Source organism: Massilia sp. CCM 8734 (assembly GCF_011682155.1).
Lineage (GTDB): Bacteria > Pseudomonadota > Gammaproteobacteria > Burkholderiales > Burkholderiaceae_D > Telluria_A > Telluria_A rubra.
Map to the genome: position 1 here is coordinate 56963 of NZ_WHJI01000012.1, position 114917 is coordinate 171879.

Here is a 114917-nt window from a genome sequence, read left to right on the forward strand (position 1 = left end):
GTCGAAGTCCAGCCGCAACTGGTGCTGCTGCAAAAGACCTTGCTCAATATCGAAGGCCTGGGGCGCCAGCTCGATCCCGACCTCGACCTGTGGAAGACCGCCAAGCCCTACCTGGAACGCTGGATGGGCGAGCAGGTCGGCGTGCGCGGCATGGTCGAGCGCCTGAAAGCCGAGGCGCCGCGCTACACCCATATCCTGCCGCAATTGCCGCGCCTGGTGCATCGCGCCTTGCAGCAAGCCGCCGAGCCGTCCACCGTCAACCAGGACTTGCTCAAACTGCTGGTGATCGAACAGCAGCGCACCAACCGCCTGCTCTCGCTGGCGCTGGGCGGGGCCGCGCTGATCGTCGCCGGCGCGACGGTGGCGCTGGTGTACGGGCGCTGGGCCCATCTGTTCTGATGGGTCTGCCCGGATGAATGACTTCGCCAGCCGCGATCCGCAAGCCCCCGCCTTCTGGGACGAGCGCTTCACGCGCGGCGTCACGCCCTGGGACCGGGGCGCGGCGCCGGCCGCGCTGCGCGCCTTTGTCGAGCGCTCCGCGCGCCCGCTGCGCACCCTGATTCCCGGCTGCGGCGCCGCATACGAACTGGCCTGTCTGTGCGAGGCCGGGTGGGATGCCACCGCCATCGATTTTTCGCCGGTGGCGGTGGCGGCCGCCAAGGCGGCGCTCGGGCCGTGGAGCGCGCGCGTGTGCGAGGCCGATTTTTTTACCCATGCTCCGCCAGACGCGCTGGAATTGATCTACGAGCGGGCGTTCCTGTGCGCCTTGCCGCGTGCCATGTGGCCACGGGTGGCCGCGCGCTGGGCCGGCTTGCTGGCGCCGGGAGCCTTGCTGGCGGGATTTTTCTTTTTTGACGATGCGGCCAAGGGGCCGCCGTTCGGCATCAACCAGGCCGCGCTCGATGCGCTGCTGACGCCGTCATTTCACTGTGTGGAAGATGCTGCCGTGGAGGATTCGATTGCCGTGTTCGCCGGCAAGGAGCGCTGGCAGGTGTGGCAACGCAAGTGAACCGTTCCTCCTGAGAGGGAAGAACCGTTCCCCCTGGGAGGGAACGGCCGTGATGCGCGCGCGGCGCGCATCACGCAGTGCTCGCTTACTTCGATGCGGCCGGGGTTGCCGCTGCCGGCTCCGCAGGGGCCGGGGTTGCCGGTGCCGTCTCCACAGGCGGCGCCGCCGGAGCGTTGCCCGACATGACAGGCGTGGACGAATCAGTCTTGATCTTGATGTCGATCTTGGCGTCCGCCTTGAGCTTGTCCAGGTAGGTTTTCATGTTGGTGCGCTGCTGCTGCTGCTTGATCTGTTCCTTGACCTGCTCAAGCGGCGGCGGTGCGATCGGGCGCGAATCTTCCAGCATGATCACGTGGTAGCCGAACTGCGACTTGACCGGCTCTTCGGTGAACTTGCCTTTTTCCAGCTTGGCCACGGCCGCGCCGAACTCGGGCACCATGCTGGCCGGATTGAACCAGCCCAGGTCGCCGCCGTTGACTTTCGAGCCCGGATCCATCGACTTGTCCTTGGCCAGGCCGGCGAAGGCCTTGGCGTCTTTTTTCAGCTTGGCGATGATGCTTTTCGCGTCAGCTTCTTCCTTGACCAGGATATGGCGCGCCTTGTATTCGGTGCCGCCGGCCGAGGTGACCATCTTGTCGTATTCGGCCTTGACCATCGCGTCGGTCACCGGATTGGCTTTCATCCAGTCCTGGATGAAGGCGTTGGCCGTCATCGACTGTTTGATCAGTTCCAGCTGGCGCGTGACGTCCTCGCTCTTGTCCAAGCCCTTCTTGATGCCTTCGTTGGCCACCAGGGTTTGCATGGTCAGGTTGTCGATGATGGCCTTGCGCAGCTCCGGGGTGTCCGGCTGGCCCTGGGCGGTGCGTTCCTTGACCATCATGTCGACCGTGGCAGTCGAAATCACGGTGCCGTTGACGGTGGCGGCAACGCCGGCAGGCGCGGCGGCCGATGCGGCCGGCGTATTCGCCGCAGGAGCGGGCGTGGCCTTGCTTGCATCTTTTGGGCCGCAGGCGGCCAGAGCCAGCGCCGAGGCAGCGCCGATGAGCAGAACACGAGACTTAATCAACATCGTTCAATTTCCTTTTTCAAGTTAGCCCGGCGCATGCCGCGCAGCAGGCACGCATCTTACCATCCCCGTGGCTGGGCATTTATGCTTGCGATCTTGAAAAAGCTTATAATTCAGGGTTTTGACGATTTTTGCGGAGTATTCAATGCCGATTTACGCCTACCGCTGCGATGAATGCGGTTTTGCCAAGGATGTATTGCAGAAGATCTCCGACCCGGTGTTGACGGTCTGTCTGTCCTGTGGCAAGCCTTCTTTCAAGAAGCAATTAACCGCCGCCGGCTTCCAGCTCAAGGGAACCGGCTGGTATGCCACCGACTTCCGCGGCGGCGCCGCGCCTTCGAAAGGGACCGCCAGCGGTCCGGCCGAGGGCGGCGCAGCCGCGTCGGCTAACGCGGGCGCAACCCCGGCCGCCGCACCCGCCGCCGATTCGTCGGCGCCGGCGGCGCCCGCCAAGCCCGCAGCCACCCCCGGCAGCACGACCTGAGCCAAGGGACGCGGTGCGTCCTGCCAATCACCGAGAGCCGAATGCGTAAATATTTCATTACCGGATTGCTGGTCCTGGTCCCGCTGGCGATCACCCTGTGGGTCCTGAACCTGGTCATCAGCACCATGGACCAGTCGCTGCTGCTGGTGCCGGCCCACTGGCGTCCGGCGGCCCTGTTCGGACGCGACATTCCGGGCCTGGGCACGATCCTGACCATCGCCATCGTGTTCCTCACCGGCTTGCTGGCCAATAACCTGGTCGGCAATTACCTGGTGCGCCTGTGGGAACGCCTGCTGCACCGCATTCCCGTGGTCAGTTCGCTCTACGGCAGCGTCAAGCAAGTCTCGGACACCCTGTTTTCCTCGTCCGGCAACGCCTTTCGCAAGGCCGTGCTGCTGCCGTATCCGCATGCCGACAGCTGGACCATCGGTTTCCTGACCGGGGTGCCGGGCGGCGACGTCAAGAACCACCTGGTGGGCGACTTCGTCAGCGTCTACGTGCCGACCACGCCGAACCCGACCTCGGGCTTTTTCCTGATGCTCGAACGCAGCAAGGTCATCGAACTCGACATGAGTGTCGACGCGGCCCTCAAATACATCGTCTCGATGGGCGTCGTCGCCCCCGAGCATTTGCCAACCAAAGAGAGTGCGGCGCTTGTTTCCGCGCCCGTTGAATAACCAACCTAGACTGAAAACACTATGTCCTCCATGCGTACAAACTACTGCGGCCTTGTCACTGAAGAACTGCTGGGCCAAACCGTCAGCCTGTGCGGCTGGGTACACCGTCGCCGCGACCACGGGCAACTGATTTTCATCGACCTGCGCGACCGCGAAGGCCTGGTGCAGGTCGTCTGCAATCCGGAGCAGGCGGAGATGTTCAAGGTCGCCGAAGCGGTGCGTAACGAATACTGCCTGCGCGTGACCGGTGTGGTCACCGCGCGTATCGGCAACACGGTCAACAGCAACCTCAAGTCGGGCAAGATCGAAATCGTCGCCAGCGCCGTCGAAGTGCTCAACGCCTCGGTGCCGGTGCCGTTCCAGCTGGACGACGACAACCTGTCGGAAACGACCCGCCTGACCCACCGCGTGCTCGACCTGCGCCGTCCGCAGATGCAGAACAACCTGCGCCTGCGCTACAAGGTGACGATGGAAGTGCGCAAGTACCTCGACAACCTCGGCTTCATCGATATCGAAACGCCGATGCTGACCAAGTCGACCCCGGAAGGCGCGCGCGACTACCTGGTGCCGTCGCGCGTGAACGCCGGCAGCTTCTTCGCGCTGCCGCAGTCGCCGCAGCTGTTCAAGCAGTTGCTGATGGTCGCCAACTTCGACCGTTACTACCAGATCACCAAGTGCTTCCGCGACGAAGACTTGCGCGCCGACCGCCAGCCTGAATTTACCCAGATCGACTGCGAAACCTCGTTCCTGACCGAACAGGAAATCCGCGACCTGTTCGAAGACATGATCCGTATCGTCTTCAAGAACACGCTCGACATCGACCTGCCGAACCCGTTCCCGGTGATGGATTTTGCGACCGCGATGGGCCTGTACGGTTCGGACAAGCCGGACATGCGCGTGAAGATGGCATTCACCGACCTGACCGAAGTAATGAAAGACGTCGACTTCAAGGTCTTCTCGGGCGCCGCCAACATGGTTGGCGGGCGCGTGGTCGGCCTGCGCGTGCCGCAGGGCGGCGCGATGCCGCGTTCGGAAATCGACGCCTACACCCAGTTCGTGGCGATTTATGGCGCCAAGGGCCTCGCTTACATCAAGGTCAACGAAAAAGCCAAGGGCGCGGAAGGCTTGCAGTCGCCGATCGTGAAAAACCTGCACGCTGACGCACTGGCCAAGATCATCGAGCAAACCGGCGCCGAAGACGGCGACCTGATTTTCTTCGGCGCCGACAAGGCCAAAGTCGTGAACGACGCCATCGGCGCGCTGCGCGTCAAAATCGGCCATTCCGACTTCGGCAAGAAAGCCGGCCTGTTCGACGACGTGTGGAAGCCGCTGTGGGTGGTGGACTTCCCGATGTTCGACTACGACGAAGAAGCCGACCGCTGGACCGCGACCCACCATCCGTTCACGGCGCCGAAAGACGGCCACGAAGACATGCTTGAAACGAACCCTGGCGCCTGTATCGCCAAGGCTTACGACATGGTCTTGAACGGCTGGGAACTGGGCGGCGGTTCGATCCGTATCCACCGTGAAGAAGTGCAGAGCAAGGTGTTCCGCGCACTGAAGATCGATGCCGAAGAAGCCCAGCTGAAATTTGGCTTCCTGCTCGACGCGCTGCAGTACGGCGCGCCGCCGCACGGTGGCCTGGCCTTCGGCCTGGACCGCATCGTGACGATGATGACCGGCTCGGACTCGATCCGCGACGTGATCGCCTTCCCGAAAACCCAGCGCGCCCAGTGCCTGCTGACCAACGCCCCGTCTGAAGTCGACGAGAAGCAACTGCGCGAACTGCACATCCGCTTGCGCAACGCCGAACCGAAGATCGTTTAAACTGAAAAGCACGGTTCGCCGTGCTTTTTTTTGGTCCCGAGCTTTGCCTTGGTTTTTATCACGATTCATGCCCGCTAAAATTCCGGAATCCGTCCTCGTCGTCATCCACACGCCCGCGCTGGAGGTGCTGCTCATCGAGCGCGCCGACAAGCCGGGATTCTGGCAGTCCGTCACCGGTTCGCTCGATGCGCCCGATGAACCGTTGCCGGACACCGCCGCGCGCGAACTGTTCGAGGAAACCGGCATCGTGGCCGACGGCAGCCGCATCGCGCTGCGCGACTGGCATTTGTCGAATGTGTATGAGATTTACCCGGTCTGGCGGCACCGCTACGCGCCGGGTGTCACGCACAACACCGAACATGTGTTCAGCGTGTGCGTGCCGCGCGAGACGCCCATTGTGTTGAGCGCGCGCGAGCACTTGCAGCATGTCTGGCTGCCTCACGTGGAGGCGGCCGACCGCTGTTTTTCATCGTCCAACGCGGAAGCGATTTTGCAACTGCCGCGTCGGCTGAGCTGAGCTGAGCTGAGCTGAGCGGCAGGGCAGGTTTGCCGATGCCTTAGGCGATTGGCATCGTGTTGCCAATCAGTGCTATATCGACCTCCGCCGACGGCGTCTCCAGCCACGCCGCACTGGCCGGGACCGGCGTGGTATCGGCCAGCAGCTCGGCCTTGATGCGTGCCAGATCCCATGTCACGCCATCGGCAAAGCTGATTTTCTGCAGTGGGTTGTACCAATTCGATGTTTCTTGCCATATGAAGCTGTCCACCCGAATCTGGTCGGTGGTGCCGGCGATCTTGATGAGCAGGGCGTGGCCGGCTGCGCTCAGTTGCAGATCGCTGCCAGCAATGCCGGCCTTGAACTGCAGCGTATCGATCGTGGTGGGGATTGACTCCGCTTTGCTGGCCTTGACCGTGTCCTGGCCGTCGCCCTTGCCGAACACGTAGGTATCGTTGCCTGAGCCGCCCTGAAGCTCATCCATTCCCTTGCCACCATCGAGCGTATCGTTGCCGGCCGCGCCATCCAGGGTGTCATTGCCACCACGACCAGTTATCTTGTTGTCAGCTTTGGTGCCGCCAATCATGTCATCAATTTCTGTTCCATTGAACAACTTGGCCTCAATTGCCGGGAGATCCCAGCTGGTGCCATCGGGGAAGGTAATCCGTTGCAAGGTATTGTGGGGATTGGCTGTCGTTCCGTCTGTCAGAAAGGTGGAAAAATGGATCTGTCCACTTCCGTCGAGGAATCTGACCATCAACGTCGTTGCCCCACTCATCAGTTGAATATTGTCGGGAAGTATGCCCGCTTTGAATTGCAGCGTGTTAAATCCATTTCCTATTGAGCTGCTGACGAAATCGACAGTATCGTGCCCGTCTCCATGGCTGTATACATACGTATCGTCGCCCGCTCCGCCTTGGATCCTGTCTCCTCCGGCGCCACCCTCCAGCGTGTCGTTGCCTTCGGCGCCAAAAAGCGAGTCCGCCCCATCCTGGCCGTAGAGTCGGTCGTTGCCCCCTGTGCCATTGAGCGTGTCGTCACCGCTGGTTCCTGCATACAACTTCGCATTGATGGCCGCCAGGTTCCAGCTACTGCCGTCGGCGAACAGGAACTGCTGCAGCGGATTGGTGTAGGTATTGGCAACCGGCAGGGGCACGTAACCATGTGCCGTCACCTGGTCGGTGCCGCCTTTGATCTTGATGATGAGCGTACTCTCGTTCGCCGTCAATTCAATGTCGCTGGGCAGCACGCCTGCCTTGAACGAGAGCGTGTCGACCGAGCCCGTTTGCTGGTCAAGGTCGGTAACGATGGTGTCCTGGCCGTCGCCTTTGCCGAACACATAGGTGTCGTTGCCGGCCCCACCATACAGACGGTCGTTGCCAGTGCCGCCATCGAGGGTGTCGTTGCCGCCGTCGCCGCCGAGAGAGTCGTTGCCGCTGCCGCCGTCGAGGACATCGTTCCCCGTTTTGCCGCTGAGCGCGTCGTCGCCAGCGCGGCCGCTGATGCGATCGTCCAGGTAGGTGCCGTTGCGCGTGTCGGCCAATTCGGTGCCGGCGTACAGGGCCGTGCTGATGGCCGCCAGGTCCCAGGTTGTCCCGTTCGCAAACGCCATTTGCTGGAGTGGATTGGCGGTGTTGCTCATGCTATTGCCGTACAGGAAACCGTCGATCCGCACCTGATCGGTGCTGCCGATGAGATTGATGAGCAAGGAATTACCGCTCATGTCGAATGCGATATCGGCCGGCAGCACGCCAGTCTTGAAGCGCAGGGTGTTGATCTCGCCGAGTGGGCGCACGCCGGCGTCGAATACGATGTCGCGCCCGTCGCCGCGCCCGAAGAGATAGGTATCGTTGCCGCGGCCGCCATCCATGATGTCGTTGCCGGCACCGCCGTCGAGGGTGTCGTTGCCGGCCAGGCCGTACAGCTTATCGGCGCCGGCCAGGCCGTTAAGGACGTCGTCGGTATCGCCGCCGGTAAGGGTGTCGTTGCCCGCAGTGCCGAGATAGGCGGCGGTGACGGAAAGAAGGGCGTCGTGCGTGTTGGTATGCATGTGATTTTCTGGGTTATTGTTGAGCTTGCCGATATGGCTGTCTACATTGTCAATTTTGAGAGAATTGACTTTAAGATAATATCACTCTGGAAATTAATTCCAAATGAAATCTTAACATTTGAATAATTTAAAGGAATACGATCCGACCGGCATGCCCGGCGCCGGCCGGATCGGCGCTCCCGCGACTGCGCGCAGGATGCTCCAGCGGAAACCGGGCGGCAGGGCGCCGGCCAGTTGCCCGCTTTCTGCCAGGCTTACATCACGAACGGCACGGCGAGGCCGACCAGGCCGATGTCCAGTTCGGGCGCCGCCATGCTGGCGAACGACGCCGATGCCGGGGCCGGCGTGCTGTCGGCCAGCAATTCCGCGTTGATCCTGGCCAGATCCCAGCTGACGCCATCGGCGAACTTGATCTGTTGCAGCGGATTGGCCGGATTCGGCGTGCTCGTTTGCGACAGGAAGTTGTAGACCGTCAGCTGGTCGGTGCCGCCGGCGATCTTGATGATCAAGCTGGTGCCCGACTTGCCCAGTTGCAGTTCGCTACCGACGATGCCAGCGTCGAATTGCAGGGTGTCGATCTCGCCCGCTGCCGTGTTATTGTTCCCTGACAGGATGTCCTGGCCATCGCCCTTGCCGAACAGGTAAGTGTCGTTGCCGCTGCCGCCGATGAGCTGGTCGTCGCCGCCGCCGCCCCGGATCGTGTCGTTGCCAGCCTTGCCGTCGATCGCATCGTTGCCGCCCTGGCCATTGATGACGTCGGCCTTGACGGTGCCTCTGATCTCCTCGGCGCCGCCGGTGCCGGCGTACAGCACGCTTTCCACCTTTGCCAGGTTCCATACGGTGCCGTCGGCGAAGCGAATTTCTTGCAGCGGGTTACCGGCGTTGGCGGTATCGTCCTGGGCCAGGAAACTGCCGACCTGGACCTGATCGCTGCCGCCAGCGATCTTGATGAGCAGCTTGTCGTATGACGTTGCCAGCGTGATGTCCGCTGCTGCAATGCCCGCCTTGAACTGCAGCACGTCGACCTTGCCAAGCGAATAATCGTAGGTGGGCATCAAGGTATCGACGCCATCGCCGCGACCGAACAGATAGGTATCGCTGTCGCCGCCGCCTTTGATCGTGTCGTTACCCAGGCCGCCATCGATGGTATCGTTGCCAGCGTTGCCTTCCAGGAAATCATTCCCGCCCAAACCGAACATGATATTGGCATTCGCGGTGCCAGATACGCGGTCCGCGCCGGCGCTGCCGCCGTACAGCTGCGATTCGATCTTGGCCAGGTTCCAGGCGGTGCCGTCGGCAAAGCGAATCTGCTGCAGTGCATTGATGTCGGTGCTGGTATCGTGATTGGGCATGAATTGCTCGACCGTCACCTGGTCGGCGCTGCCCTTGATCTTGACCACCAGGGCGCTGTAGGGCGACGCTTCGAGCAGCACGTCGCCCGGCAGCACGCCTTGCTTGAACTGCAGCGTGTCGACGCCGCCGCGGTTGTAGACGGTGATGTTGTCCTGGCCATCGCCTTTGCCGAACAGGAAGGTATCGTTGCCGTCACCGCCGTTGAGGGTGTCGTTGCCGCTACCGCCATCGAGGGTGTCGTTGCCGCCGCGCCCTTCGAGCCTGTCGGCGCCACCGAGCCCATTGATCAGGTCGGCGCCGCTGGTGCCGCTGATGGTGTCGTCGGCGTCGCTGGTGGCGTTCAGTTTGGCGAGAATGGCGGCGGCGTCCCAGCTTGTGCCGTCATCGAAACGGATTTGCTGCAGCGGATTGAAGGAATTGCCGATATCGTCGCCATTGAGGAAGAAACTGACCGTGACCTTGTCAGTGCTGCCCTTGATGCTGACGATCAGGTCCGACTGGTAGCGGCTCAGGATAACGTCGCCAGTGGCGATACCAGCCTTCAATTGCAGGGTATTGAGCTTGCCTGGCGCAGCATCGTCCACGGCGCGGATATCGTCCTGGCCATCACCTTTGCCGAACAGATAGGTATCGTTGCCGAGGCCGCCATTGATGACATCATTGCCCGTGCCGCCATCGATGGTGTCGTCGCCGCCTTTGCCGTCGATCCAGTCGTTGCCGCCCTGGCCGCTGATCAACTCACCTTTGACCGTGCCTTCGAGGCGGTCGGCATCCTTGGTTCCCGCATACAAGGCAGCTTGCATGGCAGCCAGGTTCCAGGTCGTGCCGTCCGCAAATTTGACTTCCTGCACTGGATTGTAGGGCAGGGCCGGGTCGTTTTGGCTCAGGAAACCCTCGATCGTCACCTGGTCCGAACTATCCTTGAGCTTGAACACCACGCCGCCATAGCCAACCGGGCCCGGGGTGACGATGACGTCACCCGGCAAGACGCCCTCCTTGAACTGGAGCGTGCCGATGCGGCCAGGTTCAAGGCTCCTGCCTGTCGAGATGGTGTCCTGGCCGTCGCCTTTGCCGAACAGATACACGTCCTTGCCGAAGCCGCCCGTGAGGCTGTCGTTGCCCGCGCCGCCGTCGAGCGTGTCATTGCCATCCACGCCATACAGGTCGTCGTTGCCGCTGTTGCCCAGCAGCAGATCGTTATCGTGCCCGCCTTCCAGGCGATCATTGCCCGCGCCGCCATCGAGCGAGTCGCTTCCCGAGGCGCCATACAGCCGGTCATCGCCGGCGCCGCCGTCGAGCTTATCGTCGCCCTCGTCGCCCGACAGACTGTCGTTGCCGCTTGCGCCGGACAATTCGTCGTTGCCGAGACCGCCGATCAGCGTGTCGTCGTCGGCGCCGCCATCGATGGTGTCCTTGCCAGCTTTGCCGTCGAGCAGGTCATTGCCGCCCAGGCCGGTCATGGCGTCGCCCAGATACGTACCGGCGCGCACGTCGGCACTGGCGGTGCCGGCATACAACTTGGCCTGGATCTCGGGAAGATTCCATGTATTGCCGTCGGAAAAGATAATCTGTTGCAGCGGATTGGCGGTGTTGGTAGTGGAGTTTCCATACAGGAAACCATCGACCCGGAACTGGTCGCTGGTGCCGGCGATGTTGATCAGCAACGAACTGCCGCTCATGTCGAAAGCCAGGTCGGACGGCAGCACGCCGTCTTTCAGGCGCAGGGTATTGACTTCGCTCATGGGACGCACATCGCTCATGTAGACGATGTCGCGGCCGTCGCCACGGCCGAACAGGTAGGCATCGTTGCCCAGGCCGCCATTGAGGAAGTCGTTGCCGGTGCCGCCGTCGAGGATGTCGTTGCCGGCCAGGCCGAACAACTGGTCGTTGCCGGCCAGGCCGATCAGGGTGTCATCGGCTGCGCCGCCGTTGAGCGTGTCATTGCCGGCCGTGCCGTTGAGCGGGGTGGTGATTGCAGCGTTGATCGTGGTCGTAGTCAGGGGCATGAATTTCTTTCTGGCGGTGGAGAGGTCGATTATGTGGGGCGGAATTGCTTGGACAGCATGAGGAAGTCAGCGTGTCGCTTGGCATCTCTTCAACTTGTGTACGTGCAGAAATAATATCATCTGGGCAACGACGTCAAACTTCAAATTTGAGGAAAATAATCAACTGCGACAACACCTGATTTCTTTACAGCAGTGCGAGAAAAACAGATATGCAAGTGCAAAATAATTCGTTCCGTTTCCGGCGCGCCTGAGCTAGGCTCGGCTCATGAAAAACGACCTTCCCGAACCTGCCAGCTGCCGCGCGTCGCATTGGAACCTTGGCCCCGTGATCGAGCAATTGCGCGTCTCGCGCGAGGCCACGCACAACATCCGCCACCACGGGCGGGTGCGCGAGCTGCCCTCGCGCGAGGCCCTCACCGTCATCGTCAATGGCCTGTCGGCGGCGCTGTTCCCGACCCATTACGGACGGCCCAACCTGACCGACGAAAGCATCGACTACTTTGTCGGCGACACCCTTACCACGACCCTGAACCGGCTGGTCGAACAGGTACGCCGCGGTTTGCTGTTTTCGGCCGCGCCGGATCTCGCCGGCGACGAAGAACTGGAGCAGCAGGCAGCGGCCATCACGCGCGACTTCGCCGCCGCCCTGCCGGACATCCGCGCGCTCTTGGTGTCGGACGTGCAGGCCGCGCTGGCGGGCGACCCGGCCGCCACTTCGGTGGCCGAAATCATGCTGTGCTACCCCGGCACCATCGCCATCCTGTACTACCGCTTCGCGCACCGCCTGCACCAGCTGGGCGTGCCGTTCCTGGCGCGCCTGGTGTCGGATATCGGCCACTCGCTGACCGGGATCGACATCCATCCGGGTGCGCGCATCGGCGCCAGCTTCTTTATCGATCACGGTACCGGCGTGGTGATCGGCGAGACGGCCATCATCGGCCAGCGCGTGCGCCTGTACCAGGCCGTGACCCTGGGCGCCAAGCGCTTCCCGGCCGATGAAAACGGGGTCTTGATCAAGGGCGTGGCGCGCCATCCGATCGTCGAGGACGATGTGGTGATTTATGCGGGAGCGACCATTTTGGGACGGATTACCATCGGCGCCGGTTCGACCATCGGCGGCAATGTGTGGCTGACCGACAGCGTGGCGCCGGGCAGCACGGTGTCGCAGGCGCAGATGCGCAGCGATTAGCGCGTTACTCCCGCCATTACTCAGATCATGTGCGCCGCTCAAGGCGGCGCATGCGCGCCAGCGGCGCCGAAAATTCAGCCGCAACCGGGAAGGACCGACAGGGTGGCCAGTTGCAGGATGTCGCGCCGTTTCATGGGGTTCTTGAGGTGGGTCAGGCTGCCGACTGAAGCGGCCGATCGATACGGACCTGGCGGCCGTGGTGGCTGGCGGGCAGGCGCGCGCCCTTGCCGGTCAATTGGTGGCGCAGGGTGGCGCCGACGCTGTCGCCGTCGCTGCGGTAGCGGCCACGCCGCTGCAGCTCCGGTACGACCAGCTCGACGACGTCGCGCATGGTTTCATGGGAGATGGCAAAGGCGAGGTTGAAGCCATCGACGCCGGTTTGCTCCATCCATGTTTCGAGCTGGTCTGCCACTTCGCCCGGCGAGCCCACCAGGATCGGGCCGCGTCCTCCCAGGCCGATGAAGCGGGCCGCTTCGCGCACCGTCCATGTGCGCGACGGGTCGGCCGCGCTGAGCGAGGCCAGGGCGGAGCGACCGGCTTCGGTCTCGATGTAGTCGATGGTGGCGTCGAGCGGGATGCGGCTGAAGTCGACGCCGGTCCAGCCGGACAGCAGGGCCAGGGCGGCATCGATATTCACATGGCGCTGGTAGTCCTCGTATTTGGCGCGCGCTTCGTCGGAGGTGGGCGCGGTGACGACCAGCGCCTGCGCGTAGACCAGCAGGGCGTCGCCATCGCGGCCGGCGGCGCGCACGGCGGCGCGCGTGTCGTCCACGTAGCGCTTGACCACGTTCACACTCGGGCCGCTGACAAAGGTCGCTTCCGCGTGGCGCGCCGCGAACGCCATGCCGCGCGGCGAGGCGCCGGCCTGGTACAAAAAGGGCGTGCGCTGCGGCGATGGTTCGCACAGGTGGATGCCGGGCACCTTGTAGTGGCGGCCTTCATGGTTGATCGGGTGGACTTTGTCCGGATCGGCATACACGCCGCGCGCCTTGTCGCGCACCACGGCGTCGTCCTCCCAGCTTTTCTCCCACAGCTTGTAGACCACGTCGAGATATTCGTCGGCCAGGTCGTAGCGTTCGTCGTGGGCGAGCTGCTTTTGCAGGCCCAGGTTGCGCGCCGCGCTGTCGAGATAACCGGTGACGATGTTCCAGCCGATGCGCCCTTTCGTCAGATGATCGAGCGTCGAGATGCGCCGCGCAAAGGTGTACGGATGTTCGTACGTCAGGGCGGCCGTGACGCCGATTCCCAGGTGACGCGTGGCGCCGGCGATGATCGGCGCCAGTGCCAGCGGATCGTTCAGCGGCGCCTGCACCGCATGGCGCAGCGCCGCGTCGGCGCTGCCCTGGTACACGTCGTACACGCCCAGCACATCGGCCAGGAAAATGGCGTCGAAGCGGCCCGCTTCGAGCAGTTGCGCCAGTTCGATCCAGTAGTCGGCGTCGAGGTAGCGGTGGCTGTCGTCGCGCGGGTGGGTCCACAGCCCGGGCGACTGGTGGCCCACGGTGTTCATCTGGAACGCGTTGAAGCGGATCGGTTTGCCCATGATGCTATTTGGCTGCCGCTTGCAGGGCCAGCTGGTAGTCGGTCTTGGCGTAGCCGGCGAAATGCTTGTTGGTCACCGCCAGGAACTCGGGCGAGCGGTAGGCCGCCGCCAGGTCTTTGGCGAACTGCTTTTGCTTGTCGGCGCTGCGCACCGCCACCAGGTTGATGTAGTTCGGCGAGATTTTTTCCGTGGCCAGGGCTTCGGTCAGCTTCAGGCCCGATGCCAGCGCATAGTTCCCGTTCACAAAAGAGTAGTCCACGTCTTGCAGCGAGCGCGGAAGCTGGGCCGCTTCCAGCGGCACCAGTTTGATCTTCTTCTGGTAGCTGGCGATGTCTTTTTCCGACGCGCGTACCGGGTCGAATTTGTCGCGCAGCTTGATCCAGCCCAGTTGATCGAGCAGTACCAGCGCGCGTGCCTGGTTGGTCGGGTCGTTCGGCAGCGCCACGGTGCTGCCGTCTTTGACTTTGGCCAGCGATTTGTGCTTCTTGCTGTAGATGGCGATCGGCGCGGTCGGAATGGTCACCAGGTCGGTCAGCGCCAGTTTGTGCTCGGTCGCGAATTTGGTCAGGTAGACGATGTGCTGGAACACGTTGGCGTCGAGCGAGCCTTCAGCCAGCGCAAAGTTGGGCTGGATGTAGTCGTTGAACTCGATCAGCTTGATCTTGTAGCCCTGTTTTTCGAGGATCGGTTTGATCCCCAGCTTGATCTGGTCCGCGTACGGGCCGGCGCTGGTGCCGATGACGATTTCTTTCGGGTCCTTGGCGGCGCTGGCGGATGTAGCGATAGCGAGGCCGGCGATGGCGGCAAGAATGGTACGGCGTGCAATGAACATGGTGTCCTCTGTTTAAAGTGAGTGAATTAGCGCTGGTCGATGCGGCGCGCGATGCGGGTGCCGGTGAACTGGATGGTCTGCACCAGCACCACCAGGATGGCGACGGTGATGAGCATGATGTCGGTTTCGAAGCGGTAGTAGCCGTAGCGGATCGCCAGGTCGCCAATGCCGCCGCCGCCCACCACGCCGGCCACCGCCGAATACGATAAAAAGCTGATCGACAGCACGGTTAGCGCCAGCACCAGGCCGGAACGCGCTTCCACCAGCAGCACGCGGGTGACGATCTGGAATTCGGAGGCGCCCATGGCGTGCGCCGCTTCGATTACGCCGCGCGGCACATCGCGCAGGTTCTGTTCCACCAGCCGCGCAAAGTAGGGAATAGCCGCGAAAGAGAGCGGCACGGCGGCCGCCAGCGGACCGATCGAGGTGCCGGCGATGAGGCGCGTGAACGGCACCAGCGCCACCAGCAAAATAATGAAGGGGAAGGAGCGCACGGCGTTGACGATCCAGCCGAGCACCAGCGCGAGCGGGCGGTTTTGCATCGACTGGCCGTCGGCCACCAGAAACAGCACGACGCCGAGCGGGCCGCCCAGCACCACGGCGGCGGTGAGGCCGATCGCCAGCATGGTCATGGTCTGGCCGAGCGCCACCCACAGTTCGGGCAGCAGGGTGGCGATATTATCAAACATGTTCAACTCCTTTCCATGCGCTGGCGGCGAAACCTTCGCTGCCGTAGTAGGCCAGCTCGCGCCCCAGTGCGGTAATGCGCGCGCTGCTTGTATCGGCCAGCGCGAATTGTTCGGCCAGGGCGCCGTCTTCGATCACCGCGACCCGGTTGCAGATGGCGCCCAGCACCGACAGCTCATGGCTGACGATGACGACGGTCACGCCTAGGCGCACATTGATGTCGCGCAGGGTGTCGAGCAGGGAGCGGGTGGTTTCGGCGTCCAGCGCGGATGTCGGCTCGTCGCACAGCAGCACGTCTGGTCGGCTGGCCAGCGCGCGGGCGATAGCGGCGCGCTGTTTCTGGCCGCCGGAGAGCTGGGCCGGATAGTTCTCGGCCTTGTCGGCAAGACCGACCAGCTCCAGGCATTCGAGCACGCGCGCGGCCAGGCGCGGCGCGTTCAGGGTGCCGTGAATGCGCAGCGGGAAGGCGACGTTCTCGTACACGGTGGCGTTTTGCAGCAGGTTGAACTGCTGGAAAATCATGCCGATGTTCTGGCGCGCGTCGCGTAGTTCGCGCTTGCCCAGCGCGGTCAGTTCGCGCCCTGCCACGGTGATGGCGCCGCGGTCGGGACGTTCGAGCAGGTTAATCAGGCGCAGCAAGGTCGACTTGCCGGCGCCGCTTTTGCCGATCAGGCCAAACACGTCGCCCTTGTCGACGGTGAGAGTGACGCTCTTGACGGCGTCGAAAGTGCCGCCGCGCGGCAGGGTGAAGGATTTGCTGGCGCCGTCGATGCGGATCAGCGGTTCGGCGGGAGTGGTATGCGTGCTCATGGTGTCAGGAATAGGCGGTCGGTTCGGGAACGCTGCCATCGAGGACATAGCGTCCGAGGTCGCGCAGCTTATAGTCGATCGGGTCGTGCAGGGTGTGCACGCGCACGTTGCGCCAGAAACGGTCGTAGCCGAATTTGGCCGAGGTGGCGCGCGCGCCGGTCAGCTCGAACATCTGGCTGCTGATTTCGATGCCGGCGCGGTGCGACAGGGCTTTCGCTTCGGCCACGGCCACCGCCACTTCGCCGCGTTCGCGTGCGTTGAGCAAGGCGCCCTTGTTAAAGGCGCGTTCCAGTTCATGGGCCGCGTGGTCGGCCAGCACCTGGGCGGGGCGCAGCAGCAGCCACAGTTGGCCGTAGCGGTGCTGGATGAGCGGGTCGTCGGCAGCGGCCTCCACGCCGGACGCGAACCACGGGCGCGACTGCTCGCGCGTGTACTCGCGGGCGGCGTCAAAAGCGCCGCCGGCGATGCCCAGGTACAGATTGGCCATGATCAGCTGCGCCACCTGCGAGCGCAGGGTCGCTTGCGCGGTGGGGACCTGGCCGGGCGCTTGCAGCACGTACTGCGCCGGCAGGTGAACCTGGTCGAAGTGGACGTTGCCGCTGTCGGTCTGCTTCTGGCCGAAGGCGTCCCAGTCGGCCTGCACGCGCACGCCCGCCTGCGCGGTCGGCACCACGCCGATCAGCGCTTCGCCGGCGGCGGCGTCCCAGGCCGACACGGTCAGCCAGTCGGAACCGACCGAGCCCGATGAAAAGCTTTTGACGCCATCAAGGGTAAAGCCGTCGGCGCCGCGCAGCGCCGTGGTGCGCTGGTCGAGGGGATTCAAGGCATTACCCCAGAACAGGCCCTGTTCGACAGTGCTTGTCAACAGGTGGCGCTGCTGCTGCGCGCTGCCATACAGGCGAATCCCGGCCAGTTGCAGGTGATGGAAGCCGAACACGTGGGCCAGCGCGCTGTCGGCCCGCGCCAAGATGCGGATCGCCTCGTACACGACCGGCCACGGGGCGCCCTGGCCGCCGAATTCGGTGGGGATCGACAGCGTCAGCAAACCCGATGCGCGGATCCATTCGCGTTCTTGGGCCGCGTGGCCGCCGTCGCGGTCACGCTGCACCGCGCTTGCGGCAAGGCGCTCGGCGAGGGCGGTGGCGACCCCCAGCGGATCGCTGGCGGGAACATCGGCGGAGGTATCGGAAGCGGGGCGGAGCAGGGTGGCTGACATGGTGGAACAAGCCTTGATGGACAGTCGAGGGTGCCAGTATTGCACCGGGGGTGGGGCGGCGTGAACGAAGATATCCGCCCTTCCTTATGCGGAAACCGATGGAACGAAAAGCGCATATCGAAGCGCAAAAGCATTCGTTCCGATTTACGCGCGTGCGCCGTAGCCTGTGTCCATTCGTTTGTTTGACCTCACACCGGATCGGAAAAATCATGAGTGTACTTTTGCTGGGCGGGAGCCCGTCGGTATCGTCGAGCGGCGCCAGGCTGCTGCAGCACGTGGGCGACAAGCTCGCCCTGCACGGCCATCGCTGCCACACACTCCAGGTGCGCGATTTGCCGGCGCAGGCGCTGCTGCATGCGAGCTTCGACGATCCGGCCATCGTGCGGGCCACGGCGCTGCTGCAGGGCGCCGACGCCGTCGTCGTCGCCACGCCGGTGTACAAGGCGTCTTACACGGGCATCCTGAAAGCCTTCCTCGACCTGCTGCCGCAAGATGGCCTGGACGGCAAGCTGGTGCTCCCGCTGGCTACCGGCGGCAGCCAGTCGCACATGCTGGTGCTCGATTACGCCTTGCGGCCGGTGCTGGCGTCGCTTTCGGCGCGCTTCATCCTGCCGGGGATTTATGCCACCTCCGACCAGCTGCGCTGGAACGCCGCCACCGGCTTGAGCCTCGATGCGCCGATTGCGGCGCGCGTGGCGCGCGGTGTGGAGCAGCTCTCGTCCGAGCTGTTCGCGCTGCCGCAGCGCCGTCAGCAAGCGCAGCACGCCCGGCATTCCCTGGCTGCCTGACCATTCAAAAGAGAGAGCGCATCATGACTTCGCATCTGGAACAACGCAGCGCGCGCCGCCGCACCCTGGGAATGCTGTTCGCCGCCGCCGTTACAGGGGCCTTGCCCGGCGCCGCCAGTGCGCAAAGCGCGAAGGTGGTGCGCATCGGTTACCAGAAATACGGCACGCTCACGCTGCTCAAAGGGCGCGGTACGCTGGAAAAACGGCTGGCCGCCAAAGGCGTGACGGTCAAGTGGACCGAGTTCCCGGCCGGCCCGGTACTGCTCGAAGGGCTCAATGTCGGCAGTATCGACTTCGGCACGGTGGGCGAAGCGCCGCCGATCTTCGCCCAGGCAGCGGGGGCCAACCTGGTCTACGTGGGCAACGAGCCGCCGTCGCCAGGGTCGGAAGCGATCGTGGTGCCCAAGGGTTCGACGATCCGCACGCTGGCTGATTTGAAGGGCAAGAAAATCGTCCTCAACAAGGGCTCGAACGTGCACTACCTGCTGGTGCGGGCGCTGGAAAAAGCCGGCATCGACTACAAGGATGTGCAGACCGTGTTCCTGCCGCCGGCCGACGCGCGCGCCTCGTTCGAGCGCGGCGCGGTGGACGCGTGGGTAATCTGGGATCCGTTCCTGGCCGCCGCCGAAAAGCAGCTCGGCGCGCGTGTGCTGGCCGATGGCACTGGCCTGGTGTCGAACCACCAGTTCTACCTGGCGGCGCGCCCGTACGCCGAGGCGCAGCCGGAGATTGTCCGCATCGTCATCGAGGAACTGGCCAAGGTCGATGAGTGGGGCAGCAAGAATATCAAGGACGTCACCGCCATCCTGTCTGCGCAGACGGGCCTGGAGAGCAGCATCGTGGAGCTGGCGGCGCAACGCTATTCGTATGGCGTCAAGCCGGTCACCCCGGAAGTCATTCGCGAGCAGCAGAAGATCGCCGATGTCTTCGCCAAGCTCAAACTGATTCCGAAACCGATTGTCGTCAAGGATGCGCAGCTGGCGTTCAAGCTCTAAATTCAGGAGTAATACCATGTCGTTGAATGTGTTCTGGTTTATCCCCACCCATGGCGATAGCCGCTATCTTGGTACCAGCAAGGGTGCGCGCAGTGTCGATGCCGACTATCTGCGCCAGGTCGCCGTTGCAGCCGATACCCTCGGCTACGACGGCGTCCTTCTGCCAACCGGGCGTTCCTGCGAGGACGCCTGGGTGGTGGCCTCGTCGCTGATGGCCGTCACGCAGAAGCTCAAGTTCCTGGTGGCGATCCGTCCCGGCCTGTCGACGCCGGGGCTCGCAGTGCGCATGGCCTCGACCTTCGACCGCCTGTCGAACGGGCGCCTGTTGATCAATGTGGTGACCGGGGGCGACCAGGGCGAACTGGAAGCGGACGGCCTGTTTGCGGACCACAGCAAACGGTACGAAATTTCGGATGAATTTTTCCGCATCTGGCGCGCCACCATGGCGGGCGAGGGCGGCGCGGCCGGTTACGATTTCGAGGGCAAGCATTTGCAGGTCAAGGGCGCAAAAACCCTGTACCCGCCGGTGCAGAAGCCATATCCGCCGCTGTATTTCGGCGGTTCGTCCGAACCGGCGCACGAACTGGCGGCCGAGCAGATGGACGTGTACCTGACTTGGGGCGAGCCGCCGGCGGCCGTGGCCGAGAAGCTGGCCGATATTCGTGCGCGCGCCGCCAAACATGGACGCACCTTGCGCTTCGGGATTCGCCTGCATGTGATCGTGCGCGAAACGAACGAGGCGGCGTGGCGCGCGGCCGACGAATTAATCAGCCATCTCGATGACGACGTCATCGCCAAGGCGCAGGCGGCGTTCGCGAAGATGGATTCGGTCGGCCAGCGCCGCATGACGGCCCTGCACGGCGGCCGGCGCGACAAGCTGGAGGTGTCGCCCAATCTGTGGGCCGGCGTGGGCCTCGTGCGCGGCGGCGCCGGCACCGCGCTGGTGGGCGACGCCGAAACGGTGGCCGCGCGCATGCGCGAATATGCGGACCTGGGGATCGAGACCTTCATCTTGTCCGGCTATCCGCACCTGGAAGAATCGTACCGCTTCGCCGAACTGGTGTTCCCGCTGCTGGGCAAGGGAAAACAAGCGGGCGAACAGTCGATCACGGGGCCGTTCGGCGAGATGATGGCCAGCGATATCTTGCCGAAGAAGGCGGCCTGACCATGGCCGGCGCTGACGCGGCCTTGGCCTTGGCCTCGGCCTTGGCATCGGCCTTGGCCTTGCGCGGCCGGCAGCGGCCATCGGCACTGGCGCCGTGGGCGCTGCCGGTGGCGCTGATCCTGGCCTGGCAGGTGGCGGCGCAGGCCGGCTGGCTGTCGAGCCGCATCCTGCCGGAGCCGTGGGCCGTGGCCAAGGCGTTCTGGACCCTGGCCGTGTCGGGCGAGCTGTGGCAGCACCTGCGTACCAGCCTGTGGCGCGCGGTGAGCGGGTTTGCCATCGGCGCCGGGCTGGGTCTGCTGCTGGGCTTGTTGAACGGCAGCGTCAAGCGGGCTGAGACCTTGCTCGATACCACCCTGCAAATGATCCGCAACATTCCGGCGCTGGCCTTGATTCCGCTGGTCATCCTGTGGTTCGGCATCGACGAGACAGCCAAGCTGTTCCTGCTGGCCATCGGCGTGTTTTTTCCGGTGTATCTGAATACCTTTCACGGCATTCGCTCGGCCGACCAGGGCCTGATCGAGATGGCGCGCAGTTATGGTTTGTCGGGCTGGCCGCTGTACCGCGATGTGATCTTGCCGGCGGCGCTGCCGTCGATCCTGGTGGGTGCGCGCTTTTCGCTGGGGCTGGTGTGGGTGCTGCTGATCGTGGCGGAAACCATTTCGGCCCAAGCCGGTATCGGCTACATGACCATGAATGCGCGCGAATTCCTGCAAACCGACGTCGTGCTGGTTGGCATTTTGCTGTACGCCCTGCTGGGCAAGGCCGCCGATCTGTTGTCGCGCGGCTTGGAAAAGCACTTCTTGCGCTGGAATCCGGCGTACCGCTGATCACCATCGGAATAGGCATCGGGATAGAGCATGCAAATCAATCGGATCGAGGAAAGCACGGTCGGCGCGGCCGCCGCGCTGGGTCAGCATGGCGTGGCTGTGTCGCTGCGCGGTGTGACGAAAAGCTACGCCGGACGTGAAGTGCTGGGCGGAATCGACCTGGATCTGGCGCCCGGCGAGTTCGTCGCCGTGATCGGACGCAGCGGTTGCGGCAAGAGCACCTTGCTGCGCACCATCGCGCAGCTCGAAACCCTGGACGCCGGCCAGATCCGCATCGGCGATGGGCGCCGCGATCCGGACGTGCGCATCATGTTCCAGGAAGCGCGCCTGTTGCCGTGGAAGAGCGTGCTGGAGAACGTGGCGCTGGGTTTGCCGGGTCCGCGCGAACGCGCCGCCGCCGCGCTGGACACGGTCGGACTGGCGGCGCGCTCTGGCGACTGGCCGACGGAATTGTCCGGCGGCCAGCGTCAGCGCGTGGCGCTGGCGCGCGCGCTGGTGCACGAGCCGCAATTGTTGCTGCTCGACGAACCGCTGGGCGCGCTCGACGCCTTGACCCGCATCGAGATGCAACACTTGATCGAATCGCTGTGGCTGGCGCGCGGCTTCACCGCCGTGCTGGTCACGCACGATGTGCAGGAAGCGCTGGCCCTGGCCGACCGCGTGCTGCTGGTCGAGGACGGGCGCATCAGCCTGGACCTGCACGTGGACTTGCCGCGTTCGGGCCGACGTGGCACGGCCGCGTTCGCCGCGCTGGAGCAAAGCGTGCTGGCACGGGTGCTGCGCAAATAGATCGGGTGGCGCTGGCCGCGCTGCCCTTATTCCTTGCCGATACTGCGGCGCTGTTGTCGGGCGTCCGCCTGGCTTACCCGGTCGAGCACTGCATCGAGCGCGACCAGGTCATCGGGGTCCGGCCCCAGATCGCTTGTCTTCACGTTGCGGATGCTGCGCAGTTTCTTTGACTCGATGTAGATTTTGCCACCCCGCATGTGCGCGGGCGACCATGAAATCCGGTCGCCTTCCTGGCTGACAACGACTTCACCACGCCAGTCGGTGAAACTCGGCCCCCATTCCCCAATGCCTTTCTTGAACACCCTGCGTGTGCCGCCGGCCTCGCCCAGGAAAACCTGTTTCACCTCGACGTCCATGCGCTCGCAGCCACCGCCGTTGTTGATGCAAATCCATTGCCTTCCATCCTGCGGCGCGCGCGCGACGCAGGGATCGGGGCATTCCTCCGTACCATAAGCCAGCAAGACCACGCGCTGCGCCTTTCCTGCCAATAGAACGTCTTGCGCCGTTGCTTGCGCGGTAAATGCCAGCAGTACCAGCATGCACGTTTTAAAATGGTTCATCGCTGACTTTCCATGTGAAATATTGCGCGAAGATTAACATCTTAATCAGTGAAAGTTCGATCAAGCCGGTTTGTGATCGATGAAACGCTGGCAGAAGCGCTGCACCGTGGGTCCGCACAGCATCACGATCGTGAACGCAGCCGGCCATGCGGCCAGGAATGCCCGCATCCAGCGCGCTGGATAGTCCGGACCGAACCCGAGATTGAGCCACGTTACCCATCCTGTCATGAGAAACGACATCAGTGCCGACATCACGACGCTGAACAGCAGCCGTGTCTTGAATTGGTTAGACATGTTGTTCGCCTTGAAGTTCCAGAAGCCGATCAGCGTAATCAATTGCGAATAGCTATACTAGGCCGACAACATCAATCTCTAATTCCCAAAAACGACATCATGATGCTCGATGACCTGTCCCTGTTCGTCGCCATCGTCGAGGCCGGCAGCCTGGCGACGGCGGCCGGCAGCATGCAACTGCCAGCCGCTACGGTGACGCGGCGATTGCAGGCGCTGGAGCGCGCGCTCGGCTACAAATTGCTCAACCGCAGTGCACGCCGCATGCAGCTCACGGCCGAAGGTGCGCAATACTACGAACAGTGCCGCCCGCTGATCCATGCGCTGCGCCAGGCCACCCAGCGCCTCGATGCCACCCTGGGCGCCATTTCCGGCAATATTCGCGTGCTGGCTCCCGTGCATCTGGCGCAGGGCTACTTCCGGCAGGCGTGGTCGGGCTTCCTGCGGTCCTATCCCGAGGTGACGCTGGAGGTGGAGATGTCGAACGAGCTCGTCGACGTGGTCGGCAGCGGCGCCGACCTGGCGATCCGCGTGGGCGAGCAGCAAGATTCCAGCCTGAACCAGAAGCTCCTGGCCAGCACCGACCTGATGCTGGTTGCCTCGCCGGCCTACCTGGAAGCGGCCGGCGTGCCGCGCACGCCAGGCGAGCTGGAGGCGCATGCGCGCATCGTCGGCCGTCCGCTCACACGCTGGAAACTGCGCGATCCGGCCGACAGCCAGGAGGTCGTGGTGCAGGGCGCGCCGCGCTTCCAGGCCAACCAGATGGACCTGGCGCTGTCGATGGCGCTCGACGGCTTGGGCATCATGCTGTGCCCCGGCACCATGGGCCGCCAGCACGTGGCCTCCGGCGCGCTGGTGGTGGTCCTGCCCGGCTGCAGCACCGAGCGGCGTCACATTTATGCGGCCTGGTCGCAGCAGCGCTACCTGCCGGCGCGGGTGCGCGCCTTGCTCGATTATCTGAGCCAATTCGCCGCCGTCCATCCGCTGTGAGCGCGCAGCGCGTGCGCACGATAGAGTTTCTTCTGAAAAACATTCACCGAAGGGGTTAGAATGTTCCCATGAAGATTCGTGTCGCTACCTATAATATCCACAAAGGCGTGTCCTCCATCCGGAGCACACCACGCGTGCTGGCCCTGAAAAAGGCCATTGCCCAATTCGATGCGGACGTCGTGTTCCTGCAGGAAGTCCAGGGCAAGCACGACCGCAACTCGGCCAAGTTTGGCGACGAGAGCCGGGGACACCGCCATTGGCCCGAGCGTGCCCAGCACGAATATTTCGCGGGCGACTCGCATCATTCGGCCTACGGCATGAACGCCGTCTACGATCACGGTCACCACGGCAACGCCTTGCTGTCGGCGTATCCCATCGGCGGCACGCATAACCATGACGTGTCGGACCATGCCTATGAACAGCGCGGCATCCTGCACTGCATCCTCGATACGCCCCAATGCCAGGTGCACTGCTACGTCGTCCACCTGGGCCTGTTCGAATCGGGGCGCGGACGGCAGACGCAGGCGCTGATCGATTGCGTGAAGGCATCGGCGCCGAATGGCGAGCCGGTCATCATCGCGGGCGACTTCAACGACTGGCGCAACAACCTCAGCGACAAGCTGCGCAGTGAGCTGGGCGTGGTCGAAGTGTTCGACGAACTGGGTGCGCGTTCCCGCCTTGGCGACCTGGTGCGCAGCTTTTCGGGGCGCGAAAAGCCGGTCACGCCGGCGCGCACCTTTCCCGCCGCGTTGCCGTTTTTCCGCCTCGACCGCATCTATGTGCGCGGCTTCAAGGTGGACGCGGCCGAGGTCTTGCATGGTACCTTATGGGCGAAATTATCCGATCACGCCCCGATCGTGGCCAACCTCAAGCTGGCCTGAGGCTTTGCAACCAACCTGAAGCACTATGCGCTCGGTCCATTACACCGCCCACAACGATATCACCCTGCTTGAAACCGGACTGGAGTTCTTCCCGGCCTTGATTGCGGCAATTGATGCGGCGCAGTACGACATTTACTTCGAAACCTACATCTTCGCCGACGACGCCACCGGCCGTTCGGTGGCCGACGCCCTGTGCCGCGCTGGCGAGCGCGGCGTGAAGGTGCGCGTGGTCACCGACTGGTGGGGCACCGGGCATGCGCAATCGACCCGCCTGGGCATGGCCTTTGCGGCCGCCAACGTGCGTTTTCGCGCCTTTAATGCCTGGTTCAAGCGCGGCGTGACCCGCACCCACCGCAAGATTGTCGTGGTCGACCGCGCGGTGGCCTTTGTCGGCGGCATTAACGTCAACGACGACTGGTACTGCGATTACGATCCGGGCAAGCGCCTGCCGGCGCCGCGCTGGGACTTTGCGGTGCAGGTGCGCGGCTCGCTGGTGGCGGCCATCCACCACGAAATGCAGGCCCAATGGGCGCGCGTGGGCCATCTGGGGTTGATGAAGCGGATCGGCCTGTTCCGCGAAATGCGCAAGGACCAGGCGCAGGAAGGCGACAAGCCGATGCAGGCCGCCTTCGTGGTGCGCGACAGCCTGCGCAACCGCCACACCATCCAGCGCGCTTACCTGCACGCCATCGGCCACGCCAAGAAAAGCGTTCTGCTGGTCAATCCCTACTTCGCCCCCGGACACAAATTTCGCAAGGCCCTGGCCATCGCGGCCGAGCGCGGCGTCGAGGTCAAGCTGCTGATCGGCGTGGGCGAAATCAAGCTGCAGGACATGGTGGCGCGCTCGTTCTATCCGAAGCTGCTCGACAGCGGGGTCGAAGTATACGAATACCGCAAGACCCAGCTGCACGCCAAGGTGGCGGTGGTCGACGACGACTGGTCGACGGTCGGGTCGAGCAATTGCGATGGCTTGTCCCTGTTTTTGAACCAGGAAGCCAATGTGGTGGTCAAAGACCACGCATTCGCGCGGACGATGCGCGAGCACATCCGGCGCGGGATTGCGGAGGGCGTCATGATTTGCCAGGAAGATTTTGAACACGTGGGATGGGTACGGCGCAGCGGCTACGAGGTGGCGTATTTCTTCTATAAAATGGCGATGCGGATTTTCGCTATAGGATATGCCTGATGGACAATGTACGAATAATGGGTACGGCGCAGCGGCTACGAGGTGGCGTATTTCTTCTATAAAATGGCGATGCGGATTTTCGCTATAGGATATGCCTGATGGACAATGTACGAATAGACAAATGGTTATGGGCGGCGCGCTTTTTCAAGACGCGCTCGCTGGCGACGGATGCGGTCGATACGGGCAAGGTGCGCCTCGACGGCGAGCGCATCAAGCCGGCGCGCACGGTCAAGCTGGAGGACAAGCTTTTCATCGACAACGGCGCCGACACGTGGGAAGTGCGGGTGATGGGCATTTCGGACGTGCGGGGTGGGGCGCCGGTGGCGCGCACCTTGTATGAAGAAACCGAGGAAAGCGTGAGCAAGCGCGAGAACGATGCCGAGGCGCGCAAGCTGTACCGCGAGCCGGGGACGACCATCAAGGGCCGGCCGACCAAGCGCGACCGGCGTGCGATCAGCAAGGCGGGGGAGTAGGGCGTTCGGCGTGGTTTTTCGACCTGACGAACGCGGCAGGTCGGCGGCACCATTGCCGTACTGCTAACGCAGCGCCGCCGCTGAACAGCTGCGGCCGCGCTGAACGGCCGCCGCAACCGCCGTGATTGCGCAACCGCCGTCATTCCGCAGCCCCCGTCATCCCCGCAACCTCCCCCGTCATCCCCGCAACCTCCCCCGTCATTCCCGCGCAGGCGGGAATCCAATTTCCCTAAGCCGCCTGTAACTACGGCACGAACTTGGATTCCCGCCTGCGCGGGAACGACGAGCCAGGGCTTGCGGGCATGACGGGGAGACTGCGGCAATGACTTGAGGCAGCGAAAATGACGGTATGCGCCCAACATAAGCGCAGTAGCGGCAATAATCGTTCAAAATCGCATCTATTGCTGCGCCGCAGCAATAGACCCCCACCTCTAAGTTCCCGTTTGACATTTGCTTTGTAGTGGATAATAGTACGAGCGTTCGGATTTATATTCAACGGGTCGCATTTTTAACTACCAACGGGACCATCTATTAACACTTCAGTCAAATTCATGCGCAAGGGCGAACTCACGCGGGCCGCCATTCTGGACGTCGCTCTCGACCTCGCCAGCCGCGATGGTCTCGAAGGGCTGACGATCGGTTTGCTCGCGGACAAAATGAACATGAGCAAGTCTGGCGTGTTCGCGCACTTCGGTTCGCGTGAAGACTTGCAGATGGAAGTGCTCAAGCTCTACCACCACCGTTTCGAGCAGGAAGTGTTTTTTCCGAGCGTCAAGGAGCCGCGCGGCATTTCGCGCCTCAAGGCCATGAATGCCCGCTGGATCAAGCGCGTCAGCGTCGAGATCGCCTCCGGCTGCATCTATATCAGCGGCGCCGTCGAATACGACGACCGTCCCGGCCCGATTCGCGAAGAACTGGTGTCGATGGTGCGTGCGTGGCAGGGAGCACTGCTAAGATGCGTGGAGCAGACCATCGAATGCGGCGACCTCAAGCCCGATACCGACGCCAAGCAGATGGTCTACGAGATGTACGGCCTGATCCTGGCGCTGCACCACGATGCGCGATTCCTGCGTCGTCCGGGCAGCGTCGATCGCGCGCGCAGCGGCTTCGAGCGCCTGATCATGAATTACCAGAATCCGTCCAAGAATCAAGCGCAATAAGCGAATCAAATCGCAGTAATCGAATCAAGTACCGAGTCATCACCTTGCCGGGTCCAGCAGTCGCTGGCCTGGTCATCAACCATACGTTCGTCAGGAGAAAATCATGGGTCAATACGTCGCGCCAATTCGGGATATGCAGTTCGTGCTGCACGAGTTCCTCAATATATCCGACGAATTGAAGCAGTTGCCGAAATTCGAAGATGTCGACGCCGACATCATCAACCAGGTGCTGGAAGAGGGTGCCAAGTTCACGCAGGACGTGCTGTTCCCGCTGAACCACTCGGGCGATCGCGAAGGCTGCCACTATGATGCGGCGACCAAGTCGGTGACCACGCCAAAAGGCTTCAAGGAAGCCTACAAGCAGTACGTCGACGGTGGCTGGGCAGCGCTCGCGTGCGACCCGGAATACGGCGGCCAGGGCCTGCCGGTCGTGCTGAACAACTCGTTCTACGAAATGCTCAACTCCTCCAACCAGGCCTGGTCGATGTACCCTGGCCTGTCGCACGGCGCCTACGAGTGCCTGCTGGAGCACGGCACCGACGAACAGAAAAAAACCTACCTGCCGAAACTGGTCTCGGGCGAATGGACTGGCACCATGTGCCTGACCGAATCGCACTGCGGCACCGACCTGGGCATGCTGCGCTCGAAAGCGCTGCCGCAGGACGACGGTTCGTGGCTGATCACCGGTTCGAAGATTTTCATCTCGGCCGGCGAACATGACGTCGCCGAAAACATCCTGCACCTGGTGCTGGCCCGCGTGCCGGACGCACCGGAAGGCTCGAAAGGCATCTCGCTGTTCCTGGTGCCGAAGTTCCTGCCGAACGCGGACGGCACCCTGGGCGAGCGCAATCCGATTTTCTGCGGCGCGATCGAAGAAAAAATGGGCATCCACGGTAACTCGACCTGCCAGATGAACCTGGACGGTGCCAAAGGCTGGATCATCGGCCAGCCGAACAAGGGCCTCAACGCCATGTTCGTGTTCATGAACGCGGCCCGCCTGGGCGTGGGCATGCAGTCGCTCGGCCTGACCGAAGTGGCGTACCAGAACGCGCTGGTGTATGCCAAAGACCGCATCCAGATGCGCAGCCTGTCGGGCGTCAAGGCACCTGACAAACAAGCCGACCCGATCATCGTGCACGCCGACGTGCGCCGCATGCTGCTCACCGCCAAGGCCTACGCCGAAGGCGCGCGCGCATTCACGTCCTACGCCGCGCTGCAGATCGACCGCGAACTGCATCACCCTGACGAACAAGTGCGCAAGGATGCCGCCGACGAAGTCGCGCTGCTCACGCCAGTCATCAAGGCCTTCATTACCGACAACGGCTGGATCGCCACGTCGGAAGCGATGCAGGTCTACGGCGGCCACGGTTACATTTCCGAGTGGGGCATGGAGCAGTACGTGCGCGACGCGCGCATCAACCTGATTTACGAAGGCACCAACACGATCCAGTCGCTCGACCTGCTGGGCCGCAAAGTCCTGATGGACAACGGCGCCAAGCTGCGCAAGTTCGGCGAGAAGATCAAGAACTTCGTTGAAGAAAACGGCACCGATGAAGCACTGTCGGAGTTCATCACGCCGCTGGGCGACCTGGGCGACAAGGTCACCAAGCTGACCATGGAAATCGGCATGAAGGCATTCCAGAATCCCGATGAAGTGGGCGCGGCGGCGGTTCCTTACCTGCGCGTTGTCGGTCACCTGATCTACAGCTATTTCTTCGCGCAGATGGCGAAGATCGCGCTGGCCAAGGAAGACTCGGGCGACAACTTCTACAAAGCCAAGCTGGCCACGGCGCGCTTCTACTTCGCGCGCCTGCAGCCTGAAACGGCCATGCTGATCCGCCAGGCGCGTTCCGGCTCGGCCAACCTGATGGCGCTCGACGCCGACTTGTTCTAATACGCTCAATGCTCCCTGCGGCCAGCGGTACCCGCACCGTCGTTCCCGCGCAGGCGGGAACCCAAGTTCGCAGCGTATCGACGAACTTGGACCCCCGCCTTCGCGGGGGCGACGGTCAGGTGGCGCGGCGTGACGGGATACGCAATCAGTAATCTGGAAAAACAAAGGAAAGCCATGACCAATTTCATCGTTAAAAAAGTCGCCGTGCTCGGCGCCGGCGTGATGGGTGCGCAAATTGCCGCCCACTGCGTCAACGCCAAAGTACCGGTCGTCCTGTTCGACCTGCCTGCCAAAGACGGCAACAAGAACGGCATCGTCCAGCGCGCCATCGACAACCTGAAAAAACTCAGCCCTGCGCCACTCGGCAACAAGGATGACGCCGCGCTGATCGAAATCGCCAACTACGAAGACAACCTCGAGCTGCTGGCCGGCTGCGACCTGATTATCGAAGCCATCGCCGAGCGCATGGACTGGAAACACGACCTGTATAAAAAGGTCGCTCCGCACATCGCGCCGAACGCGATCTTCGCGTCGAACACCTCGGGCCTGTCGATCACCACCCTGGCCGACGGTTTCGACGCCGAACTCAAAGCGCGCTTCTGCGGCGTTCACTTCTTCAACCCGCCGCGCTACATGCACCTGGTCGAAATCATCCCGACCGAGTCCACCAAGCCCGAAATCGTCGACCAGCTCGAAGGCTTCCTGACCACCACCCTGGGCAAGGGCGTCGTGCGCGCCAAGGACACCCCTAACTTCATCGCCAACCGCGTCGGTATCTTCGGCATGCTGGCGATCATCCACGAAGCCGAAAAATTCGGCCTGACCGTGGACGTGGTCGACGACCTGACCGGCGCCAAGCTCGGTCGCGCCAAGTCGGGCACCTTCCGTACCGCCGACGTGGTCGGGCTGGACACGATGGGCCATGTGATCAAGACCATGCAGGACAACCTGGCCGACGATCCCTTCTTCGCCGTCTACAAAACCCCGGACGTGCTGGCCAAGCTGGTCGCCGCCGGTGCGCTCGGCCAGAAAGCCGGCGCCGGTTTCTACAAAAAGGTCGGCAAGGAGATCCAGCGCCTCGATTTTGCCACCGGTGACTACGTCGCCGGCGGCGGCAAGGCTGCCGACATCGTCGCCCGCATCCTGAAAGAAAAGGATCCGGTCAAGAAGATGAAAGCGCTGCGCGAATCGACCAACCCGCAAGGCCAGTTCCTGTGGGCGATCTTCCGCGACGCCTTCCACTACATCGCCGTCCATCTGGGCTCGATCGCCGACAACGCGCGCGACGTCGACTTCGCGATGCGCTGGGGCTTCGGCTGGAACGTCGGTCCTTTCGAAACCTGGCAGGCATCGGGCTGGACCCAGATCGCCAACTGGGTCAAGGAAGACATCGACGCCGGCAACGCACTGTGCTCGGCGCCGCTGCCGGCATGGGTGTTTGAAGGCCAGGTCGCCGAGAAAGGCGTACACACGCCTGAAGGTTCGTTCTCCGCGTCGAAAAACGCATACGTGCCGCGTTCCACCTTGGCCGTGTACGAGCGCCAGCCGTTCCGCGCACCGGTGCTGGGCGCCGGCGCTGTCGACGGCAAGACCGCCGGCGTGACCTTCCACGAAGACGACTCGGTGCGCATCTGGCACCAGAACGACGACGTGCTGATCATCTCGCTCAAGACCAAGATGCACGTCATCGGCGAAGGCGTGATCAACGGCCTGAAAATGGCGCAAGCCGAAGCTGAGAAAAACTTCAAGGGCCTGGTCATCTGGAATGCCGACGCAGCCGAAGGCGGCGCCTTCTCGGCCGGCGCCGACCTGCAAGCCGCACTGCCGCTGTTCATGCAAGGCGGCGCCAAGGCCATGGAGCCGGGTATCGCGCTGCTGCAAGATACCTTCATGGCGATGAAATATTCGAGCATTCCGGTGGTCGCCGCGGTGGCGGGCCTGGCACTGGGCGGCGGCTGCGAAATGGCGCTGCACGCGTCCAAGCGCGTCGCCTCGATCGAGTCGTACATCGGCCTCGTTGAAGTCGGCGTGGGCCTGATTCCAGCCGGCGGCGGCCTGAAAGAAGCGGCTGCACGCGCTTCCAGCGAAGCCAAGGGTTCGGACGTCCTGCATTTCCTGAAAACCGGCTTCACCAACGCGGCAACGGCCAACGTGTCGAAATCGGCGCTGGAAGCGAAGGCGATGGGCTACCTGAAAGAAGACGACATCATCGTCTTCAATCCATATGAGCTGCTGCACGTGGCCAAGGTGGAAGCGCGCGCCATGTTCGACGCCGGCTACCGTCCTCCGATGAAGAAGACGATCACCGCGACCGGCCGCTATGGCTGGGCGACCATCCGTGCGCAACTGGTCAACATGCGCGACGGCGGTTTCATCTCCGCGCACGACTACAAGCTCGGCGACATGATCGCCGAGATCGTGTCCGGCGGCGATATCGACCAGGGCAGCCAGTTGAGCGAGCAGTGGTTCCTCGACATGGAGCGCAAGGCCTTCCTCGAACTGCTGAACCATCCGAAATCCCAGGAACGGATCATGGGCATGATGCAGACCGGTAAACCGGTACGCAACTGATCGACCCGCAATGTCGATCCTGAGCTTAGCGTTCAAATTTCTACTGCGAGTGAGGCCAAGCATGGTGTATGACCGTATCAAGCAGCAAATGATGGACACGCTGCCGTTTGTGCAGCTGCTGGGAATCCGGATCGACGCGATCGGCAACGGCACCTCCGAGGTGTCGATGCCGGCCGACCCGAAACTGAACAACCACCTCGGCACGCAGCACGCCGGGGCGCTCTTCACGCTGGCCGAAACGGCCTCCGGCGCGGCCATGGCGGGCGCGTTCGCCGACCTGATTCTCGGTCTGCGGCCGGTGGCCAAGGAGTCGCGCATCGAGTACCAGAAAGTGGCCAAGGGCGCGACGCGCGCCAGCGGCCGCGTTCCGGGCGATGTGGCGGCACTCAAGGCCACGCTCAAGGCGGACGGCAAGGTGGCGTTTCCGGTGGAAGTCGATATCTTCGACGAACACGGAACGCTGGCGGCGCAGGTGCAGGTCGACTGGTATTTGTCCGAAAAACGGTAATCAGTGCATCCCCATTTCGAACCACAGAATTTTTGAGAGAACACTATGAGCAAACAACTTCAAGACGCCTACATCGTCTCCGCAACCCGCACCCCGATCGGCAAGGCGCCGCGCGGCATGTTCAAGTCCATGCGCCCGGACGACCTGCTGGTGCGCGCGATCCAGTCCGCGATGGCGCAGGCGCCCGGCCTCGATCCGGCGCTGATCAACGACGCCATCATCGGTTGCTCGTTCCCGGAAGCCGAACAAGGCTTTAACATCGCCCGCATGTCGGTGCTGCTGGCCGGCCTGCCGAAAACCGTCGGCGGCGTGACCGTCAACCGTTACTGCGCATCGGGCATCACCGCCATTGCCATGGCGGCCGACCGCATCCGCGTCGGCGAAGCCGATGTGATGATCGCCGGCGGCGTCGAATCGATGTCGATGGTGCCGATGATGGGCCACCACCCATCGATGAACATGAATATGTTCACCGACGAAAACGTCGGCATGGCCTACGGCATGGGCCTGACCGCGGAAAACGTGGCCAAGCAGTGGAAAGTGACGCGCGAGCAGCAGGACGCGTTCTCGGTCGAGTCGCACCGCCGCGCCATCGCCGCGCAGCAGGCCGGCTTCTTCAAGGACGAGACCACCCCGGTCGAGATCATCACCCGCACGCCGAATCTGGCCACCGGCCAGGTCGACATCACGACCCGCACGGTCGATACCGATGAAGGCGCGCGCGCCGATTCGACCATCGAGTCGCTCGGCAAGCTCAAGCCGGTGTTCGCGGCCAAGGGCACCGTCACCGCCGCCAACAGCTCGCAGATGTCCGATGGCGCCGGTGCGCTCCTGATCGTCAGCGAAAAAATCCTGCGCGAGCATAACCTGACCCCACTGGCCAAGTTCTCCTCGTTCGCGGTGCGCGGCGTGCCGCCTGAAATCATGGGCATCGGCCCGAAGGTGGCCATTCCGGCAGCGCTGGCCGCCGCCGGCATCACCCAGGACCAGCTGGACTGGATCGAACTGAACGAAGCGTTCGCCGCGCAGGCGCTGGCGGTGATCGGCGACCTGGGCCTGGACCCGGCCAAGGTCAACCCGATGGGCGGCGCCATTGCGCTGGGCCACCCGCTGGGCGCGACCGGTGCGATCCGCGCCGCGACCGTGATCCACGCGCTGCGCCGCAATAACCTCAAGTACGGCATGGTCACGATGTGCGTCGGTACCGGCATGGGCGCGGCAGGCATTTTCGAACGCGTATAAGCATCGGTTAAACTGCAGGGGACCCTATAGGGAACCCTATAGTCATCAAGGGCGCTGTGGCTTATCCCCGGCGCCCTTTTCACTTTTTGGAGAGCACATGGATATTTTGACGAGCAAGGCCGACGGCATCCTGACGATCGAATTCAACCGCGTCGAGCGCAAGAACGCGATCACCGGCGTGATGTACCAGGCCATGGCCGACGCGCTGGTCGACGCCGAGGGCGATGACGCGGTGCGCGCGATCCTCATCGTCGGCAAGCCGGAGATTTTCACGGCCGGGAACGACCTGGACGACTTCATGAAAAATTCGGCGCCGGTCGAAGGCGTGCCGGCCGAGATGCGCCCGGTGTTCCAGTTCATGCGCGCGCTCTCGGGCAGCAGCAAGCCGTTGGTGGCGGCGGTGTCGGGTGCGGCGGTGGGCATCGGCACTACCTTGCTGATGCACTGCGACCTGGTCTACGCGGCCGACAACGCCAAGTTTTCGATGCCGTTCTCGCAGCTCGGACTGTGCCCCGAATTCGCATCGAGCCTGCTGCTGCCGCAACTGGCCGGTTTTCCGCGCGCGGCCGAAAAGCTGCTGCTCGGCGAAGCGTTCCTGGCGCAGGAAGCCTACGACATGGGCCTGGTGTCGAAGGTGCTGCCTTTGGCGGAACTGCGTCCGTATGCGGCGCGCCAGGCGGCCAAGCTGGTGGCACTGCCGGCCGCCTCGATCCGCGCAACCAAGTCGCTGATGAAGCGCTCGCGCAATGCGGCCATCACCGAGACCATGGGCGCCGAAAACGCCTTGTTCGGCGCGATGCTGCAAGCGCCCGAAGCGAAGGAAGCATTCACCGCGTTCTTTGAAAAGCGCAAGCCGGATTTTTCGCAGTTTGCGTAATTGAGCAAGATCTGCGACATGTGCGGTGTCGGCTCGCCAGCCGGCGCGCCATGCTGCAGCGGCTGCGGCATGGAGTTCGGTGCTGATGATGCCTGGGACGAGGTGCCCGCGCTGCCCGCCCCAGAGGGCGCCGGCCAGGACGCTTGCCTGCTGGTGAGCTTGCGCGAGTTTCTCGCCGGGGGCAGGTTCGGCGGCGTTCGACTCGGCATGAATAAGGACGAGGTAATGGCGCTGGCCGGTCATCCGGCCATGTTTGGCAGCGGCCCCGGGGCGGAACGGGAGTTCGATCCGCAAGGCGTCTGGATGAACGGAAAAACCACCTTCTGGTTCAATGCAGGGATATTGGAGCGCATTGGCGTGTACTACACGCTTGCGTATCCCGCCAATAAAGCCATTGTTTACGATGCGCCATTTCCCCAAGCTGGTGCCGGCGTGGCCTCGCTTCGCTCCTTCATGCAAGAGCATGGTATCGGTTTCGCCCACCGGCCCGATGTTCCGGGAGCTTCCCGCGATAGTTTATGGACCGCTGGCGGCGTTGAGATCGTCGTCGTTAGCGATGGCGCAATCGGCAGTCTCGTGTATCCGCCCGTGTTGACGGGACGCGCCGGCAAGCGATTCGCTGACGAACTGCCCGCGCAGACCGAAACGCGATCATCCCGACTAGTCCGACACAGGATTTAAACATGAAAAATACACTATTTGTTTTTCTGCTGGCGGTATCGACGGTTTGCCATGCGCATGAGACGGCGCGCCTTCCCAAGGACGTCGTTAAATTCATGGAGCGGCGCGATGCGTGCGATCACTTCAGGGGCGAGGCCACGAATGTGGACGATAGAAAGCGGCTGGAACAAATCATCCGGAAAGCCAACAGCCTCTGTCGCGGCAGCGATAGGCAGTTGGCAAAACTGCGTAGGAAATATGCGGAAAATGAAGCAGTAATCAGCAGGTTGAAGGAGTACGAAGATACCATCAACGCTCCGGCCCAATAACAGTGGGCCTGGCGCTCATACTGCGATGCCGATCGCCCTGACGGGTCTCCCGCACAAGCAACAATATAGTGGTAGCGAGCCGGTTGTGCCGATCCATGGGCGCCGAAAACGCCTTGTTCGGGGCGATGCTGCTGGCGCCCGAAGCGAAGGAAGCGTTTTACCGCCTACTTTGAACAGCGCAAGCCGGATTTTCGAAGTTCGCCTGACCCCGGCTGCTAGCCCGGCTGCTAGCCCGGCTGCGCGTCGAACAGGAATTCTTTGACTTTCGGATTGCCCTGGCGCCACAGGACGTTGTCGATCAGGTAATGATGCACATTGATGAAAATCCATGCGCAGGCAAGCGACAGGGCGACGCCCTGGCCTGGCATTTGCCCGGTGCGCGCATAATCGAGCACCCAAGGCAGTATCCAGAAGCCCAGGCCGCCCAGCACCGCGCCGGTGACCACGAAGCCGGCCAGGCGCGCGCCGCTCCACCGGCGCGCGCGCGCCTGGTTGGACGTGTATTTCGACACGACGGTCAGGTATTGCAGGGAATGGAAAAAGGGAATCACGAGCAGGAAAGCCGGTTCCGTCCAGACCAGTCCCAACCAGACATACAAGGTGATGAAATAAGCGAGCAGTCCGGCGGCAGGCCATTGTTTCCAGGTGAGCTGTTGGGCGCGCCACTGGCCCACGCAGCGGAACACCGCGAGGCCGCACCAGACGGTGGTCAGGCTGGCCACCCCGCAGGCGAGCATCGTCAAGGCGGGCGGCATGGCGTAATTCACGCCGAATACGCCCCAGAGCTGTCGCCCCAGGGTGCCGCCGCTGCCCAGCGTCCATGCGGCGCCCCAGCAGGCATACGCGTTGATCAGCAAGGCTTTGCGGGTTTCGGCGGGCCAGTAGCGCTTCTTGAGCGCACCGTCCATCATGGCCATGCCGAAGCCTTGTTTGACGTAGTGCCAGCCGACCAGCAGGCCCATCGCTGTCAGGCTCAGTGCCAGTACCAGGCTTTGGCCGTTGACCGATAACAGCGCGCCCGTGACCAGGCAGGCGGCCAGCGCGACCGGAGCGATCACGCCGGCGATCATCCAGCGGCGCCGCAAGTCCGGCGGCCAGCGGCCTTCCCTGACGTCGCTCCAGGAGCCATAAAACATTTGATATGAAAAAGCAAAGTGCGGGTGGTTGACGAGGTTCGCCAGCCCCAGCATGATCACGCCCAGCGTGGCCAGGCCTTCCTTTTCCAGGTGCATCATCTGCAGCACGAGCAAGGCGAACAGCGATCCGCCGCCCAGCAACATGACATCGGCCCATGGACTGAACAAACCGCGCGCGGGTTGGGGGGGCTGGCCAGTGGCGGTGATATCCATCGAAAGGGCGGTAAAGGTGGGCAAGGCGGTCAGGTTAGCACTAATATTGCACGCTATCAACGAACAGGGCCGCGTAGGCGTCTGCAAACAACACAGTGTTGTTTTTTATATAATTCGATGCGCGCGCGGCTGGAGTTGGTACATGCGCTGGCGGCGCTGGGCGGCACGACATTCTCTCTCCAGCCAGGCAATTGTCGGCCCGGTCGGCGGTGTCGGGTGCGGCGGTGGGCATCGGCACCACCTTGCTGATGCACTGCGACCTGGTCTGCGCGGCCGACAACGCCAAGTTGTCGATGCCATTCTTGCAGCTCGGACTGTGCCGCGAATTCGCATCGAGCCTGCTGTTGCCGCAGCTGGCCGGTTTTCCGCGCGCGGCCATCACCGAGACCATGGGCGTCGAAAACGCCTTTTCGGCGCGATGCTGCTGCGGGTTTTTCGACGTTCGCCTGAGCGCAACGGAGGCGGCCAGCCGCCTCCTGCCGCGTTATTGAACGGTGCGAACTTCCACGATGACGGTGCCGATATTGTCGCCATGAAAGCAGTCCGCGACCCCGAGCAGCATCCGTGTGGCGCCAGGTGGAATTTTTACCCTGCGCCATTCGCCGTCGGCTATCCGGAAATCCTGTGCGATATCAATCGCCGTGTTGTCATGACACTGGGTCAAGGTAATGTCCGGCATAACTTCCGGCGTGGTGCCGGCATCGGTTCCTGCTATCGGCGACGGTCCGATAAAGCCTAAAGGTCCGTCGAATACCGCCGTGGCGCCGTTAGCGGTCGATGGGTTGCCCCAATAGCCGCTGTACTGCCAGCTCCCGGACGAGCGTACTTCCAGGATGTCGCCATTCTTGTAGTGGTGGCTGGAGAGATCGAAGCGTACCGGAGGTAATGTTTGTGGGAACGAAACGGGTACCCCGACCTCTACAGTCCAGCTGCCCCGTGAATCGACGGCGATACAGTTGGCACTTTGGCTGAGCTCTTCGATAAAGCGGTCCAGGATATTTCTGATGTCTCGGTAAGGCTGATGCCCCTTGAGCATATAGACGTCGATAAAACTGTGGCCGATGCCGTTGTTGACGATGTCGGTGAGCCTGGTGTTACCCGGAGGAGCCCCGGTGCCGGCAAGGCGCGCCGCCGCAACGACCAGGTCAAATTCATTTGTGACCCATAAGCGATCTTTCCCGATTGCGGCGGGCGGGGCGACATGTAGCAGACGTAGACCATTGCTGATATGCAGTTCGGATAACCTTTGCTCGATCGCAGCGCTGATCGAGGTGGCAAAGAGATTGCCTTGCGAATGCGGCAGAAGAAGGATTTTGGCGCCCTCGTTGACGAGGCGCAGCAACTCGGTCTTCATGGCATTGGCCACGCCGGCGGGGTTGGCTGCCGCCCACTTCGCTTGCAGCTGAATCAGAAGCGCACGATACGTGCTCAGTAGATCGTGGGGCGGGTAAGCATAATCGGGGAAGTAACTCACCATGCGCAACGCGAAGAGAAGTTCCCCCTTGGTTTTCCATGTCGGGTCCTGCAGGACGACTTGCCGGATCGCTTCGTACAAATCAGCAATAAATCCGCCTGTGGGATTGGACAGTCGAGGATAGAAAATCGGATGTTCAGCCCCGACTTTGTCTGTATACGATGGCCCGTATTCTTCGACAACCCGCAGAAAGTGATGCGTGTGCGATAGCGGGTCGGTATTGATGCCACTAATCATCCCTATTGCGATCTTGCCGGGCGCGGCGGTGCACATGGTTTGCTGCGCGTCGACCGCCGGGCTGAAGCAGAGTGCCGATGTCAGCGTCATGAAACACAGGAGTTTGCCGATTGTATTCATGGCAGCTCCTCCTGTTGGCAAGCACCGCTCAGCGGTATTGCCGGAAGGCTGACGCCTTCCAGCGCAGTCATATACCGTGTCAATGCTTGCAGACGCAAGTCGGTGTTGAACGTTGCCGCCATCAGTGTGTTGTTGATGCGCGCGTAATCGCGGCTGCGGCTCGCAACGCAGCTGGCGGCACGCTCAAGGGCGATCTGGGTGGTTCGCGCTTGATCCGCAGTGATGGCGGCAACCGCCGCTTTCTGTAGCTGCCTGGCGACCTCGGTGGCAGCGCTACGAATGCCCGGATCGGTAAACAACTCGGTGACCACGCGATCGATATCGTCGCGCACACCATTGCCATCATGGTCGATTCCCGCCATGGAAACGCCGTGGTCTAGTTGGCCCAATGCCCCTACGGGCGCGGCACTGATTGTCCAGTGCAAGGCAGAGGCGTTGAACGGCTTGCTTCGATCATGGGTAATCGTAATGGTATCGTTCAATTCTTGCGTGATGCCTGAAGCGACATTGCCTGCTACAGCGAGCCCATCCTCGATCTTGCTACCCTCGCCAACGCTGGTCAGATGGATCTGCACATCGTTGAGTGCGGAATTGCCATTCTTGATAGTGACCTTGTAGATGTAGCGAAATTCCAGTCGCGATATCCGCTCCTCGCGCAGTTTGCTTAGTGCAGTAAGGCCGGCGCCCGGAGGGGCAATGTCGACGGTTCCGATCCCGGTACCGGTTTCCATGGTCGCCAGCAGTTCACGCGCAGCAGGGTCGGCGGGAGTATTGGTGTCCGGATTGCCACACCCGCTCACACTGCCGACAACGAGTGCCACTGCCAGCGGTTTGCGCCATATGTTCCGCCTTGCCAGGACAAGCGCCAGTCCGGCTATCAGCATCAGCGGCATCGCAGGCTCGGGCACGGATGGTGTGATGTAGCTCGGCGTCAGATCGCCCGAAAATACCGCTCGGTACTGCGCATCGAGGATATCGAATCGGAGGGCGCCGGGCCTGGTCGGCCCAAGATAGTCGACCATGAGCGAGAAGCCATCCTGATGGCCACCACTTGCCACCGCAAAAGTGCGGTTGAGGACGACTGAGTCGAACAAGCCCGGTGCTGGCAGGCCAAGGTCGCGTGATATTGCCAGCGTATCCCATCCGGCCGGCGAGGCGCGTAGCTGGAGGGCGCCAAATTCATTCTCGGGAAAGTAGAGTGAAAAATGTTCGAGCGGCAAGGCGTCGTTGCTATTGATCAGGTTCAGCTCAAGCAACCACAATCGGGAACCGAGCTGGGCGTAGGAACCTTGCATGATAGCTGCCTGCGCAGTACTAATCAAAAATGATAGCCATAGCACAACGGTGTACGGCATCGACGGCATGATTTTGCTCATTTCATCTCTCCAGGTAAGTACGCCAGTCGTGGCGTTGAAATACCATCTTGTCACCGTGTACAGTCCCCAAGAAGGATGCAGATGCATCACAGCGTGTTGGCCTTCTGCCGTCACCGCCGCTGCGCCTGTCCAGCCAGGTTTGCAAGGTGCCGGCATTTGGCTGTCGTTTCCGCTAAGCGCTGTCTTCCGATGCGCATTGTTAAGATGAACCACGGCCATCAGGGCGCCGGCCTGCTTAGTCGTTCGAGTACTTTACAATTTGCGCGTTCACTTCACATTCGATTGAAATGGTCTCGCCTCTGAGGACCGGACCATATCCGGAACCGCAATCGGCATGGGCGCGCACGCTGTAACGGTAGGGGACTTTTACCTTGACCTTGTAGCCATCCCGGCTCTCGACATCAATTTCCTTTTCTGCGACGTCGAATATTTCGCGATACGCCTTCTTGGGCGCCCATCCGCTGATCTTGCTCACAGTGAAATTTTTGAAGAAGCGGTCACCCGTGGCTTCAAACGTTTGCTCTTTTCTTATTTCCGTTCCACTGTCGCTGGTGCACTTTTCTTTGCCGGCATCAACGTTGTACGGACCATATGCCGATACGTTGTCAGCCGCGTACAAATCAAACGACAGTGAAGCCAGTAACATTGCAAGATGGGTTTTCATAGTGCCCTCCATATTTTTCCGGCCCGACAACATGTGCTGATTTCCGCTTTGGCCGAAGTGCGGATGTTGTAGGCCACCATCCTGTCAGCGGAACAGGGTTGCGGAAAGGATGCAAATGCATCACAGTCTTGAACGATCCTCAAGGCACGTCGGAAAAAACGGCAGAGGCATGACCTACTTCGACTATTGACGCTTGTCGCGGTAGGGATCATGGAGTTCAGTCCCCCCTGCGAAAAGCGATGCGATTTTTGTCGCCCGGAGGCGGAGGAGCGGTGGCGTGCATTGCGCCGCAGACGCTGATGTACGTCAAACTTTCACATGTATTTCCACGCGTAATTGGCGACGCGACAGGAGGTCTCTTGGCTGACGCAAACGATGTCCCGACAACATTATTCCTTCACGGAGGCCCCGGCCTGTCGGCCATCGCCGAGCGGACCAGGCTGGTAATGCCGTGCCCGGTCGATTGGTGGGAGCAACCGCGCGCCCACGAGGGACAAACTGCCCCGTACGCTTGCTTGCTGCGGGAAGCCGAACAAAAATTTACATCCATGTGCGCTGCCAGCGCAGCACCGATCCGTTTGCTCGCCAGTTCGTTCGGCTGCATGTTGGCGCGGCACCTGGCCGCGCGTTTTCCTGACGCGATTTCAGTCATCGTCCTGCTGGCGCCTACTTTCGATCCGCAAGCGTCCTACCGTCGTTTTGCGGCGACCTTGTTGGATACGTCGCCATCGCCGGCGCTGCACGCAGCGTATGAAAGTTGCAAGTCGAACTCGGCAACAGCGGCATTCTGGGATCTCGTCGCCGCGATCCTTGCCACGCCAAGGTTTTCCGACTCTTACTGGTCCGTTGGAGCAATGCCAGCTCGGCGTCAATTTGCCGCTTTGATGGCCGATAGCGCGGGATTTGATTTTCCCACCTACCGCCTGGTGCTCGACGATTTTTTAACTACTCCGCCACCATCCGGGCCAAGCCCTTACCGCGGGCCGGTGACTGTGACAGTGGGCGCCAGCGATCCGTATGCGACGCTGGAACGCACTAGGGCGGAAGTGCACCGTTACTTCCCCCAAGCTCAGCTTTCGCTGGTTGACGCCGGTCATTTTCCTCACCTTGAGCTAGCCCCCGAATTCTGGCTACCGCATGATTTCGCGGAACAGTGATGGACCTCAATACCTATTTGCTCGGCCTGTACCGCGCTACTCACGAGCTAGCACCGGATCAATTCGTGAAATTCGCATTCAACCATACTGGCGCCCTGCTCAGCTTCGACTCCGCGCGCTTGATGGCGGTGGAAGTGATCGGTTCCACGGGACAGGTCCACGCGGCGATGACGCACAATGAACCGGACAGTCTTCATCTGGACTGGGAAGCGATCAGTAAGCAGGACACCGTTTTGCGGGCCGTAACGGCGGCGCCAGGAAAGGCATTCAATTTCAATGCCCGCTACCTGTACGCGGAACCCGAACAGCTGGTCGTGCGCGACTATGCCACGCGTTACTCTCACGAAAATGGTCTGGTCATTGCGGCCTTAAATCCGGTAACAGGCTATTGGGATGGCCTGTCGCTGTATCGCGCGCGCAGTGCTGACCAGTTCTCAAAAGACGAACAGACGCTGCTGGAATTGATCGCGCCCCATCTGCGCCAGGCCGTCACCCAAGCCATGCAGCATCATGGCGAGATGGCCGAGCCGTCCGACGCCATTGCCATCATCGGCGCAAATGGCGTATTGAAATATTGTAGCCCGGCCTTTGTCGACCTGGTTCGCGTGGAATTTCCGGACTGGCGCGATCACAGCGTTCCCGCTCCCATCGTTGCGGCGCTGAGCCAAACCGGGGTGCAGTCGTTTTGCGGCGCCAAGGTAAAAGTCAACGTGCAGCGGTATGGAAGCCTGTTGTTCGTGCGGGCCGCCAACAGCTGTCCACTTGCCAGGTTGAGCACCCAGGAACTGAAGGTCGCGCGCATGTTCAGCGCGGGATACTCGTACAAGGAGGTTGCGCAGAAGCTGAACTTGGCGCCCGCTACCGTGCGAAATGTCATCCAGCGCGTCTATGCAAAGCTCGACATTTGCGGGAAGGCCGAACTCGCTACCCTTGTTTCACACGCTACTATATAGGAGCGCTAGCGCGCGATCTGACACCGGATACCACGGTGCCCTCCGCTTTCGTTGGGGAACTTTGTTGATCGTCGACGCTACGGGCGAACTGTGGTGATCACCACAGGCCCGAGAACCGGCCTCAACAAATCCCTGGGCAGCGTCGGAGCAAGCTACGGTGTCATCAAATTCCGTGGGCCGAAACGGGGTGATCGCCGCTGGTCCGATACAGGATTATAGGCATGAAAAATACCATACTTGTTTTTCTGTTTGCCGCATCGACCGCTTGCCATGCGCATGAGGCAGCACGTCTTCCCAAAGACGTCGCTAAATTCATGGAGCGGCGCGATGCCTGCGATTACTTCGAGGGCGAGGTCGCGAATGTGGACGACAAAAAGCGGCTGCAAGACATCATCAGGAAAGCCAACAGCCTTTGTCGCGGAACCGGCAGGCAGTTGGCGAAGCTGCGCAAAAAATACGCGGCAAACGCTGCGGTGATAGGCAGCTTGAAAGATTACGAAGATGCGGTCAACGCTCAGGCCAAATAGCAGTGGGCCTGCCGCGATGACCCGCTTGCTCGCATACGCCTCGGCAGACGCATTGGCGACGCCATCGGACGTCGCCTGTCGTGCCACGGCCGCATTTTATCGGCCTCGCGCCAATTGCATCTCTTTTATGGCCAGGCAATCGTCGGCCCGTTCTGGATCGAGCGCACCAGGATCGGCGCCACGTGCTGGATGTTGTCCCAGTTGAAGTGATAGCGGTCCATGGTCGCCGGCGAGGCGATGTGGCGCTTGACGCTATTGTCGATCAGGTACACCGCGGCGTCTCCCTGCGCCTGGGCCAGCACGGCCCCGTGGCTGAGCGCCACGCCGGTATCGATATTGTTCAGGTGCGGGTCTTGCACGATGCCGTTCCAGCTGCGGAACAGGTTGTTGTACGTGGCCGGATCGGGAATGTGCCGCTTGCGGCCCTGGTCGATGAGGTAGACTTCCGGCGCGCCGGGCAATTGCATCCGCAGACCGTTAAGATCGTTTCTGATAGCCATGATGTTCCCCTGAAGGATTGCGCCGCAAGCGCGTTGCCAGCTCCCCGCTGAAAACCGCGCCGTTGCGGCAAGGCGGCCGGAATCGTTCTGGCGAGGAAGATCCAGGCGCCGCGCTGGCATGATCGGTCTGCCGGCACGCCGCTGGCCGCGACGGGCGCTGCGCCTGTTCGGCCAGCGTACAAGGACAGCGCTGGCCGGCGCTTGTGTCCGCTCAAGCGCGGGCTTGCTCCGGCGCGATCAGGGCGAGCTTTTTCCCGCTGCGGCAAGACGCGGCTCGCTCCGCACAGCGCCCGGCAAAGTTGACGGGTTACAATCTGCCGCTGTGGCATTCTCGCCATCCCATGACGCTGTTCACCCAGAGGAAACCTGCATGCCGACCTTCGTTGCGCGCTGCCTGGCGATTGCCTGCGCTGTTACCGCCTTGCCCGCCGTTGCCGCCTGTCCCGACTACATTACCGCCGCCCATCCGCCGGCGCTGGCCGGACCCGTCAAAAAGCCCTTTGCCAGCGTCGTCAACCATGTCCTGGCCGCCAGGTATCAGCCCTGGCACATGGCGCACGACGCCATCGTCATGGCCGGAACGGCGGCGACCATCCGCGCCAAGTTCGATTACGATCCGGTGCTGCACAAGGACCTGGAAGCCGAGCGCGTTCACGTGTATCTGTATGGAACCGGGATGGCCGGCTGGCGCCACGTGGGCAATTACCTGACCGACAGCGACGGCAAGATCGACGTGCCGCTGGGCACGCAGCCGGTGGGCGAGTATGTCGTGCGCTTCGTGGTGGAAGGGGACTTGAGCAGCACCAGCGGCTACCTGAGCGTGGTCGAGCCCGGGCGCGACACGATCGTTTTCGATATCGACGGCACCCTCACCACCAGCGACTTTGAAGCCTATGCCGATTATGCGGGCGTGAAGACCGCCACGCCGTACCGGTACGCGCCGGAGATGGTCAACGCCTGGCGCGACAAGGGCTACCAGTTGATTTTCCTCAGTGCGCGGCCGTACTGGGTGACCAGGGATGGACGCGCATGGCTCGGCATCCAGGGCATCGCCCCCTGGCATTACCACAGCAATCCTTACAACGGCGGCCCGGTCCCGCCCGATACCCAGAAATTCAAAGGCGATTACGTGCGCCATTTGCGCGATGCGGTCGGCCTCAATATCGTGCGCGTGTACGGCAATGCCCTCACTGATATCGGGGCCTACGCGGACGCCGGGATGGCCAAGGCCGATACCTATATCATCGGGCCGCATGCCGGCGTCGCCGGCACCAGGCCGGTTCACGGCGAGTATGGGGAGCACTACCGCCTCTTGGTCGAACCGGCGCCGCTGGCGCGCTGCCGGGCCGATGCGACCCTTCCCGCGCCATCCTGACCGCCTTGCCGCCTGTTACCTGGCGGCTTTGCGGCGGCGGGCGCACCAGCCCACCATCGCCAGGCCGGCCAGCAGCATGGCGTAGGTTTCCGGCTCAGGCACAGCCGAAATGACCGCTGCTACGTTGTTGGTCTCAAACTCGAGATGGCCATAGCCATCGGTTCTACCTGACTCCAGATATGCGGAAATAGTGTACGTTTTCGTGCCGGTCAAGCGCGCGTAATAGGATTGGTAGAACGTCATTTCTTCACCGGGAGTCTGGCCTTCCTGGTCACCCAGCCTGCCCTTCAGGCTGAAATACGCCCATCCCCGCGAGTCGATGGCCGGATTGGATACGTCGTTGCTGACGGTGCCGAGCGCGGAAATGATCATCCCCGTGTTCGGGCTCAGCCTGAATCTTTCGAGGTGGCTGGTGCTGGCCTGCATGGTGCCCCTGGTCGGCGCCGTGGCGTTGGCTAACGTTGTCGAACCCCAGTTGCTTGCATCTGTACTGGTGCTCGCGGTGCCGCCAGCGTGGCTCGCCGAGGTGTTACCCAGGGTGCCGATGCTCTGGTAAGTGAGTTTCCCGGTTTGCGCGTCGGTGAAGCTGCTGGAGCTGCTATCGTCCCGTTCCGTAAAAAGAATGCTCGGGGAGATGTTGTCGGTCAGGTCCAGGTCGACCAGTTGGTAGGAGAACTGCGAAATGGAGGCGGACGTGCTGATCGATTGCGCATGGGCGGAGCCCGTTGCGATCGCCGCAGCGGCGAGGACGCAATAAGCGAGCTTGGAAGAGGTGTTGGACATGGACGTGCTTTCGCTAGATGGCTGCCGGGTATCGGCTGGCTCGCCTCAGTATAAACCTGTCAATCATGGCATATTATCAATAACATATATGCATAGTGAATTTTGTTGTTTTTTGTTCAATAAGATCGTTGCCGAGCGTTTATTCGGGAACATGTATTACCGGGTGTATGGCGCCGGCGCCGCAACCGGGCGCATCCGTTCACGCGATACAACACTCATCCTTGTTTTTTGAGCATCGCCGGCAAAAAAATGACAATGTCATTTTGGAAATGCTCACGGCAGGGTAATGTTGGCAGGTCACAAACGACAAGTTTGCGTCGTCATCTGATTATTCCAATCATCCTGCGGAGACCTCCATGTTGAAACCCGTTGCGCCTTGTATTGCGATTGTCTGTGCCTGTTCCGCCCTGCCTGCCGTAGCCGCCTGTCCCGATTACACCACCGCGGCCCATCCGCCGGCCTTTTCCGGGCCGGAGAAGAGAACGTTTTCAAATTTCGGCAACACCATCCTGTCCGGCTTGTACAAGCCCTGGCACATGGCGCATGACACCATCGTCAAGGCGGGAACGGCGGCGAGCATGACGGCTAAGTTCGATTACGACGCCGTGCTGCACAAGGATCTGGAAGGCGAGCGCGTACACGCGTACCTGTACGGGACCGGCATGAGCGGCTGGCAGTATGTCGGCAATTACCGGACCGACAGCGATGGCAAGATCAACGTGCCGCTGGGCGTGCGCCCGGTGGGCGACTATGTGGTGCGCTTTGTTGTTGAAGGCGATTTGAGCGGCACCACGGGCTACCTGAGCGTGGTCGACGCCGGGCGCGACGCGGTGGTGTTCGATATCGACGGCACCCTCACCATCAACGATTTCGAAGCCTACGCCGATTACGTGGGCGTCAAGACCGCCACCGCGTATTACTATGCGCCGCAAGTGGTCAACGCCTACCGCGAGAAGGGTTACCAGGTGATTTTTTTGACCGCGCGGCCGTACTGGGTCACCAAAGATGGCCTGGAGTGGCTCGATATCCAGAAGGTCGGACGCTGGCACTACCACTCCAACCCGTACGGCGGCGGTCCGATTCCGCCCGATACGCAAAAATTCAAGACCGATTACGTGCGCCATCTGCGCGACGTGGTGGGCCTGAACATCGTGCGCGCCTACGGCAATGCGACCACCGATATCGCGGCGTATGCCGACGGCGGCATCGCCAAGGCCAATACCTACATCATCGGCCCCAACGCGGGCGCCTCGGGCACCCAGCCGATCCATGGCGAGTACGGTTCGCACTTTTCGTTCGTGGTGACGCCGACCCCGGTGGCGAGCTGCAAACGCTGATGCGGCGTCAGTCGGCAGGGGCGTAATTGTCCCTGTCGTGCCACACGCCGTCGTCCCACCAGTGTTCGGCCAGGACGATGGCGACATCGTAAGCGTCGTCGTCGTCATGGCGATAGATATCAATGCCCAGAGAGGCGGCTATCGCCTCGTCGAAGGCGTGAAACGCGCGCAGCAGCGCCGGGCCGGCGTTCGGCGGATAGACCCAAAAGCAGACCAGGCGGTCGCGTTCATCGATCGCGAGCAATTGGCGCGCCAGCACCCGGCCGGTCGCGTCGCGCGCATACACCACCTGCTTGTTGGCGTCGAGCAGGCAGGCCACGGCGGAATAGTCGCACAAGCCGCCCAGGCCCAAGCAACTGCCCACATGGGTGCCCAGCATCAGGATGTCGAGCGGATCGCTTGCCAGTGCAAGCCAGGCGCCCGCGCTGCCGTCGACGCCCACGCGCAATGCGCTGCTTTGCCATGCCGCGGCATCGATGCGCGGATGACGCGCGAACCAGGCGCGGTTGAGCGGGTGATCGAGATACGCCCCGGCGCGGCCCTCGGCCTGCTCGCGCAGGAAACGGCGCAGTCCCTTGCGGTTGGTGTCGATGCCGGCCGCCAGGCGCACGGCATGGCTGGCTGCGCCCGATCGGTCATGCAGCTTGAACGGCTGGTCGATACTGCGCACGATTGCGTGCTCCAGCGCCGCCAGCAGCACGTGCGGCAAACGCGACATGCCCACCCGGCAGTGGCGCGCGATCTGCATCTGGCTCAGGACGACGTTCCCTTCGAAGTGCTCGCGCAGGCGGCGTGGCACCGGGCTGTTCACGCCGGCGTCGATGCATAGCCGGTACAGCATGCGGCAGGCGTCGTAGGGCGCCAGCTCGCTCCAGCGCGTGGAAAACCACACTTCATGCCCGGTCTCGGACAGGAACTGGCGGCGTCGCTCCCAAGCGATGTATCCCAGAAGCCGCGCGACGCGCATCAGGCTCTGTGGTGCCACGCTAAAGCTGCGCATGGTGAAGGCAGGCCAGCATCGCGCGAGGCTGCCCAGGCCGCGTCCGATCATCTTGCCATCGTCCTCGCGCCGGCAGGCCCGTTCCACTGTCAGCCAGGTGCGCTCGCCGGCGGCGGCCAGTTGCTGCCAGCCCTCCACAGGAAAGGCGTCGGCCATGCTGGAAAGCGGATGTCCAATGTCGATGTCCGCTGAAAACGGCGGGCTGCACAGCCACCGCTGCAAGTGCGCCAGGTGCGCCACGCTATCACGCAAGGTGTCGCCATCGTCCCAACGGTTCGCGTAGTCGCTCACCATGCGCACATATTTTTCTTGCCACGCTCCCGACAGGGCGATCAGGTCGGCGTGCCAGATCGGAAAAATCGCAAGATGGGCGCGCCAGCGCTTGTCGTTTTGTTTTTCTGTCTGATCGTCGTCGTACCACACCGTGCTGGTAAAGACCGACAGCCAGGTGTCCGCCACGCCGGCGCTGAGCTTTTCCCAGCAGGTGGCGCGCAGCACCTGCGCCAGTCCGGGTGTGCTTACGCAGTCTTCCCAGAGATGCATATTCCAGTAATCGCCATCCGGGCCAAGCGTGACGCGCATGCGAGCAATATCGCTGACACGAAAGTCCGGGCACGCTTTGGCCACTCTCAGCCTGGACGTCAACTCGTCGGGGCGAAAAGGATAGACCCTCTGACTGGCCAGAAGGCAGCCTTCCAGGGTGTACGTCACGCTCACCCTGCGCTGAAGGTTCTCGAGCACGGCGTTGAGGTAAGCGGCAAAACAGTCGTCGTCCACGTCAAGCGCATCGATCGCGGCCAGTTGGCTTTGGTCCAGTGCGCCGGGCGCCAGCAGATACGCGCGCTGTTTCAGCAGCGCTGTCAAAAAAAGCAACTGGCGCGACGGTCCCAGCACGAGCGCCAACGTTGGCCATGCATGCGCGTGCGGCGCCAGCGCGCACAGCGTTGCCGGCAGCGCCAGCGCCGGCCCATTTGCCGCGCTGCCCAGTGCGCGCCAGAGTTGCAGCCATGCCAGCAGATCGGGCAGGGGACGCGTGCGCAGGCGCCATACAAACGCGCGGCGGAAAGCGTCGGGGACCGCCGGCCACGGACCCGCGCCGTGCGCCAGCAAGCCGGCCACGGTCGGCACACGATCCGCGCCGGCGGCATGCGCGAGCGGGGCGCCATCGGCTGTGAGAACAGGCAGGCGCGCGTGGTCGTGGCGCGCCAGAAAGCCATCGAACAGGCGGTCGTCCGCCAGCCACGCGGCCAGGTTGAGAGCCGGGACGGCCGGTTTCGGCGGCTGGAATTTGGTGCCGCGAAAAGCACGCGGGTGGGCCGCGCTGGCCATCGGGCGCGGCGCCGGCGTGACGCGCTGCGGCATGGGCGCGGCCGTGTCGTCCGGCTCCGCTAGCGTGGCCCAGAATACGCGCCACAACGCTGGCCACGCCGCATCCAGGCTGCGTGCCGCGCACACGGCTTGCCAGTCGGCCAGCAAGGCATCGCGCTGCCGATACTGCGCGACGGGCAACTCGTCCAGCGCCATGCGGCGCACGACTGGCGACTCTGCGCCTGCGGCAGCGTCGGCCTCGACGACCCACGCGGACAAGCCGCCGGCGCTGCGTATCAGCGTGAGCAATATTGCCTCTTTGATTAACATTGCATCAAACATATCACGCGTGGCATACTGGTACCCATTGAAAGTTATTCCTTGGCATGGAAAGGCAGGACAGCGTGCTCACACCGAAGACAATATTGAAGAAACCCCTGGCTTGCGCGAGCATGGCGCTGGCCTGTCTGGCGGGCTTGTGCGCCATGCCTGGCGCGCACGCCGCCGACAATACAGGCCACGCCGCCACCCTGGTCAGCGGAAACACGATGTCGGTGACCAACCGCTTCGGTCCGAGCGAAATCTATTTCGACCCCTCCGGACGGGCTCGCCACACTGCCGGCGACACCGTATCGCACGGATCCTGGCGTGCCGACAAAAACCTGGTTTGCAGCACCGCCGATCCCACGCCCGCGCGGGTGACGCCCGAATATTGCCTCGACCTGGCAGGAAAAGAGCTGGGCAAGGCATGGACCGGCAGCGATCCGAAAAACGGTAATCTGGTGTTCCTGCTGACGCCGGGGGACAAGAACGCGCGCCCTTAAGCCGATGTCAAGGTGAGCGCGGGCCTCGTCAGTCCTGGTCGCCTTCCGCAGCAGGCTTCTTCTTGCCGGTAATCATGGCCAGCACCAGGTTTTCGCGGTGCTGCCAGCTGGTGAAGATTACGCCGGACACATGCAGCACCACCAGTCCCACCAGGGTCCAGGCGATGGCCACGTGCACCTGCACCGGCCAGGCATATCCCCACAGCAGGTCGGTGCCCAGGGCCCATCCGCTCAGGGCCAGCAGGGCGACGCAGGCGAGCAGGGCCAAAACCATGGCCCCACCGAGCGGATTGTGGCCCAGGTGGCGCGCGGCGCGGCCCTGCGCTACCGCGTGCAGGTAGCGCACCGTGGGACCCGGCGCGCGCACGAACTGCGAGAAACGCGCGTAGCGGCTGCCGCCAAAGCCCCACAACAGGCGCGCCGCGACGATCGCCGCCGCGCCATAGCCAAGCCAGCTGTGCGCCACGCCGGTCTGGTCGCTGGTCCACCACGCCGCCGCGATGGCCGCGACAAGCGACCAGTGCAGCAGGCGCACCGGGACATCCCAGACGGCCAGCTTACTTTTCTTCAACGCGGGCGAAGGTCACCGGGTCGAAAAACGCTTCGATGCGCTTGCCCTGCGGGTCCTTGGCATACACTTCGTAGCAGCTCGCGGTCGCTTCCATGCGGCGCACGACCCAGCCTTCCTTGGTCAGTTTTTCGTGCAACTCGGTGTGCGGCTTCCATTCCGCTTTCGGACGGGTGGTGCATTTCACGTCCCCGTGAGCCCAGGCGCCGTTGACGGCAAAGGCGAGCACGAGTGGTACCAGTTTGGCGAAGGTCGAGGTCATATTGTTTCCTTGTTCAGATTGAAAATACGGATGAAACATCAGGTCGCCGCCCAGCGGCGCAGCAGGTTGTGGTAAATCCCGGTCAGCTTGAGCAGGTTGCGGTCGTCCGCCGCCAGAGCCGGTGTCAGGTTCTGGATCGCCTGGTCCAGGTCGAACAGCAAGGTGCGCTCGGCCTCGTCGCCGACCAGGCTTTCTATCCAAAAAAACGAGGCCACCCGCGCGCCGCGCGTGACCGGCGTCACCCGGTGCAGGCTGGAAGCCGGATACAGCACCATGTCGCCCGCGCCCAGTTTGACGGCCTGGACGCCGAATTCGGTGTCGATTTCCAGCTCGCCGCCGTCGTACTCGTCCGGCTCGGCCAAAAACAGGGTGGCGGCCAGGTCGCTGCGCAGGCTCAAGTGGGTGCCGGGAATCTGCATCACAGCACTATCAACGTGCGTGCCATAGGTTTCGCCGACACCGTAGCGATTAAATTTTGGCGGATAGATCTTGCGCGGCAGCGCGGCGGCAATGAACAGCGGTGTATTGCCGAGCGTGCGCAGGATATGGTTGCCCAGGCTGACGGCCACTTCGGCGCCATCGTCGATCTGGGCATTGTTCTTGGCCGAGCGCGCCAGGGTGCCGGCGGTGGCCGCGCCATCGCGCCAGTCGGCCTGGTCGAGGTAGGCGCGGAACTGGCGCACCTCATCCTTGCTGAGGATGGCGTCGAGGACGGTCAGCATGGCAAGTCCTGGCGCCGCAGCAGGGCGCCGCCGTCGATCTCGCCGACGGTGGCGCAGCCGGCCAGCGCCATGCACACTTCGAGTTCTTCGCGCAGCAGCTTGAGCATGTGCGCCACGCCGAGCGCGCCGGCCACGCTGAGCGCGTATATCTGCAAGCGCCCGACCAGCACCGCGTCGGCGCCCAGGGCCAGCGCCTTGAACACGTCGGCCCCGGAGCGGATGCCGCCATCGAAGAGCAGCGGGAAAGCCGGTCCGATGGCGGCGCGGATGGCCGGCAGCACGTCCAGGCTGGCGGGGGCGCCGTCGAGGGTGCGCCCGCCGTGGTTCGACACCACCAGCCCGGCCACGCCGATGGCGCGCAGGGCGATGGCGTCGTCGGGATGGAGCACGCCCTTGACCAGCACCGGCAACGTGGTTTGACCGAGCAGCCAGCGCAGGTCGTCCCAGCTCGGCGCGCTGCTCATGATGCCCTGGAAGATGCGGCTCTGTTCGGGCGCGAGCGAGGGCGTCGCGGCCGGGGCGTAGCCGCGCAGGTTGGCGGCCACGCAGTCGGCCGGCATGCGAAAGCCGGCGCGCAGGGCGCGGTTGCTGGGCACCTGGATCGGGGCGTCGAGCGTGACCACGATGGCCGTGTAGCCGGCCTGCACGGCGCGCTTCAACAGGTCTTGCGTGTCTTCCCGGCGCAGCTGGAAGTACAACTGGAACCAGCGCTGCGGACCGGCGCCGCGCGCCACGTCTTCCAGGGTGCAGGACGAGAGCGTGCTACTGATCATGCAACTGTCGACCGCGTGCGCCGCGCGCGCGCTTTGCAGTTCGCCGGCGCTGTGCGCCAGGTTCTGGAAGGCCACCGGCGCCAAGAAGATCGGATGGGCGAACTGCTGCCCGGCCACGGCGACGCCGGTGTGGCCGGCGCCGACGTCGCGCAGCAGGCGCGGATAGATGTCCCAGCGCGCGAACGCGGCCAGGTTGGCGGCCACGGTCAGGTCGCGCCCGCTGCCGCCGGCCACGTAGTCGTAGCTGGGCGCGGCCATGAAGCGCTGCGCCAGCACTTCATAGTCGGCGGCGCAGCCGATGTCGGCGGGGATCTTGCCCAGAGGCGGCTGGGGGCCGGGGAAAGGTGGTGTCATCATTAAATGAAAAATGCCGGGGGTTACCCGGCATTGTAGCGAACTTGCGCGCCACTCAAGACACTTGAAGCGGACACTTGAAGCGGCGCGCGCTTGCCGTTCTTACAGTTCGTAGTTCAGCGCCACGCGAACAGCGCGCGCGTCACCCTTGTACAGGAAGGCGCCCGAGCGGTACACGGCCGTGAAGTAGTCCTTGTTGCCGACGTTGAGCACGTTCACGCGCAGGTCCAGCTTCTTCGAGAAGCGGTAAGCGGCGAACGCGTCATACACGGTGAACGACGGCACCGGCTGCGAGCACTGGTTGTCGGCGGTGTAGCCGGCGGCGGTGTCGGGCTGGCCGCCGCAACGGCCGCTCTCGTAACGGGCCACGGCGCCGAACGAGAAAGCGTCGGTCAGCTGGTACTTGGCCTGGGCCGAGAACGATTTTTCGGCAAAGTTGGCCAGTTCGCGGCCGATGCCCACTGGGCTGGCCGAACCGGTCACTTTCGACTTCATGATGGCCGCGCCGACCTGGGTCGACAGGGCTTCGGTGATGTTGCCGGTCAGGCCGAATTCGATCCCCTGCACCTTGTTCTTGCCGGTGTTGAAGGTGCCGACGGTGTCGTAGTTGGCCCCTTCCATCACATCCTTCTTCTTGGTCTGGAAGAGGGCGGCGGTGGCCAGCAGCTTGTCGTCAAGCAGGTTCCACTTGGTGCCCAGTTCCAGGTTGATCGAGGTTTCCGGCTTGGCGCCGGCGATCTTGTTCTGGTACAGCACCGCGCCGCCGTAGCCGCTGTTGGTGCCCGAATCGGCTTCGCCGCCGTTGATGTCCTGCGAGCTGGCCGCGCTGCCGTAGACGATCAGTTTCGGCATGACCTTGAAGCTCACGCCGGCGTGGCCGTTGACCAGGGTGTCGGTGTAGCTGTACTCGCCGGTGACCAGGTTGGTGGCCGGGGTGCGGCGCGCCAGCGACAGGTCGAAGCGGTCGGCGCGGATGCCGGCGAACGCCGTGACGCGGTCGGTCAGGTCGACCGTGTCCATTGCGGTCAGCGAGAAGGTCTTCACTTGCCAGTCCTGGTTCCAGCTGTTGCGGGTGCTGCTGCGGCCGGCGAAGTTGGTCAGGTCGGCCACCGGCACGCCATTGACGTCGTTGAAGCAACGCGCATTGTTCGGGCCGACGGCAACCGCGCTGCGGCAGTTGAAGGCGCCGCTGTTGGCGACCGTGAAGTTGCCTGAGACGACTTGATGGTCGGTGTATTCGGCGCCGAAGATGAATTCGTGCTTCATGCCCATCAGTTGCTTGTCCCAGCGCAGATTGCTCTGGTGCGCAAAGTACTCGACATCCTGCCAGCCGGTGTGGCCGCCGTCGAGCGCGGCGCTCACGAATGACTTGGTATTGGCGGCGCTGTCGCCGACATAGCGGGTGCCGCTCGAGGCGCCGGTGGTGACGTAGGCGTTGTTCGACTGGCCATAGCGGGTCAGGCTGGTCAGGGTCAGGTCGGGCGCCAGTTTCCAGTTCACGCGCGCGGTCATGGTGTCCACGTCCGAGCCGAGGAAGTCGTTCGACTGGGCGTACACCGGCACGTTGGTGGCCGGTATGCGGTTCGGCACGGCGCCGACCAGGAAGTGACCCAGGTCGGGCAGCTTGTCGTCGGTGCGCAGGGCGTAGTAATCGAGCGTGACGGCCAGGTCCTTGTTTACTTCCCACAGGCCGGAGACGGCCACGCCCTTGCGGGTGCGGCTCGATGGCTTGCGGTCAGGCACGTCTTCGTCGCCGTACAGGACGTTGGCGCGCAGGGCGAAGTTGTCGCCGAAGCCTTTGTTGAAGTCGGCGGTGACGCGTTTGTGGCTGTCGGTGCCCACGCCCACGGTGACGCGCTGGAAGTCTTTGTCCAGGGTCGCTTGCTTGGTGATCGCGTTGATCGCGCCGCCGGCGGTGCCGCGCCCGGCGAAGCTCGAGTTCGGGCCTTTGGAAATTTCGAGCTGCTCGATGGCGAAGCTTTCGCGGGTGGTCATGCCCGGGTCGCGCAAGCCGTCGACGAAGACGTCGCTGCGCGCTTCCTGGCCGCGGATGATGTAGCGGTCGCCGAAGGCATTGCCGTTTTCGCCGGTGCCGAGGGTGATGCCTGGCTGGGCGCTGAGAATTTGTTTGAGTTCGGTCATGCCCGAATCGTCGATCGCGGCCTTGGTGATCACCGAGATGGTCTGCGGCGTTTCAGCCAGCGGACGGGTGTGGCGCGAATCGCCCGAGGTCTTGGCCTTGTACGGCGCGCCGACTTCGGCGTTCGGGTTCGGGTCGAGGTACTTGCCGTAGACGACGACGTCGGGCAGGGTCTTGCTGTCTTTTTCCGATGGCGCGGCGGCCACCGTCTGGGCGCTGGCGCCGAACGGCATCATCAACAAGGCACTGGAAATGCCCATGGCAATACTGGTTTTCTTCATGGTATTGAACGTCATGTCGCTCTTGCTACGAAGGCTTTTTGGCTGTTGCGATTGTTGGTGCTTCAAGATGAACTCCTCAGATAGATTCGCAGGATTATAGCCAAATCTCACAGAAGCGTAAACGTTAATCAATCTCATTTGCATTCAGAGTATGTACATTGCTGTTGCGCAAATGATGCAGTTAGCATGGGAAAGGGCGGCGGCGGCGAGGTAGCGCCGGTGGTCCTTTAGTCGTGCAAATAATGAAAAATTGCTGATATACTATTAAATAATTGCCAATATTCAATTTGCATATCCGGCTTGCCTGCGTATGTACGTTAGCTGTTCAGCCATTACCACACACTCGTCAGCATGCCTAACCACGATCACAAAGACAGTTTTTCCAGCGTAGAACGCATCCTTGGAACCTTCCGCCGCCAATACGAAACTGCCAATCCGCAGGCACGCATTGATATGGAAAAACGATTGGCGCGATGGTCGCAGCGGGTCGGCGCTTCGGCAAATGCAATTGAGAAACTGGCCATGACGACCGAGACCGGTCGCTCGGCCCGGGCGGTAACCCACGCCGTTGGCAAGGCCGAGCAGCGATTTGCTGTCTTACTCGCCACCAAGTTGGCCGGTTTGGATTTCTCGATGGTCTGGGACGTGCTGTGGTCGGTCGTGAAAGAGATCGTCATGTACGTGGGCGGCGGCGCCATCTTTTTCGGTGTTGTCGGCGGGATCGGCGGGGCGTTTTTTGCTGGTGCCGGCGCGGTGCCCGGCGCCATCGGTGGCGCCCTGTTCGGCAGCAAGGTTGGCGCCGAAATCATGATGTGGATGGGTCTCGGCAGCCTGGTCAAATGTATCGGCACGGCCATTCCCGAGATGTGCAGCCATCTGGCCGAAGGATTCGCCACTGCCTGGGCCGCCGGCCAGCTGCCTGAAAATGCGCGCGGCGAGTACCCGGGCATGATCGAGCGCGCCAGTATCTCCTTCGCGCAAGGCAAGTTGTTGCTGGTCGTGGCACTGCTTAGCGCGATCGTGGTCTATTTTACGAAAGGTCAGCTCAGCCGGTCGATGCTGCTGGCGGAAATCAGCGCCAGCAAGCTCGGACCAAAGTTCGCGACGTGGGTCGCGGCCAACGAGGCCAAGCTGATGGCCATGCCCGCCTTGCGCAGCAACCTGCCGGGTGCGGCGGACCAGGCCGGTGCGAAGGCGGGCGCTGGCGTCAGACCCGGGGCTGCGCCCGAGCCGGTCGCGGCCAAACCGGCCAAGCCGGCCGAGACACCCCCGAAAAATGGCAAGGGCGACAAGGTCTGCCCGATATGCCCGAACATCCTGGTTGGCCCGCCCGTGCACCCGATTTTCGGCAGCAAGATCTTGCTGGGTGAGAGCGACCTGGATTTTTCGCTGCCCGCGCCGCTACCGCTGCCGTGGCAGCGCACCTACAGTTCCGACGCAGCGCGCGTCGGCTGGCTGGGGCAAGGCTGGTCGACACCGATTTCGGAAGCGTTGCTGGTCAGCGCGGAGGAAGTCGTGGTCCTCGACGCCTATGAGCGCGCCGTGACGTTTTCACTGCCGGAGATAGGCGAATCGATCTACTCGCCCTACGAATCGGTCACCTTGAGCCGTACCGGTCCGCGCACCTTCGAGCTGATTGATGAAAATTTGCTGCGTCGCCAGTTCGCGCTTCCCGCCAACGGCAGGGACATCGCCAACCTGGTCGGCCTGGTCGATGCCAACGGCAATACCATCAGCATCCTGCACAACCACGCGCAGCTTCCGGAACGCATCAACGACAGCGCCGGCCGCGTGTTCACGCTGGTATTTGGCGAGCACCAGGGCCAACCGCGCCTGCGCTCGGTGGCGCTGGTGCGCGAGAGCGGGGATGGCGACAGCGGCATGCCGGCCACCCAGAGCGACGTGCTGGTCTATTACGATTATGACGAGGCCGGCGACCTGGCTCAGGTGCGCAACGGCGCCGGCCAGCTCAAGCGCCAGTTCCTGTATCGCCAGCACATGCTGGTGCAGCATGGCGAACCGGACGGGCTGGTGTCATGCTATGAATACGACCAGGATGCTCCGAGCGGCAAGGTGCTGCACAACTGGACCAACGGCGGCCATGCCTGGCGGTTCGACTACCGCCAGCATGAGACGATAGTCACCGACAACCTGGGACGGCGCCAGCACTATCGGTTCGACCACGAGCGGCGTCTCATCGGCCTGGTTGATGCCGCTGGCGGCGTCACCTTGCGCACGCTGGACCGTTTCGGCAACCTGCTGATGCTGACCGACCCTGCTGGCCGCGTGACCCGTTACCGCTACGACGAACGCAGCCGCGTGGTGCGGATCGAGGGTGGCGGCAGCGCCACCGGCATCGTCTACGACACCCGCTTCGACAAGCCGGCCTTGATCACCGATGCGCTGGGCGTGACGACCGCGTTGCGTTACGACGATCATGGCAACCTGACCAGCATCACCGACGGCTTGGGCCAGCGCACTTCGTACCAGTACAACAACGACGGTTTGCCGGTGCGCATCACCGACGCCGCCGGCGGCGTGAAAAAACTGAACTACAACGCAGCCGGGCAGCCAATCAGCCAGACCGATTGCGCCGGCAAGCTGACCCGCTTCGACTACGACGACAGCGGCAAGCTGCGCCAGGTGACCGACCCCAACGACAATGTCAGCGCGTATGACTATGACGACGGCGGACGCCTGCTGGCCACCCGCCAGGCCAATGGCACCGAGGAGCATTACGAATACGATGAATTCGGGCGCATTTGTGCATACATCGCCGGAGGCAACCGCACCAGCTATGTGCTCGACAGCGATGGCCGCCCACTGCAACGGATCGATGCGCGCGGCGGCGTGTTGCAGTACCAGTACGACGCTGCGCGCCGCATGGCGGCGCTGGTCAACGAAAACGGCGAGACGCACAGCTTCGCCTACGACGCGATGGATCGCCTGACCGAAGAAATCGGCTTCGATGGCTGCCTGACCCGCTACCGCTACGACGCCAGCGGCCAGATCGCCGCCAAGGAGGAGCATGGCAGCGGCATGCCCAGCGAACTGACCCGCATCGAGACCAGCTTCCTGCGCGACACAGCAGGCCGCCTGATCGAAAAAATCACGTCCCGCATCACCGGCCCGGCGCAGGCGGAGCAATTGCGCGAGCGTTACGGCTACGACCTGGCCGGCCGCATGACGCATGCGGCCAACGCCGATGCCGCCATCGTGCTCAAGTACGATGCCGTGGGGCAGTTGGTGTCTGAACAGACCACCAGCGCCGGCCACACCAGCGCGATGCGGCACGCCTACGACGAACTGGGCAACCGCGTGCAAACGGTGCTGCCCGACGGGCGCGTGCTCAATCATCTGTTCTACGGTTCCGGTCACTTGCACCAGATCAACCTCGATGGCGAGGTGGTGAGCGATATCGAGCGCGACAGCGCGCACCGCCCGGTCAGCCGCAGCCAGGGCGCCTTGACCAGTCACTTCCGCTACGACCCGGTCGGGCGGCTGTTGTCTCAGGTCGCCGCGAACGGCAGCACGCCAGCCGTAGCGCGACGTTACGAGTATGACGCCGGCGGCAACCTGGTGGTGCTCGACGACAGCCGTAACGGCCGAAGCACGTTCGAGTACGACGTCATCGGCCGCATCTTGAGCGCGACCCAGCCGCAGCTGGGCGAGCGTTTCGCGTTCGACCCGGCGCATAACCTGCTCAATGCGGGAGCCGAAGGCAGCGGCCGGGTCGAGGGCAACCGCCTGCGCGTGTTCGAGGACAAGCGCTTCGACTACGATGCGCATGGCAACCTGATCGAGAAGCGGGTCGGGCGCCACACACACATGCAGTTTACCTGGAACGGCGCGCATCAGCTGGTCAAGTCGACGGTTACCCGTAATGCCGGGCAGGAGGGCGACAGCGCGCAGACGGTGAAGTATGCGTACGATCCGTTCGGACGGCGCATCGCCAAGCGCGATGCCTTCGGCACCACGCGCTTTGCCTGGGATGGCAACCGCCTGCTCAGCGAGACCCGTGGCAAGCACTGCCGCACGTATATCTACGAGCCGGATTCCTTCGTGCCGCTGGCGCAGATCGACAGCGCGCCGGAGGATGGGGGCGCTGCGGCGCAGGTACACTACCTGCATACCGATCATTTGGGCACGCCGCGCGAAGTGAGCGATGCCGGCGGGCGCGTGACTTGGGCTGCCACTTACAAGGCATGGGGCAATGTGCTCAGGATCGAGGCCCCCGAGGTGGAGGACGAGGTGCAGGCCGGACAACGCTCGCAGCAGGCGCTGGCACAGGCGCAGCCGATCCGTTTCCAGGGCCAGTATCACGACATCGAAACGGGCCTGCATTACAACCGATTCCGGTACTATGATCCGGACGTGGGGCGTTTCGTCAGCCAGGATCCGATCGGGCTCGCGGGTGGCCATAATACGATGGCATATGCGCCCAATCCGACCGGATGGATTGATCCGCTCGGGTTGGCGACGTGTGGGCCGTGTCCGAAAGGCACAGGTGTTGTCGCGAGAAGCGTGCAGGGGGCAGCGAACCGCGTTCTGGAGTGGGATAAATTCGGTAACGAAATTGTGTACCGTGGTATGAAAGCAAAACACTACAATGCTCTTGTTGCACGCGGAATAGTAACCGGGACGGGGGAAACGTCCACCTCTCCGGCAATTTGGTATGCAAGTCGATATGCCCAAAAAGAGGGTGAAGTTTTGGTCAGATTTGCGATGAAACCGGGTACCTCGGATAAACTCCTCGCTATTGCTGTCGCTGCCGATGACGATGTGACCAGACTTGCGTTCCCTGATCTTCCGGTATTACGTCCCGGAGTAAGGTGGGGGGAGAGTTATGCGCGAATTAAGGTTGAAGGAGATCAGGTGACCACTGCCCTCGGTGCAAAAGGCGGGAGAGCGATAAAAATTTTCGAAGAAAATATTGTTCAATTTGAGCGTATTGCGCCAGATAAAACCAGCCTAATTTATTAAAGAATTGCAACATAACTTATGCGAGTAGCGACAATGTTTTTACGCCTTGATGAAGCTGACGTGCCAATGAAATTGGTCTACCAACTGAAAGAAGATCTCAGGAGGGATCCGGAACGAGTGCAGCAAACACAAGCGTTGACCCTGAATGCGTCTAGGCCGTGCATGGGGCTGAGCGGGAGATTGGGATTGTATGGTTCACCTGAGTGGTGGGCCAACATTCAAAATGGCGTAATTAGACAGGAGATAGTCTCCGGGCTAATCACTCGTGTATATATAAGCGGGTGGGGGGAGGATGAAATTAATGCATTCTCTTTCGTGACACCGTATGAAGAAGTGGACCATGAAGACATTCATGTCATCAATCAAGCCGATGCTAACCTGTTCCAGGTTGGAAGCCGTGTCGATGTGCTTTACTGCTATTACGAGCTGAAACACCAGCCGGCGGAAGACGGCACCATCGTCTATCTGAAGGAGGTGGTGGAAATGGCTGTATCATTGGAACCTGCCAGGCAGCGACCGGAGGGGGCTTACCGCAAAAGACAGGAACCAGGTTTTGTGGCGCCGGTGTCGTCGTTATTGGAGAGCATGCCAAATTTTATAGATCTCGATGCTGAGATACCGATGAAGCGGGTGTTCCGGCTGTCGGAACATCACAGACTTCATCCGGATGAGATAAGGAAAATTCAAGCGCTCACCTTGGATGAAACCAGGCCGACCGAAGGTCTGAGTGGGTATCGTGGCCTATACGGTTCAAATGAATGGTGGCACTACGTGCAATGTGGAAAAATACGTCGCACTTTTGCATCGGGTGTGATCAGCAAAGTCTATGTCGGAAAGGACAATGGGGTAGAATCGCCGGTCCTGCTGATTGACGTTTTGTCATCGAGAAATGCATTGATGGGTTTGCCTGTGCATGTGAACGACAACGCAGACATCGCGCTGTTTCAAGTGGGATGCCGGGTTGATTTTATCCATCTTTATCTGGAAAAAAAATGCCCTCCCTCCGCTGAAGAGGAAACCGAATGGGCTCTTGGCATGCTTGAAATGGCCGTCTCGCTCGAACCAGTCCGCCAGGGTTGAAAGATACTTGCTGAATGACAGGAGACGGCAATCTTTTGTTTGGTTTCGTCACAGGCGGTATCCGGATGTTGTAAAAACCAGGGAGGCGCTTACCCTGGACGAGACCCGGCCGATGCAGGGCTTGTGCGGAAAGCCCGGCCTGTACGGCTCCAACGAATGGTGGCACTACCTGCACCGCAGGAAAATACACCTGAGCCGGGGATCGGGCGTGATCAGCAGGGTGTATAGCGCCCCTGTCGAGGACGGTGAAAAGCCGGCGCCAGGCTGCCTCGTACAAATGGCCTGCTATGGTGGTGAGAAACACGATGGCAAGCTCGCCCAGCGCCATCGGCGTATTGCCCCAGCTGCTGCCGGCGTGGACAAACTCGATCTGCGCCTGCGGCGCCAACCCGGCCAGCGCCCGCCGCGCGCTGTAGAGCGTGAGCAGGCGCGCGCGCAATTACTGCGGCGCTCGCGCGGCCACGATCCTCACCAGCGCCGCATCGTGCGTTGCGAGTTTATCGGACAAAAAGCCATTCCCTGCGCTCATTGCTTCATGTCTGCTGGACTCCGGGCGCGTCGCCTATTTCTTGTAATACCCCGCCGAAATGACGACATCCTCGACTTTTTCAAAATACGCCGACTTGGCCTGGATATCCTTGCTCACCGGATTGACCCATTTGTAGTCGACCCAGCCGCTGCCCGGATTGGCGGCCTTGGCCATGATTTCCTTCATGAAGTACTTGTCGTCGCCATCCTTCAACTCGATGATGTTTTTGCCGGCCATCTTGGGATTGGCGCCGTGCGCCAGCACCTTGGCCTTGGTGTCCCACACGCTCAGGTACAAGTCCTTGCTGACGAATTGCCCCTTGGGATTGGCCACTTCGGCAAGCAGCTTGTCCTTGCCGTTGGCCTTGAAGAAAGCCACGCCCTGCTTCACCAGCGCGCTCGCTTCCTCCGCCGTTCCCGCGTCCGCCGCCAGCACATTGGCCGCGAAGGCCAGCGAAGCAGCCATGCCGAGTACACTTTTGATCAACATTGTCATCAACTTACTCCTTCAAACAGGTGGGGGAACAGGTGTCGGCAAGCTTCCCGATGGTGTACCCGCCGCCCGCGAAAGTCAATCGCCGCTGTTGTCTGGCGGATTCTCCCGGACCTTGACTTCGAAAAACCGTACAGTGGAACACGCGCTGGCTGGCTGGCCGACCGGTCGATATTGGCCCGGACGGGCGCGCCGGCCCGACCTTGAAGAAGTCCAAAAATGGCGAAACGGGCGCGCGGATGCGCGGCCGGGTGTGCCGCTGTTGAAAGGAGAAAGGCTGTATGCGGATCGATGTGTTCTTGAGGGCCGAAGCGCCGGCCGAGACGATCAGGTTTTATGTGCAGGAACTGGGGATGTTCCGGGTCGACGCCGACTATGGGATGGATTCCTGGCTGCTGCGTGCAGTCGCCAATCCGGCTATCTGCCTGCAAATCACGCCCTGGCATCCGGCGCCGTGCGCGACGCCGGTGTTTGCGTTGACCGTGCCGAGCTGCGACGCCGAATTGAAGCGCTTGCGGGGAGTGCAGTTTGCCAGCGGCGGCGGGCTGGTGCCGGACAAAAACGGCGTGCTGGAGGTATTCGAATGGCCGGGCGGGAAGAATTTCATGCTGGAAGATCCGGGTAAAAACCGTTTTCTCCTGTGCGAAGACCGTATCGCGCCTACGTAAGCTGGATCGGTGCGCCGATCCTTGAAAGTGGCGAAGCGTAAGGAAAATCGCGGGGCGTTCGATCGTCGCACGCCGGCCGATCCCAAGGCCGATTTACTGGACGGGAAAAGATAGATTTATCAACGTTAATATTGGTCTAAGATTGTCAGTGCTGTCCACGTCCTGCCTTCAGCCCATTTGCGCTAAAGGCAATATGGCATCCCTCTCCGCCACGCTCACCGGAACCTTACCATGCAAAAATCATCAGTTCTTTTTGTCGCAAGTCTTCTTATTGCCGCCGCCGGCCCGGCCCAGGCGCTGCAGTACAAGCTCTCGCCCCTGCTGGTCGATTCGGCCAGCGCGACCGAGGCGTTCTCGATCAATAACGCCGGTACCGTGCTTGGCCTGGCCCAGCGCAACCAGGCCCAGGCGGTGCTGTGGGAGCAGGGCACGGCGCGCTACCTGAGTCACGACCCGCAGAGCTATGGCAGTTATGGCCTGGCGCTCAATCATGCCGGCGACGTCGCGGGCTATAACTTCTACCCGCACGGTATCCTCGCCGCCACCAGATGGACGGCAGCCGGCATAGAGTCGGTGCCGGTCTCGAACGATTACTCCCAAGCGACCGACATCAATGCACATGGGGTGACGGTCGCCAATGGGCTCGGTGGCTACGTGGAAACCTCCGTATCATGGGATGGCGTGACAACGACGAAGCTGCTTCCCTTCAGTACGGTCTACAACGACGTCCCCCCCGGTTGGCCGTTCAGCCCGGGAACGACCGCACAAGCGCTGAACGACCTCGGGCAGGTCGTGGGCTGGGGCGCGACCGCCGATCACAAGCAACATGCGGCGCTATGGAACAATGGCCAAATCGTCGACCTGCATGGCGGCGGGACCGGCAGCGCGGCGAAAGACATCAACAACGCCGGACAAATCGTGATCAATACGTATTTCGGGGAAGATGTGCGCGCCGGCCTCTGGCAGAACGGCGCCCTGAGCTACCTGGGCGAGCACTCCGAAGGCAACGGCATGAATGCCCTGGGCGCCGTGGTCGGATGGGCCGGCGTCGGCGAAGGCGCCCAGCATGCCGTGCTGTGGCAGGATGGGATGGAATTCGACCTGAACGCGCAGATCGTCGGGGAGCGGTTCGGCTTTACTTATCTCGAGAAGGCCTACGGCATCAATGACCACGGCCAGATCGTCGGGCGCGGCCTGACGGCCGATGGCAGCCACCAGGCATTCCTGTTGAGCCCAGTACCGGAACCCGGCGCCTGGCTGATGCTGGCGGTCGGGCTGGGCATCGTGGTGCGCGTCAAGCGCAGGGTGCGGGCTGCCTGAACGGCGGCGGCGAGACCGTCGCGCCGATCGCCAACGAGCTGCCTTTGCGCGGCCTGTCAACTGAAAAAGCGCGTCCTTACCCGGCGCGCCACAGTCATGGCATCGTCACATTTCATCGTTACATTTTCACATTTCTTCCTTCGCGAATCAGCCACGCGGTCACCGCACCGCTGGCGTCACCCTGGAGTCATGATGAAACCGACACTGCTCGCCGCCAGCTTCGCGCTGGCCCTGTTTGCCAGCGCACCCGCCAAGGCATGGCAACAAGAAACGCACCGCCGCATCGTGCTTGATGCGATCACCTTCATGAAGAACAATCCATCGACCACCAACTATGCCAAGCTGGCCGCTGGCGTGGCCAGGGCCGGCTACACGATGGACCAGTTCGCCCAAGCCGTGGGCCAGGGCGCTTACGATGTCGATGATTTTGCCGACACCTATCTGTGCGGCGCCACCACCGGCAGCTGCCAGATGGCGCCGGTGTGGGGCCTGGGTTCCTCGCTGGCCAACTACACCTCCTACTGGCATTTCCAGAACCACACAGGCGGGCGCGATGTGCACGGCAACGCCTTCGGCGGCTACAACTACGCCAAGCTGAGCAACCGCGGCGATATCGACAAGCTGGCCGCCGGCTGGCTGGTGGGCGACTACCTGGACGATGGCGCCGGCGGCCTGAAAGGCTGGTTCGGCGACAACAGCAAGTACAACAGCTTCGGCGTGACCGAAGCGAACTACCGCATGGGCGGCAACTCCAGCAGCAAGCAGTACGCCGATTTCGAAACCATGCCTTTCCAGCCGATCGATAACCTGGGGCAGTACTGGTGGCAGCAGTTCCTCACGCGCCCGAGCGCGCAGTCGCTCGGCTTCGTGCTGCACACGACCGACCTGGTCCAGCCGCACCATACCTGGGGCACCTCGGGCAATGGCCACTCGGGCTGGGAACAGTGGGTGGGCGACTACTACGAGCGCGAACAGTTGAACGATGCCGCCCTGGTGCGCGGCGCGCTGGCCAGCTTTACCCCGCTCGCCCCAAACGCCACCGATATCCGCGCGCTGCTGACCCAGGGCGGCAGCTATTCGTACGCCAACGGCGGCATTGTGCTCTCGTCGACCGATCACGCCGACCGCCGCACGGTGGCGCGCGCCATGGTGCCGCATGCGATCGCCATGGTGGTGCACGTACTCAACCGCGCCGCCGAGCGCCTGGCGATTTGAAGCCGCGGCGCCTGCTGCGCCTGCTGCGCGCGCTGGCCGGCGCCGCCTGCGTGGCGTGCGCCTGGCCTGCTATGGGGGCTTGCGGCCAGCCGGCGCCGGCAGCGGCGGTAGCGGCGCGCATCGACGGCGCGCCGCTGCTCGCGTTCAGCGTCGAGAGCAGCTGGTGCATGGCGCGCGCCGCCGATCCGGACGCGCAGCGCAGCGCCACGCTCGAGCTCCTCATCGCCAACCGCCTGCTGGCCGGGGAGGCGCGCAAGCGCTTCGGGGAAGCGGCGCTGTGGGCCGGGCAGCGGGTTGGCTTCGCACGCGAGGTGAGCATCGACGACCAGCTGGTGAGCACCTTGCGCAGCCTGTATGGCAAGGAAATGGAAAGCGATTTGCGGCAATTGCCCGGCGTCGGCCTCGACAGCTTGCTGCGGCCAACGCCGCCATTGAGCGACGCCGAGCTCGACGCGGTGTTCGGCAAACCCGGCGCGCTGCGGCTCGACCTCAGCCTGGACGAGGCGCAGCTGGCGCAGGCAGGCAAGCTGGTGCTGCTGCGCTTTGCCAAGCCGGGCGGTGGCGAAGGCAGCATCAGCCTGGCCGACGTGGCCCGCCGCCAGAACGTCCAGGGCAGGGTGGCGCTGTTCGCGCGCGAGCGTGACTTCATGCAGCGGCAGGCCCGGCTGCAGGTCGCCTCGTGGTACGTGCTGGACTGGAGCGTGCGCCGCTTCGGCGCCGCGTCCGTGGCCGACCTGCGCCGGGTGCTGGCCGACCAGGGCGATGTGCAGGCCATGATGCGCCTGCACGGCCTGGGCGACGACCAGCACGCCGGCAGCCGCCTGCTCGACACGCTGGCCGGCCAGGTCGGCGCCGGGCAGGTGCGCGCCTACTACGCGCGGCGCCGCGAGGATTTCGTGCGCATCGAACGGGTGCGCGCGCGCCATATCCGCCTGCCCGATGAAGCGGCGGCGCGCAGGGTGGCGGCCGCGCTGGCCGGCGGCGCCGATTTTGCGGCCCTGGCGCGGCGTCACTCGATTGCGCCGGACGCCGCCGGCGGCGGATCGCTCGGCTGGGTGCGCCATGAAAGCCAGGCTGGAAGCAAACCCGGCTGGCTGGCGCAATTGCTGTTCACCCAGGCGCCGGGCCAGGTCTCGGCGCCGGTGCGCAGCCCTGCCGGCCCCGGCCGCCATGCGGCATGGGAAATCGTGCTCGTCGAAGAGCGGGTGCAAGGCTATCAGGCCGCCGATTCCGAAGCGGTGCGCTATGTGGCCAGCCGCGCGCTGGCGCGCGAGATGGCTGCGGCACAGCTGACGGCGTTGCGTGCCGGGCTGCTGCGCAAGGCGCGCATCGAGATCACCAGGGCCGGCATGGCAGGGGAGGGGCCGGCATGAAGGGCGGCGCCCTCCTCGTGGCGCTGGTGGTGGCCGCTGCCGCCTCACTGCTGGCGCGCCCGCCTGCCCCGGAGCCGTCGGCGGCTGCGCCACCGGCGGGGACGCCTGCCGTGCCGCCCGTCGCAACCGCGCCTGCCCGCACCGTCCAGGCGGCGGGGCCAGGATGGTTCGGTGAGGTGGCGCGCGCCGCGCCGCTCACGGCAGCCGACAGCATGGCCGATGCGCGCCTGCATGGCGACGCGCGTACGCCGCCGCTGGCGCCGCCAGCGGCCGCCGGGGCGGGGCCGAGCGACGCCGAACTGGCCGACCGCCACGCGTACCGGGCCTATGAAGCGCGCCAGGAGGCGCGCGTCATGGCCGCCTTCGCCAGCGCCGCGCAGCGCGAAGTGCCGCGCTTGCAGGCTGACGTCGAGCGTGCCCGCGCCAGCGGGATTCCGGCGGCGCAAATCGCCAGGGTGGAGGACAAGATCCGGCGCCTGGAACAGTTGCGCCGCGAGATCGCCGGCCCCGGAGCGGCGCTACGCGACTGAGCATTCAAACGCGTGGCAACTGCCGCAAGCACGCCGCTGCGCACGTTTGAGCCAGCGCAAAGACGGGCCAGGGGCGCTGGCTAAGATGCGCCATGACCGCCAATCACGACCTTGGATACCGCGCCTTGTTTGCCCACCCGGAAATGGTGCGCGAACTGATCACGGGCTTTACTGCCTTCAGGTTGCTTGACGGAGTCGCCCTGTCGGCCTTCGAACGCGTCAATGCGGACTACGTGAGCGAGCGACCGTCGGCGCGCCAGGGCGATGTCGTCTGGCGCGTTCGGCTCGGCGAGCAATTCCCGGACGTGGTCATCCTGCTCGAATTCCAGTCCGGCGTGGACCGCTGCATGGCGCTGCGCATGCAGACTTACGTCGGCTTGCTGTGCCAGGACCTGGTCAAACGCCACCAATTGTCGCCAGGCTTGCTGTTGCCGCCGGTGCTGCCGCTGGTCTTCTACAACGGCGAGCCGCCGTGGAGCGCGACCCCGGATCTGGCCGACTTGCTCATGACGCCGCCCGCCGAGCTGGCTGCCTTGCAACCATCGCAGCGCTATGCGCTGATCGACCAGCGGCGCCTGGACCGGGCGGCGCTGGACGCGAATGACGATTTGCTGGCGCTGCTGTTCCGGATTGAACTTTCATTGTTTCCCGATGTCTTAACGACGCATGTAACGGCGCTGAAGACCTGGTTCAGGAACACGCCCCAGACCAGCCTGCGGACGTCGGTCTGGGCCTGGTGGAAAGCGCTGCTGGCGCGTAAAACTGACAATACGCAATTGTTTGACCTCGATAGTGCAGAGGAGGATGACATGAACCAGCTAAAACCTTGGGACAGAGAGATGGAGGAGCTCGTCAATCAAAGAGCACGCGCGCTGTTTGAGGAAACCATGGAGAAAGCCATGGAGAAAGCCATGGAAAAAGGCAAGGAAGAAGGCAGGGAAGAAGGCAGGGAAGAAGGCCGGGAAGAAGGCCGGGAAGAAGGCCGGGTCATCACCCTGCGCAACATGCTCGGCGCCCTGTTGCGCAAGCGCTTCGGCGACTTGCCGACGCCGACGGCGCAGCGTATCGCCGAGGCCACGAAGGACGAGCTCGAACAATGGTTCGAGCGCGGCCTGAATGGGCCCAACCTGGCGCTAGTGTTTGGTGACGGCAAGACGCCCGGATAGACGCGCTTGCCCGAACATGGGCGCCGGCAAGGTGGAGGGCATTGCCGGCGCGCTCGACCTGGATCTGTTCAACGGCACCGCCCGGGCGCTGGCGCAGCCGGGCTGGCCAGCCACCTGAGCGTCGGGCAAGCTTACAGCGGCGCGCGCACGATCGCGCCTTTTTTCCAGATCGCCATCACTGCGCTGCTCAGGTTGATGCCTTCGTGATCATCTTCCGAGAACGGTTTGTTGTAGGTGGCAATCGCGCCCGGCACCGTGCTGTTCAGCTTTTCCAGTGCGGCCTTGATCTTGGCGCCGTCGGTGCTGTTGGCCTGGCGGATGGCGGCGGCCAGCAGCAGGATCGAGTCGTGCCCACCGGCCACGGCGGTCGGATTGGTCATGCGCGCACGCTTGTATTCGCTGCGGTAGGCCACCTCGAATTCGCGCCCGGCCGCCGAGGTGGCGCCTTCCACAAACGTCTGCGGCGAGATCGCTCCTTCGGCATGGCTGGCCGCCACGTTGATGAAGGAATCGGTGGCGTTGGCCCACGAGCCGATCAGCGCCAGGTTCAAGCCCAGCTTGGCGCTGGTGGCGGCGATATGACCCTGCTCGGTGCCGATGCCGTACACCAGCATCACCGTCGCACCGGCTTCCTTGGCCTTGGCCAGCTGGGCCGACATATCGGCGTCGCCCACCTTGAAGCTGCCCACCGAGACGGCCTTGATGTCATGCGTGATCAACTGCTTGACCATGTCGTCATGCCCGCCCGTGCCGTACGGCGTGGTGTCGTGCAGCAGCGCGATTTTCTTGTGGCCCTTCTTGACCGCGTAGTCGACCATCATCTGCGCCTGCAAGGTGTCCGACGCTTGCACGCGGAAGGTGTAATTGCCTTCCGGCGCGTTCTGGAACGCCTTGGTCAGCTTGGTGCCGGCCGACGCCGGTACGATATTGGGCAGCTTGGCCTTTTGCATCACCGGCTGGTACGCCAGCACCACGCCGGTGTTCACGCCACAGGAACACGCCACCACGCCCTTGGCCAGCAACGCTTCCATGTTCTTGCTCGCGTTTTCGGGCTTGCTTTCATCGTTCAGCTCGACCAGTTCCAGGTTGCGCCCCATGACGCCGCCACGGGCATTGATGTGCGCCACCGCGAGGCGCTGGCCGTCGCGTACCGCCAGGCCCAGCGGGGCCGATCCGCCCGTCAGCGGCAACAGCGCGCCGATCTTGATGGTGTCGGCCGCAAACGTGGCGCTGCCGAGGCACAGCGTGGCCGCTGCGAATCCGATATGGCTAAGTTTCATGCGTAATCCTTTTCCTTCTGTTCTGTAAGAGGCAAACTGCTGAGGGGACTCCGGATACCGCCGAGCATCATGGTCGCGGGCCCGATGTTGAGCAAATTGATAGCGTTCTTGGCAAGGGCGCTTTAGTTTAAGGCAAATTTGCGCTGATGCAACAATTGAACTGTTGTATTTGCGTCAGCCCATGGCGTATGGCGGCGCTCGCCATGCACTTTGCATGCAAATGGCGACGAGCGGGTACGATATGCCCCCCGCCGGCATGCCGGCTGTTATATTTCCCATGCTTACCCCAACAGGAGAGACCATCTTGTCGTTACTTGAAAACCATTTCAAACTCAAGGAGCACGGAACCGACGTCCGCACCGAGCTGCTGGCCGGGCTGACCACGTTCCTGACGATGGCCTACATCATCTTCGTCAACCCGTCGATCCTCGGCAGCGCCGGCATGCCCACCGATGCCGTGTTCGTGGCCACCTGCCTGGCCGCCGCGCTCGGCAGCCTGATCATGGGCCTGTACGCCAACTATCCGATCGCGCTGGCGCCGGGAATGGGCTTGAATGCCTATTTCGCTTTCATCGTGGTCAAGCAGATGGGCTTGTCGTGGGAGGTAGCGCTGGGCGCGGTGTTCATCTCCGGCTGCCTGTTTTTGCTGGTGAGTCTGTTTCGCCTGCGCGAAATGATCATCAACGGCATTCCCGCCTCGATCCGGGTCGCCATCGCGGTCGGGATCGGCCTGTTCCTCGGCCTGATCGCGCTGCACAATGCCGGCATCGTGGTGCCCAACAAGGACACCATGGTCACCATGGGGGACTTGCATTCCGCCCCGGCCTTGCTGGCGATCATCGGCTTTTTCGTGATCGTCGCGCTTGACAAGCTGAAGGTCAAAGGCGCGATCCTGATCGGCATCCTGCTGGTCACCGTGCTCAGTTTTTTCTTCGCGGGTAACAAGTTCATGGGCCTGGTGTCGGCCCCGCCATCGCTCGCGCCCACCCTGTTCAAGCTCGACATCATGGGCGCGCTCTCGGTCGGGATCTTGAACGTGGTGCTGGTGTTCTTCCTGGTCGAGCTGTTCGACGCCACCGGCACCATGATGGGCGTGGCCAGCCGCGCCGGCTTCCTGGTCAACGGCAAGATGGCGCGCATGAACAAGGCCCTGATGGCCGACAGTTGCGCCATCGTGGCCGGGGCCGCCCTCGGCACCTCGAGCACCACGGCTTACATCGAAAGCGCGGCCGGGGTCCAGGCCGGCGGGCGCACCGGACTGACCGCGGTGGCGGTGGCGATCCTGTTCCTGTGCTGCCTGTTCCTCTCGCCGCTGGCCTCGGTGGTGCCGGCGTACGCCACCGCGCCGGCGCTGCTGTACGTGGCTTGCCTGATGCTGCGCGAACTGGGCGAGATCGACTGGAACGACACCACCGAAAGCATACCGGCCGCGATCACCGCCCTGGCCATGCCGTTCACGTATTCGATCGCCACCGGCGTGGCCTTCGGTTTCATTTCCTACGCCGTGCTCAAGCTGCTGACCGGGCGCGCGCGCGAGGTCAAGGCGGCGGTATGGGTGATCGCGGCCTTGTTCTTGTTTAAATTTATTTATCTCGGCGGAGGTTAAACCATTGCGTGTTTGTCCAGCTTGCGACCGGCACGCAACACTTCCTGAGTGCGTTAGCACGCACTAGTGCATTTGGTCTTGACCTGACGCAAGCCAGAAAGGAATATGGTCCTTGTGTTGTGACTCCCTGTCACCGAAAGGACACCGCCTTGACCCTGTTGCGCCATCTCTCGATCCAAAAGAAACTTATGCTCAGCATGGCCGCCTGCCTGCTGTTGTTCGTTGTCATTTCTTCCACCCTGAGCATCACCATGACCAGCCGCGGCATCCGCGAGCGGGTCGTCGAGCAGGAGCTGCCGTCGGTGGTGGGCGAGATCCGCAATGACGTGCTGCGCCAGATTTCGGTGCCGCTGGGCGCATCGCTGGCGCTGGCCAACAACACCTACATCCACGCCTGGGAAGGCGAGGGCTTGCCCGACGCCGGCATCGATGCCTGGAAGGCCTACGCCGAGAGCGTCAAGGCCAAGAACAAGGCCGTCACCGTGTTCTGGGTCTCGAAAGCGACCGGCAAGTACATGAGCGAGCAGGGCCTGACCCGCACCATCGACAAGGAAGGCGGCAACGACCAATGGTTCCATGGTTTCCTGGCCGAGGGCAAGCCTTACACCCTGGTGCTGAACAAGGAAGGCGCCTCCGACATCATGTTGTTCATCAACGTGCGCGCCGACGCCGGGCCGGGCAAGCTGGGCGTGGCCGGGGTCGGCCTGTCGGTGGCGGCGCTGGCCGACACCATCCGCGCCTACAAGGTCGGCCAGACCGGTTTCGTGTCGCTGGTCAGTGCCAACGGCGCCGTGCTGGTGCACCGCGACGCCGCCCTGGCCGACGGCAAGCACTTGCTCAAGGACTTGCCGGGCTACAGCGAAGAACTGAGCAAGACCTTGCTGGGCGGCGCCAAATTCACCCACGCCGCCAGCACCGGCGCCAACGGCGCGCGCATCCTGGCCTCGTCCTATGTGCCGGAACTGAACATGTATGTGGTGGCCGAAGTGCCGGAAACCGAAGTGCTGGGCAACGTCGCGCGCGACGCCACCATCTCGGCCCTGGTGGCGGCCCTGATCGGCGGCGGCATCGGCCTGTTCGGCATCTATTTGATCAGCCGCGCGATCGCCGGCCCGGTGGCGCGCGCTAGCGCCATGCTGAGCGATATCGCCGGCGGCAATGGCGACCTGAGCCGCCGGATGCCGGTCGAGAGCGGCGACGAGGTGGGCGAACTGGCCGATGCCTTCAACCGCTTCGTGTCGTCGCTGAACCTGACCATCAGCCAGGTGCGCGGCAGCACCGAAACCATCGCCGCGGCCTCGAGCGAAATTGCAGCCGGCAATATGGACTTGTCGGGCCGCACCGAAGCGCAAGCGTCGAGCCTGGAAGAAACGGCCGCCGCCATGGAGCAGATGACCTCGACCGTGAAGCAAAATGCCGAGAACGCCAGCCAGGCCAACCAGCTGGTCGTGTCGGCCTCCTCGCACGCGCTCAAGGGCGGCCAGGTGGTGGGGCAGGTGGTCAGCACGATGGGATCGATTACCGACAGTTCGCGCAAGATCGCCGACATTATCGGCGTCATCGACGGCATCGCTTTCCAGACCAACATCCTGGCCCTGAACGCCGCCGTGGAAGCGGCGCGCGCCGGCGAGCAGGGGCGCGGCTTTGCCGTGGTGGCGTCGGAAGTACGCAACCTGGCCCAACGCTCGGCCGCCGCCGCCAAGGAAATCAAGACCCTGATCGACGACTCGGTGGCCAAGGTCGATGCCGGCAGCAAACTGGTGGACGAAGCCGGGGTCACCATGCACCAGATCGTCACCTCGGTGCAGCAGGTGGCCGACCTGATGAGCGAAATCGCCGCCGCCAGTTTCGAGCAGAGCCAGGGCATCGGCCAGATCAACCATTCGATCAGCGCCATGGACGACGCCACCCAGCAGAACGCCGCGCTGGTGGAAGAGGCGGCCGCCGCCGCCAAGTCGCTGCAGGACCAGGCGGCCAACCTGGCCAGCGTGGTCAGCGTGTTCAAGCTCGACGAGAACGTGGCGCCGCCCGCGCGCGGCGCCCTCGCACGGCCGGCGCCGGCGGCCCGCAGCGCACCACGCCCGGCCGCCAAAGCGCTCGCAAGGCCCGCCGCCAAAGCACCCGCCAGGCCGCCCGCCAAGGCGCCAGCCAAGTCCGCGCCCGCCGGCGACGACTGGGAAGAATTTTGAGCGCCCCCCTTTGTATGACTTTTAACCAGGGAACCACCATGACCGCCATCCACCTGCGCCGCCTGCCCGCGGCCTGCCTCCTTGCCGCCGCCAGCCTGGCCGGCAGCGCCGCCCAGGCGGCCGACTGGAGCGACACCGCGATCAGCTGGCGCACCGGCGAGCGTTTCCGCGAGCCGTTCAACAGCGAGAACGTCGGCAAGCACGTGTTTGCGCTGACCCACGCCAGCGGCTACCAGTACGGCCGCAATTTTTTCAATCTCGACATGCTCGTTTCCGACAGCAAGGACCCGGCCTCGCTCAACCAGACCGACGGCGCCCAGGAAGCCTACGTGGTGTACCGCCACACGCTCGACATCGGCAAGCTGCGCGGCGCCCCCATCAAATTCGGCCCGGTGAGCGGGCTTGGCGCGACCGTCGGTTTCGACTGGAACACCAAGAACGACGTCGGCTACAACTCGCGCAAGCAGATGCTGGTGGCCGGCCCGACCTTGATGTGGCAGGTGCCCGGTTTTCTGTCGACCAGCCTGTTGCTGCTACGCGAGAGCAATGCGCCGAGCGGCGCCTTTCCGCCGGTCTCGAACGTGCGCGGGCGCTATACCTACGACCTGCATCCGATGCTCGCGACCAGCTGGGGCATTCCGGTCGCCGAGTTGTGGGCCTTCGAAGGCTATGCCAACTTCATCGCCTCCAAAGGCAAGAGCGAAACCGGGGCTGATACCGGCGCCGAAACCAATATCGACATGCAACTCATGTTCGACGCCGGCGCGGCCATGGGCTATAAAAAGCGCACCTTCCGCGTCGGGCTCGAATACCAATACTGGAACAACAAATTCGGCAACACCGCGGCCACCACCAGGGGACGGGGCTACCGCGCCAAGACGCCGATGGTACGCGTGGCCTACCACTTCTGAGGGGTCGGCAGCAATGTTGCAAGTTTTGCTATAAGATGAACGGCTGACTTTCAACCACCACTGCCCGGAGCCCACCATGCAAGAACTGACCCTGTACGTCGACAGCCGTTTCACCAGCCCATGGGCGCTGTCGGCGTTCCAGGCCCTGACCGAGAAAAAGCTGCCGTTCACGCTGCACACGGTCAACCTGGACCAGGGCGAGCAGAAGCAGGCTGCGTTTCGCGACCTCAGTCCCATCGGGCGCGTGCCGCTGCTGGTGCAAGGCGACCTGGCGCTGGCCGAGTCGAGCGCCATTGTCGAATACCTGGAAGAAGCCTTTCCGCCGCCGGCCTACGCGGCCGTGCTGCCGGACGGCGTGCAACAGCGCGCCATGGCGCGCCAGGTCATGGCCTGGCTGCGCAGTGACCTGATGGCCCTGCGCGCCGAGCGTTCGACGGAAGTGGTGTTTTATGCGCCGGTGAGCACGCCGCTCACGCAGGCCGGGCAGTCCGCGGCCGCGCGCCTGATCGCGATTGCCGACCAGTTGGTCACGGGCGAGCATCTGTTCGGGCAGTGGTGCATCGCCGACACCGAGCTGGCGCTGGCGCTCAACCGCCTGATCTTGAACGGCGATCCGGTGCCGGAACGGCTCACCGCCTGGTGCGCGGCGCAGTGGCAGCGCGACAGCGTGCGCCAGTGGATCGCGAAGTCGCGCGGCGGCGTACCCGGGTAGGATGGTGGCGGGCGGGTAGGCCCGGGAACTCGGCGGCAAGGATTGCGCTGAATTCCATCGGGCTGTATATTGTTGCCGAAAGGGAGCAGCAATGGAAGAGCGACGCAAGAATCATGCAATGGCCGCGACGGTTGAGAAGGCAATCCTTCTCAAGGACACCGTATCGGTACACCAAGCCGCAATTTACCTGGCCTCGGGCGGCGTGCCGCTCGATGTGACCGGGCGCGTCCTCACGACCCCGTACCGGCGCGGCATGGTGCGCTCCGGGGTCAGTGACGAGGCCTATACCACGCTGCCCGCCACACCGCCGGCCGCACTGGCGCAGCCGGCACGCGCGCCTGCCGCGCCAGTGGCGCGCGCAGCGGCACCCGCACCCGCACCCGCACCCGCACCCGCACCCGCACCCGCACCCGCACCCGCACCGGTCCCTGCAAGCGCGCCCGCGCCTGTCGCCGTGCCTGCGCCCGCGGCCGCCGTCGTCCCTGCGCCGGTCGTGCAATCGGCCGCCCCCGCGCTGCCGCTGCCCTTGCGCGCTGCCGATGCCGAAGCCGATTCGGAGATGGTCACCGTGCCCCTCATGGTGCCTGGCGCGCCGCCCTCGGCGCCATCATCCTGGCGCGACATCATCCATTCAGCCGGTCCGACCTTCCGCTGAACGCCTCGCCTTGGCGCCATGCGACGCGCCAAGGCGACGCCCGGCTGTTGTGAAACGTTAACAAAATGCCGGCGCAGCGGATGGTCTTTCATCCCTTCCTGCCGGTTTTCCGGCACGATGTTATTTCGTTGACACTGAAAATCGATGGGTGTTATATTCGTGTGCCCGGGATGGTAACGTTTCCAATCTAGCGTTATCCCGGCCAGCGGACACAGATCCGCACACAAGGAGACAGGATGCACACAGCACACAAGCTGGCGCTGGCGGCAGCGCTCGCGCTGGGCGCCTGCGCCACGGCGCACGCGGCGGGACCGACGGCCGGCGCGCCCCGAGCCGAGGTGATTCACTGGTGGACCTCGGGCGGCGAATCGGCCGCCGTCAAGACCATCGCCGACGCCTACCGCGCCGCCGGCGGGGTGTGGGTCGATACCGCCGTCGCCGGCAACGAACAGGCGCGCGCGGTGGCGGTCAACCGCATCGTGGGCGGCAATCCGCCCGCCGCCGCCCAGTTCAACGCCTCCATGCAGTTCCTCGACATCGTCGAACAGGGCATGCTCAATAACGTCGACGAGATCGCCGCCAAAGAGCGCTGGGATACCACCCTGCCGGCGCCGATCCGCGACGTCATCAAGGTCAAGGGCCACTACTACGCAGTGCCGCTGAACGTCCACATGCCGACCTGGATCTGGTATTCCAGGGCGGCGTTCGCAAAAGCGGGCATCGCCAAAGAGCCAGCCACGATGGACGAACTGTTCGCCGCGCTCGACAAGCTCAAGGCCGCCGGCCTGATACCGCTGGCGCACGGAGGCCAGTCGTGGCAGGAGAACATCGTCTTCATGGCGGTGCTGGCCAATGTGGGCGGCAAGGACCTGTACCTGAGCGTGTTGCGCGAGCGCGACCAGCGCGCCATCGCCTCCGAACCGTTCCGCCAGGTGCTGGTCGCGTTCAAGCGCCTCAAGTCGTACGTCGATCCCGGCTCGCCCGGGCGCAACTGGAACGACGCCACCGCCCTGCTGGTCAACAACAAGGCCGGCGTGCAGATCATGGGCGACTGGGTCAAGGGCGAGTTCAATGCCGCCAGGCTCACCGCCGGCAAGGAATACGGCTGCATTACCGGCTTCGGCCCGAAGGCGCCGTTCCTGATCCAGGGCGACGCCTTCATCTTCCCCAAGAGCGCCAACGCCGACACGCTCAAGGCGCAACAGCTGCTGGCCGGCGTGATGACAGCGCCGGCCACCCTGGCCGCCTTCAACCGGGCCAAGGGCTCGCTGCCGGTGCGCACCGACGTCGATGCCTCCACGCTCGACGCCTGCACCCAGGCCGCCATGACGGTGATGAAAGAGCGCACGCGCCATGTCGGCAACGGCGAGGTATACCTCACGCCCGACCAGAACGGCGCGCTGGTCGATGTGCTGACCGCCTACTGGAACACCGCCATGCCGGTCGAAAAGGCGCAGAAGAACATCGCCGCCGCCTTGAAGCGCTGACGCCATGCGCCACCGCCATCCCCGCGCCCGCACATTTGCCAAACAAGCCACGCCGTTCGCCGCGCTGCTGCCGATGGCGCTTACCGTCATCGTCGGCTACCTCGGCACGGTGCTCTGGTCGCTGCGTATTTCGCTGACCAACTCGCGCAGCTTCCCGTCCGATACCTTTGTCGGCATGGCGCAGTACACGCGCCTGTTCGAGAATGAACGCTGGCTGCTCTCGCTCAATAACCTGGCCCTGTACGGCGTGCTGTTCATCGGCGCCTGCCTGGTGATCGGCTTCCTGCTGGCCGTGTTCATCGACCAGAACGTGACCGGCGAAGGCGTGCTGCGCACGATCTTCCTGTATCCGTACGCGATGTCGTTTGTCGCCACGGGCCTGGTGTGGCAATGGATGCTCACGCCCGGCAACGGCATCGAACAAGCCGCCCACCAGTTCGGATTTGCGGGCTTTTCGTTCGACTGGATCGTCGACCAGGACATGGTCATGTACACGGTCGTCATCGCCACCGTGTGGCAGGCTTCCGGCCTGGTGATGGCGATGATGCTGGCCGGCCTGCGCGGCATCGACGGCGAAATCTGGAAGGCCGCGCGCCTGGACGGCATTCCCGCCTGGCGCGTGTACCTGTCGATCGTGCTGCCGATGATGTGGCCAACCATTGCCACCGTGCTGCTGCTGCTCACGACCGCCTTGGTCAAGCTGTTCGACGCGGTCGTCGCCATGACCCAGGGCGGCCCCGGCACGGCCAGCGAAGTGCCGGCCAAGTTCATCATGGACCACCTGTTCGGGCGCGCCAACATCGCCCTGGCCTCGGCCGGCGCGGTGGTGCTGCTGGTGCCGGTGCTGGCCATGCTGGCGCCGTATGCGTATGCGCGCAGCCGCAAGGGCCGCGCATGAAGCGCCGCTCCTCCAACTTCGTCAACCCCGCGCGCATCGGCATCTACGCTTTTTTGATCACCGCCGCGCTGTTCTTCCTGCTGCCGCTGTACGTGATGCTGGTCACCTCGGTCAAGCCGATGGAAGAAATCCGGCTCGGGAATATCTTCGCGCTGCCGCTGCGGATCACCTTCGAGCCATGGCGCAGCGCCTGGAGCGGGGCGTGCACCGGCGCCTCGTGCGAAGGCATTCGCGGCGGCTTCTGGAATTCGGTGGCGATCACCGTGCCGAGCACCATCCTGCCGATCCTGATCGGCGCCATCAACGGCTACGCGCTCTCGTTCTGGAAGCCGCGCGGCGCTTCGGTGCTGTTCGCCATACTGATGATCGGCGCCTTCATTCCGCTGCAAGTGATGATCTATCCGCTGGTGCGGGTGCTGGCCGCGTTCGGGGTGTTCGGGTCGCTGCCGGGCATCGTGCTGGTGCACATGATCTTCGCCATGCCGGTGATGACCTTGCTGTTCCGGAATTACTACGCGGCCGTTCCGCATGAACTGTTCCAGGCCGCGCGCATCGACGGCGGCGGCTTCTTTCGCATCTTCGCCCACGTGATGCTGCCGATGTCGCTGCCGATCATCGTGGTCGCGGCCATCATGCAGGTCACCGGCGTGTGGAACGATTACATCCTGGGGCTGGTGTTCGCGGGACGCGACAATGCGCCGATGACGGTGCAGCTCAATAACGTGATCAACACCACCACCGGCACGCGCCTGTACAACGTCAACATGGCCGCCACCATCCTCACATCGCTGGTGCCGCTGGCGATCTATTTCATCTCAGGGCGCTGGTTCGTGCGCGGAATCGCCGCCGGCGCGGTCAAAGGGTAATCAATGTCGAATGTCTGTGTCCGCAAGCTGTGCATCACCCTCGGTGGCAACGAGATCATCAAGGACCTCGACCTGGCGGTGGAAGAGGGCGAATTCCTGGTGCTGCTGGGCCCTTCCGGCTGCGGTAAATCGACCCTGCTGCACAGCATCGCGGGGCTGATCGATGTCAGCGCCGGCACGGTGGAAATCGGCGGCGAAGACATGACCTGGGCCGACCCGAGCGAGCGCCATATCGGCATGGTGTTCCAGTCGTACGCGCTGTATCCGACCATGACGGTGGAAAAGAACATGTCGTTCGGGCTGCGCATCAACGGCACGCCCAAGGCGGAGATTGCGCGCCGCGTTGCGCGCGCCGCCGACATGCTCCATCTGGGACCGCTGCTGGCGCGCAAACCGGCGCAGCTCTCGGGCGGACAGCGCCAGCGCGTGGCGATCGGGCGCGCGCTGGTGCGCGAAGCGGGCGTGTTTTTGTTCGACGAACCGCTCTCGAACCTGGACGCCAAGCTGCGCGCGGAACTGCGGCGCGAACTGAAACTGCTGCACCAGGGCCTGCGCTCGACCATGATCTACGTCACCCACGACCAGGTCGAGGCGATGACCCTGGCCACCCGCATCGTGGTCATGCGGGCCGGTAAAATCTTGCAGATCGGCGCCCCCGGCGACGTGTACGAGCGGCCAGCGAACCTGTTCGTGGCAGGCTTTCTGGGCGCGCCGTCGATGAACTTCATCGAGGGTGCGCTCGACCTTGAGGGCTGCTTTGCCGGCAAGGGCTTTCGCCTGGAAGGGGGCGCCGCGGGTGCGGCGGCCGGCCAGGCGCTGGTGCTGGGCATCCGTCCCGAGCACATTCGCATCGCCGACGACGGCGCGCTGGAAGGAAAGGTGGCGCTGGTCGAACCGATGGGCAACCACCAGATCGTGTGGATCGCCACCGCCGGCCAGCAGCTCTCGGCCATCGTCAACGACACGCGCGTGTTCGCGCTGGGCGAGACGGTGCGCTTCGCGGTCGATGCGGCGCGCGTGTCGCTGTTCGACAAGGCCAGCGAGCAACGCCTGTAATCGGGACTGGAAAGGCAGGCGCCGGGCATGCATAATCCGACGTTTGCGGTATGCTTTCGCTGTATTTACTAAACTGATGGTCTTGAATTGAACAAGCAAAGGACGCCGTGGCCAATATCAAAGACGTAGCACGCCTTGCCGGCGTAGGCCTGGGAACCGCGTCGCGCGTGGTCAGCGGCAAGGGCTCGGTCTCGCCAGCGACGCTGGAACGGGTCAAGAAAGCCATCGCGGAACTCGATTTCCGCCCGTCGCACGCGGCGCGCTCGCTGCTCTCCGGCACCTCGCAGATGATCGGCGTATACATCCCGGTCCTCAAGGGCACCTTCTACACCCCCATCCTGCAGTCGATCGACACGGCGCTGCGCGCCGCCGGCCTGCACATGGTGGTCGCGTTCGGGGTCGGCTCGGGCGACGCGCGGCGCCAGGCCATCGAAGGCATCGACTTTTTGATGGAGCGCGGCTGCGACGGCCTGATTTTGCTGACCAATCTGCTGACCGACGACGACATCGCCGCGCTCGGGCCGAAGCAGTCGCGCGTGGTGGTGCTGGGCCACAGCGTCGAAAGCATTCCCGAGCAGTGCTTTTCGGCCGACCATACGCAGGGCGGCATCGCGGCGGCGCGGGCGCTGCTGGAGCGCCGTCATCGCAAGATCGCCGTGATCGCCGGGCCATCGACCTCGCCCGACAACGTCGAGCGCATCGCCGGCTTCATGGGCGAGTTGGAACGCAGCGGCATCGCTACCAACAAGATGTGGGTGGCCGAGAGCGACTTTTCGCCGCAGGGCGGATGGGACGCGGCGGCCGAGCTGGTGGCGTCCGGGCACAAGTTCACGGCGCTGTTTTGCGCCAATGACGAAATGGCGGTCGGCGCGCTGTCGTACTTCCAGGACGTGGGGCTGGCGGTGCCGGGCGACGTGTCGGTGCTCGGTTACGACGATACCCCGAGCGCGCAGTTTTCGGCGCCGCGCCTGACGTCGGTGCACATTCCATGGCGCGACGTGACCCTGAGCGGGCTCAATGCGCTGCTCAATCGCTGTTACGGCAGCGCGCACCCGGTCGAGCGCGAGTTTCCGATCAGCGTGACGGTGCGCGCATCGCTGGGCAAGCCGGCCAGGCGCCGCGCGGAGTAGGGCCCAGGCGGCTGCGCCGCCTCGTCGTTCCCGCGCAGCTTACGCAATCTTATGATTGACAAAATTTCTTCATCGTCGCACTATTGATCGTCGGTTGGGAGCGTTTCCAACTTATGGCAGCAGCAGAACGGACCCTGGCACCGGTTTTCACCGGCAGGCATTTCCACTTTTTCGCACTGACACCATGATCAAGCAATCCTGTCTTATCGCAGCCGTCGCGCTGCTGCACGCCAGCCACGCCGGCGCCGCTCCCCGCAACCTGACCGACTGGCCGCGCGTACGCAGCGCCGTCGCCCCGGACGCCGCGCTCGAAGCGAAAGTCGCCGGCATCGTGGCTGGCATGACGCTCGCGCAAAAAGTCGGCCAGATGACCCAGCCCGAAATCAAGGCCATCACCCCCGAGCAGGTGCGCGAGTTCTATATCGGCTCGGTCCTCAACGGCGGCGGCAGCTGGCCGAACGGGAACAAGTACGCGACGGCGGCCGACTGGGTCGCGCTGGCCGACAAATTCTACGACGCGTCGATGAGCACCGACATGAACGTGAAAGTGCCGGTCATCTGGGGCATCGACGCCATGCACGGCAACAGCAACGTGTACGGCGCCACCCTGTTCCCGCACAATATCGGCCTGGGCGCGGCGCATAACAAGAAGCTCGCGCTGCAAATGGGCGAGGCGGTCGGCAAGGCGGTGCGCGCGACCGGCATCAACTGGGTGTTCGCGCCGACGCTGGCGGTCACGCGCGACGATCGCTGGGGCCGCACCTACGAGAGCTTTTCGGAAGATCCGGCGCTGGTAAGCAGCTACGCCGCCGAATACGTGCGCGGCATGCAGGGCAAGTTCCGCGACGACGCCAACGTGGTCGCCACCGCCAAGCACTTCATGGGCGACGGCGGCACCGACCAGGGCAAGGACCAGGGCGTCACCCGCGCCACGCCGGCGCAGATGATGAATATCCACGGGGCCGGCTACTACAGTGCGCTGGACGCCGGGGCGCAGACGGTGATGGCCTCGTTTAACAGCTGGGTCGATGTATCGTCCGGCAAGGACTACGGCAAGGTCCATGGCAGCAAGGAGCTGTTGACCGACATCCTCAAGACCAAAATGGGCTTCGACGGCCTGGTGGTGAGCGACTGGGACGGCATCGGCCAGGTGAAAGGCTGCCGCAACGACAGCTGCGCCCAGGCGATCAACGCCGGCATCGACATGATCATGGTGCCGAACGACTGGAAAGCCTTTATCGCCAACACCATCAAGCAGGTGGAAGCGGGCGAGATTCCGATGGCGCGCATCGACGACGCCGTGACGCGCATCCTGCGCGTGAAGCTGCGCGCGGGCCTGTTCGGACACAAGCCGTCGGCCGGAAAATACGCCGGCAAGCCGGAAGCGCTGCAGGCGCGCGCGCTGGCGCGCCAGATGGTGCGCGAGTCGCTGGTGCTGCTCAAGAACGACGGCGGCGCGCTGCCCCTCGCACGCAGCAAGAAGATCCTGGTGGTCGGTAAAAGCGCCGACGACCTGTCGCTGCAAACCGGCGGCTGGTCGCTGACGTGGCAGGGCACCGACAACAAGAACAGCGATTTTCCGAACGGCGAAACGATCCTGGCCGGCATCAAGGACGCCGCCGGCGCCGCCAACGTGACCTACAGCGCCACCGGCGAGGGCGTCGACGTGGCGGCCTTCGATACGGTGGTGGCGGTGATCGGCGAAACGCCATACGCGGAGTTCGGCGGCGATATCGGTCCGTCCGGCACCCTGCGCCACAGCGGACGCTATCCGGAAGACCTGGCGGTACTCAAAGCCGTCGCCGGCAAGGGCAAGCCGGTGGTGACCGTGCTGGTGTCGGGCCGCGCACTCTATACCAATGACCTGATGAATTTGTCCGACAGTTTTGTCGCCGCCTGGCTGCCCGGATCGGAAGGCAAGGGCGTGGCCGATGTGCTGTTCAAGGGCGCGCATGGCTTCAAGGGCAAGCTGTCGTTCTCGTGGCCCAAGTCGATCTGCCAGGCGACGGTGAATGTGGGCGACGCCGATTACGCGCCGCTGTTCAAGACCGGCTACGGCCTGACCTACGCCAGCAAACAAAAGGTCGGCCAGCTCGACGCCGGTTATGCCGACGGCGGCTGCGGCGTGACCAATCTGTACCCGGTCTTTAACCAGTCGGACCGCGCCACCTGGCCTTTGTTCGTGGTGGTGGGCGACAAGCGCAGCGCGCTCGGCGCCGACTTGAACAACGCCATCACCGAGCCCGGCGTGAAGATCGAGACTTCGCAGGTGAACACCCAGCAGGATGCCAAGAACGTCTTTTGGAGCGGCCCGGCGCGCCTGGAGGCGCATGGCGCCAGGGCGCTCGCCCTGCCGGCGTTTGCCACCAAGGATGGCGCGCTGCAGTTCGATACCATCGTCACCAGCGCGCCGGCCGGCAAGGTACTGGTGTCGATGGACGGCGCGGCGCTCGACCTGACGGCGGTGTTCAAGGGCCTGGTCGGCAAGGCCAAGCAGACCATCAGGATTCCGCTGGCCTGCTTCACGGCCAAAGGCGCCGACCTGGCCAGGGTGCAAACGCCGTTCGCGGTGGCCAGCGACGCGGCATTGAACGCCGCCTTTGCCAATATCGAGGTGGCCGGCGGCGCCGCGCTCGAGAAGGACGCACTCAAGTGCGCCGACCTGAAATGAGTGCTGGCGCCTTCCCGGATGCGTGCCAGCTGGCCGATGCGGGCGGTGTGAGCGCCCGCTTCGAGGCTGGCTGCTCGTGGCCCGGGAGGGGCCGGCATATGCACATCGGGTCGGGTGCGGCGCCAGTCGGGCGCGCGCCGGAATCGGGCGCTCGCGCGAGCGAATCGGGCGGGTCGGGTATCATTCCGGCTGCGCTGGGCTTGCCAGCGCGCCGCGCGTATGTACGCGCTTCGGCCGCGCCGGTCTTGCCCGGCCGCGGTCCGCAGCCGGTTCGCAGCGTACTGGCCGGCCCTTCCCCGCGCGTTTCCATGGCGCGGATACGCACGTATCCGCTCACGGAAAAGCATTGCGCGTTCCTCGGTGTATCGGCGTTTTTGCCGGAACAGATGAAAGGGGGCTCGATTAACATGAAGGAGTAGCATGCAACACGTATCGACGGCCAAGGCCGTGCCGCAGGCGCCGGGTGCGCACCAGGGCCATACCGGCCCGTTGATCGTCATCACCATCCTGTTTTTCATGTGGGGCTTCCTCACCTCCCTGAACGACGTCCTGATTCCCCATCTGAAGTCGGTGTATGAGCTGAGCTACGTGAAGGCCATGCTGGTGCAGCTGTGCTTCTTCGGCGCTTACCTGGTGGTGTCGCTGCCGGCCGGCTTCCTGATCAAGAAAATCGGCTACCAGAAGGGCGTCGTGGCCGGCCTGGCCATCGCCGCCACCGGCTGCGCCATGTTCTATCCGGCCGCGAACGCCGGTTATGCGCTGTTCCTGCTGTCGCTGTTCGTGCTCGCCGCGGGCATCACGGTGCTGCAGGTGGCGGCCAATCCCTACGTCACGGTGCTGGGCGACCCGGCCACCGCATCGAGCCGGCTGACCCTGACCCAGGCTTTCAACTCGCTGGGCGCCACGGTGGCGCCGTATCTGGGCGCGCTGCTGATTTTGTCGAGCACCGTGCTCTCGTCGGACGACCTGAAAAAACTGCCGGCGGCCGAACAGATCGCGTACCGCGCGCACGAAGCGGCCACGGTGCAGCTGCCCTACCTGATGATGGCGGCGCTGCTGGTGGCGCTGGCGGTGTTCTTCGCCATGGCGCGCCTGCCGGCCATTGCCGACAGCGACGACGCTGCCGCCGCCGCCGATCATGGCGACGACAAGACCTCGGTCACCGGTTACCGCCATCTGGTGCTGGGCGCGGCCGGGATCTTTTTGTATGTGGGCGCGGAGGTCAGCATCGGCAGCTTCCTGATCAACTTCATGGGCGAAAAAAACATCGCCGCGTTCAGCGCCGACACCGCCGCCAAATACGTCACCATCTACGGCGGCGGCGCCATGATTGGCCGTTTCATCGGCTTTGCGGCGATGCGCTACATCAGCCCGGGCAAGGCGCTGGCCTTCAATGCGGCCTGCTCGATCGCGCTGATCATGGTGGCGGTATTCGGCAGCGGCATGACGGCGATGTGGGCGATCCTGCTGGTCGGCCTGTGCAACTCAATCATGTTCCCGACCATTTTCAGTATGGCGCTGCACAAGCTGGGCAAATTCACCGGGCAGGGATCGAGCATCCTGTGCATGGCCATCGTCGGCGGCGCAGTGGTGCCGCTGGCGCAAAGCGTGCTGGCCGATGCGTTCGGCGTGCAGTTGTCGTTCCTGGTGCCGGCCGCCTGCTACCTGTTCGTCATCTATTACGGGCTCAAGTACGCCAAAATGTACCAGGGCTGATCTGCGGTTCGCCGCAGACAGACGCCGCCGCTTGCCGGCGGTGTTTTCATTTGCGCGCGCCGATTTGGTTGAACTTGCGGGCGCGGAGCGCGGTCCAAACGAGACAGGTGCCCGCGCGCGGGTGCCAACCCCAACCTCATCAGGAGATCGACATGTTCAGCAAGAAATCAGTAAAAGGATTGATCGGCATGTGCGCTGCGGCTGCGCTGTGCGCCAGCCTGGCTGTTCAGGCACAGACCGGCGGGAGCCAGGGCGGCAGCGGACAGGCCGGCACCGGGCAAGGCGCAACCGGCCAGGGCGGGACCGGACAAAGCGGGACCGGCCAAGGTGGCAGCGGGCAAGGCGGCAGCGGGACGGCCGGCGGGCAGGGCGCGAGCGGCCAGGGCGGGACCCAAGGCAGCACCGCCAGCGGCGGCGCCACCGGTACCGGCACGATCAGCAGCGCCGACCGCAAGATCGTCACCGACCTGGCCATGGCCAATATGGCCGAAATCGAGGCGGCGCGCACCGCCCAGGGCAAGAGCCAGGACGACCAGGTCAAGAAATATGCGCAGCAAATGATCGACGACCATACCAAGGCGCTGGGCGAGGTGCAGCAACTGGCGCAAACGAAGGGTGTCACCCTGCCATCCACACTGGACCGCGCGCACAAGGCCAAGGTCGACAAGCTGGCCGCGCTGTCGGGCGACGCCTTCGACCTCGCTTACATGGCGCAGGCCGGCGTGGCCGAGCACAAGAAAACCCACAGCATGCTGAGCAAAGCGCAGGGCCGCGCCAAAGATCCCGATATCAAGGCGCTGGTCACGCGCATGACGCCGACCGTGGAGCAGCATCTGAATGCGGCGAAAGAACTACACGGCAACAAGAGCAAGGCCACGGGCAGTTCGGGCGCGGGGATGGAAAAAACCGGCCAGTAGCATCGCCAGCAAGCAAGGCCGGCATCGCCGCGCGGCGGGCCGTCGATATCGGCGGCGGAAGGGACGCGGGCACGAGCTGAGCGGTCACGCTACAATGACCGCTCATGCTCGCCATCCTCGCCATTACCTTCCCGTTTTTCGCCCTGGTCCTGTGCGGCTACCTTGCCGTGCGGCGTCATTTGCTGCCGCAATTGGCCATTCCGGGCCTGAACAGTTTCGTCCTGTATTTTGCCTTGCCGTGCCTGCTGTACCGCTTCGGCTCGACCACGCCGCTGACCCAGTTGCTCGACGCCGGCCTGTTCGGCGTCTACCTGCTGTGCGCGCTGACGACGGTGGGCCTGGCCATGCTGCTGACCTTGCGCCGCGCCGGCTGGAACGATGGCGCTTTCGGGGCGCTGGTGGCGGCGTTTCCCAACACCGGCTTCATGGGTGTGCCGCTGCTGCTGGCCCTGCTCGGGCCGCGCTCGTCCGGGCCGGTGATCGTGGCGCTGGTGGTCGACCTGGTGATCACGACGTCGCTGTGCATCGCCCTGTCGCGACTCGGCCCGTCAGGCGGGCAGAGTAGCGCTGTAGCCCTGCGCAACGCCTTGAAAGGCATGCTGCGCAACCCGATGCCGTGGTCGATCCTGCTGGGCGCGCTGGCGTCCGGCGTCGGCCTGGTATTGCCCAAGCCCTTGATGAGCACCATCAGCCTGCTGGCCGACGCCGCTTCGCCGGTGGCGCTGTTTACCATCGGCGCGGTGCTGGCGCGCTCGCAGATGAACGCCAGCGGCGCCACCGCGCTGGCCGATTTTGTCCCGATTGCCTTGATCAAGCTGCTGATCCACCCACTGCTGCTGCTCGCCATCGGTCATGCCGCCATCAAGATGGGCATTCGCATCGACCCGGCCGCGCTGACGGTGCTGGTGCTGGTCGCCTGCCTGCCCAGCGCCAGCAACGTGGCGCTGCTGACCGAGCGCTTCGGCGCCGACACCGGCAGGGTGGCGCGCATCATCCTGGTCTCGACCGCACTGTCCTTCCTGAGCTTTTCGGCGGCTGTCTCGTTGCTGATATGAAACATTTCTGACTTCTGGCAGCCTGTTTGTGAAATAATAACGGGCGAGTCCATCGACGATGTGGCGGCAAATTCAGGGGTGTCGATTGCTAGAAATGTTTGCAGTGGAGCAGGAGCTGGCGCAACTGGAAGAGGAACTTTCTTCCCAGTACGGCGTCGCGCGCCTGAAGCCGATGCTGGCGCTGGCCTGGCACCTGCGCCAGCGCGACCCTGCGCGCGCGCGCACCCTGTCGCTTGACGCCGCGCCCCTGCTGGCGCTGCTGCCCGAAGCGGAACGGCGCCTGGAACAGGCGCGCTGCCAGCTGATCGACGGCGAAGCCGCCTGGCTGGACGGCCAGCTCGACGCCGCGCGCGCCCTGGCCGACGCGGCCTGGGAAGAATTCCACCGCCAGGACGACTCCATCGGCAGCGCCGACGCGCGCTGGCTGCGCGCCTGGATCGAGGTCGATCGCGGCAACGCCGCCGCCAGCGACGCCGAACTGGCGGGCGCCGCGCATGACGTCTGGCGCGCCGGCGACCGTTTGCGCGCCGACGTGATCGACGCCGCCGCCGCCTTGTTCGCGGTTTTCCGCAACCTGCACTCGGCCAATGAACGCTGGGGCAAGCGCTTCGATCCCGCCGAAAAAGGCCTGCACCCGGCTGCCGCCGGCTGGATCAACGACTACCTCGGCACCGCCGCCTTCCAGGCCAGCGACTTCGGGCGCGCCATCGGCCTCTTGATGAACACCTTCGAAGCGGCGCTGGCCACCGGCCAGGTGCGGCGCGCGATCAACGTCGCCACCAATATCGGCAACGCTTTCACCAGCCTCAATGCGCACCACGCCGCGCTCGAATGGATGCAGCGCGGGCTGGACCTGGCGCGTCCCACCGGCTGGCCGATGAGCATTGGCCTAGCCTTGATGCAGACCGCCGAAACCTTGCGCCAGCTGGGCCAGCGCGAAGCGGCGCTGGAACTGCTGCACGAAGCGCTGGCCACGCTCGCGCCCATGTCCGGATCGCGCGCCTACGCCATCGCGCTCGAATACGAAGGCGACCTGGCGCTCGACGGCGGCGACTATCCGGCGGCGCTGGCAAGCTTTGCGCGCCTGGAAGCGCGCGGCGAAGCGCTGCGCCAGGCGGACTTTCAAAGCGGCGCGCGGCGCGGCCAGGCGCATGCGCTGTCGCACATGAACCGCCCGCACGATGCGCTCGACAAAGCCGCCGCCGCGCTGGCGCTGGCGCGCGAACACGGCGACTCGTACAACCAGATCGCCGCGCTCAAGGTGCTGGCCGAGATCCACGCGCGCCACAGCCTGCCCGGTCCCGCGCCGCTGGAAGCGCCCAGTCCCGCGCTGCATTACCTGCGGCAGGCCATGGCGGTGGCGGCCACCATCGACGGCTACACGGTGCCTGGCGACCTGTATGACGCGGTGGCGCGCGAATACGCCAGCGTGGGCGATTACCCGCAAGCGTACGACATCGCGCTGCGCGCCGGCGCCGCGCGCGACAAGACCCACAGCCAGGAAGCGACAAACCGCGCCGTCGCGATGCAGGTGCAGTACCAGACCGAACGCGCCAAGACCGAAGGCGAGCATCATCGCCAGCTGGCCGCCGCCGAAGCCAAGCGCGCCGAGGTGCTGCAGCAGACCAGCGCCACGCTCGAACACCTGTCGGCCATCGGCCAGGAGATCACCACCCACCTCGACGCCGCCGCCGTGTTCCGCGCGCTCGACCGCCATGTGCATGGCCTGCTCGACGCCACCCATTTTTCCATCTTCCTGATCGATGCGGACGGCAGTTCCCTGAGCTGCGCCTTCGGTGTGGAAGCGGGCAAGGCGCTGCCGGCCACGCGCTATTCGCTCACCGACGAACATGCCAACTCGGCGCGCTGCGTGCGCGAGCGCTGCGAGATCCTGCTCGGCCTCAATGCCGGGGACGACATGCCGAACCTGATCCCCGGTACGCTGCCGACACTGAGCCTGCTGTTTGCGCCGCTGTTGATCGGCGAGCGGGTGCTGGGCGTGATGACGGTGCAGTCGCTACAGGCGAACGCCTACCGCGAAAGGGAGCGGCTGATTTTCCGCACCCTGTGCGCGTACGGCGCCATCGCCCTCGATAACGCCGGCGCCTACCTGCAGGTGGCGGCCACGCTCAAGGCCCTGAGCGCGACCCAGGCGCAGCTTCTGGAGAAGAACCTCGAACTCGAGCAAGCCTACAAGGCGCTGGAAGAGGTGAGCCTGACCGACCAGCTGACCGGCCTGCGCAACCGCCGCTTCTTCTTGCAGCATGTCGACGCCGACGTGGTCATGAGCCTGCGCGGCTACGACGACCCGTTGCGCAACGGCGCTGTCGAACGCGAGAACGCGCCGGGCAAGGACCTGGTGTTCTTCATGGTCGACCTGGATCACTTCAAGGAAGTCAACGATCTGCACGGCCACGCGGCCGGCGACGCGGTGCTGGTGCAGATGCAGGAGCGCCTGCGCGAAGTGTTCCGCGAGTCCGATTACCTGATCCGCTGGGGCGGCGAAGAGTTCCTGGTGCTGGCGCGCGCCACGCACCGCGACGACGCCAAGGTGGTGGCGGAACGGATTCGCCAGGCCGTCGCCAACCGCGACTTCGTGCTGCCCGACGGGACGGCCGTGCGCAAGACCTGCTCGATCGGGTTTGCGTGCTTTCCGTTCGTGCCGGAAGAACCGCGCCTGTTATCGTGGTCCGAAGTGGTGGAGCTGGCCGACCAGGGCCTGTACCTGGTCAAGCGCTCCGGGCGCAATGCCTGGGCCGGCATCTACAGCACGCCCGAAACCCGGCATGAGGGCGTTTTCTCGCGCTTGATCCACCATCTGGAACAGGCGCTGACCGATGGCGAGGCCAGGCTGGTGACCAATGTCGACGAGGTGCAGGTGGCGGCCGGCGCCAAGCCGCGGCGTTTGGTGCTCGCCACCGACAAAGTGACGCCGCGTTAGATTTCCGCGCGGCGCCGCATCGTTTGCGCCATCGGCTCATCCATGGCCGCCATGACCGTCCGCTGGTCGTTCTGCGAGCGGTTCTGGCTCACCTTCCATTTGCCGTGCATGCGCGTGACCGGAATTTCGATCCCGACGATCATCTCCACCAGGCGCTCGATGAAGTCGGGCGGGGCGTCGTCCATGGTCCATGGCGTTCTCTGCGTGCCTTCATGGCGCGCGGTCAGGCGGGCGAGCAGCGCGAGTATCCACGCCGGGTCTTCGATGGCGCGCAACGGGCCGTGCGCGTGCACCACGGCGTAGTTGTAGGTCGGGACCACTTTGCCGTTGATCTTCTTGTCCTCGTACAGCGCCGGCGTGATGTAGGCCGACGGGCCCTGGAACACCACCAGCGTCTCTCCTTCGTGGCGCCAGAGCGGATTGGCGCGCGCCACGTGGGCGCGCAGGATGCCGAAGGGCGCGCCGGCTACCGCGTCGGCTACCGCGCCGGCTACCGCGTCGGCGTCGGCGGCGTCGATCACGAACGGAATGTGGTTGGCGTCCAGGCCGGCGTCGCCGTGCGTGATGACGGTGCCCAGCGGGTGCTCGTCGATCAGGCCGTGCAGCAGGGCGGGGCGGATTTCGTCGAAACAGGAAGGTCCGTACATCTTATGCACTCCCTTCGATGACCACGTCGGCCTTGATCGAATTGGCGATGTAGCACTGCGCGTGGGCGGCGTGGTGCAGGGCGTCGAGTTGGGCGGCGTCCGGACGCGTGCCGTCGGCGAAGCCGATCGCCGGACGCAGCACGATGCGGGTCATGGCCATCTTGCCGTCGGCGTTTTTGCTCATGGTGCCGATGGCGTGGTCAAGGTAGGCGTCCACCACGTGTCCGGCGCGCGCGGCCAGCGACAGGAAAAACAGCATGTGGCAGCTCGACACCGCCGCGACCAGCGCCTCTTCGGGATCGACGGCGGCGGGATCGGACATCGGCGGCGCGACCGACAGGGGCGACGAGGAGGCGGGCACCCGCAGGCCGCCGTCGAAGGTCCAGGCGTGGGCGCGGCTGTAGCGCTTGTCCAGGAACGGCTGCGCACCGCGCTGCCAGGCCAGTTGTGCTTCGAATTGCTGCATTTTTTCTCCAAAGGTCTGTGTGTAGCGCTACCGGACGTTAGTGCGACCGCACCAACCCCCGTCATTCCCGCGCAGGCGGGAATCCAAGGCATCTGCGATCCGCATAGAAAATTGGATTCCCGCCTGCGCGGGAATGACGGGGTACTGTTGGCGGTACTAATGCAGTGGGTGCGGCGGCCAAGCGATCATCTTATGCGCCACTTTGGCTTGCTCAAATATCCAATTCACGCGATTATGTGAAGACCAATTTTTGAGATCGCCATGCTCGTCACCGACATCCTCGCCGCCTTGCCCCTCGCGCGCGGCACACAAGACCCCCTGTTCCGCCAGCTCTACGCGCAGATCAAGGACGCCATCCTGCGCGGCACGCTCGGCGCCGGCATGCAGCTGCCGCCCACGCGCGAACTGGCGCGCCTGCTGTCGGTCTCGCGCCAGACGGTGCTCAACGCCTACGACCAGCTTGGCGCCGAAGGCTACCTCAGTGGCGCCGTCGGCAAAGGCACCTTCATCAGCGAGCACCTGGCCCAGGCCGCGCCCGCCCCGCACGTTACCCAGGCCACGCTGGCGCCGATGCGCCCCCTGTCCGCGCGCGGCGAGGCCTATTGCGCGGCCATGGAAAGCGTCGGCTTCCATCAAGGGCAACTGCGTCCTTTCCGCGTCAGCATGCCGTCGCTCGACCTGTTCCCGTTCGATGTCTGGAGCCGCCTGGAGGGGCGGCGCTGGCGCCATCCCGACTACCACATGGGCTACAGCGACCCGGCCGGCTACGCGCCATTGCGCGAACTGCTGTGCGTCTACCTGCGCGCCTCGCGCGGCGTGAGCTGCACACCCGAACAGGTGGTCATCACCTCCGGCTCGCAACAGGGCCTGTTCCTGCTCTCGCAACTGCTGCTCGCGCCTGGCGACGAGGTCTGGGTCGAGTCGCCCGGCTACCAGGGTGCCAGCGCACCGCTGTTCGCCGCCGGCGCCAACGTGCGCACCGTACCGGTGACGGCCGACGGCATGGATGTCGCCTACGGCATCGCGCATTACCCTGACGCGCGCATGGTGCTGGCCACGCCCTCGCACCAGCTGCCGCTCGGCGTGACCATGAGCCTGCAGCGCCGCCTGGAGCTGCTGCGCTGGGCAGCCGCCAAACGCGCCTGGATCATCGAGGACGACTACGACAGCGAGTACCGCTACACCGGCCCGCCGCTGGCGTCGCTACAAAGCCTGGACCGCGCCGGCTGCGTGCTGTACGTCGGCACCTTGTCGAAGGTGCTGTTCCCAGGCCTGCGCCTCGGGTACATCGTGGCGCCGCCGGCGCTGGTCGAACCGGTGGTGCGCGCCAAGGCGGTGATGGACCGCCACACCGCCATCGTGCCGCAGATGGTGCTGGCCGACTTCATCGCGGACGGCCATTTTGGCCGCCACATCCGGCGCACGCGCGACGCATACGGCGAACGGCGCGCAGCGCTGCTGGACGCCATCGCCGCGCGGTTGGGCGATACGGTGCTGGTCGGCCCGTCCGACGCCGGCCTCGATCTGGCCCTGCATTTCCTGGGCGGCCACGATGAAGCGACGGTCGTGGCGCGCGCGCTGGAGCAGGGCATCGAAACGCGCGCGCTGGCGTATTATGCGAACCGCTCGGCCACGCCCGCGTGCGCATTCGCTCCCGGCCTGCTGCTGGGGTTTTCGTCGCTCACGCCGGCGCAGATCGTGCACGGAATCGATGTGCTGGCGAAGGTGCTAAGCCTGCCGCCTTGAACTATACTGGCGTCATGACTATTGAACGCTGCTCCTGGGCCAACCCGGCCAATCAACGCTATCTCGATTACCACGACCACGAGTGGGGCGTGCCTTGCCACGACGAGAACACGCTGTTCGAAATGCTCAACCTGGAAGGCGCGCAGGCGGGCCTGAGCTGGGAAACGATCTTGAACAAGCGCGACAGCTACCGTCTCGCGTTCGATCACTGGGATGCCGAAAAAATCGCCCGCTACGACGCCGCCAAGGTGGCCGAACTGCTGGCCAATCCCGGCATCGTGCGCAACAAGCTCAAAGTGGCCGCCGCCATCACCAACGCCCAGGCCTACCTGCGCCTGCGCGCCGAAGGCAGTTCGCTCGACGACTACCTGTGGGGTTTTGTCGACGGCCAGCCGATCGTCAACCATTACAGCGGCGACGAGCACTCGCCGGCCAAGACCGCGCTGTCGGACCGGCTCTCGAAAGACCTGCTTGGGCGCGGCTTCAAGTTTGTCGGATCGACCATCGTGTACGCCTACATGCAGGGCATCGGCATGATCGACGACCACGCCGCAAACTGCTTCCGTCACGCGAAGCGGCGCGCATGAACTGGCAAAACATCTGGGGCGAACGCGCCCACTTCGTCATTTTCGATGCCGCCTACGGCGACGGCGCGGCCTTTCAAAAGACGCTGCGCGCCTGGCGCAACGACCCGCGCCGGCCCGCGCGCCTGCATTACATTGCGCTGGCCAATGAAGCGCTGCCCGGCTACCGGCGCATTCCGCAAATTGAAGACGCGGTCACGCTCGACCTGCTCAGCGCGCCGCTCGACAGCGCGCTCGAACAACTGACGGCGCGGCTGGACGTCATCTGGCTGCACGACGTCCAAGACGCCGGCACCCGCTTCGCGCACGCGCTGGGCAAGCTCGCCGCGCCGGGCGCGCTGCTCGACGCCGAGAGCTTGACGCACGCGCAAGTGGCGACCCTGGGGCGCGCCGGCTTTGCCTGGGAACCCGGTGGGCAGCGCGCCGTCTACGCCAGCCGCCGTCCGCAGGCCGAAGCGGCGCCGCCGCGTGCGCGCCACGCCATCGTGATCGGCGCTGGCCTGGCTGGCGCCGCCGCCTGCGAACGCCTGTGCGTGCGCGGCTGGAAGGTGACCTTGATCGAACGCCATGCGCAGCCGGCGCGCGAAGCGTCCGGCAACCGTGCCGGCATTACCATGCCGCTGCTGTCGAAAGACGACAACCTGATGACGCGCCTGTCGCGCGCCGCCTTCCTGTATGCGCAAGCCTACTGGAACCGCATCGACGAGAACAGCATTGATCAAGCCCGCTGCGGCGTGCTGCAACTGGCGCGCGACGCCGCCCACGCCGAGGTCCAGCGCGCCATCGCCGCAAGCCACCCTTACCCGCTTGATTTTGCCGAGTGGCTGGAAGCTCCGGCGGCGACCGGACTGCTTGGCGCGCCCGCACCGGATGGGGCCTGGCTGTTCCGCCAGGGTGGCTGGATCCGGCCCGCCAGCGCCTGCGGCGCCATGCTCACCGCCTGCGGCGAAGCGTTGACACGCCGCTTCGGCGCCGGCACCGTGACGCTCGAAAAACGCGGCGCCGACTGGTGCGCCATCGACGCCGCCGGCGAGGTGCTGGCGCAAGCGCCGGTGCTGGTGCTGGCCAACGGCACCGGCGCGGCCGACGTGGCGCAAGCCGCCGGCCTGCCTTTGGCCGCCGTCCGCGGGCAGGTTACCCATCTGGCCGAAGGCGCCGCGCCGGCGCTGCCCTTCGTGCTCTGTCGCGAAGCCTACCTGACACCCGCCGTCGGCGGCCTGCACAGCCTGGGCGCCAGCTACGACGATGACGACGATCCGGCCCTGCGCCAGGCCAGCCAGGACCAGAACCTGGACAAGATCCGCACCATGCTGGGCGATCCCGCACTGGGGCGCGCCGCGCCGCTGCTCGGGCGCGTCGGCTTTCGCTGCGTGGCGCCGGACCGCATGCCGCTGGTGGGCGCCTTGCCCGACCCGGAGGCGGCCGGCCGCATCGAGCGCCTGCGCGACGTGCCGCGCCACCAGGGCGTGTACGGCTTGCTGGGCTACGCCTCGCGCGGGCTGACCTGGGCGCCGCTGGCGGCCGAACTGCTGGCTGCGCAACTCAATGGCGAGCCGCTGCCGCTCGAAGCGGACCTGGTCGCGGCGCTCGATCCGGCCCGTTTCCTGTTGCGCGAACGGCGCCGTGGCGAGGTAGGATAGCGAACCGGGCATATTGTCATCCGGTTATAATTGGTATGTAGCAACTTTTCTGCAACCGATCGCCGCGCCCAGCGTGGCTGGAGCCGATCACGATGGACGATGCGCCCGAGTCGAACGAGCTGTTTTTGTTTCTTGCGTCCACCGCGCACGATATGAAAAACTCCGTCAGCGTGCTGAGCGGCACCCTGGAAACCTTGCTTGCGCAAGCCGTCCCTGGCGCCGAGGCCGCCTATCCCCAGATGGCGCACATGCTGTACCAGACCAAGCGCCTGAACGACAACCTGATCCAGTTGCTGGCCCTCTACAAGCAGGTCGGTAAACCTGCCTATCCGTTCGACATGCAGCCACTGGCGATGGGCGACCTGGTGGCGCAGGTGGCCGGCGCGGGGCGCGTCCTGCTCGACTCGCGCCATATCAAGCTGGAAACGAAGGTCGACCCCGACCTGGTCTGGCATGTGGACGAAGACTTGATCGTCGGCGTGCTCGGGCATGCAATCAACAATGCCATCCATTACACCAAGGACACTATCCGCCTGGCCATCGACGTCGTCGACGGCGACCTGGAAATCCGCATCGAAGACAATGGCGGCGGCTATTCAAACGCCATGCTGGGCGCCGGTGTGTCGGCCATGCACGGCGCCAGCGCGGGCGTGAACTTTTTGACCAACAGCACCGGCCTGGGCCTGTATTTCTCCAGCGAAGTGGCCAAAATGCACAAGCACCGCCAGCGCAGCGGCTGCCTGCGCCTGGAAAACGGCGGCGCGTACGGCGGCGCCTGCTTCGTACTGAGCCTGCCATGATCGTCGATCCCAAGCCGACCGCCAACCTTGCCACCAGCATCCAGTTGGTCGACTGGGCTGGCAAGAATTACCTGGTGGTGGATGACTTCATCGGCATCCGCCAGTTGCTGCGCGAAAGCTTGCGCAACCTGGGCGCCAAGAATATCGACCAAGCCTCGAGCGGCGGCGAAGCGATCGCCATGCTGGCGCGCATCCGCTACGACGTGGTGCTGTGCGACTACAACCTGGGCGAGGGAAAGAACGGCCAGCAAGTGCTGGAAGAAGCGCGCGTGCGCAATTTGCTGCTGCCGAGCAGTGTCTGGCTGATGGTGTCGGCCGAGAAAAGTACCGAATCCGTGATGGGCGCGGCCGAACACCAGCCCGACGCCTACCTGATCAAGCCGATTACCGAGGGTGTGCTGCTGACCCGGCTGAACCGCGTGTGGCAAAAGAAACAGGTGTTCAAGCAGATCGACCAGGCGTTTGCCGAAAAGGATTACCTGCGCGCCGCCAGGATGTGCGACACCCAGATCGTGGCCAACAAGCTGCACGAAATGGAATTGCTGCGCATGAAAGCGCGCCTGATGCTCAAAAGTGGCGAGCCCGAAAAGGCGCGCGAAACCTATGAACGGGTGCTGCAGGAGCGCGATTACCAGTGGGCCAAGTCGGGCCTGGCCAGGATCCGCATGGCCAATGGCGAATACGAGCAGGCGCGCCAGATGTTCCAGGGCGTCATTTCCGAGAATCGCTACTACATTGACGCTTACGATCAGTTGGCGCTCACTTACCAGAGCATGGGGCAGATGGAGGAGGCCTGCGCCGTGCTCGAACGCGCCGCCAAGCTCTCGCCCAATTCGGTGACGCGCCAGCGCGCGCTCGGTCATGTGTCGCTCAAGCTGGGCAATGTGGCCATGGCTGAAAAAGCGTTCCGCAAGTGCATTTCGATCGGTGAATATTCGGTGATGAAAACCGTCGACGCGTATCTGGGCCTGGCGCGGGTCTGCGGGCTCAAGCTCGATACCAAGGAAGCGATGCAATTGCTGGTGCTGGCCCAACGCGAATTTTCAGGCGAGCAAGTCCAGCTGCGCTGCAAGATCACCGAAGGCATGGTCCACCACGAGAGCGGCGACTTCCAGCGCGCGCGCAAGGCGGGTGACGAGCTCGACGAACTGCTGGTCACCAATCCGGAACGCCCGGATACGCCCACCTGCCTGGAACTGGCGACGTTGCTGTTTTCCGTCGGGCACCGTGATTCGCCGGTCGAGCTGCTGTGTTACGTGATCAGGAACAATCACGACAACCTGCAACTGCTCGACGACGTGCAAAAAATCTTCGACCGCGCCCACATGAGCGACGAGGGGCTGGCCCTGATCCGTTCCTCGAAGAAGGAAGCGAGCGACCTGATGAACCAGGGCGTGTCGTTATGGAAAACCGGCAAGCTGCCCGACGCAGTGGCCTGGATGCGCAGCGCGCGCATGAGTTTGCCGAACAACCTGCGCATCCTGTTCAACTCGGCGCAGATCCTGATTTCCCATATGCAACAGCTTGGTTTTGACGCCGAACTGGCGGCCGAGGCGACCGAGGTGTTGCTTCACGTGGACAAAGTCTTGCCCGGGCAACAGCGCTTCGCCCAGCTCATGGAACAGCTTGCCGAACTGGCGCCGGGAGCGGCCGATGGGGCCGGCGGTGTTGATCCATCCTGAGCCGTTTTCACGTTTGCCCTTGTCCCCACGCTTGCTGGTGATAAACTGCTCACTGCGCGGAAGTTTCCGCATTCAAGAAGAAAGGGACGTACATGCGCGACATCGCAAATGAAGTCTATGAAAAAATGCGTGTAGGCAGCAGTGCATGGATTCGGCCAGTGGCCGCCAAGGGCGACACCGTGCCCTCGTTCCAGGCTGTGCATGAGCAAGTCAAACAGATGGCGGAAGATGGTTTGATTACCATTTCGACCATCAAACGCCAGGAAGATGGCTTGATCGACGCGATCAGGATTCAGCGACTGGCGTGAGTGCTGGGTTCCAGGAGTCAGCGGCTTGCGTAAGTGCTGGCTTTCAGAATTCAGCGACTGGCGTGAGAGCCCAGCCAATACCCTCAAAACCGTCATTCCCGCCTGCGCGGGAATGACGGTTTTAAGGTTAACGGGAATGATGGTTTTAGTGGGAATGACGCTTTTTAAGAAAGCGCCTTTGCGCTAAGCGTCGCTTTTCGGCTTGGCACGGCGCGATGCGGCCTTGGCCGCACTCTCCGGTTCGGCCTGGTTGGCGTTTGTCGCGCCCTCTGATGCTCCCTGCGGCGCTGCTTTCCCTCCAGCATCTCCCGCCTGGCCGGCCTTGTCCGCGCCCGCTTCCGGCGTCATCGCCGTCGTTACCGCCTGGTTAAATTGCTCCTGAAGCATGTTCCACCACGCCACGGGATTGTTCATCGCGTTCACTGGCGGCGCCTCCTGTTGCTTGACTGCCTCCGGCGCCTTGGCGGGCGCCTTGGCCGGTGCAGGGGCCGGCTGGCTGAAAAATGCCGACGCGAACGGCGCCGCCGCCAGCACCGATTTTTCATCCGCACCCGGCTGCTTGACGGCCGCCGCCAGGGTCGCACCCATCGATTTCAAGGTGGCGATCGTGCCGCGCTGCACTTCCATGGTCTGGATGGTGCCGCGCAGCATAGATACGTTGATGTTGAGCCAGGCCTCGACGGCTTTCAGGTCCGCGATTTTCTTGTCCAGCTCGTCGAGCGAGACGGGCGGCATGGCCATGTTGGGGAAGGACATCCCCGGCACGGCCATGCTTCCCCACAAATTCTTGACGAAGTCCAGCGTGTCGGTCACGGCGCCGACACCGGGGATGTTGGGCATGGGTGGTTTCAGCATGGAAGTCTCCGTTATGTAGAAGCCTGAGCGTAGCAGATAATTATCATCCTATCAAAGCTAGTTGTGCGAGGAGCAAAGCGCGCGCGCTGAGCGGTGTCAGCGGCAAAAGCGCGAGACACGTTAAACTGTGGCCATGACGATCGCATCCTTCCTATCCCGACGGCGCCGCGCCCTGGTGATCGGCACGGCGACAGTCCTGTTGCATGTCCTGGCGATCGATTTTGTCGGTGCGCGCATCGGACTGGCGCCAATCGACGCGCCCGCGCCTGAACCGGTGACCATCGTCGCCGTGCTGCACGCGCCGATTGCACCACCGCCGCCAGCGCCGCCGCAACCGAAGCCGCCGCCAGCGCGACCGCGTCCGCCTGCGAAAGCCGTGCCGCCGCCCGCCACCCCGCCGCCCGAGGCCACGGCCGACGCCGAAGCCAGCCCGGCCGACGGCGCGGGCGAGGCCGTCGATGCCCCGCCGGCGCCCATGCAGGGGGGCGCCGAAGTGGCGCCCGCCGTGGACCAGGTCTCCGTTACGGCCTCCGCTACGGCCCCCGCCACGGCGCCCGAGCCGCCGGCGGCCGAGGCCGTGCCGCCCGAACCGGTCAAGCCGGCGCTCAAGGTCAGCCTGCCGCCATCGGCCGACCTGAACTTCGACGTGGCCCGCACCGACCGCGACGGCGGCACCTGGTCGGGGCTGTCGACCATCTCGTGGAAGCATGCCGCCGGGGCCTACAAGCTGTCGATGGAAGCGAGCGTGAGCGTGCTGGTGGCGCGCGTCAACCTGGTGCTGTTGAGCAGCGAAGGCACGGTCGGGCCAAGTGGCATCGTGCCGCGCAGCGCCACCGAAAAGCGGCGCGGCAAGACCCAGACCGCCACCCATTTCGGCGGGCCGGACGGCAAGATCACCTTTTCCGCCTCCGAGCGCAGCTATCCGATGGTGCCCGGAGCCCAGGACAAGGGGAGCTTCCTGATGCAGCTGGCCGCCATCGGACGGGCCGACAGCGCCCAGCTGGCCAGCGGCGTCGAACTGTTCGTCGGCGAAGAAAAGGACGCCAACCCGTTCGCCTTCGTGCTGGTCGGGCAAGAAGAGATCAACACCCCGATGGGGCGCATGGCGACCTGGCACGTCGCCCGTCCGCCGCGTCCGGGGGCTTACAACTCGCGCCTGGATATCTGGCTGGCGCCAGCGCACAACTGGTATCCGGTGCAGATCCGCAATACGGAATCGAACGGTTCGGTCACGACCCAGACGATCCGCAAGATTCTCATCACTGATTTAGGAAACTGATATGCGACCATTATTTACCCAACTGTTGGGCGGCGCCGTGCTGGCCAGCGCCTGCGCCGGTATTTTCGCGGCTGAACATGAAGCTGTGCTGCGCCCCTTCAACCTGGCGCCGTCGGCCGACCTGCATTACACGCTCAAGGCGCGCCAGAAAGGGCTGGCCCTGGCCGGCGAGGCCCAGGTGACCTGGCGCGCGGGCGATGGCAAGTACAGCCTGGTCAATGAAACCCGCGCGCAAATGCTCGGCAAGATCCTCGAGAGCCGCAGCGAAGGCACGGTCGATACCTACGGCATCGCGCCGGCGCAGTTTGTCGAGAAGCGTTTCCGCAAGGAAGCGACCACGGCCACCTTCGACCGGGGCGCCAAGACCTTGAGTTTCAGCGCTGGCAAGGATACCTTTCCCCTGCTCGGCGGCGAGCAGGACCGCAGCAGCGCGCAGTGGCAACTGGCCGCGCTGGCGCGCGCCCAGCCGGACAAGTTTACGCCGGGGTCGGAATGGCGCCTGTTCGTGGCGGGACGCAAGGATGCGCAGCCGTGGTCGTTCAAGGTGATCAAGCGCGAGAAGATTGCGACCGGGCTCGGTGAAGTCGAGGCCGTTCATCTGTCCAAGGCTCCGCCGCCGGGCGACAAGGACCAGACCGTCGACCTGTGGCTGGCGCCGGGGCACGACTGGTATCCGGTGCAATTGCGCTACAGCGATGAAGAGGGCGAGTTCATCGAACAGACGGTCGACAAGATCAACAAAAAATAGCCGTTGCGAGGCCCGGCATGCACACCCGCAGGCCCGGACTAGGCCGTGCGCAGGTGCTGGCGGGTTGGCTCGGCCAGCTCGCGCACCGCCTGGCGCAGCAATTGCGCCAGCAGCGTGCTCAAGGCATTCTCGTCGCCCGTCGGGCGGTGCATCGTCAGGCTGATGCTCGGCAACGCCGGCAGCTTGCCAGCCACCGGATCGAGCAGCGCCAGGTTTGACGGCAGCCCGATGCGCGTGCGGATGGTCATCCCCAGCCCCGCAGCCGACCCCGCCCACAGCGCCAGCGGATGCCGGCCCGGTCCATGGCATCGGTGGCGATGTCGCGCAGCGCGCACGGCGCCTCCAGCAGCAGCGGTCCCTCTCCCCCGGCAAGCAGCGGATCGAACCCGGCCGGCCCGATCCAGTGCAGGGGCAGGGTGGCAAGGCGTTCGCCGGCCAGCCCGTCCGCGCCGGCATCCCAGGCAATCGCCAGCTCGAGCTGGCCGGCCGCCACGCGCCGCTGCAACTCGGCGCTGCGCGCCACGCACACCTCGATGCGCGCGTTGGGATGGCTGCGGATAAATTGTCCTAGCACACCCGCGAGCAATGCAACAGCCCATGTTAATCTGACTGCATCAAATGACATAACGGCGCGTAATGAGACAGTACTGTTGCGTTTCAAGTAACAACTAACCCGCCGCGCCTCACCCGGAGTCCGATTGATGACGCCTTGCCGACTTCCCGCTCGCCTGCTGGCACTGCCGCTGTGCTGCGTGCTGAACCTGGGCGCGGTCGCCGGCACGGGCGGCGGCGCCAGGGCGGCCGCTTCACCGCCCGAGATGTTGTTGGCGAGCACAGACTGGTTGCCCTACACCGGGGCGCGTTTGCCGTTGGACGGCGCGGCAAGCGCGGTGGTGGCGACGGCGGCGGGGCGTTTTGGCTATACCGTGCGCTTCGCGTATTTTCCGTGGCGAAGGACCGTGCAGCTCGGCCACGACGATCCCCGGTTTGCCGGTTATTTCCCGGCCTACTACACGGAAGAACGCGCGCGCGATTGTCACTTGTCGGCGCCGATCAGCACCAGCATCGTCGGCCTGGCTTATCTGAAGAGCACGCCCTTGCATTGGCACAGCGTGGGCGACCTGGCCGGCATGAAGATCGGCGTGGTCGCGGGCTACGCCAATGGCGCCCCCTTCGACGCGCTGGTCAAGGAGGGCAAGATCCGCGCCGACCTCTCGCGCGGCGACCTGCTCAATCTCAAGAAACTGCTGGCGGTGCGGGTGCCCGCGATCGTCATCGACAAGGCCGTGCTGCGTTACCTGCTGTTTAGTTCCCCTGAGTTCGCGCGTCAGCGCGAACAGGTCGTTTTTCACGACAATATCCTCGGCGAGATGGCGGTGCACATCTGCTTCCAGCGCACGAAAGTGGGGCTGAGCCTGCAGCAGTCGTTCAATGCGGCACTGCGCGGCATGGATCTTGGCAAATTCGAGGCGGCCTACTTCAGGGAGCTCGAAGCCGCCGAAAAATCAGGGGCGAAATAAGCTGCGGCATCGCCACTACCGACCAAGCATGGGCTGGCGGGTGGCTGGTCGGGGCGGTGTGCGCGGCGCTGGCCTTGCCGCTGTTTGCCCGCTCGGCGCGTGCCTGAATACAGGCCCGTCAGCGGGGCGATGCTTATCGTTGCTTGATCTGTGTGTACGGATTGCCTACTGTGTCGCCGAATTCGGCGAGCGCCTCGCGCAGTTCGGCGGCGATGATGGTGTCGAGCGTCTGGGGATCGAGCGAGGTGGCGAACGCCAACGCATCGGCCAGCCCCAGGGTGCGGATAATGCTGATCAGTAGCGCGGTCGACGCCAAGGAGCGCCGCTCCCAGACGCCGATCGCAAACGCGCTCAGGCGCTTCCTGGCCGCATGCGGCAGGATTTCATAGGTTTGCCATTGCCTGTCTGCAAGTTGCGCCAATGCTTCCATCATCAACAGCTTTTCCTGCGCGTCCGGCATCCCATGCCGGAACGAGCGCAGCAGGGAGGCGAGTTCCTTTTCCACCTGGGGAGACGGCAAATAATCGGGCAAGGCTGTAATCCTTTGCAACTCTTCGTGATTCACGCATCTCTCCTCTTAATGATGTGATATTACTTTAGTTTCAATACATCTTGCAATTATGAAACAAGATTGCAAACAGGGTCGGCACATTTGGACAGATTGCCTTGGCTTAACTGATATACTGACGCCCCCAACGGCAGACCTTAGCCGCAAGCAAGAAACTGGTACCGGAACACGATGATGGAAACAACGGCAGGCGTGGCTGCAGAACCACTGACTTTAGGGCAAAACGACCACGACTCTCTGCAGGCGCACTTTCACGCCGGCATCTCGGCTGACGAGATCGAGCAAGTCTTTCATTTGAAGCGGGCGCAACCGACCCTGCAAGCGTTCACCGCACTGTTTCACGGCGGCGCCGACGGCGTGTTGATCCGCCTGCTGGTACTGCGCGAACTGGCGGCCGATACCAGCACCACCGCGTTTTCGCGGGCCGACATCAACCAGAAGCTGGCCTACCTGATTCCCGAAAGCCTGGAAACGGTGCTCACCCGCCTGCGCTCGCACAGCCTGCTGGCCTGGGACGCCCAGGCCGCCGTGTACCGCGTCACGCCGATGGCGCGCAATGTGCTCTCCTCGCTCGACACCCTGCTGTCGATGGGCCAGGCCGACGACGACGCCGAGATGGGCTTTTTGCTCTCGCAAGTGGCCGGCGCGCAGGCCGTGGGCGGCGTCACCGTGGAACAGCTCAAACACCTGCTGGGGCGCCTGGTCGAACTGACCGAGGAGTTTCGCGATGCGATCGCCTCCGGTTCCGAATTTCGCCTGCGCACCTCGCAAGCGAAGTGGCACATGGCCTGCGACTGGGTCGAGAAGGGCTCCGAGATCCTGCGCGCGATCACCAGCGACGAACGCGCCGATTCGGCCACCCACAAGGCCGCGCAAGCGATCGGCCGCGCCCAGAGCGCGCTGCTGAACATGCAGGGCATGTTCTCGCGCGCGCTCAATCAGATCGAGCGCCAGCGCGTGCACCTGGGCCAGTCCGGCCTGTCGACCACGGACGTCAAGCGCTGGCTGCTGGCGCACGACGACTTATCGAGCCTGGCGCATGGCGCGATCGACCGCCCGCTGATGCCGCTGTTCGTCACCCCGGCCGAAATGATCGACGTGGCCGAAACCGAACTGCTGGCCGAACGCGGCCCCGCCACGGGCCCGGCCGGCCTGCCGCAAGGCGAGGACGCGCCGCTGACGATTAACGACGGCCCGGCGATCCAGGCCGAACTCGATGACTGGCTGGCGCGCCTGGCCGATTTTGCCAACCTCGGTAACTTCCCCAGCTTCTCGGAGCACGGCCCGAAAACGGTGCCGATCCAGGATTCGCTGCTGCCGGCCAGCTTTGCGGTGGCTTCGTACCGCGCCTCCATGCTGCCGCTCTTGGGCGACGCCGCCGAAGCGAGCCTGCAGGGCGCCACGGCGCAACTGGCGCGCCTGCCGATCACCTTCACGCCCACCGACGAGATGGTGCAGCTGAACGACCCGCACGTATTCGCGATGTCGATCGCCACCCTCTCACTTGATCTGGAAAGCGCCCCGGCCGATGATAAATGACGACTCCCAAATCCTGATTGCGCGCCTGCTGACGCATCAGACCCTGCGCCGCGACGACCGCCTGGTCAAGCGCGTGCTGTCCGATGAACTGTTCCGCGCCGAAGTCGACAAACGCCTGCTCGAATCGGGCCTGAAGTTGCTCGACAACGTGTATGCCGACCATGTGACCCTGGCGCTGCACCGGGCGGTGGAACCGAAGATCTTCGGCGCCAAGGACATCTGGCAAAACAATAACTTCGGCCTCACGCGCGATGGCGTGGCGCTGCTGGTGGTGCTGTGGGCGCAGATCATCCTGCCCAAGCGCGAACGCCAGGAGACCCACCAGAACGCCACCGACGACCAGAACGACCTGTTCGACAAGGACAAGCCGCTGCCGCGCGCGGAAGACACGTCGATCGGCATTTCGTACACCGCGCTACTGTCCGACTTCGGCGACAAGCTCGGTAAAAAGACGCGCATGGACATGAACCTGGGCGCGCTCTCGCGCATGGGCTTCATCGAACGGCGCGGCGACGTGATCCTCGAAGGCGCGCTGCTCGACCTGCTGATGGATACCGACGTGCTCAAGGAGCGCATCATCAACGGCGCCCTGGCCGACGTCTTCAAGCGCGCGCCGGTGGTGGCCGTGCCCAAGCCGGTCATGAGCGAGGCTGCCAACGACGCCGACGCGGTAGCCGACGCGGTAGCCGACGCCGTAGCCGACAAGGTCACCGACGCCGTCTCGGCCATCCCTATCGAGCCGGTGGCCGATAGTGACCCCGCCGCCGATACCCCAACCTGAGGCTAGCCCATGTTCCACATTAAATCGCTCGAACTGGTCCACTGGGATTACTGGCAACGGATCAAGAACATCCCGCTCGACGCCAAGATCATTACCATCGCCGGCCAGAACGGCTCCGGCAAGACCACCTTGCTCGACGCGCTGCGCACCCTGTTCGGCCTCGATTGCTCGATGGGCCGCACCTACAAGCACTACGCGCGCCACTCCGGCCAGCAGACCGCGTGGATTCGCTCGGTGGTCGACAACAAGGCGGTGGGGCGCCAGTTGTCGAACCGGCCGTTCCGCAGCTCCGGTTTTTTCAGCGACGATGAAGTCACCCTGTTCTGCAAGATCGAAAAGAACGGCGGCGACTGGAAGCGCCAGTACCTTATGCGTCCGGGGAATATCCAGATCGAGGAAGTGAGCGACGCCACCGACTGGCTGGGCGTCGAGAACTACCGCAAGCGCCTGCACAACGCCGGCCTGTCGCCGGCCATGGCCAAGGTGCTGGCGCTGGAGCAGGGCGAAACCGACAAGCTGTGCGAATACGCGCCGCGCCAGTTGCTCGACCTGGTGTTCCAGGTCTTCGGCGACAAGGAAGTGCTGGACGCCTACGACGAAGCCAAGCGCCATCAGCGCGACACCGAAACGGAGCTGAAACGCTTCGAAACCGAGTTGGAAGCCTCGCGCACCAACCTGGAAGGCCTGCGCCTGCGCGTGGCCAATTACCACCAGTGGGAAGACCTGCACAAGGAACGCCGCAACTTGCTGGAAGAGGTGTTGCCGAGCCTCGAGTACCACGAAGCGCGCGAAAAGGCGGCCAACGCCAGCCGCGCGCTGCGCGAAGCCCGCAAACCGATGGCGCAAGCCGACACGCAGCTGATCGAAAAGCGCAACGCGGTCGCCGCGCAGGCAAAAGCGCTGTCGGACGCGCAGCAGCAGGAGACCTTGCTGGAGCAGGAAGCGACCGCCCTGGGCAGCCGCCTCACGCAAGTGAACGCCAAGTTAAAACCGCTCGACAGCCTGCTCGAACAGAAGGAGCGCCTGCAAAAGCTGGCCGCCGATTCAGGGGCGGACATCGCCGAAGTGGCGGCCCAGCTGGACCAGAAAGAAGCCGAACTGACGCGCCAGCGCCTGGCGCGCGACGCGCTGGCCAGCCGCATCCTGACCGAAAAGTCGACCATCTCGGCCTTGCAGGGCAAGACCGCCATGCCCGAGCCGGACGCCGTGCGCGCCATGCGCCGCGCCTTGCGCGACGACGGCATCCCGCACGCGATGCTGTCCGATATCGTCGAAGTGACCGACCCCAAATGGCAGGGCGCGGTCGAAGGTGTGCTGGGCGGGTATGCCTCCGTGGTGCTGCTCGAACGTCCCAAGGATGCGGCGGCCGCCTACCGGCTGGCCGAGAAGGAGCGCTATCGCCACTTCATCGTCCCCGAGTGCATCAAGGCGCCCGTAACGAAAGACGACAGCCTGCTGTCGGTGGTGCGTTTTTCGGCCGCCGCTCCGCAATGGCTGATCGACCAGCTGGCGCGCATCGAGCGTGTCGATTCGGTGGAGAAGGGCTTCAAGCTGCACCGCGACGCCGAGTGGATCACGCCGGACGCGTATCACCGCGAACGGCGCGGCGGACGTTCGCTGTTCGTCGAAGTATCGCGCTACCGCTTCGGCACCGCCGGCCGCGGCCAGCGCATGGAAGCGCTGCAAAAGTCGCTGCCGGCGCTGGAAGCGCAGGAAGACGCGCTCACCATCAGCGTCAGCAAACTTGCGTCGGAAGTGGGCGCGCTCAAGGCCCGCATCGCCGGTGTCGACGCGGCCAAGGAACTGGCCGCGCGCCAGGCGGAATTCGACGAAGCGTTGCGCAGCACCGTGCCGCTCAAGGCCGAACGCATGGATGTGGGCACGCGCCTGGGCGAATTGCAGGCGCTGACCAAAGCGGCCACGGTGGCGCGCACGCGCGCCGACACGGTATGGCAGAACGCGCGCATGACCCTGTCAGAGGCCGAAGCCGGCCTGCGGCTCGGTCACAAGCGCCAGATCGAACAGCGCGCCGACCATGCGCGCGCGCTGCTGGACCTGCGGCGCGCCTGGCGCCATCTGCCGCAAGGCTGGCGCCGACTGGCGCGGCGCGCGGCGCTGGTGGCCGAACACCAGAACGCGCACCAGGTCGACCTGCGCGTGTCCTCGCTCGAACACAGCCTGGCGCGCGACGACTGGGAGTTGGACGCCACGGTCATCGACCAGCATCACCGCTTGAACGAGCAGTTGCAGGGCCGCCAGACCGAGACCGACGAACGGCGCTACCAGAACAACCGCGCGATCGATGCGACCGCGAATGCGCGTGGCGCGTACATCGAGCGGCTGCGCTACACCATCAAGACCTACAGCAAGAACATCAAGGAGCTGGGGGAACTGGCGGGGATCGAAGTGCATGCCGACCCGGTCAAGCTGGAGAACGAAGACGTGCAGTTGTCGCAGGCTGGCCTGCACGTGCGCTTCAAGTTCGACGGCAAGGACCAGATCGGGATGAACGACGGCGAAGCGTCGGGCGGACAGCAGGTGATGAAGTCGCTGGTGCTGCTGATTGGTTTGCTCAAATCCGAAGATGGGTCGGGTGGGTTTGTGTTTATCGACGAACCGTTTGCGCACCTCGATATCCGGAATATCCAGCTGGTGGGCGAGTTCCTCAAGAACACCGAGGCGCAGTATCTGATGACGACGCCGCTGACGCACAACACGGACGTGTACGACCCGTCGGAGCTGACGCTCATTACCAGCAAGAAGAAGAAGGATATGCCATGGGCGCAGCCGATTTTCGTGCTGCAGCGGCGTGTGACGCCGGCGGTGGTGTAGCGTCGTTCCCGCGCCAAGGCGGCCCTCGGCGCGGGAATGACGGCAGTGGTGGAGCGAAAATTTGCGGCGGTTAAGCCGCGTTTACCGCCTTCTTCAACGCCCGGCGCCAGCGGATCAACCCCGCCGAATACGTCCCGAAATACCCCGCCGTCAGCCCCAGCGCCAGCAAGGTGATAAAACTGTCGGTGAACCCCGGCGTCGGCACGCCGCTGCCCTGGTTCGCATAAATCTCCACCCCGATATACATCACCCTTGCGAAAAACAGCATCGCAATGACCATCCCCAGGCGCGCATTCGGCGTGAAGTAGCAGGTGTCGTTTTCGAATCTGGTCAGCTTGAGCCCCCAGATCCCGTACGCGATGCCGGCCGCCGTGCCCACCGCCAGCCAGCCCAGGAGCGGCAAACGTGTCATCACCTCCGACCCGGCCACCAGGATCATCGCCGCGAACACGCCCAGCCCCGTGTAATGGCGCGAGACGATCGAGCGCTGGCGCATCATCATGGCCTTGAGGCGCTGGTAAAAGCGCCACACCAGAAAGGGGGCGAGCACCAGCAGTGCGATAGTGGTAATTGACATGGCGTGTGCGAATCCGGTCCGGAAACACGCATTATAAACGCCCGCCGTAGAGCCTTGATTTCACCCACCCCGCATGTCCTAAGCCCCGTAAATACCGGAAAAGAGCGGATTGACAAGCCCGCCAGGAGTGCGCAAGATGGAGGATCGCCTACACCCGAGACCCCTCCATGCGCCACCGCCTCCCGATCGTCCCGCTGACCATGTCCCTGCTCGCCGCCACGCCGAATGCGCATTCCCAGTACCAGCTGCCGCCGGCGCAATTGCAAGCCATTGTCGACGCGCCGCGCGCACCGGCGCTGGGCCTGTCCCCGCAGCGCAACCTGGCGGTGATGGTCGATACGCCGGCCCTGCCCAGCATCGCCGAGGTGGCGCAGCCCGAACTCAAACTGGCCGGCTTGCGCATCAATCCGCGCACCTATTCGCCGAGCCGCTTCAGTTTCGGCACGGGCCTCAAGCTGCTCGATATCGCGACCCAGAAGGAAATCAAGATCATGGGCCTGCCCAAGCAGTTGCGCCTGGCCGACACGGCATGGTCGCCCGATCAGCGCTACCTGGCGTTTACCCACGTCACCTACGCCGACCGCGATGGCGCATCCGGCGTCGAACTGTGGCTGGTCGATATCAACACCCGCATCGCGCGCCGCCTGACCGCGCAGCCGCTGTCCTACCTGGGCGGCTCCGGGTTTTCCTGGATGCCGGACGCCAAAGGCTTGCTGGTGCATTTCAAGCCGATCGGGCGCGGCAAGGCGCCGCAAGCGACCGGCGTGCCAAGCGGCCCGATTTTGCAGGACAGCCAGGTCAGCGTCGGCGCGCGCCAGTTGCGCACCTACCAGGACCTGCTCAAAAATGAAGAAGACGCGCGCCTGTTCGAGCATTACGCCAGCTCGCAACTGGCGCTGGTCGACCTGTCGGGCAAGTTGCGCCTGATCGGCAATCCGGAACTGTACACCGACGTGTCGGTCGCGCCGAACGGCAAGCTGCTGCTGTCGTCCGTGCTGCAGCGCCCCTTCTCCTACGTGGTGCCGGCATCGGCCTTTCCGCGCAAGGTCGATGTACGCGACCTGGCCGGCAAGCAGGTGCACCTGGTGGTCAACAAGCCGCTCGAAGAAGGTCTGCCGCCCGGGAACGACGCCGTGTCGGCCGGCGTGCGCAAGGTCAGCTGGCGCGTCGACGCCCCGGCCACCCTGGTCTGGGCCGAAGCGCAGGATGGGGGCGACCCGGCCAAAGCGGCCGAGGTGCGCGACATCGTCTACGCCCACGCCGCCCCGTTCGCGGGCGAACCGACCGTGCTGGCCAAACTCGGTTCGCGCTACGAGCGCGTGGTCTGGGGTAATGACGACGTGGCCTTGCTCGGCGAAAGCTGGTACAAGACGCGCGCCGTCAAGATCTGGCGCCTGCGCCCGGAACAGCAAACGGTGGCCCCCGAGTTGCTGTTTTCGTACTCCGCCGAAGACCGCTACAACAATCCCGGCTCACCGGTCACCATGCCCGACGCCGCCGGCCGTCCGCGCCTGGTGATCGGCGCCGATTCGACCATCCTGTTGGGCGGCAGCGGCGCTTCGAACGAAGGCGACCGCCCCTTCCTCGACCGCTTCAACCTGGCCAGCAAGGCCAAGGAACGCCTGTTCCAGAGCGAGGCGCCGTATTACGAAAGCATCGTGACGGTGCTCAGCGACGACGGCTCGCGCCTGTTGACCACGCGCGAGTCGCCCACCGAGCGGCCGAATTTTTATGTGCGCGACCTGAAACGCAGCGGCGCGGCGCAATTGACGGCGCTGACCAACTTCCCGCATCCGACCCCGCAGTTAATGGATGTGCAAAAGGAGCAGATCCGCTACAAGCGCGCCGATGGCGTCGACCTGACCGCCACCCTGATGCTGCCGCCGAATTACGAAGCCAAGCGCGACGGCCCGCTGCCGCTGCTGATGTGGGCATATCCACAGGACTTCAAGAGCGCCAGCGCGGCCAGCCAGACCACCGGCTCGCCATTCCGCTTCAACGCCATCAGTTACTGGGGACCGGCGCCGATGCTGGCGATGGGCTACGCGGTGCTCGATAACCCGTCGATGCCGATCGTCGGCGCTGGCGACGCCGAACCGAACGACAGCTACCTGCCGCAACTGGTCGCCAACGCCGAAGCGGCGGTCAATGAAGTGGTGCGGCGCGGCGTGGCCGAGCGCCACCGCATCGCCATCGGCGGGCACTCGTACGGCGCTTTCATGACCGGCAATTTGCTGGCGCATACGCGCCTGTTCAAGGCCGGCGTGGCGCGCAGCGGGGCGTACAACCGCACGCTCACGCCGTTCGGTTTTCAATCGGAGGAGCGCGAGTTCTGGAAGGCCAGGGAGGTGTACCAGGCCATGTCGCCGTTTAATAACGCCGACAAGATCAAGGATGCGCTGCTGCTGATCCACGGCGAGCAGGATAACAATTCGGGCACGTTTCCGATGCAGAGCGAGCGCATGTTCCAGGCCATGAAGGGCCTGGGCGGCACCGCGCGCCTGGTGATGCTGCCCAACGAAAGCCACGCTTACCGCGCGCGCGAGTCGATCATGCACATGCTCCACGAGACCAATTCCTGGCTCGACAAATACGTCAAGAACGCCAAGCCGTAGCCAAGCCAAAAACGCCACAGGGGCCGCCGATGGCGCCCCCCGACAACTGTCCAAGCGTACGGCCCCGCCGCGACGCTTATGATAGTGTCTCCGCTCTATCCAACCAGGAGCGAGTCCCATGAACCCAGCAACCATCGACGCCCACCGCGCACCGGACCCCGTGCCGGTCGATGAACCATCTCCCGAGCCGTTCGACAATCCCCACCCGCATCACCAGCCGGTCAAGCACCCGCAGGACGACGATCCGGTGCCCGACCCGAAGCCGAGCACCTTTTTCCTGCACTAAGCAAGCACCAGCCTAGTCGAAGGCCCACGAATAGAGCACGTCGAGCGCGGTGTTGGTCCCGGTCTGGAACTGCAGGGTGATGCGCGGATTGAGCTTGTAGCGAATCTTCACCAGGCTCGATGCGGTCGTCGCGCCCTGCTCGAAACTGAGGTAGGCGCGCGACGAAATGCGCTTGCCGACCGTGACCACGGTGCTTTCGAGCCCCTTGGCCTGCGACAGTCCCAGTTCATCGACGCCGAGCGAATTGGCCAGGCGCGACTGGAACCCGCCGCCGCTGCCCGAGCCGCCCAGCAGGGCGCCGGCGGCGGCGCTGAGCAGGCCCGCTTCGTTGCCCGACGTCGCTTCCATCCCATGCCCCAGCACCAGCCATGACAGTTTTTCGCTGTCCGGCACCGACGGCGTCGACACCAGCTTGGCCACTGGCGAGAGGGCCGAGCCGCGCACTTCGACGCCCGCTTCCACATTGGTCTCGGAGAGCTGCTCGCTTTCGGGGCGGCGGCGCACCGCGCGGATGTTCAGGGCCGGATTGTCGGCCGGGCCGCTGAAGGTCAGCACGCCGCGTTCGATATCGAGGTTCTGTCCATACGCCCGGTACGTGCCGCTGGTCACGCGGATCGAGCCGTTGGCGCGCGGCGGCCGCCCGCCGGTGGTGCGCACCCGCAGCGAGCCGGCCAGTTCGGCATCGATGCCCATGCCGCGCAGGCGGAAGGCGTCGCCCAGGTCCGCTTCCACATCCATCGTCAGCGGCATGCTTGGCTCGGCCTTGACCGCCGGCGTGCCCACGCCGGCCCGTCCCAACACGATCACGTCGTCCGACAGGGTAGGGCGGCCCTGCGGCGCCAGTTCGATCAGCGCGCGGTCGGCCTTGAATTTGCCTTCCAGCGAGAAGCGCTTGGCGTCGCGGATCAGGGTGCTCTGGCCGCTGACGATCACGGTGCGGTCGGGGCGCGACAGGATTTCGAGCTTGTCGGCCACCAGTTTCAACTGCATGGTCGCTTCGCCGCCGGCAAAGCGCACCGCGCCGTCGGCCACCGCCGTGCCTTGCACGCCATCGAAACTGAGGCGTTGCAGCAGCAGCTGGTCGCCGGTGAGCTGGGCGCGCAACTGGCCGTTACCGAGCTTGACGCCCTGTTCGGCCCAGCGCAGCGCCAGTTTGTCGCCGTTGACGTTGCCGTTCAGGGTCGGCGTGCCGACCGTGCCGCCGCCGGTGAGCGCCAGTTTGAGCGCGCCGTCCAGTTCCAGCCCCGGTTGCCCGGTAAAGGGCGCCAGCCACGCGATCGACACCATGTCGGCGTTGGCCGTCATTTTCAGGGGGCTGGCGTTGCCCAGGCGGCCTTCGAGCATTTGCGCGGTGGCGTCGACATTGGCCTGGCCGATGCGGGTGCCGTCGACCTTGGCCTGCATGCGCAGCGCGCCGCTCGTGATGTCGGCGCGCAGGTCGAGCGTGCGCAGTCCCAGCACCACCGGCACATCGGCGCCGGCGATCGCATCGCCGCTTTCGCGGAACACGTGCAGCATGCCGTTCAGGGCCGGCGTGGCGCCATTTGGCGCCTGCATGTCGAGCGCCCAGTCGGCGCCGAGCAGCAGGTTGCCGCTGATGGCGTCGCGCATGCCGGGCGAGAATTGCGCCAGGTAGGTCAGCGGCACGCCGGCCGCCGCGCCCTTGCTGGTCCAGTGCGGGCCGTTCTTGTCGAGCGACTGCACGCTCACGCTGCCGTTGGGGAGCTTGATCACCGCGTTGCTCATGCTGATCTGCTGCGGCCTGGCCAGGCCGGCCACGCCCTCGCCGGGAGCGACCGCGATGCGCAGCGGAACCGGCGCCTGCAGCGCGAACGCGTAGCGTCCCTTGTTCTGCAGCGCCGCCACGGTGCCGGTCCAGGCGCTGTTGGCCCAGCCGCCGCGGATCTCGCCGGCGGCATCAAAACTTTCGCTGCGCGCGTCCAGGCGCAGCGCGTGGGCGCCGCGCGTGCCGCTCGTTTGCAGGTGCGCGCTGTCGATGCGGGTGTCGCCGCTGACGTACTCGGTAATCGCAATGTCGCTCACCAGCGGATCGTCCGGCCCGCGCCCGCTGCCAAGATTGGCGCTCGCGCGCAGGGTCTTGACCTGGTGCTTGCCGAGCACCTTGAGGTTCTGGCCTTCCAGCGCGGCGCTGACGGCCGGCGCGGCCATCGTGCCCGAGACAGTGCCCGCGCCTTTGAGCACGCCGCCGTAGTCGGGGCCGAGTGCGGCCAGTTGCGGCGCGTCGATGCGCCAGTCAAGCTTGTCGGACGCGGCGCCGAAGCTGCCCTTGGCGGCCACGATGTTCGGCCCCACGTGCAGGTCGACGTCGGCGTTCGAGACGTGTTTTGCGTCGGCCGCCACCTTGGCGTGGCCCCAGAACGGCGAGTTGGCCAGGGTCGATGGCTGCAAGGCCAGATCCAGGTTGCCGCGCCAGTCGGGGCCGGAGCGACCGGTGACATCAAAACTGCCGTTGATGCTGCCCG

Annotated in this window: 100 protein-coding genes and 1 pseudogene (2 of these 101 running past the window's edge); 69 read left to right on the forward strand and 32 right to left on the reverse strand. The window is 64.1% G+C overall.

From position 1 onward, the window contains the following. A protein-coding gene (gene ubiB / locus F2P46_RS13275) for a ubiquinone biosynthesis regulatory protein kinase UbiB (RefSeq protein ID WP_166890080.1) crosses the window boundary here: on the forward strand, positions 1-399 show its final stretch. 1170 nt of this gene lie to the left of the window's left edge; only the last 399 of its 1569 coding nucleotides appear in the window; its start codon lies beyond the left edge, outside the window; it ends in the stop codon at positions 397-399. 13 nt (positions 400-412) lie between these two features. After that, positions 413-1009 carry a methyltransferase domain-containing protein gene (locus tag F2P46_RS13280; protein ID WP_166890083.1) on the forward strand — a complete coding sequence of 199 codons (597 nt, stop codon included), beginning with the start codon at positions 413-415 and terminating at the stop codon, positions 1007-1009. 85 nt (positions 1010-1094) lie between these two features. Here F2P46_RS13280 and F2P46_RS13285 read toward each other — a convergent pair whose 3' ends face one another. Next, positions 1095-2078, reverse strand: coding sequence for a peptidylprolyl isomerase (locus tag F2P46_RS13285; RefSeq protein ID WP_166890086.1), 984 nt, complete (start codon positions 2076-2078; stop codon positions 1095-1097). 142 nt (positions 2079-2220) lie between these two features. Between F2P46_RS13285 and F2P46_RS13290 the strand changes: the two genes are divergently transcribed. The 4 genes from F2P46_RS13290 to nudB all read left to right on the forward strand — a co-directional run bounded on the left by F2P46_RS13290 (position 2221) and on the right by nudB (position 5580). Continuing rightward, positions 2221-2559: an FmdB family zinc ribbon protein gene (locus F2P46_RS13290; RefSeq protein ID WP_166890088.1), complete on the forward strand. Its 339-nt coding sequence runs from the start codon at positions 2221-2223 to the stop codon at positions 2557-2559. A gap of 41 nt (positions 2560-2600) precedes the next feature. Then, a complete protein-coding gene (locus F2P46_RS13295; RefSeq protein WP_166890091.1) occupies positions 2601-3236 on the forward strand; it encodes a DUF502 domain-containing protein in 636 nt (211 codons plus the stop codon). Positions 3237-3266: 30 nt separating this feature from the next. Beyond that, positions 3267-5063: an aspartate--tRNA ligase gene (aspS, locus tag F2P46_RS13300; RefSeq protein WP_208296618.1), complete on the forward strand. Its 1797-nt coding sequence runs from the start codon at positions 3267-3269 to the stop codon at positions 5061-5063. Between the two features lie 67 nt (positions 5064-5130). Next, positions 5131-5580, forward strand: coding sequence for a dihydroneopterin triphosphate diphosphatase (nudB, locus tag F2P46_RS13305; RefSeq protein WP_166890097.1), 450 nt, complete (start codon positions 5131-5133; stop codon positions 5578-5580). 40 nt (positions 5581-5620) lie between these two features. Here nudB and F2P46_RS37635 read toward each other — a convergent pair whose 3' ends face one another. Beyond that, positions 5621-7609: a calcium-binding protein gene (locus F2P46_RS37635; RefSeq protein WP_306667690.1), complete on the reverse strand. Its 1989-nt coding sequence runs from the start codon at positions 7607-7609 to the stop codon at positions 5621-5623. 254 nt (positions 7610-7863) lie between these two features. Further along, entirely contained in the window at positions 7864-10968 is a 3105-nt protein-coding gene (locus F2P46_RS13330) for a calcium-binding protein (protein ID WP_166890100.1), read from the reverse strand. A 265-nt stretch (positions 10969-11233) separates the two neighbouring features. On the opposite strand from F2P46_RS13330, the gene epsC reads away from it, so the two are divergent. Further along, the gene (gene epsC / locus F2P46_RS13335; protein ID WP_166890103.1) at positions 11234-12157 is read left to right on the forward strand and encodes a serine O-acetyltransferase EpsC; all 924 of its coding nucleotides are present in this window, start codon (positions 11234-11236) and stop codon (positions 12155-12157) included. A 151-nt stretch (positions 12158-12308) separates the two neighbouring features. On the opposite strand, the gene F2P46_RS13340 is transcribed toward epsC, so the two are convergent. Genes F2P46_RS13340 through F2P46_RS13360 form a run of 5 tightly spaced genes read right to left on the reverse strand, consistent with a single transcriptional unit; the run spans position 12309 to position 17245 of the window. Next, entirely contained in the window at positions 12309-13700 is a 1392-nt protein-coding gene (locus tag F2P46_RS13340) for an LLM class flavin-dependent oxidoreductase (RefSeq protein WP_166890106.1), read from the reverse strand. A 4-nt stretch (positions 13701-13704) separates the two neighbouring features. Then, positions 13705-14532, reverse strand: coding sequence for a MetQ/NlpA family ABC transporter substrate-binding protein (locus tag F2P46_RS13345; protein ID WP_166890109.1), 828 nt, complete (start codon positions 14530-14532; stop codon positions 13705-13707). 26 nt (positions 14533-14558) lie between these two features. Then, on the reverse strand, positions 14559-15221 hold the full coding sequence (locus F2P46_RS13350; protein WP_166890112.1) for a methionine ABC transporter permease: 663 nt from the start codon (positions 15219-15221) through the stop codon (positions 14559-14561). Then, on the reverse strand, positions 15214-16029 hold the full coding sequence (locus tag F2P46_RS13355) for a methionine ABC transporter ATP-binding protein (protein WP_166890115.1): 816 nt from the start codon (positions 16027-16029) through the stop codon (positions 15214-15216). The genes F2P46_RS13350 and F2P46_RS13355 overlap by 8 nt, the downstream gene beginning before the upstream one ends. Positions 16030-16033: 4 nt before the next feature. Beyond that, positions 16034-17245, reverse strand: a complete 1212-nt coding sequence (locus F2P46_RS13360; RefSeq protein ID WP_166890118.1) for an acyl-CoA dehydrogenase family protein — start codon at positions 17243-17245, stop codon at positions 16034-16036. 209 nt (positions 17246-17454) lie between these two features. Here F2P46_RS13360 and ssuE point away from each other — a divergent pair, with 209 nt between their 5' ends. From ssuE to F2P46_RS13385, 5 genes are all read left to right on the forward strand, one after another. Continuing rightward, complete coding sequence (ssuE, locus tag F2P46_RS13365; protein WP_166890121.1) at positions 17455-18033, forward strand: NADPH-dependent FMN reductase; 579 nt, start codon at positions 17455-17457, stop codon at positions 18031-18033. A 71-nt stretch (positions 18034-18104) separates the two neighbouring features. Continuing rightward, positions 18105-19028 (forward strand): sulfonate ABC transporter substrate-binding protein, encoded by a 924-nt coding sequence (locus F2P46_RS13370; protein ID WP_229509272.1) that lies wholly within the window; start codon positions 18105-18107, stop codon positions 19026-19028. A gap of 16 nt (positions 19029-19044) precedes the next feature. After that, the gene (gene ssuD / locus F2P46_RS13375; RefSeq protein ID WP_166890126.1) at positions 19045-20193 is read left to right on the forward strand and encodes an FMNH2-dependent alkanesulfonate monooxygenase; all 1149 of its coding nucleotides are present in this window, start codon (positions 19045-19047) and stop codon (positions 20191-20193) included. A gap of 2 nt (positions 20194-20195) precedes the next feature. Then, positions 20196-21020: an aliphatic sulfonate ABC transporter permease SsuC gene (gene ssuC, locus F2P46_RS13380; protein WP_229509258.1), complete on the forward strand. Its 825-nt coding sequence runs from the start codon at positions 20196-20198 to the stop codon at positions 21018-21020. Positions 21021-21050: 30 nt separating this feature from the next. Then, positions 21051-21809, forward strand: a complete 759-nt coding sequence (locus F2P46_RS13385; protein ID WP_166890129.1) for an ATP-binding cassette domain-containing protein — start codon at positions 21051-21053, stop codon at positions 21807-21809. A gap of 26 nt (positions 21810-21835) precedes the next feature. On the opposite strand, the gene F2P46_RS13390 is transcribed toward F2P46_RS13385, so the two are convergent. Further along, positions 21836-22369: a hypothetical protein gene (locus tag F2P46_RS13390; protein WP_166890132.1), complete on the reverse strand. Its 534-nt coding sequence runs from the start codon at positions 22367-22369 to the stop codon at positions 21836-21838. 60 nt (positions 22370-22429) lie between these two features. Beyond that, complete coding sequence (locus tag F2P46_RS13395; protein ID WP_229509259.1) at positions 22430-22705, reverse strand: DUF2798 domain-containing protein; 276 nt, start codon at positions 22703-22705, stop codon at positions 22430-22432. 57 nt (positions 22706-22762) lie between these two features. Here F2P46_RS13395 and F2P46_RS13400 point away from each other — a divergent pair, with 57 nt between their 5' ends. The 12 genes from F2P46_RS13400 to F2P46_RS13455 all read left to right on the forward strand — a co-directional run bounded on the left by F2P46_RS13400 (position 22763) and on the right by F2P46_RS13455 (position 35431). Further along, positions 22763-23650 (forward strand): LysR family transcriptional regulator, encoded by an 888-nt coding sequence (locus F2P46_RS13400; protein WP_229509260.1) that lies wholly within the window; start codon positions 22763-22765, stop codon positions 23648-23650. A 68-nt stretch (positions 23651-23718) separates the two neighbouring features. After that, on the forward strand, positions 23719-24531 hold the full coding sequence (locus tag F2P46_RS13405; RefSeq protein ID WP_166890134.1) for an endonuclease/exonuclease/phosphatase family protein: 813 nt from the start codon (positions 23719-23721) through the stop codon (positions 24529-24531). Between the two features lie 25 nt (positions 24532-24556). Continuing rightward, positions 24557-25717 (forward strand): cardiolipin synthase ClsB, encoded by a 1161-nt coding sequence (clsB, locus tag F2P46_RS13410; RefSeq protein WP_166890136.1) that lies wholly within the window; start codon positions 24557-24559, stop codon positions 25715-25717. Positions 25718-25815: 98 nt separating this feature from the next. Beyond that, positions 25816-26190, forward strand: coding sequence for an RNA-binding S4 domain-containing protein (locus F2P46_RS13415; RefSeq protein ID WP_166890138.1), 375 nt, complete (start codon positions 25816-25818; stop codon positions 26188-26190). A 551-nt stretch (positions 26191-26741) separates the two neighbouring features. Continuing rightward, the gene (locus F2P46_RS13420; RefSeq protein WP_166890140.1) at positions 26742-27350 is read left to right on the forward strand and encodes a TetR/AcrR family transcriptional regulator; all 609 of its coding nucleotides are present in this window, start codon (positions 26742-26744) and stop codon (positions 27348-27350) included. Positions 27351-27453: 103 nt separating this feature from the next. Continuing rightward, the gene (locus tag F2P46_RS13425; protein WP_166890142.1) at positions 27454-29244 is read left to right on the forward strand and encodes an acyl-CoA dehydrogenase C-terminal domain-containing protein; all 1791 of its coding nucleotides are present in this window, start codon (positions 27454-27456) and stop codon (positions 29242-29244) included. Between the two features lie 174 nt (positions 29245-29418). Continuing rightward, complete coding sequence (locus F2P46_RS13430; protein ID WP_166890144.1) at positions 29419-31815, forward strand: 3-hydroxyacyl-CoA dehydrogenase/enoyl-CoA hydratase family protein; 2397 nt, start codon at positions 29419-29421, stop codon at positions 31813-31815. 61 nt (positions 31816-31876) lie between these two features. Next, positions 31877-32323 (forward strand): YiiD C-terminal domain-containing protein, encoded by a 447-nt coding sequence (locus tag F2P46_RS13435; RefSeq protein WP_166890146.1) that lies wholly within the window; start codon positions 31877-31879, stop codon positions 32321-32323. A 45-nt stretch (positions 32324-32368) separates the two neighbouring features. Next, positions 32369-33565, forward strand: a complete 1197-nt coding sequence (locus tag F2P46_RS13440; RefSeq protein WP_166890148.1) for an acetyl-CoA C-acyltransferase — start codon at positions 32369-32371, stop codon at positions 33563-33565. Positions 33566-33662: 97 nt separating this feature from the next. Further along, the gene (locus F2P46_RS13445; protein ID WP_166890150.1) at positions 33663-34442 is read left to right on the forward strand and encodes an enoyl-CoA hydratase; all 780 of its coding nucleotides are present in this window, start codon (positions 33663-33665) and stop codon (positions 34440-34442) included. After that, positions 34443-35123 carry a hypothetical protein gene (locus F2P46_RS13450; RefSeq protein ID WP_166890153.1) on the forward strand — a complete coding sequence of 227 codons (681 nt, stop codon included), beginning with the start codon at positions 34443-34445 and terminating at the stop codon, positions 35121-35123. 2 nt (positions 35124-35125) lie between these two features. After that, positions 35126-35431 carry a hypothetical protein gene (locus tag F2P46_RS13455; RefSeq protein ID WP_166890155.1) on the forward strand — a complete coding sequence of 102 codons (306 nt, stop codon included), beginning with the start codon at positions 35126-35128 and terminating at the stop codon, positions 35429-35431. Between the two features lie 227 nt (positions 35432-35658). Here the strand turns inward: F2P46_RS13455 and F2P46_RS13460 are convergent, their stop codons facing one another. Next, positions 35659-36780: a hypothetical protein gene (locus tag F2P46_RS13460; protein ID WP_166890158.1), complete on the reverse strand. Its 1122-nt coding sequence runs from the start codon at positions 36778-36780 to the stop codon at positions 35659-35661. A 206-nt stretch (positions 36781-36986) separates the two neighbouring features. Here F2P46_RS13460 and F2P46_RS13465 point away from each other — a divergent pair. Beyond that, positions 36987-37157 (forward strand): annotated as a pseudogene (locus tag F2P46_RS13465) (enoyl-CoA hydratase-related protein); the annotation flags it as partial. 107 nt (positions 37158-37264) lie between these two features. On the opposite strand, the gene F2P46_RS13470 reads toward F2P46_RS13465, so the two are convergent. From F2P46_RS13470 to F2P46_RS13480, 3 genes are all read right to left on the reverse strand, one after another. Beyond that, on the reverse strand, positions 37265-38611 hold the full coding sequence (locus tag F2P46_RS13470; protein ID WP_166890161.1) for a hypothetical protein: 1347 nt from the start codon (positions 38609-38611) through the stop codon (positions 37265-37267). Next, positions 38608-39987, reverse strand: a complete 1380-nt coding sequence (locus tag F2P46_RS13475) for a hypothetical protein (RefSeq protein ID WP_166890163.1) — start codon at positions 39985-39987, stop codon at positions 38608-38610. The genes F2P46_RS13470 and F2P46_RS13475 overlap by 4 nt, the downstream gene beginning before the upstream one ends. A 235-nt stretch (positions 39988-40222) precedes the next feature. After that, a complete protein-coding gene (locus tag F2P46_RS13480; RefSeq protein WP_166890166.1) occupies positions 40223-40651 on the reverse strand; it encodes a hypothetical protein in 429 nt (142 codons plus the stop codon). A 359-nt stretch (positions 40652-41010) separates the two neighbouring features. Here F2P46_RS13480 and F2P46_RS13485 point away from each other — a divergent pair, with 359 nt between their 5' ends. The 3 genes from F2P46_RS13485 to F2P46_RS13495 all read left to right on the forward strand — a co-directional run bounded on the left by F2P46_RS13485 (position 41011) and on the right by F2P46_RS13495 (position 43288). After that, positions 41011-41808, forward strand: coding sequence for an alpha/beta fold hydrolase (locus tag F2P46_RS13485; protein WP_166890169.1), 798 nt, complete (start codon positions 41011-41013; stop codon positions 41806-41808). Continuing rightward, positions 41808-42761, forward strand: coding sequence for a helix-turn-helix transcriptional regulator (locus F2P46_RS13490; RefSeq protein WP_166890172.1), 954 nt, complete (start codon positions 41808-41810; stop codon positions 42759-42761). Before F2P46_RS13485 ends, F2P46_RS13490 begins: the two co-directional genes overlap by 1 nt. Positions 42762-42982: 221 nt before the next feature. Beyond that, positions 42983-43288 carry a hypothetical protein gene (locus tag F2P46_RS13495; RefSeq protein WP_166890174.1) on the forward strand — a complete coding sequence of 102 codons (306 nt, stop codon included), beginning with the start codon at positions 42983-42985 and terminating at the stop codon, positions 43286-43288. Between the two features lie 125 nt (positions 43289-43413). Here the strand turns inward: F2P46_RS13495 and F2P46_RS13500 are convergent, their stop codons facing one another. After that, positions 43414-43788 carry a hypothetical protein gene (locus tag F2P46_RS13500; RefSeq protein ID WP_166890177.1) on the reverse strand — a complete coding sequence of 125 codons (375 nt, stop codon included), beginning with the start codon at positions 43786-43788 and terminating at the stop codon, positions 43414-43416. A 370-nt stretch (positions 43789-44158) separates the two neighbouring features. Between F2P46_RS13500 and F2P46_RS13505 the strand changes: the two genes are divergently transcribed. After that, positions 44159-45163, forward strand: a complete 1005-nt coding sequence (locus F2P46_RS13505) for a haloacid dehalogenase (RefSeq protein WP_166890180.1) — start codon at positions 44159-44161, stop codon at positions 45161-45163. 15 nt (positions 45164-45178) lie between these two features. Here the strand turns inward: F2P46_RS13505 and F2P46_RS37040 are convergent, their stop codons facing one another. Beyond that, complete coding sequence (locus tag F2P46_RS37040) at positions 45179-45946, reverse strand: FxDxF family PEP-CTERM protein (RefSeq protein ID WP_208296613.1); 768 nt, start codon at positions 45944-45946, stop codon at positions 45179-45181. A 356-nt stretch (positions 45947-46302) separates the two neighbouring features. Between F2P46_RS37040 and F2P46_RS13515 the strand changes: the two genes are divergently transcribed. After that, positions 46303-47283, forward strand: a complete 981-nt coding sequence (locus F2P46_RS13515; RefSeq protein WP_208296614.1) for a hypothetical protein — start codon at positions 46303-46305, stop codon at positions 47281-47283. Between the two features lie 7 nt (positions 47284-47290). On the opposite strand, the gene F2P46_RS13520 is transcribed toward F2P46_RS13515, so the two are convergent. Then, a complete protein-coding gene (locus tag F2P46_RS13520) occupies positions 47291-49900 on the reverse strand; it encodes a hypothetical protein (RefSeq protein WP_166890183.1) in 2610 nt (869 codons plus the stop codon). A gap of 116 nt (positions 49901-50016) precedes the next feature. On the opposite strand from F2P46_RS13520, the gene F2P46_RS13525 reads away from it, so the two are divergent. Beyond that, positions 50017-50415: a hypothetical protein gene (locus tag F2P46_RS13525; protein WP_166890186.1), complete on the forward strand. Its 399-nt coding sequence runs from the start codon at positions 50017-50019 to the stop codon at positions 50413-50415. Between the two features lie 28 nt (positions 50416-50443). Here F2P46_RS13525 and F2P46_RS13530 read toward each other — a convergent pair whose 3' ends face one another. From F2P46_RS13530 to F2P46_RS13550, 5 genes are all read right to left on the reverse strand, one after another. Further along, positions 50444-50986, reverse strand: a complete 543-nt coding sequence (locus tag F2P46_RS13530) for a cytochrome b/b6 domain-containing protein (RefSeq protein WP_229509261.1) — start codon at positions 50984-50986, stop codon at positions 50444-50446. Beyond that, entirely contained in the window at positions 50973-51245 is a 273-nt protein-coding gene (locus F2P46_RS13535; protein ID WP_166890189.1) for a PepSY domain-containing protein, read from the reverse strand. The genes F2P46_RS13530 and F2P46_RS13535 overlap by 14 nt, the downstream gene beginning before the upstream one ends. 38 nt (positions 51246-51283) lie before the next feature. Continuing rightward, positions 51284-51967: a Fe2+-dependent dioxygenase gene (locus tag F2P46_RS13540; protein WP_166890192.1), complete on the reverse strand. Its 684-nt coding sequence runs from the start codon at positions 51965-51967 to the stop codon at positions 51284-51286. Next, positions 51961-53097 carry an alpha-hydroxy acid oxidase gene (locus F2P46_RS13545; protein WP_229509262.1) on the reverse strand — a complete coding sequence of 379 codons (1137 nt, stop codon included), beginning with the start codon at positions 53095-53097 and terminating at the stop codon, positions 51961-51963. Before F2P46_RS13545 ends, F2P46_RS13540 begins: the two co-directional genes overlap by 7 nt. Before the next feature lie 99 nt (positions 53098-53196). Beyond that, positions 53197-55530, reverse strand: coding sequence for a TonB-dependent receptor (locus F2P46_RS13550; protein ID WP_229509263.1), 2334 nt, complete (start codon positions 55528-55530; stop codon positions 53197-53199). 507 nt (positions 55531-56037) lie between these two features. Between F2P46_RS13550 and F2P46_RS13555 the strand changes: the two genes are divergently transcribed. Next, on the forward strand, positions 56038-60498 hold the full coding sequence (locus F2P46_RS13555; protein ID WP_166890194.1) for a DUF6861 domain-containing protein: 4461 nt from the start codon (positions 56038-56040) through the stop codon (positions 60496-60498). Between the two features lie 33 nt (positions 60499-60531). After that, positions 60532-61578, forward strand: a complete 1047-nt coding sequence (locus tag F2P46_RS13560) for a hypothetical protein (RefSeq protein ID WP_166890197.1) — start codon at positions 60532-60534, stop codon at positions 61576-61578. A 562-nt stretch (positions 61579-62140) separates the two neighbouring features. Here F2P46_RS13560 and F2P46_RS13565 read toward each other — a convergent pair. Beyond that, entirely contained in the window at positions 62141-62602 is a 462-nt protein-coding gene (locus F2P46_RS13565; RefSeq protein ID WP_229509264.1) for a cache domain-containing protein, read from the reverse strand. 278 nt (positions 62603-62880) lie between these two features. Between F2P46_RS13565 and F2P46_RS13570 the strand changes: the two genes are divergently transcribed. The 6 genes from F2P46_RS13570 to F2P46_RS13600 all read left to right on the forward strand — a co-directional run bounded on the left by F2P46_RS13570 (position 62881) and on the right by F2P46_RS13600 (position 68871). Beyond that, positions 62881-63267 carry a VOC family protein gene (locus tag F2P46_RS13570; RefSeq protein WP_166890200.1) on the forward strand — a complete coding sequence of 129 codons (387 nt, stop codon included), beginning with the start codon at positions 62881-62883 and terminating at the stop codon, positions 63265-63267. A gap of 231 nt (positions 63268-63498) precedes the next feature. Then, a complete protein-coding gene (locus F2P46_RS13575) occupies positions 63499-64587 on the forward strand; it encodes an HAF repeat-containing PEP-CTERM protein (protein WP_166890203.1) in 1089 nt (362 codons plus the stop codon). A 192-nt stretch (positions 64588-64779) separates the two neighbouring features. Beyond that, positions 64780-65802 (forward strand): phospholipase, encoded by a 1023-nt coding sequence (locus tag F2P46_RS13585; protein ID WP_166890205.1) that lies wholly within the window; start codon positions 64780-64782, stop codon positions 65800-65802. Continuing rightward, positions 65799-67175: a peptidylprolyl isomerase gene (locus F2P46_RS13590; protein WP_229509265.1), complete on the forward strand. Its 1377-nt coding sequence runs from the start codon at positions 65799-65801 to the stop codon at positions 67173-67175. The genes F2P46_RS13585 and F2P46_RS13590 overlap by 4 nt, the downstream gene beginning before the upstream one ends. Beyond that, positions 67172-67705, forward strand: a complete 534-nt coding sequence (locus F2P46_RS13595; protein WP_166890207.1) for a hypothetical protein — start codon at positions 67172-67174, stop codon at positions 67703-67705. The genes F2P46_RS13590 and F2P46_RS13595 overlap by 4 nt, the downstream gene beginning before the upstream one ends. Before the next feature lie 92 nt (positions 67706-67797). Further along, positions 67798-68871, forward strand: coding sequence for an Rpn family recombination-promoting nuclease/putative transposase (locus F2P46_RS13600; protein WP_166890209.1), 1074 nt, complete (start codon positions 67798-67800; stop codon positions 68869-68871). Positions 68872-69002: 131 nt separating this feature from the next. Here F2P46_RS13600 and F2P46_RS13605 read toward each other — a convergent pair whose 3' ends face one another. Next, complete coding sequence (locus tag F2P46_RS13605; protein ID WP_166890210.1) at positions 69003-70151, reverse strand: ABC transporter substrate-binding protein; 1149 nt, start codon at positions 70149-70151, stop codon at positions 69003-69005. 277 nt (positions 70152-70428) lie between these two features. Here F2P46_RS13605 and F2P46_RS13610 point away from each other — a divergent pair, with 277 nt between their 5' ends. The 16 genes from F2P46_RS13610 to F2P46_RS13685 all read left to right on the forward strand — a co-directional run bounded on the left by F2P46_RS13610 (position 70429) and on the right by F2P46_RS13685 (position 90961). Beyond that, positions 70429-71757, forward strand: coding sequence for an NCS2 family permease (locus F2P46_RS13610; protein ID WP_166890212.1), 1329 nt, complete (start codon positions 70429-70431; stop codon positions 71755-71757). 149 nt (positions 71758-71906) lie between these two features. Continuing rightward, positions 71907-73946, forward strand: coding sequence for a methyl-accepting chemotaxis protein (locus F2P46_RS13615; RefSeq protein ID WP_166890214.1), 2040 nt, complete (start codon positions 71907-71909; stop codon positions 73944-73946). A gap of 38 nt (positions 73947-73984) precedes the next feature. Beyond that, the gene (locus F2P46_RS13620; RefSeq protein WP_208296616.1) at positions 73985-74857 is read left to right on the forward strand and encodes an outer envelope protein; all 873 of its coding nucleotides are present in this window, start codon (positions 73985-73987) and stop codon (positions 74855-74857) included. A 76-nt stretch (positions 74858-74933) separates the two neighbouring features. Further along, entirely contained in the window at positions 74934-75569 is a 636-nt protein-coding gene (yfcF, locus tag F2P46_RS13625) for a glutathione transferase (protein ID WP_166890216.1), read from the forward strand. Between the two features lie 118 nt (positions 75570-75687). Then, complete coding sequence (locus F2P46_RS13630) at positions 75688-76224, forward strand: hypothetical protein (RefSeq protein ID WP_166889953.1); 537 nt, start codon at positions 75688-75690, stop codon at positions 76222-76224. A 236-nt stretch (positions 76225-76460) separates the two neighbouring features. Further along, complete coding sequence (locus F2P46_RS13635) at positions 76461-77711, forward strand: ABC transporter substrate-binding protein (protein WP_166890218.1); 1251 nt, start codon at positions 76461-76463, stop codon at positions 77709-77711. A gap of 4 nt (positions 77712-77715) precedes the next feature. Further along, entirely contained in the window at positions 77716-78609 is an 894-nt protein-coding gene (locus F2P46_RS13640; RefSeq protein ID WP_166890221.1) for a carbohydrate ABC transporter permease, read from the forward strand. Then, positions 78606-79475: a carbohydrate ABC transporter permease gene (locus F2P46_RS13645; RefSeq protein WP_166890223.1), complete on the forward strand. Its 870-nt coding sequence runs from the start codon at positions 78606-78608 to the stop codon at positions 79473-79475. The genes F2P46_RS13640 and F2P46_RS13645 overlap by 4 nt, the downstream gene beginning before the upstream one ends. 3 nt (positions 79476-79478) lie before the next feature. Then, entirely contained in the window at positions 79479-80531 is a 1053-nt protein-coding gene (locus tag F2P46_RS13650; protein WP_166890226.1) for an ABC transporter ATP-binding protein, read from the forward strand. Between the two features lie 107 nt (positions 80532-80638). Next, positions 80639-81661 carry a LacI family DNA-binding transcriptional regulator gene (locus F2P46_RS13655; protein ID WP_166890229.1) on the forward strand — a complete coding sequence of 341 codons (1023 nt, stop codon included), beginning with the start codon at positions 80639-80641 and terminating at the stop codon, positions 81659-81661. 184 nt (positions 81662-81845) lie between these two features. Then, the gene (locus tag F2P46_RS13660) at positions 81846-84332 is read left to right on the forward strand and encodes a glycoside hydrolase family 3 protein (RefSeq protein ID WP_166890232.1); all 2487 of its coding nucleotides are present in this window, start codon (positions 81846-81848) and stop codon (positions 84330-84332) included. Further along, positions 84329-84751 carry a hypothetical protein gene (locus F2P46_RS13665; protein WP_166890235.1) on the forward strand — a complete coding sequence of 141 codons (423 nt, stop codon included), beginning with the start codon at positions 84329-84331 and terminating at the stop codon, positions 84749-84751. Before F2P46_RS13660 ends, F2P46_RS13665 begins: the two co-directional genes overlap by 4 nt. 1 nt (position 84752) lies before the next feature. Next, positions 84753-86048 (forward strand): L-fucose:H+ symporter permease, encoded by a 1296-nt coding sequence (gene fucP / locus F2P46_RS13670; protein ID WP_166890237.1) that lies wholly within the window; start codon positions 84753-84755, stop codon positions 86046-86048. A gap of 152 nt (positions 86049-86200) precedes the next feature. Further along, positions 86201-86965, forward strand: a complete 765-nt coding sequence (locus F2P46_RS37045; RefSeq protein ID WP_229509266.1) for a DUF4142 domain-containing protein — start codon at positions 86201-86203, stop codon at positions 86963-86965. A 104-nt stretch (positions 86966-87069) separates the two neighbouring features. Then, a complete protein-coding gene (locus F2P46_RS13680; RefSeq protein WP_166890240.1) occupies positions 87070-88020 on the forward strand; it encodes an AEC family transporter in 951 nt (316 codons plus the stop codon). A gap of 94 nt (positions 88021-88114) precedes the next feature. After that, on the forward strand, positions 88115-90961 hold the full coding sequence (locus F2P46_RS13685) for a GGDEF domain-containing protein (RefSeq protein ID WP_166890243.1): 2847 nt from the start codon (positions 88115-88117) through the stop codon (positions 90959-90961). On the opposite strand, the gene F2P46_RS13690 is transcribed toward F2P46_RS13685, so the two are convergent. After that, complete coding sequence (locus tag F2P46_RS13690; protein ID WP_166890246.1) at positions 90958-91608, reverse strand: FMN-binding negative transcriptional regulator; 651 nt, start codon at positions 91606-91608, stop codon at positions 90958-90960. The genes F2P46_RS13685 and F2P46_RS13690 overlap by 4 nt on opposite strands. Before the next feature lies 1 nt (position 91609). Beyond that, the gene (locus F2P46_RS13695; RefSeq protein ID WP_166890248.1) at positions 91610-92074 is read right to left on the reverse strand and encodes an OsmC family protein; all 465 of its coding nucleotides are present in this window, start codon (positions 92072-92074) and stop codon (positions 91610-91612) included. Between the two features lie 261 nt (positions 92075-92335). Between F2P46_RS13695 and F2P46_RS13700 the strand changes: the two genes are divergently transcribed. From F2P46_RS13700 to F2P46_RS13725, 6 genes are all read left to right on the forward strand, one after another. Next, positions 92336-93820, forward strand: a complete 1485-nt coding sequence (locus F2P46_RS13700) for a PLP-dependent aminotransferase family protein (RefSeq protein ID WP_166890251.1) — start codon at positions 92336-92338, stop codon at positions 93818-93820. Between the two features lie 14 nt (positions 93821-93834). After that, on the forward strand, positions 93835-94407 hold the full coding sequence (locus tag F2P46_RS13705) for a DNA-3-methyladenine glycosylase I (RefSeq protein WP_166890254.1): 573 nt from the start codon (positions 93835-93837) through the stop codon (positions 94405-94407). Then, a complete protein-coding gene (gene mnmC / locus F2P46_RS13710; RefSeq protein WP_166890255.1) occupies positions 94404-96044 on the forward strand; it encodes an FAD-dependent 5-carboxymethylaminomethyl-2-thiouridine(34) oxidoreductase MnmC in 1641 nt (546 codons plus the stop codon). Before F2P46_RS13705 ends, mnmC begins: the two co-directional genes overlap by 4 nt. Positions 96045-96136: 92 nt before the next feature. Next, on the forward strand, positions 96137-96844 hold the full coding sequence (locus F2P46_RS13715; RefSeq protein ID WP_166890257.1) for a HAMP domain-containing sensor histidine kinase: 708 nt from the start codon (positions 96137-96139) through the stop codon (positions 96842-96844). After that, positions 96841-98526 carry a response regulator gene (locus F2P46_RS13720; RefSeq protein ID WP_166890259.1) on the forward strand — a complete coding sequence of 562 codons (1686 nt, stop codon included), beginning with the start codon at positions 96841-96843 and terminating at the stop codon, positions 98524-98526. The genes F2P46_RS13715 and F2P46_RS13720 overlap by 4 nt, the downstream gene beginning before the upstream one ends. Positions 98527-98618: 92 nt before the next feature. Continuing rightward, complete coding sequence (locus tag F2P46_RS13725) at positions 98619-98834, forward strand: hypothetical protein (protein ID WP_099874024.1); 216 nt, start codon at positions 98619-98621, stop codon at positions 98832-98834. 183 nt (positions 98835-99017) lie between these two features. On the opposite strand, the gene F2P46_RS13730 is transcribed toward F2P46_RS13725, so the two are convergent. Then, positions 99018-99689 (reverse strand): PhaM family polyhydroxyalkanoate granule multifunctional regulatory protein, encoded by a 672-nt coding sequence (locus F2P46_RS13730; protein WP_229509267.1) that lies wholly within the window; start codon positions 99687-99689, stop codon positions 99018-99020. A 133-nt stretch (positions 99690-99822) separates the two neighbouring features. Here F2P46_RS13730 and F2P46_RS13735 point away from each other — a divergent pair, with 133 nt between their 5' ends. Together F2P46_RS13735 and F2P46_RS13740 are read left to right on the forward strand one after the other, a co-directional pair. Beyond that, on the forward strand, positions 99823-100968 hold the full coding sequence (locus F2P46_RS13735; RefSeq protein WP_166890261.1) for a DUF3108 domain-containing protein: 1146 nt from the start codon (positions 99823-99825) through the stop codon (positions 100966-100968). Between the two features lies 1 nt (position 100969). Beyond that, on the forward strand, positions 100970-101716 hold the full coding sequence (locus F2P46_RS13740) for a DUF3108 domain-containing protein (protein ID WP_166890263.1): 747 nt from the start codon (positions 100970-100972) through the stop codon (positions 101714-101716). 38 nt (positions 101717-101754) lie between these two features. On the opposite strand, the gene F2P46_RS13745 is transcribed toward F2P46_RS13740, so the two are convergent. Further along, the gene (locus tag F2P46_RS13745; RefSeq protein ID WP_166890265.1) at positions 101755-101964 is read right to left on the reverse strand and encodes a hypothetical protein; all 210 of its coding nucleotides are present in this window, start codon (positions 101962-101964) and stop codon (positions 101755-101757) included. Next, positions 101961-102341, reverse strand: coding sequence for a LysR substrate-binding domain-containing protein (locus tag F2P46_RS13750; RefSeq protein ID WP_229509269.1), 381 nt, complete (start codon positions 102339-102341; stop codon positions 101961-101963). The genes F2P46_RS13745 and F2P46_RS13750 overlap by 4 nt, the downstream gene beginning before the upstream one ends. A gap of 76 nt (positions 102342-102417) precedes the next feature. Here F2P46_RS13750 and F2P46_RS13755 point away from each other — a divergent pair, with 76 nt between their 5' ends. Then, a complete protein-coding gene (locus tag F2P46_RS13755) occupies positions 102418-103236 on the forward strand; it encodes an ABC transporter substrate-binding protein (protein ID WP_166890269.1) in 819 nt (272 codons plus the stop codon). 133 nt (positions 103237-103369) lie between these two features. Here the strand turns inward: F2P46_RS13755 and F2P46_RS13760 are convergent, their stop codons facing one another. After that, on the reverse strand, positions 103370-103801 hold the full coding sequence (locus F2P46_RS13760) for a hypothetical protein (RefSeq protein ID WP_166890272.1): 432 nt from the start codon (positions 103799-103801) through the stop codon (positions 103370-103372). A gap of 174 nt (positions 103802-103975) precedes the next feature. Here F2P46_RS13760 and F2P46_RS13765 point away from each other — a divergent pair, with 174 nt between their 5' ends. Genes F2P46_RS13765 through F2P46_RS13775 form a run of 3 tightly spaced genes read left to right on the forward strand, consistent with a single transcriptional unit; the run spans position 103976 to position 108956 of the window. Further along, complete coding sequence (locus F2P46_RS13765; RefSeq protein ID WP_166890275.1) at positions 103976-105343, forward strand: hypothetical protein; 1368 nt, start codon at positions 103976-103978, stop codon at positions 105341-105343. Continuing rightward, on the forward strand, positions 105336-106124 hold the full coding sequence (locus F2P46_RS13770) for a hypothetical protein (RefSeq protein WP_166890370.1): 789 nt from the start codon (positions 105336-105338) through the stop codon (positions 106122-106124). Before F2P46_RS13765 ends, F2P46_RS13770 begins: the two co-directional genes overlap by 8 nt. A 9-nt stretch (positions 106125-106133) precedes the next feature. Continuing rightward, entirely contained in the window at positions 106134-108956 is a 2823-nt protein-coding gene (locus F2P46_RS13775) for an ATP-binding protein (protein WP_166890277.1), read from the forward strand. Positions 108957-109026: 70 nt separating this feature from the next. Here F2P46_RS13775 and F2P46_RS13780 read toward each other — a convergent pair whose 3' ends face one another. Next, on the reverse strand, positions 109027-109533 hold the full coding sequence (locus F2P46_RS13780) for a hypothetical protein (protein WP_166890280.1): 507 nt from the start codon (positions 109531-109533) through the stop codon (positions 109027-109029). Positions 109534-109700: 167 nt separating this feature from the next. On the opposite strand from F2P46_RS13780, the gene F2P46_RS13785 reads away from it, so the two are divergent. Together F2P46_RS13785 and F2P46_RS13790 are read left to right on the forward strand one after the other, a co-directional pair. Next, positions 109701-112148 carry a prolyl oligopeptidase family serine peptidase gene (locus F2P46_RS13785; RefSeq protein WP_166890283.1) on the forward strand — a complete coding sequence of 816 codons (2448 nt, stop codon included), beginning with the start codon at positions 109701-109703 and terminating at the stop codon, positions 112146-112148. A 118-nt stretch (positions 112149-112266) separates the two neighbouring features. Continuing rightward, positions 112267-112434, forward strand: a complete 168-nt coding sequence (locus tag F2P46_RS13790) for a hypothetical protein (RefSeq protein WP_166890286.1) — start codon at positions 112267-112269, stop codon at positions 112432-112434. A 12-nt stretch (positions 112435-112446) separates the two neighbouring features. On the opposite strand, the gene F2P46_RS13795 is transcribed toward F2P46_RS13790, so the two are convergent. Further along, positions 112447-114917 carry the 3' portion of a translocation/assembly module TamB domain-containing protein gene (locus F2P46_RS13795; RefSeq protein ID WP_166890288.1) on the reverse strand. Its footprint extends 1942 nt past the window's final position, so only the last 2471 of its 4413 coding nucleotides appear in the window; the start codon falls outside the window, past its right edge — the gene reads right to left on this strand; the stop codon is at positions 112447-112449.

Bases quoted from the DNA above. Each gene is read 5' to 3' on its own strand.
- F2P46_RS13700 (WP_166890251.1), top strand. From the start codon at position 92,336: ATGCTCGTCACCGACATCCTCGCCGCCTTGCCCCTCGCGCGCGGCACA.
- F2P46_RS13475 (WP_166890163.1), bottom strand. From the start codon at position 39,987: ATGAGCAAAATCATGCCGTCGATGCCGTACACCGTTGTGCTATGGCTA.
- F2P46_RS13280 (WP_166890083.1), top strand. From the start codon at position 413: ATGAATGACTTCGCCAGCCGCGATCCGCAAGCCCCCGCCTTCTGGGAC.
- ssuC (WP_229509258.1), top strand. From the start codon at position 20,196: ATGGCCGGCGCTGACGCGGCCTTGGCCTTGGCCTCGGCCTTGGCATCG.
- F2P46_RS13345 (WP_166890109.1), bottom strand. From the start codon at position 14,532: ATGTTCATTGCACGCCGTACCATTCTTGCCGCCATCGCCGGCCTCGCT.
- F2P46_RS13295 (WP_166890091.1), top strand. From the start codon at position 2,601: ATGCGTAAATATTTCATTACCGGATTGCTGGTCCTGGTCCCGCTGGCG.
- F2P46_RS13730 (WP_229509267.1), bottom strand. From the start codon at position 99,689: ATGCTGAAACCACCCATGCCCAACATCCCCGGTGTCGGCGCCGTGACC.
- F2P46_RS13495 (WP_166890174.1), top strand. From the start codon at position 42,983: ATGAAAAATACCATACTTGTTTTTCTGTTTGCCGCATCGACCGCTTGC.
- F2P46_RS13735 (WP_166890261.1), top strand. From the start codon at position 99,823: ATGACGATCGCATCCTTCCTATCCCGACGGCGCCGCGCCCTGGTGATC.
- F2P46_RS13785 (WP_166890283.1), top strand. From the start codon at position 109,701: ATGCGCCACCGCCTCCCGATCGTCCCGCTGACCATGTCCCTGCTCGCC.
- F2P46_RS13360 (WP_166890118.1), bottom strand. From the start codon at position 17,245: ATGTCAGCCACCCTGCTCCGCCCCGCTTCCGATACCTCCGCCGATGTT.
- F2P46_RS13605 (WP_166890210.1), bottom strand. From the start codon at position 70,151: ATGAAACTTAGCCATATCGGATTCGCAGCGGCCACGCTGTGCCTCGGC.
- F2P46_RS13635 (WP_166890218.1), top strand. From the start codon at position 76,461: ATGCACACAGCACACAAGCTGGCGCTGGCGGCAGCGCTCGCGCTGGGC.
- F2P46_RS13500 (WP_166890177.1), bottom strand. From the start codon at position 43,788: ATGGCTATCAGAAACGATCTTAACGGTCTGCGGATGCAATTGCCCGGC.
- F2P46_RS13540 (WP_166890192.1), bottom strand. From the start codon at position 51,967: ATGCTGACCGTCCTCGACGCCATCCTCAGCAAGGATGAGGTGCGCCAG.
- F2P46_RS13600 (WP_166890209.1), top strand. From the start codon at position 67,798: ATGACCGCCAATCACGACCTTGGATACCGCGCCTTGTTTGCCCACCCG.
- F2P46_RS13705 (WP_166890254.1), top strand. From the start codon at position 93,835: ATGACTATTGAACGCTGCTCCTGGGCCAACCCGGCCAATCAACGCTAT.
- F2P46_RS13715 (WP_166890257.1), top strand. From the start codon at position 96,137: ATGGACGATGCGCCCGAGTCGAACGAGCTGTTTTTGTTTCTTGCGTCC.
- F2P46_RS13330 (WP_166890100.1), bottom strand. From the start codon at position 10,968: ATGCCCCTGACTACGACCACGATCAACGCTGCAATCACCACCCCGCTC.
- F2P46_RS13745 (WP_166890265.1), bottom strand. From the start codon at position 101,964: ATGACCATCCGCACGCGCATCGGGCTGCCGTCAAACCTGGCGCTGCTC.
- F2P46_RS13535 (WP_166890189.1), bottom strand. From the start codon at position 51,245: ATGACCTCGACCTTCGCCAAACTGGTACCACTCGTGCTCGCCTTTGCC.
- F2P46_RS13515 (WP_208296614.1), top strand. From the start codon at position 46,303: ATGTTGAAACCCGTTGCGCCTTGTATTGCGATTGTCTGTGCCTGTTCC.
- F2P46_RS13415 (WP_166890138.1), top strand. From the start codon at position 25,816: ATGGACAATGTACGAATAGACAAATGGTTATGGGCGGCGCGCTTTTTC.
- F2P46_RS13480 (WP_166890166.1), bottom strand. From the start codon at position 40,651: ATGAAAACCCATCTTGCAATGTTACTGGCTTCACTGTCGTTTGATTTG.
- F2P46_RS13575 (WP_166890203.1), top strand. From the start codon at position 63,499: ATGCAAAAATCATCAGTTCTTTTTGTCGCAAGTCTTCTTATTGCCGCC.
- F2P46_RS13550 (WP_229509263.1), bottom strand. From the start codon at position 55,530: ATGACGTTCAATACCATGAAGAAAACCAGTATTGCCATGGGCATTTCC.
- clsB (WP_166890136.1), top strand. From the start codon at position 24,557: ATGCGCTCGGTCCATTACACCGCCCACAACGATATCACCCTGCTTGAA.
- F2P46_RS13665 (WP_166890235.1), top strand. From the start codon at position 84,329: ATGAGTGCTGGCGCCTTCCCGGATGCGTGCCAGCTGGCCGATGCGGGC.
- F2P46_RS37635 (WP_306667690.1), bottom strand. From the start codon at position 7,609: ATGCATACCAACACGCACGACGCCCTTCTTTCCGTCACCGCCGCCTAT.
- F2P46_RS13440 (WP_166890148.1), top strand. From the start codon at position 32,369: ATGAGCAAACAACTTCAAGACGCCTACATCGTCTCCGCAACCCGCACC.
- F2P46_RS13775 (WP_166890277.1), top strand. From the start codon at position 106,134: ATGTTCCACATTAAATCGCTCGAACTGGTCCACTGGGATTACTGGCAA.
- F2P46_RS13565 (WP_229509264.1), bottom strand. From the start codon at position 62,602: ATGACAATGTTGATCAAAAGTGTACTCGGCATGGCTGCTTCGCTGGCC.
- mnmC (WP_166890255.1), top strand. From the start codon at position 94,404: ATGAACTGGCAAAACATCTGGGGCGAACGCGCCCACTTCGTCATTTTC.
- F2P46_RS13685 (WP_166890243.1), top strand. From the start codon at position 88,115: ATGTTTGCAGTGGAGCAGGAGCTGGCGCAACTGGAAGAGGAACTTTCT.
- fucP (WP_166890237.1), top strand. From the start codon at position 84,753: ATGCAACACGTATCGACGGCCAAGGCCGTGCCGCAGGCGCCGGGTGCG.
- F2P46_RS13425 (WP_166890142.1), top strand. From the start codon at position 27,454: ATGGGTCAATACGTCGCGCCAATTCGGGATATGCAGTTCGTGCTGCAC.
- F2P46_RS13445 (WP_166890150.1), top strand. From the start codon at position 33,663: ATGGATATTTTGACGAGCAAGGCCGACGGCATCCTGACGATCGAATTC.
- F2P46_RS13595 (WP_166890207.1), top strand. From the start codon at position 67,172: ATGAAGGGCGGCGCCCTCCTCGTGGCGCTGGTGGTGGCCGCTGCCGCC.
- F2P46_RS13290 (WP_166890088.1), top strand. From the start codon at position 2,221: ATGCCGATTTACGCCTACCGCTGCGATGAATGCGGTTTTGCCAAGGAT.
- F2P46_RS13640 (WP_166890221.1), top strand. From the start codon at position 77,716: ATGCGCCACCGCCATCCCCGCGCCCGCACATTTGCCAAACAAGCCACG.
- F2P46_RS13505 (WP_166890180.1), top strand. From the start codon at position 44,159: ATGCCGACCTTCGTTGCGCGCTGCCTGGCGATTGCCTGCGCTGTTACC.
- F2P46_RS13455 (WP_166890155.1), top strand. From the start codon at position 35,126: ATGAAAAATACACTATTTGTTTTTCTGCTGGCGGTATCGACGGTTTGC.
- F2P46_RS13405 (WP_166890134.1), top strand. From the start codon at position 23,719: ATGAAGATTCGTGTCGCTACCTATAATATCCACAAAGGCGTGTCCTCC.
- F2P46_RS13650 (WP_166890226.1), top strand. From the start codon at position 79,479: ATGTCGAATGTCTGTGTCCGCAAGCTGTGCATCACCCTCGGTGGCAAC.
- F2P46_RS37045 (WP_229509266.1), top strand. From the start codon at position 86,201: ATGTTCAGCAAGAAATCAGTAAAAGGATTGATCGGCATGTGCGCTGCG.
- F2P46_RS13390 (WP_166890132.1), bottom strand. From the start codon at position 22,369: ATGAACCATTTTAAAACGTGCATGCTGGTACTGCTGGCATTTACCGCG.
- F2P46_RS13545 (WP_229509262.1), bottom strand. From the start codon at position 53,097: ATGATGACACCACCTTTCCCCGGCCCCCAGCCGCCTCTGGGCAAGATC.
- nudB (WP_166890097.1), top strand. From the start codon at position 5,131: ATGCCCGCTAAAATTCCGGAATCCGTCCTCGTCGTCATCCACACGCCC.
- F2P46_RS13460 (WP_166890158.1), bottom strand. From the start codon at position 36,780: ATGGATATCACCGCCACTGGCCAGCCCCCCCAACCCGCGCGCGGTTTG.
- F2P46_RS13620 (WP_208296616.1), top strand. From the start codon at position 73,985: ATGACCGCCATCCACCTGCGCCGCCTGCCCGCGGCCTGCCTCCTTGCC.
- F2P46_RS13725 (WP_099874024.1), top strand. From the start codon at position 98,619: ATGCGCGACATCGCAAATGAAGTCTATGAAAAAATGCGTGTAGGCAGC.
- F2P46_RS13350 (WP_166890112.1), bottom strand. From the start codon at position 15,221: ATGTTTGATAATATCGCCACCCTGCTGCCCGAACTGTGGGTGGCGCTC.
- yfcF (WP_166890216.1), top strand. From the start codon at position 74,934: ATGCAAGAACTGACCCTGTACGTCGACAGCCGTTTCACCAGCCCATGG.
- aspS (WP_208296618.1), top strand. From the start codon at position 3,267: ATGCGTACAAACTACTGCGGCCTTGTCACTGAAGAACTGCTGGGCCAA.
- F2P46_RS13790 (WP_166890286.1), top strand. From the start codon at position 112,267: ATGAACCCAGCAACCATCGACGCCCACCGCGCACCGGACCCCGTGCCG.
- F2P46_RS13660 (WP_166890232.1), top strand. From the start codon at position 81,846: ATGATCAAGCAATCCTGTCTTATCGCAGCCGTCGCGCTGCTGCACGCC.
- F2P46_RS13490 (WP_166890172.1), top strand. From the start codon at position 41,808: ATGGACCTCAATACCTATTTGCTCGGCCTGTACCGCGCTACTCACGAG.
- F2P46_RS13740 (WP_166890263.1), top strand. From the start codon at position 100,970: ATGCGACCATTATTTACCCAACTGTTGGGCGGCGCCGTGCTGGCCAGC.
- F2P46_RS13765 (WP_166890275.1), top strand. From the start codon at position 103,976: ATGATGGAAACAACGGCAGGCGTGGCTGCAGAACCACTGACTTTAGGG.
- F2P46_RS13720 (WP_166890259.1), top strand. From the start codon at position 96,841: ATGATCGTCGATCCCAAGCCGACCGCCAACCTTGCCACCAGCATCCAG.
- F2P46_RS13430 (WP_166890144.1), top strand. From the start codon at position 29,419: ATGACCAATTTCATCGTTAAAAAAGTCGCCGTGCTCGGCGCCGGCGTG.
- F2P46_RS13285 (WP_166890086.1), bottom strand. From the start codon at position 2,078: ATGTTGATTAAGTCTCGTGTTCTGCTCATCGGCGCTGCCTCGGCGCTG.
- F2P46_RS13780 (WP_166890280.1), bottom strand. From the start codon at position 109,533: ATGTCAATTACCACTATCGCACTGCTGGTGCTCGCCCCCTTTCTGGTG.
- F2P46_RS13570 (WP_166890200.1), top strand. From the start codon at position 62,881: ATGCGGATCGATGTGTTCTTGAGGGCCGAAGCGCCGGCCGAGACGATC.
- F2P46_RS13645 (WP_166890223.1), top strand. From the start codon at position 78,606: ATGAAGCGCCGCTCCTCCAACTTCGTCAACCCCGCGCGCATCGGCATC.
- F2P46_RS13400 (WP_229509260.1), top strand. From the start codon at position 22,763: ATGATGCTCGATGACCTGTCCCTGTTCGTCGCCATCGTCGAGGCCGGC.
- F2P46_RS13340 (WP_166890106.1), bottom strand. From the start codon at position 13,700: ATGGGCAAACCGATCCGCTTCAACGCGTTCCAGATGAACACCGTGGGC.
- F2P46_RS13695 (WP_166890248.1), bottom strand. From the start codon at position 92,074: ATGCAGCAATTCGAAGCACAACTGGCCTGGCAGCGCGGTGCGCAGCCG.
- F2P46_RS13585 (WP_166890205.1), top strand. From the start codon at position 64,780: ATGAAACCGACACTGCTCGCCGCCAGCTTCGCGCTGGCCCTGTTTGCC.
- F2P46_RS13755 (WP_166890269.1), top strand. From the start codon at position 102,418: ATGACGCCTTGCCGACTTCCCGCTCGCCTGCTGGCACTGCCGCTGTGC.
- ssuE (WP_166890121.1), top strand. From the start codon at position 17,455: ATGAGTGTACTTTTGCTGGGCGGGAGCCCGTCGGTATCGTCGAGCGGC.
- F2P46_RS37040 (WP_208296613.1), bottom strand. From the start codon at position 45,946: ATGTCCAACACCTCTTCCAAGCTCGCTTATTGCGTCCTCGCCGCTGCG.
- F2P46_RS13750 (WP_229509269.1), bottom strand. From the start codon at position 102,341: ATGTCATTTGATGCAGTCAGATTAACATGGGCTGTTGCATTGCTCGCG.
- epsC (WP_166890103.1), top strand. From the start codon at position 11,234: ATGAAAAACGACCTTCCCGAACCTGCCAGCTGCCGCGCGTCGCATTGG.
- F2P46_RS13385 (WP_166890129.1), top strand. From the start codon at position 21,051: ATGCAAATCAATCGGATCGAGGAAAGCACGGTCGGCGCGGCCGCCGCG.
- F2P46_RS13370 (WP_229509272.1), top strand. From the start codon at position 18,105: ATGCTGTTCGCCGCCGCCGTTACAGGGGCCTTGCCCGGCGCCGCCAGT.
- F2P46_RS13690 (WP_166890246.1), bottom strand. From the start codon at position 91,608: ATGTACGGACCTTCCTGTTTCGACGAAATCCGCCCCGCCCTGCTGCAC.
- F2P46_RS13680 (WP_166890240.1), top strand. From the start codon at position 87,070: ATGCTCGCCATCCTCGCCATTACCTTCCCGTTTTTCGCCCTGGTCCTG.
- F2P46_RS13470 (WP_166890161.1), bottom strand. From the start codon at position 38,611: ATGAATACAATCGGCAAACTCCTGTGTTTCATGACGCTGACATCGGCA.
- F2P46_RS13560 (WP_166890197.1), top strand. From the start codon at position 60,532: ATGTTTTTACGCCTTGATGAAGCTGACGTGCCAATGAAATTGGTCTAC.
- ssuD (WP_166890126.1), top strand. From the start codon at position 19,045: ATGTCGTTGAATGTGTTCTGGTTTATCCCCACCCATGGCGATAGCCGC.
- F2P46_RS13420 (WP_166890140.1), top strand. From the start codon at position 26,742: ATGCGCAAGGGCGAACTCACGCGGGCCGCCATTCTGGACGTCGCTCTC.
- F2P46_RS13355 (WP_166890115.1), bottom strand. From the start codon at position 16,029: ATGAGCACGCATACCACTCCCGCCGAACCGCTGATCCGCATCGACGGC.
- F2P46_RS13630 (WP_166889953.1), top strand. From the start codon at position 75,688: ATGGCCGCGACGGTTGAGAAGGCAATCCTTCTCAAGGACACCGTATCG.
- F2P46_RS13610 (WP_166890212.1), top strand. From the start codon at position 70,429: ATGCTTACCCCAACAGGAGAGACCATCTTGTCGTTACTTGAAAACCAT.
- F2P46_RS13435 (WP_166890146.1), top strand. From the start codon at position 31,877: ATGGTGTATGACCGTATCAAGCAGCAAATGATGGACACGCTGCCGTTT.
- F2P46_RS13555 (WP_166890194.1), top strand. From the start codon at position 56,038: ATGACGACCGAGACCGGTCGCTCGGCCCGGGCGGTAACCCACGCCGTT.